Source organism: Sphingobium cupriresistens, assembly GCF_004152865.1.
Taxonomy (GTDB): Bacteria; Pseudomonadota; Alphaproteobacteria; order Sphingomonadales; family Sphingomonadaceae; genus Sphingobium; species Sphingobium cupriresistens.
In genome coordinates this window covers 1-111704 of the sequence record NZ_SEOO01000005.1, presented here as the reverse complement: position 1 = coordinate 111704, position 111704 = coordinate 1, and the positions used below count along the sequence as shown (strand labels likewise).

The window sequence follows — 111704 nt, the reverse complement described above, 5'->3', positions numbered from 1 at the left end:
GATCGCGAAGGCTCTGGCAGGGCAGAAGAAATCGACAATCCGATTGCCGATCACATGCTGACGGCGGAATTTATAGCCAAGCTGAGACCGGGACAGGTGACGCCAGAGGATCACCTCAAAGGGTGTGGCGTCATGGCGCATATGCGCTGCATTTTTCAGCAATCGCGGGTCTTGCGCCATTCCCCACCCCAACCCCTCCCCTCAAGGGGAGGGGCTATGTACGAGCATCTTAGCCCAGCTTCTCCATCACGTCGTCGGACACTTCATAATTGCCCCAGACGGTCTGGACGTCGTCGTCATCCTCCAGCGTGTCGACCAGCTTCATCAGCGTGGCCGCATTGGCCTCATCGACATCGACGGTGATCTGCGGCTTCCAGGCGAGCTTGGCGCTGTCGGCCGCGCCCAGCTTGGCTTCCAGCGCCTTGGCGACCTCGTGAAGGGCGTCCATGGCGGTCCAGATTTCATGCTCGTCCTCGTTGGACGACACATCCTCCGCGCCCGCTTCAAGCGCCGCTTCGAAAATCGCGTCGGCGTCCCCCGCGCTTGCCGGGTAGCTGATGAGGCCGACACGGTCGAAGCCATGGCTGACCGCGCCCGACGCGCCCAGATTACCGCCATTCTTGGAAAAGGCCGTGCGGACATTGGTCGCGGTGCGGTTGCGATTGTCGGTCAGCGCTTCGACGATGATGGCGATACCGGCCGGGCCATAGCCCTCGTAGCGCACTTCCTCGTAATTCTCGCCGCCCGCCGCGTTCGCCTTGTCAATGGCGCGCTGGATATTGTCCTTGGGCATCGACTGGGCCTTGGCGGCGTTGACCGCCAGGCGCAGGCGCGGGTTCATGTCCGGGTCGGGCATGCCCATCTTGGCCGCGACGGTGATTTCGCGGCTGAGCTTGGAGAACATCGACGAGCGCTTCTTGTCCTGCGCGCCCTTGCGATGCATGATGTTCTTGAATTTGGAATGGCCTGCCATGGTCCTGAATTCTTATCTGCCGGTTGACTGTGATGGGCGCCCTTACACCAGCGGCCGCCCAAAGGGCAACCGCCAGCGCATCCTTCAGTCTCTGCCGGATGGGCGAGGGATCAGTAGAGGATCGCGGTGCCCGATGCCGACACCATCAGCATCGACCCGTTGGAGCCGATGACTTCATAGTCCAGATCGACGCCGACCACGGCATTGGCGCCCAGCGTCGCCGCGCGCGTGCGCATTTCGCCCAGCGCCTGATCGCGGGCGCGTTGCAGCACATCCTCATAAGCGCCCGATCGCCCACCCACGATATCGCGGACGCTGGCGAACAGGTCGCGAAACAGGTTCGCGCCCACGATCACCTCGTCGGTGACGATGCCGAGATAGTCCTTCGCCGGCCGCCCTTCCAGACGGCTGGTGGTGCTGACGATGATCTCGGACATGGGCGCTTCTCCTTGATGATAAAAACTTATTCCATGCCCAGCGCGGACAGATAGGTCTGGAGGATCGCTTCCATCTCCTGCCGGTCATGCGGCTGCATCTTACGCAGACGGACGATCTGGCGCATGATCTTGGGATCGTAACCGGTCGCCTTGGCTTCCAGATAGACGTCCTTGATATCGTCGCCGATGCCCTTCTTTTCCTCTTCCAGGCGCTCGATGCGCTCGATCAGAAGGCGGAGTTGGTCGGCGGCGACATTGGGTTCTGTCATGGGGGAGTATCTCCGGTAGATGTGAATCGGTTGGAGGGCGTCCTAGTGATTGTCGGCGTTCTTCGCCACACTCTCTTTCATCCGCACGATCTGCTCAGGTGTCGCCTCGCCCTGATGCCGGTCCTTCCATTCCGCAAATGGCATCCCGTGAATGATCTCGCGCGCCTGATCGCGCGTCAGATCGCCGTCCGCCTCCGCGATCCAGTCGGCCAGGCAATTGCGGCAGAAGCCCGCCAGCCCCATCAGATCGATATTCTGGACGTCGGTGCGGTGCTGCAAATGCGCGACCAGGCGGCGGAAGGCGGTTGCGGCCACGGCATCTGTGACTATGGTGTCGGTCATCGGCGTGAGGAACCTTTCGCTGATCTACATCATCCTGTCGTGCAGCACGGATAACCCATAACGACGCACTGGCAAGGCCTACAAGGCCAAGCCGGGGACGATCATGACGGTCAGGAGAAACCATGACGAAGTTACCGCCCCGCTCGCGCAAGGTTCGCATCCTGGCGACCCTTGGTCCTGCGAGCGATACGTCCGAAATGATCCGGGCGCTGTTCATCGCCGGGGCTGACGCCTTCCGCATCAATATGAGCCATGGCGCGCATGAGGATCATGCCGCGCGCATCGCCATCATCCGCGCGCTGGAAAAGGAATTTCAGCGGCCAACGACGATCCTGGGCGACCTGCAGGGGCCAAAGCTGCGCGTCGGCGCCTTCGAAAAGGGGCTGGCCATATTGGAGACGGGCGCCGCCTTCACCCTCGACCGGGACGAAACGCCCGGCAATGCCCGCCGCGTCAACCTGCCCCATCCCGAAATCTACGCCGCTCTGGTGCCCGAAACCCGGCTGCTGCTGGACGATGGCAAGCTGGTGCTGCGGGTGAAGGCGATTGGGGAAGACCGGATCGACACGATCGTCGAAGTCGGCGGCGCCCTGTCCAACCGCAAGGGCGTGAACGTGCCCGACGTGGTCGTGCCGGTGCCGGCGCTGACCGACAAAGATCGGCGCGACCTGAGCTTCGCCATGAGCCAAGGCTGCGACTGGATCGCGCTCAGCTTCGTCCAGCGGCCCGAAGATCTGGCCGAAGCGCGCAAGTTGATGGGCGGCTATGGCGCGCTGATGGCGAAGATCGAGAAGCCGTCGGCCGTGCAGCGACTGGAGGAGATCATCGAACTGGCCGACGGCGTGATGGTGGCGCGCGGCGACCTGGGCGTCGAACTGCCGCCCCAGTCGGTGCCGCCGCTGCAGAAGCAGATCGTCGCCACCGCGCGGCGCATGGGGCGGCCTGTGGTGGTTGCGACCCAGATGCTCGAATCGATGATCAAGTCCCCCTCCCCCACCCGCGCCGAAGTGTCGGACGTGGCGACCGCGGTCTATGACGGGGCGGATGCGATCATGCTGTCGGCGGAGACGGCGGCGGGCGACTGGCCGGTGGAGGCGGTGACGATGATGGACAGCATCGCCCACAGCGTCGAGCGCGATCCGGGCTATTTCGGCCGGCTCCACTATACCGAGACGAAGCCCGATCCGACCACCGCCGACGCGCTGGCCGAAGCGGCGGGGAACATCGTCGCGGTCGTGGGGGCCAGCGCCATCACCTGCTTCACTTCATCGGGCAGCACTGTGCGCCGCGTGGCGCGCGAACGGCCCGATGCGCCGATCCTGGCGCTGACGCCGCGCACCGACACTGCGCGCAAGCTGGGCCTGACCTGGGGCGTCCACGCCATCCGCACCAAGGATATTGGCACGTTCGAGGAAATGATCGGCAAGGCGCGGCGCATGGCGCTGCGCCATGGCATGACCGAAAAGGGCGGCAAGATCGTGGTGCTGGCCGGCGTCCCGTTCGGCACGCCGGGATCGACCAATGTGCTCCACGTCACGGCGATTCGCGGTGACGAGTTGAAGGGCCGCGACGAGGGTTGAGCGCAGCGCGCCCCGACAACACCCTCCGTTCGCTTCGAACGAAGTCGGGAAGCGGGTAACGCTATCCCTGCGTGTCTCGACTTCGCTCGAAACGAACGGCGATGGGTAACAGGAGGCCGATTCGGGCGAATCACCCACCCCATGCCAACGCGGAAAGGCGCCCGATCATCGACCGGGCGCCTGCCACATTGCATGAAGACCCACCGCCCCGAAGGGGGGCGACAAGCGCCTGCCTATTAGCCCTGGCGGGCCTTGAAGCGGCGGTTGGTCTTGTTGATAACATAGGTGCGGCCGCGACGACGGATCACGCGGTTGTCCCGGTGGCGGCCCTTGAGCGACTTGAGCGAGTTGCGGATCTTCATGGCAGACGGCCCTTGATGAATCTGGTGTGGTCGAATTTCGAAGCGCAGCCCCTATGGGTCGGGCCGGCCAAAGTCAAGGGCGGCAGGCGCTCTTTTCCCGCTGTTCATCCCCCGTGCAGCAAGGTCGTGGCTTCACGCGTTGGAGGGGATTATGCTCTCCGCGCCGTTACTACGGCATATGCCCGTTGGAGTTTACCCATGTCGAAGCGCCTGATTCTCGCCGCTTGCCTTGCCCTGCCGCTTTCTGCCTGCGCGACCGCCGTTCCGCCGGTGGAAGTGACCCGCTTCCATGTCGACAATCCCGCCCGCGCCGGCACGATCGCGGTGGAGGAAATGCCCGGCAACCCGGACATCAGTCTGGAATTTCGCACTTATGCTGCTGCGGTATCGCAGGAATTCCAGCGTGTCGGCTTCACGCCGGCGCCGGCCGGCGGCCCAAGCGACTATGTCGCATCGGTCAGCTTCCGTCGCGCCTTCCGCCCGTCCGGCGTCGATCGCAGCAGCGACAAGCCGGTCAGCGTAGGCGTGGGCGGCGGCATCGGCAGCGGCGGCGGACGCCGCGGCGGCACCTTCGGCGGGCTTGGCCTGGGCGTCGGCATCAACCTGTCGGGCAAGCCCAAGGATATCGTGACGACCGAACTCCATGTGCAGTTGCGCCGCCGGGCCGATTCGACCGCCATCTGGGAAGGCCGCGCGTCGACGCAAGGACGGCAGGGTACGCCGGCCGCGCAGCCGGGGATCGCCGCACAGAAACTCGCCGCGGCCCTGATCGGGGGCTATCCGGGTGAATCGGGGCGCACTATAACGGTCAAATGACCATCAACATTTCCAGCGGCTTTGACAGCGGCAATATTCGCGTCCTCTCCATCACCCACACCCCGGCCGGCGTCCGCGCCGATCTGGAGATCGTGACGGATCATCAGAGCGACTTTTACCAATGGTTCCATTTCCGGCTGTCCAACGCGGCGGGCCGCGCGGTGGAAGTGCGAATCGTCAACGCGGGCGGATCGGCCTATCCCGACGGATGGGCCGGCTATAGCGCGCGAATGAGCGAAGATCGGGACAATTGGGTCCAGGCCGACACCAGCTATGCCGATGGCGTACTGACGATCCGGCTGGAGCCGGACAGCAATGCGCTATGGATCGCCTATTTCGCGCCCTATTCGATGGAGCGCCATCACGACCTGATCGCCTGGGCCGCGACCCAGCCGGGCGTCGATCATCGCGAACTGGGGCTGACCCTGGACGGCCAGCCGCTCGACATGCTGACGATCGGCGACGGGCCGAAACAGGTCTGGCTCTATGCGCGCCAACATCCCGGCGAAACGATGGCGGAGTGGTGGATGGAAGGCGCGCTGGAGCGGCTGTGCGACGAGGAGGATGCGGTCGCCCGCCTGCTGCGGCAGAAGGCGACAATCCACATCATCCCCAACATGAACCCGGACGGCAGCCGCCGCGGCCATCTGCGCACCAATGCGGTCGGCGTGAACCTCAACCGCGAATGGCATGAGCCGACGGCAGAGCGTAGCCCCGAAGTGCTGATGGCGCGCAATGCGATGGACGACACCGGCGTCGATTTCGCCATGGACGTGCATGGCGACGAAGCGATTCCCGCCGTATTCATCGCAGGATTTGAGGGTATCCCGTCGATCACCGATCGGCAGGTCGCGCTCTATCATCGCTATCGCGACACGCTGGCCACGCGCACCCCGGATTTCCAGACGCGGCTGGGCTATCCGGTGGCGGGCGCGGGCAAGGCGAACCTGTCCATGTCCACCAACCAGCTGGCCGAACGCTTCGGCGCGGTGGCGATGACGCTGGAGATGCCGTTCAAGGATAATGACGACCTGCCGGACGCCGATTTCGGCTGGTCTCCGGCGCGGTCGATCCAGCTCGCCAAGGATTGCCTGGCGGTGCTGGCGGAGATGATCGAGGATATTTGAGGATCGACATGTTCCCGCGAAAGAGGGAACATGCAACCTAACGCCAATCGAACGGCAGCGGCGCTTCGCGGAAGGCGAAGCGGTCGAGATGGTCGGCGACCACCTGCTTGAACTTCTCCACATCGGCGTCTGCGTTCGGCTCCAGCATCACCACCAGCGCCTCTGGCTGCGCCGCCATGCGGATCGGCCCCATCGGGAAGGCGATGACCCCCTGTTCGGGGCTGAAATCGGTCTCGAACTTGTGGCTCCAATGCTTGCACAGCTGCTGGAGATAGCGGCTGGCGTTCGTGGTCGGCACGTTTGCGGTCACGGTCATGTCAGAGTCTTTCGATCTTGCTCGCAGCCTCGTCGATCAACGACGCGACATCGAACATGGTCTGGTTATCGGCGCCTTCCTTTTCAAGGCGATGCTGGATGGCGATGCGCAGATTGTGCAGCGCGCGGCGCACCGGGGCGCCGTCGACCCGCTCGGCACGTTGGGCGAGCGCGGCCAGTCGGGCCAGCGCCAGGTCGAGCGCCGCCTTGCGCTCTTCGATCTGGGCCTTGCCGGCATCGGTGATGGCGAAGCGCTTGCGGCTGCCTGAGCCTGATCCCAAGAGCGGTTCCTCGACGATCAGATCCATTTCCGCCAACATAGTCAGCGTAGGATAGACGACGCCGGGGCTGGGCGCATAGGCTTCGCCCGACAGCGCCTCGATCGCGCGGATCAGTTCATAGCCATGGCGCGGCTCGTCGGCGATCAGCTTCAGCAGGATCAGGCGCAGCGTTTCATTGTCGAACAGCCGTCGGCGACCACCGCCGCCACCGCCGCGGCCGCCGCCGCGCAAACCGTCTTCGCCAAAGGGATCGCCGCCGAACGGGCCGCCCCGCCCGCCGCCACGACCAAAGCCGTCAGGTGAACCGAATCGGCCAGCGCCGGGGTAATGACCGCCATGGCGGCCGCGATGAGAGTGAGGAAAATGCATCATTGGGTCTTTCATATATGTCATGATGCATTGCGATATATCTTACAAATGTTCGCCGTCAAGAGTTACGATAGATCTTAATTGTATTTTTGTGGTCGCGGCGTTGAGACGCCCGCATGTTGGCCTAGAGCGCGGCGAAATCGATCGGTGCGTGGCGATCCAGCGTGCGGCTTTGGTCTTCCAACGGATATTTCAGACCGCTGGCGCAATTGAACAATACCACCCGCTCGTCCCGTCCGATTAGCTCCTCGTCCAGCGCCCGTTGATAGGCAGCCAGCGTCGCACCGCCCTCCGGGCAGAGCAGCAACCCGTCGTCGCGCGCCACGTCGCGCACCGCCGCCATGATCGCCGCATCGGGCACGGCCAGCGCCGCGCCGCCGCTGTCCCGCACCGCGCGCAGGATCAGGAAGTCGCCCACCGCGCGCGGCACGCGGATACCCATGGCGACGGTGTGGGCATTCTCCCAGCGCTCGGCGAACTCCACGCCCTGTTCGAACGCGCGCACCATCGGCGCGCAGCCCTCGGCCTGCACCGCGAACATCTTGGGACGTTTGGAACCGATGAAGCCGATCTTCTCCAATTCGTCGAATGCCTTCCACATCCCGATCAGGCCGGTGCCGCCGCCAGTGGGGTAGAAGATCGCGTCGGGCAGTTCCCAGTCCAACTGTTCGGCCAGTTCCAGCCCCATCGTCTTCTTGCCCTCGATCCGGTAGGGTTCCTTGAGCGTCGAGAAATCGAACCAGCCGCGCGCCTTCGCCCCCTGCCCCACGATCGCCCCGCAATCGTCGATCAGGCCGTTGACGCGATAGACGCGCGCGCCCTGCGCCGCGATCTCACGCACATTGATCTCCGGCGTGTCGTCGGGGCAAAAGATGATCGCCTCCATCCCCGCTACCGCGGCATAAGCGGCCAGCGCCGCGCCGGCATTGCCGTTGGTCGGCATCGCCACCTGGGTCACGCCCAGTTCCTTGGCCATGGACACCGCCATGACCAGGCCGCGCGCCTTGAAGGAGGCGGTGGGCAATCGCCCCTCATCCTTGGCCAGCAGATGTGCCCCGCCCAGCCGCGCCGCGGTGCGCGGCAGCGGGATCAGCGGCGTCGCATTTTCGCCCAGGCTGACGATATTGGAAGTCTGCCGCACCGGCAGCAATTCGCGCCAGCGCCACAGGTCCATCGGCCGCGCAGCAAGCGCTTCCTTGGTCAGTGTCGCCCGCACGCCGTCAAGGTCATAGCGCACCAGCAACGGCTTCCCCGCCGCCGACAACCCATGCAGTTCATCCGCCGCATAACGCTCGCCGGTCAGCGAACATTCCAAATGGGTGACGAAAGTGGGACGATCGGTGGTCAGGTTGAAGTTGTGCAACATAATAATCTCCGTTCGGGCTGAGCCTGTCGAAGCCCCGCCCTTCTCTTCAGAAAGTGGGGCCCTTCGACAGGCTCAGGGCGAACGGGATAAACAACCCGGTGTGATTATTCCGGCGTCTTCGCCACGCTGACCATGGCGGGCCGCAGCAGGCGGTCCTTTATCATATAGCCGGCCTGCATCTCGATCAGGATCGTGCCCGGCGCGGCGTCGGCCGACGGGACTTCCATCATCGCCTGATGCTTGTTGGGATCGAGCGGCTGGCCGACCGATTCGATCTTCGTGATGCCGTTGCGGCCGAACACGCTGTCCAGTTCGCGGCCGGTGGCTTCCAGGCCCACGACCAGCCCCTTGAACTTCTCATCCTCGCGCAGGTCGGCGGGAATGGCGGCCAGCGCGCGGCTCAGATTGTCGGCGACCGACAATATGTCGCGGGCGAAAGCGGTCGCCGCATAGGCGCGCGTATCGGCCAGTTCCTTTTCCAGCCGGCGGCGCACATTCTGCGTATCGGCATGGGCGTAGAGAATATCCTGCTTGGCGGTGGCCAGTTCCGCCTCCAGCGCTGCGATCTTCTCGGCGGCGGCATCGCCCGCGGGCGCGGCGTCTTCCGGCAGCGCGTCCACGACTTCGGTGTTTTCGATAGTGTCTTTTTGTTCGCTCATCTCATCAATCTCGATAGCGTCTGTGCTGTGAAGTCCACCATGGGGATCACCCGCGCATAGTTCAAGCGCGTGGGGCCGATCACGCCGACCACGCCGACGACCCGGCCGTCCGCGCCACGGTAGGGCGCGGCTATGACCGAAGAACCCGACAGGGAAAAGAGCTTGTTTTCCGACCCGATGAAGATTTTGGTCGCGCTGCCGGCCAGCGCGCTTTCCAGCAGGCGGGAAATCTCCTGCTTGCCTTCCAGCTGCTCCAGCAATTGCCGCACCCGTTCCAGGTCCGCGGCGGTGCCGTCATCGATCAGATGCGCCTGCCCGCGCACGATCAGCACCGGCCGGTCGTCGGCATCGTGCGACCAGATGGCGATGCCCCGTTCCACCAGTTCGCGCGCCGCGCCATCGAGCAAGCTGCGCTCCGTCTCCATCTCGCGGCTCAACTGGTCGCCCGCCTGACGCAACGTCATACCGGCAAAGCGCGCCGACATGAAATTCGCCGCTTCGTTCAGCATCGACGGGGTGACGCCGGGCGGCAAATCCAGCACGCGATTTTCCACCGATCCGTCCTGCCCCACCAGCACCGCCAGCGCCTGACGATCATTCAAGGGTACGAAGCCAAATTGCCGCAGCACCGGCTCGCGCCGTGGCACCATGACGATGCCGGCGCAGGCCGATAGGCCCGACAGCGCAGCCGTGGCGGCGGACAGCGCTTCCTCGATCGGGCCGCTTTCGACCAGCCCGGCCTCGATCGCGCGCCGTTCTTCCGCCGATGGCGCGGCCGCCTGCATCATCCCATCCACAAACAGGCGCAGCCCTGTCTCGGTCGGCATCCGCCCGGCCGACGTATGTGGCGCGGCGAGCAGGCCCAGTTCCTCCAGGTCCTGCATGACGTTGCGAATCGACGCCGGCGACAGGCTGAGCGATGCGATCTTGCTGATGGTGCGCGATCCGACCGGCAGGCCGGTGCCCAGATAGCTTTCCACCACCACGCGAAAGACATCGCGCGCGCGATCGTTCAATTCGGAGATGGGGGTTATCGACATGCGCCTTATCTAGGCAGGCCGGGGCGCCGGCTCAAGGCGTGACCGCCTTGGGATTGAGCATGGGCTGGACATCCAATATCTTCGGCACCGCCGCCAGCGCGACCCGCAATCGGCCGTAGCGCGCATCCATGCAACCCGACTGGAATTCCAGCCGCGTCGCGTCCTGCCCCGGCCGGGTCCATTCCACGACATAGCCGGGCATGTCGGTGGCGAACCGATCGCAATTCTGGCCATGGGCGATCTTTCGCACCGTGCCCGCCGCCGGGCGATGCGGCGCCAGCGTCGTCACGAGCCGGCGATATTGCGCCGCCGTGAGGGTAAAGCGCGTCGGACCGGGAACGGATGTGAAGCGTTCCGGCTCCAGCAGGCCCGACCCGTCCGGCGACACCTGCACCGTATAGGCCGGGCAAGCGCCAAAGCAGCGCCCGGCGGTGAAGCGGATGATGTCGCCCGGCGCCTTGGGCGGTTCCAGCCCCGGTTCGGCGGCCGTGCAACCGGCCAGCAGCAGCATGGCGGTGAGTGTCGATATGCGTTCCATGCCCCCTCCTTATCGCCTAATTGTCGCCGTGACACTGGCAAGAAGCGTCGTCGGGCGCTAAGCGGCCTGTTAAGTGCGCTTTTGGGCGCATTGGCGGCATCCGTCAGGGATGGCCGCCATCTGAACGCTTCGGAGTAGAAATTATGCGTCCTTCCGGCCGCGCGCCCGACCAGATGCGCGACATCACCATGGAGCCTGGCTTCACCATCCATGCCGAGGGAAGCTGCCTCATCAGCTTCGGCGATACTCGCGTGCTGTGCACCGCATCGGTCGAGGAGAAGGTGCCGCCTTTCCTGCGCGGCAAGGGGTCGGGCTGGGTCACGGCCGAATATGGCATGTTGCCCCGCGCCACCCATACCCGCGGCAGCCGTGAAGCGGCCAAGGGCAAGCAATCGGGCCGCACGCAGGAAATCCAGCGCCTGATCGGCCGGTCGCTGCGCACGGTCGTGGACCTCAAGAAGCTCGGCGAGCGCCAGATCGTGGTCGATTGCGACGTGATCCAGGCCGATGGCGGCACGCGCACGGCGGCCATTTCGGGCAGCTGGGTCGCGCTGCGAATCGCGGTCGACAAGCTGCTGGCGTCGGGCGCGCTAAAGGAAGACCCGATCATCCAGAAGGTCGCCGCGATCAGCTGCGGCATTTTCGAAGGCACGCCGGTGCTCGACCTCGACTATGCCGAGGACAGCAATGCCGAAACGGACGCCAACCTGATCCTGACCGGCGACGGCAAGTTCGCCGAAGTGCAGGCGACGGCCGAAGGCGCCGCCTATGACGAGGAAGAGCTGCTCCGCCTGCTCCGCCTCGCCCGCATCGGCTGCGCGAAGATTTTCGCCGCGCAGGACGTAGCGACGGGACGGTAACAACATCTGCCTCCGTTCGTTTCGAGCGAAGTCGAGTTCAGCGAAGCTAAACGCTATGGATGCGCTATCCGCTTCTCGACCAGGCTCGAAGCGAACGGAACGAATGGGAAATTTATGACCGACCAATTCGGACAGGAACAGGCGATCCGCAAGCTCGCCCCCGGCAAGCTGGTGATCGCCAGCCACAATCCTGGCAAGGTGCGCGAAATCGCAGCATTGCTTGGCCCATTCGGGATTGAACCGATTTCGGCCGCGAGCCTGGACCTGCCCGAACCGGAGGAAACGGGCACCACCTTCATCGCCAATGCGGAATTGAAGGCGATGCAGGCGGCCGACCTATCGGGCCTGCCCGCGCTGGCTGACGACAGCGGCTTGTGCGTCGAGGCGCTGGGCGGCGACCCCGGCCTCTTTTCCGCGCGCTGGGCTGGCCCGACCAAGGATTTCGACCTCGCCATGCGCAAGGTGTGGGACGGGATCGAGGCCAAGGGCCCGGACGCCGGCCATGACGCCCATTTCGTCTGCGCCCTTGCCCTCGCCTGGCCCGATGGTCATGTCGAAGCGTTCGAGGGGCGGATCGACGGCGCGCTGGTCTGGCCGCCGCGTGGCGACAAGGGCTTCGGTTATGACCCCATGTTCATGCCGCACGGTCATGACGTCAGCTTCGGCGAGATGGACCCGGACGCCAAGCACGCCATGAGCCACCGCGCCAAGGCCTTCGAAAAACTGGTGGCCGCGGTTTTCTGATCAAGAGTGGCGCCATTTCATCGCGTCGGCGCCGCCTTCAGCTTCGCCTGCCCGATATGCCAGCGCAATTGGGCAGGCGACGCGCCGTCCACATCATTGACCCGCCGCACGACATAGTCGCCGACGAAACGCTGGCGCGTGCCGTCCTGCAATTGCGAATCGACCGTCACCGGCACCGTCTGGTAGATCGATCCCGCGCCGCCATCGCCCGGCTCCAGCTGGCCGATCGTCACCCGCGTCGATCGGGTGCCAGCGAACCCCGCCTGAAACTTGTCCAGCGTCTGGTTGGGCGGGCCATTTTCGCCCCATTGCGCCCAGGCCACGCCATAGTCGCGGGCGTTGAGCGCGGAATAATAACGCTGCACGACCGCCACGGCCGCCGCCATGCTCTTGGGCGCGGGATCGCATTCCGGCATCGAGTCGCCCTGACCGTCGAACAGGGCGCAGCTGCGCGCAATCTCATCCTCGATCATGGCGCAGCTATTGGCGGCATTGCAGGGCGGGTGGGTGGCGGGCGACACGTTGCGGCAGATGGCGACTCGCTTGGCCGCCGCGGCCGACCCGATATCCGCCGCGCAGGATAGCGGCGCAGCGGGCGCCGCTGCGTCAGCCGCCGACGCCGCATCGGGAATGGGCGTCTGCGCCCCATTGTCCGGCGCAACCCTGGTCACGGCGGGGGCGGAGATAGCGGCGTTGTCGGACCCGCCCTCCGCCTTGGGCGGCGTCGGCGCGCCACACCCGGCCAGCCCGATCAGCGCACAACCCGACAGGGTCCATGACAGCAGAGCGATGCGCATCCTCTTCTCCTTTTGGCGACATGCCCTGTCCAATGCGCGCCCCCGGGAGAAATATCCATACCGCCTATGGCGCTGCGCTCGCCGCCTGGGTCTGCGCGCCCGGCGTGCCTGCCGTCGGCGGAGCGGGTTCATCGTCCGCATCCATCGGCCCGCGCCCGAACGCATTGCCGGCCGGGAAATAGCGGCACACCAGATAATCGGCATTGGTCCCTTCGCCCAGCGCGCAGCCGACCTTCCGCGTGCCGCGCCAGATCATCTGGGTATAATGGCCGACATCCTGCCAGCGCCCGGCGCTGCTGAGGTCGGGCAACTTGCCTGCAATTCGCGTGAAGCGCTTCTCTTCCAGAAACGATCCCACCATGACCTGATAATCGTAGAGACGGCGCGGCCCCATCCACAGATTTTCGCCGCTGGGGATGGCTCGGCCGGCCCGCGGCGAATGGCGGAAAACGCCGCTGCGCGCCATCTCCCCGGCGTAACGCGCCGCATCGGTCGCCAGCGCCTGGTCCCAGTCCAGCAGCGGCAGACCCAACGAGGCCCGCTCGCCATTATGCGCGTCCAGCATCGCCGCGCGCAGCAGCCTATCGCTCCGCGCGGCCTCCGCCATGCCATAATAGGCGGCTGACATCACCGCGATCGCGGCGCCCGCCTTGGGCGCGCGCCCGTCGCTATCGCTCGCCGCCTGCGCGCCGCTCGCCGTCGCCAGAAGAACCGGCAGCATCGCTGCCCATAGCGAAGGGCGCAAAAACGCTTTAGGGCTGCCCCCAGCCATGTCGTCTCATTCCCCCCAAAATCCGCCGGCCCCTGCTTGCGTGCCGGCAGACGCCCAAGCCTTATATATCCACTGGCCATTTTGCGTATCCAAATGTCCCTATTGCGATTTTAACAGTCATGTCCGCGATGGCGTGGACATCGATGCGTGGCGCGCTGCGCTTTTGGCCGACATGGCGCATGAGACGGCGCTGACCGCGGGGCGGCGGCTTTCCTCCATCTTCTTCGGCGGCGGCACGCCCTCGCTGATGCCCCCTGCTTTGGTCGAAACGCTGATCGACGCGGCGCAGGACCATTGGGGCTTCACCCCCGACATAGAAATCACGCTGGAGGCCAATCCCAATTCGGTCGAGGCGGCGCGTTTCGCCGATCTGGCCGCCGCCGGGGTCAACCGCACCTCGCTTGGCCTGCAGGCGCTCGACAATGAGGCGTTGCATTTCCTCGGCCGCGCCCATGACGTGACGGAGGGACTGGCTGCGCTCGACACCGCGCAGGCCGTGTTCGACCGGGTGAGCTTCGACATCATCTATGCCCGCCCCGGCCAGAGCGAGGCGGACTGGCAGGCCGAACTGGCCCGCGCCTTGTCCTTCGGCACTGGCCATCTCTCGCTCTATCAACTGACGATCGAACCGGGCACGCGCTTCGCCACGCTGGTCGCGCAGGGCAAGCTGACGCCCGCCGACCCGGACCATGGCGCGACCCTGTATGAACTGACGCAGGCGATGACCGGCGCGGCCGGCATCCCGGCCTATGAGATCAGCAACCACGCCCGACCGGGCCAGGAAAGCCGCCATAACCTGACCTATTGGCGCTATGGCGACTATGCCGGAATCGGGCCGGGCGCGCATGGCCGCCGCGGCGGCATGGCGACGATGCGCCACAAGAAGCCCGAAAACTGGATGGGCGCGGTCGGCCGCAACGGTCACGGCCTCCAGCGCGAAGAGCCGCTGTCGGGCGAGGACCGGGCGCGCGAGGCGCTGCTGATGGGATTGCGGCTGGGCGAAGGCGTCGATCTGGCCCGCATCGCCGCCGCGTCGGGGATCAAGCCCGACCGGCTGGTCGACGAACGAGCGATCGACCAACTCGCCGACCTCGCCCTCATCCGCCTGACCGGCAGCCGGTTGCAGGTGGCCCCGGCCGGCATGTTGCTGCTCGACGCCATCCTGCCCGAAGTGGTGGCGGTCTAGGGCCGCTCGGTAATATCAGGGCTGGTCGTTACGCAGTTCCGCGATCGACTGGTCGATTTCGCGCAGCGCCTGCGCGCGGGCATAGCCAGGCATGGACGTGTTGCGGGCGATCTGACCCCGCGCGGTGCGCAGGCCATTCAGCGCCGCAACATGGTCGGAACGCGCGGCGCGTTCGGCGCGGACTTCGGCGATGTCGGCCTGCCGCTCCGCCCGGTCCGCCTGAAGGTCGGCCGCCTGCTCGGAACGGCGGGCCGCCCGTTCGGCGCGGGCCTCGGCAATATCCGCCTGCCGCGCGGCGCGATCGGCTTGCATCCCGGCCATGTCGGCGGAGCGTTGGGCTGCCCGCTCGATCGCCGCGTTGCAGATACGCACCCGGATATGGCGACGGCCATTGGCGTCCACGCTTTCGCGGCGGGTGGTGGCGTCCCTGCCGCCATCGCAACCTTCGCGCACATCGACCACCGGCACCATCCGGGCGATGTCCGCCTTCGTCGGGATACGGTGCGTTTCGACACGACCGTCGGCATGGGTGACGGTCATCCGACCCTTTTCATTGCGCACGACGGGGGGCACCGGCGGCGCGGGCGGCACCGGGGCGATCATGTCGGCGGCGGGCACGATCGGCGCGGGCGGGGCCATGGGCGCTGGCGAGGGCCATGCATCATCGGCCGCGCTGGCCGCCGGGACGGCTGGCACAGCAGGGATCGCGGCACCTTCGGCCAGTGTCGGTACGGTCGCCGCTACGGGCTGCGACACCAGATTGGACAATTTGGCGAAGTCGGCGCCTTCCACCTTGTCAGTGATCGCCGCCATCTGCTGCGCGGCGCGGCTGCCCGATGCGGTGAGCGCCAACCCTGCGGCGGTGACAACCGCGACGGCGGCCATGCCCCAACTGATACGCTGAAGCGAAACATCATGGTTGGACAGCATTTTCAGCCTCCCTTTCAACGTCGTGATACGGGTGAGATGGCAGGCGCCTGCAAATTGCCGGCCGCCCGCCGCCTTCAAGATGGCGCGGCCATAGGCATGGGCCTGGTCGCGGCCGTAGAGCGAGAGGACGCGCGCGTCGCAGGCGGTTTCCTGATCGGCGCGATAGGCGCGATAGGCGATCCATGCGACCGGATTGCACCAATGCACCGCCAGCAGCAGCAGCGCGATCATGTTGGCGGCCAGGTCGCCGCGCTCATGATGCGCCCGTTCATGGGCGATCGCCATATCCTGTTCCTGCGCGTCATAGCGCAGCGCGAAATCGGCGGGCAGCACGATATAGGGGCGCAACACCCCGAAGGCGAGCGGCCCGGAGGCATGGGGGCTGGTGATGAGGCGGATGCGCCCCTCCTCCCCGATCGGCGTCGCGCCATCCAGCATATGGCGGCGGAACCGCGCATAGCCCACGGCCTGCACCGCCAGGAAAGCGACCAGCCCGACGAACCAGAGGCCGATGCCGATCTCCATCCAGGGGAAGGACGGCGTGGACTCGGCGACAGATGCGGCGGGCGCGACCGTCAGCAGGTCCGGCAGGCCGACCTGATCGACCGCGACATGCAACGGCGAGGGATCGACGTCGCCCGGTAGCGTCGGCAGCAACATCCGCGCCAGCGGCAGCGCCCAGAGCCAATAGGCCGCCCCCGCGCCCAGCCAGCGCGCCACCGGCCGCCGTAACAACATGACCAGCGCCATCAGCAAAGTGGTGGCGATCAGCGTTTCGGCCAGCCAGACGCTCATGATTTCAACCCCTTCAGGATGGCCTCAAGCTCGGCGATATCGTCCGCCGTCAATTGATCCTGTTGCGCCAACTGGGCGACCAGCGGCGACACCCGCCCGCCAAACAGCCGGTTCACCAGCCGCCCGGATTCGCCCGCGACATAATCGTCGCGCGCCACCATCGGGCGATAGAGAAAGCGGCGGCCATCCTGGTCGGCGGCGATGATATCCTTGGCCATCAGCCGCGACAGCAAGGTCTTGACCGTTTGCAGGCTCCAGTCGCGGTCGGCGGCGACCCGATCCGACACGTCATTGGCGGTCTGCGGCGCGGTTTCCCACAACGCCTCCATCACCACCAGTTCCGCTTCGCTGATCTTCTCAGTCACCTGGCCTCACCCGACTCGCATATTTAACAACCACAGATGTAATCGCATCGATTACGGATGTAGTCAATGGGCGTTCGCAGCGGTGGAGCGTCACACTTCGCGTTGAAAAGGCGCGATATGTCGGAAAATTTGACAAAGCGGATGAAGGCGGTCGAGGCGTTAACCTTTGGAACCCGCGCTTTCCTGCAAACGCACCATTGTGGCACAGTCATTGCGACATTGGTCGCGTTCCCACCGTTTACCTATCGGGGGATGCAGGCCGTCTCCGCCAGCATCCCCCACCCGGTGGTGCTTCTCCCTTATCCTCGACCATGGTCTCGATGTGACTGGGTGCGACCAGAATCGGACATGTCCCCCCCCCCCGCTGGCGGGAGGGAGTTAGGGGGTGGGCAGGACGTCGCAACAGCCCACCGCGCTGCGACTAACGCGCTTCGCGCGCAAGTCTCGCTGCCCCTCCCGCAAGCGGAAGGGGAATGGCGGACAGCCACTCAAAGCAACAAAAAAGGGCGGCCCGAACCCGGACCGCCCTTCGCAAACCGTCAGACCCAGCCCCGCTTAACTGGCGGCGACGCCCTGGTCGGTCATCAACTGCTGCAATTCGCCAGCCTCGTACATTTCCATCATGATGTCGCTGCCGCCGACGAATTCGCCCTTCACATAAAGCTGGGGGATGGTCGGCCAGTCGGAAAAGGCCTTGATGCCCTGCCGCACAGCCTGGTCCTGCAACACGTCGACCGTGTCATAGGCGACGCCCAGATGTTCCAGGATCGCGATGGCGCGGCTGGAAAAGCCGCATTGCGGGAAGAGCGGCGTGCCCTTCATGAACAGCACCACGTCATGGGCGCCCACAAGTTCGGCAATCCGCTGATGCACGGCGTCGGTCATGTCTAAGGTCCAGTCCTGTCTGGCGCCCCGTCCGCGGAGCGCAAATCTATCGAAGGATTAGTTGGGAACGGCGGTGGTCAGTTGCAAGGCGTGCAGCACGCCGCCCATGCGTCCGCCCAGCGCCGCATAGACGGCGCGCTGCTGCGCGACCCGGCTCATGCCGCGAAAGCTTTCCGCCACGACTTTCGCCGCATAATGATCGCCATCCCCGGCCAGGTCGGTAATCTCGACCTCAGCATCCGGAATCGCGATGCGGATCATGTCCGCAATATCGTCGGCGGCCATCGGCATGGGATCGTGGCCTTACTGGGCTTCGATGAACATGCGGCGGGCGATCACCGCCTGCTCGTCCAGCGCGGCGCGCACGCCGGCTTCATCGATGTCGATCCCGGCCGACGTCATGTCGCCCACCAGCTTGCGGATGACATCCTCGTCGCCCGCTTCCTCGAAATCGGCCTGCACGACCGCCTTGGCATAAGCGTCGGTTTCTTCCGGGGTCAGGCCCATCTTCACGGCAGCCCATTCGCCCAGCAGGCGGTTGCGGCGCGCCTGGATGCGGAACTGCAGTTCCTGATCGTTGGCGAACATATTTTCGAACGCCCGTTCGCGATCGTCGAAGGTGGTCATGCGTCAAAGCCCCGTTGAAATGCCGTCTGGTTAGGAAAGATAGGCAGAAGCGCGTCGTTACGCAACGGCCGCGGGCACGATCCAGGGGCGATCCTGCGCCTGTTTCGCCTCATAGCCGCCGATCAGATCCGACTGGTCCAGAGTCAGACCGATCTCGTCCAGCCCGCCCAACAGGCAATGTTTGCGGAAGGGATCGATTTCGAACGTGAAGCGATCCTGAAATTGCGTGGTGACGGTCTGCGATTCCAGATCGATATGGATCGGATCGGGCGTCCCGTTCACGCCTTTGGCGACGTCCATCAGCCGGTCGATGGCCGCCTGCGGCAGCACCACGGTCAAGATGCCGTTTTTGAAGGCGTTTCCAGAGAAAATGTCGGAGAAGCTGGGCGCGATCACCACCTTGATGCCGAGGTCGCCGAGCGCCCAGGCGGCATGTTCGCGGCTGGACCCGCAGCCAAAATTGTCGCCCGCGATCAGGATCGGGCTGCCGACATAGGCGGGATCGTCAAAGACGTTGCCCGGTTCCTTGCGCAGCACTTCGAACGCGCCCTTGCCAAGGCCGCTGCGCGAAATCGTCTTGAGCCAATGCGCCGGGATGACGATGTCGGTATCGACATTCTTCATCCCGAACGGATAGGCCCGGCCGTCGACGGTCGTCAGCTTGTCCATTAGTGAACCTTCTTCGCCTCGGCGGCCGGCGTGTCTTCGGCCCGGCCCAGGGTCGCGGCCATGGCGGCGCTGGCCAGTGCGCCCAGCGTCAGCAGCCAGAAAATCTTCTTCATGCGACCACACCCTCTTTGTTATTCAGCAATTCGCGCACATCGGTCAGCCGCCCGGTGATGGCCGCCGCCGCCGCCATGGCGGGCGACACCAGATGGGTGCGCGATCCCGGCCCCTGGCGGCCCATGAAATTGCGGTTGCTGGTCGAAGCGCAGCGTTCGCCCGCGGGCACCTTGTCCGGGTTCATGCCCAGGCACGCCGAACAACCCGGCTCGCGCCATTCGAAACCGGCGTCGAGGAAGACGCGGTCCAGCCCTTCTTCCTCCGCCTGGCGCTTGACCAGGCCGGAACCGGGCACGACCATGGCGTGCTTGATGCCCGCCGCGATATGGCGGCCTTTGAGCAGCGACGCCGCGGCGCGCAGATCCTCGATCCGGCTGTTGGTGCAGCTGCCGATGAAAATATGTTCGATGGCGACGTCGGCGAGTCTTTGCCCTGCCGTCAGCCCCATATAGTCGAGCGACTTCTGCGCCGCCGCCTGCTTGGACGGATCGGCGAAGCTCGACGGATCGGGCACCACGCCCGTCACGGCGACGACATCCTCCGGGCTGGTGCCCCAGGTGACGTTGGGCACGATGTCGGCGGCGTCGATCACCACGGTCTTGTCGAACACCGCGCCCTCGTCCGTATGCAGCGTGCGCCAATAGGCGACGGCCGCCTCGAAATCCGCGCCCTTGGGCGCCATCGGGCGGCCCTCGATATAGGCGAAGGTTTTCTCGTCCGGCGCGAACAGGCCCGACCGCGCGCCCGCCTCGATCGACATGTTGGCGACGGTCAGGCGACCTTCGATCGACATGTCGCGAAACACGGAACCCCGATATTCCATGACATAGCCGGTGCCGCCCGCCGTGCCGATCGTGCCGCAAATGGCCAGCGCGACATCCTTGGCGGTGACGCCGGGCGCCAGCACGCCATCGACCACGACGGCCATGGTCTTGGATTGCTTGAGCAGCAGCGTCTGGGTGGCCAGCACATGCTCGACCTCCGACGTGCCGATGCCAAAGGCCAGCGCGCCCAGCGCGCCGTGCGAGGACGTATGGCTGTCGCCGCAGACCAGCGTGGTGCCGGGCAAGGTGAAGCCCTGTTCCGGCCCGATGACGTGGACGATGCCCTGTTCCGCATCGGCGTCGCCGATCAGGCGCACGCCGAACTCCGGCGCATTGCGCTCCAGCGCGGCCAGTTGCTGGGCGCTTTCGGGATCGGCGATCGGGATGCGCTTGCCATCCGCGTCGCGGCGCGGCGTGGTGGGCAGATTATGGTCCGGCACGGCCAGCGTCAGATCGGGCCGGCGCACTTTTCGGCCGGCGAGGCGTAGCCCTTCGAACGCCTGCGGGCTCGTCACTTCATGGACGAGGTGGCGGTCGATATAGATGAGGCAGGTGCCATCGGGACGCCGTTCGACGACGTGCGCGTCCCAGATCTTTTCGTAGAGGGTGCGAGCTTTGACCATAGTCCTCACCCCCTAGACCCGTCGGGGCGATCGGGAAAGGGGGTGAGCGACCGATTTGTCCTGTTTTCGCCATCAGGCGGGCAAGAATGTTACACCGCCCGATAGTCCGCGATGATCCTGCCCGCCGCGCCCATCTCCGCCTCATGGCTGTCCTCACGCCAGCTTTCCGCCAGCGCCGCTTGCTCCCACCGGAGCATGGCGGGATGGGCCAGCATATGATCGACCCAGGCTTGTGCTTGCGGGCCGACATCCAGCCCATAGGTGCGCACGCGGAACGCCACCGGCGCATAGAAGGCATCGACTGCGGTGAAGCTGCTGCCGGCGAGGAAGGGACCACCGAACCGGTCCAACCCCTGCTCCCACAATTCCCGCAGGCGGGCGATGTCCCGGCCCAGCGCGGGCGATTGGACATGCGGCTCGACGCGCACGCCCACATTCATGGTGCAGTCGTTGCGCAAGGTCGAAAAGCCGCTGTGCATTTCCGCCGCAGCGCATTGGGCAAAAGCGCGCGCAGCCTCGTCCGCCGGCCAGACGCCAGGATGGCGGTCCGCCAGATAGAGGATGATGCCGAGCGAATCCCAGATGGTGCGCTCTTCCCCATTGGCCCTGTCGATCAGCGCCGGCACCTGTCCGGTCGGCGAGAAACTGCGGAACGCCGCATAGTTGGTGGCGGACGCGAACGGCTCGATCCGGTCTTCGAACGCGATGCCCAGCGCCGTCATCAGCACCCAGGGGCGCAGCGACCAACTGCTGTAATTACGATTGGCTGTGATGAGCGTGTAGGCCATGCGGTTCCTCCCTGTGCAAGGTGCGCGCTTTTTAGCGTATCGGGTGGCGGCGAAACAGCTGCAACGATCCGTGCAGCTTACAAGCTGGGCTTATGCAAACTCCGTGCTCCTGCCTGCGCGGGATCACATGACGTTGAACCCTAGCCAAGCCCTTCTCATCGCGGCACAAGGCCTCATCGCGGGCGGCGCCCCCTTGCCGCCCTCCCTTGATCCATGGAGCATTTTGTCGTGAACCGACGCCAATTCCTCGCCACCAGCGGCGCCACCGCCATCGCCGCCGCCACCCCCAGCGCCTTTGCGCAGGCAGGCGGAGCCGACACCCGTTTCCGCGCGATGCTGGACGATTTCTTCTACGCCCGGCTCGCCGAATCGCCCGAACAGGCGACGCGCCTCGGCCTCGACACCGGCGCGCGCGCGGCGCTGCGCGGCAAGCTGTCCGACACCAGCGCCGCCGGCGCGGCCCGCGACCTCGCCCGCACCAAGGCGCAGGCGAAGCGGCTGGCCAGCGTCGATCGCGCCAAGCTGAGCCAGGCCAGCCAGCTCGACTATGACGTCGTCGCCTATCAACTCGACCGCGCCGTTAGCGGCGAACGCTTCGGCTATGGCGAAACGGCGGGCCGCTATGCGCCCTATATCCTCAGCCAGTTGACCGGCAGCTATCGCGAAATTCCCGACTTCCTCGATTCGCAGCATCGGGTGAAGGACGCGGCCGACGCCGACGCCTATCTCGCCCGTCTGGAAGCCTTCCCCGCCGCGATGGACGGCGAACTGGCCCGGCAAAAGACGGACGCGGCCAAGGGCGTGTTCGCGCCGGACTATATCCTCGACACGACGATGAAGATGCAGGCGGCGCTGCGCGATCAGCCCGCCGCGCAGACGGTCCTCGTCGCCAGTTTCGTCAAGAAGCTCGCCGCCGCCGGCCTGCCGCCCGAACGCGCCGCCCAGGCGGAAAAGATCGTCGCCGAGAAAATCTTCCCCGCCGTCGACCGCCAGCGCGCGCTGGTGCAGCAGCTACGCGCCAAGGCCAGCCATGACGCCGGCTGCTGGCGTCTGCCCGATGGCGAGGCCTTCTACGCCGCCGCCGCTGAGGCCGCGACCACGACCAAGCTGACGGGCGATGACATTCACCAACTGGGCCTGGATCAGGTCGCGCAGATCAGCGGCCGGATCGACGCGATCCTGAAAGGCCAGGGGATGAGCCAGGGCACAGTCGGCGACCGGCTGGTCGCGCTCAACAAACGCCCCGATCAGCTCTTCCCCAACACCGATCCGGGTCGCGAGGCGCTGCTGGCGCAGCTCAACACCCAGATCAAGGCGATGCAGGCGCGGCTGGGCGAAGCCTTCAACACCGTGCCCAAGGCGCCGGTCGAGGTGCGCCGCGTGCCGGTGACGATCCAGGCGGGCGCGCCGGGCGGCTATTATCAGAACGCCTCGCTCGACGGATCGCGGCCGGCCATCTATTATATCAACCTGCGCGACACGTTCGACCGGCCCAAATTCGGGCTGGCGACGCTGACCCATCATGAAGCGGTGCCGGGCCATCATCTGCAAGTATCGGTGGCGCTGGAATCCGATGCCATTCCCATGATCCGGCGGCGCGGCGGCTATAGCGGCTATTCCGAAGGCTGGGCGCTCTATTCGGAGCAACTGGCCGACGAAATGGGCATGTATGAAGGCGATCCGCTGGGCCAGGTCGGCTATCTCCAGTCGCTCCTGTTCCGCGCCACCCGTCTGGTGGTGGACAGCGGGATGCACGCCAAGCGCTGGAGCCGGGAAAAGGCGACCGATTACCTGATCGCCACCACCGGCATCGCGCGCGGCCGCAGCCAGGGGGAGATCGACCGCTATACCGTCTGGCCGGGCCAGGCGTGCAGCTACAAGATCGGCCATACCGTGTGGACGCAGTTGCGCGACGAGGTGAAGAAGGCGCAGGGCGACAGGTTCGACCTCAAGGCCTTCCATGATGTGCTGACGCTGGGCGCGATGCCGCTCGACATCTTGAAGCAGACGGTGCGGCAGCGGATGGGGGTCGCTTAACATATACACAGGTGTTCCTGCCAAGTGGGAACACGCATTCCTTGGAAAACACAAAAAAACGACCCGGCGGTGCGCCGCCGGGTCGTCCAGTTTCTTCCATCCAAATCGCGAGGCGGTGTCGAAGCCCCCGCGCTTTGGCTTTTCTTGCGGCCGGCACGCCGCAAATTGCACTTCCTATGCTCCTCAATATCCGTTCAGGCTGAGCGAAGTCGAAGCCCTTGCCGGAGCGAAGCAAAGGCGCCTCGCTCCGCTCGGTTGAACCCTTCGACTTCGTTCAGGGCGAACGGAGTATATGATTGCTAGGCCGCAAACTGGTTCATCGTGTTGTGTGCGCCACCGGCCTTGAGCGCTGCTTCCCCAGCGAAATAATCCTTATGATCGTCGCCAATATCGCTGCCGCTCATATTTTGATGCTTCACGCAGGCGATGCCCTGGCGGATTTCCTTGCGCTGGACGCCCTCGACATAGCCGAGCATCCCGGCTTCGCCGAAATAGTCCTTGGCCAGGTTATCGGTGCTGAGCGCCGCCGTATGATAGGTCGGCAAGGTGATGAGGTGGTGGAAAATCCCCGCCCGCGCCGCCGCATCCTTCTGGAAGGTGCGGATCTTCTCGTCTGCTTCGCGGCCCAATTCCGTCGCGTCATAGTCCGCGCTCATCAGCTTCGCCCGGTCATAGGCGCTGACATCCTCGCCGGCTTCGACCCAGGCGTCATAGACCTGCTGGCGGAAGTTCAGCGTCCAATTGAAGCTGGGCGAATTGTTGTAGACCAGCTTGGCGTTGGGGATGACTTCCCGGATGCGGTCGACCATCGACGCGATCTGTTCGATATGCGGCTTTTCCGTCTCGATCCACAGCAGGTCCGCGCCGTTCTGGAGCGAGGTGATGCAATCGAGGACGCACCGATCCGCACCCGTACCTTCGCGGAACTGGAACAGGTTGCTGGGCAGGCGCTTGGGGCGCAGCAGCTTGCCGTCGCGGTTCAGGATGACGTCGCCATTCTTCGCCGTCGCCGGGTCGATCTCCTCGCAATCGAGGAAACTGTTATACTGGTCGCCAATGTCGCCTGCTTCCTTGCTGACCGCGATCTGCTTGGTCAGGCCCGCGCCCAGCGAGTCGGTGCGTGTGACGATGATGCCATCATCGACGCCCAGTTCCAGGAAGGCGTAGCGGCACGCACGGACCTTCGCGAGAAAGTCTTCATGCGGCACCGTGACCTTGCCGTCCTGATGACCGCACTGTTTTTCGTCGCTGACTTGGTTTTCGATCTGAAGCGCGCAGGCGCCCGCCTCGATCATCTTCTTGGCGAGCAGATAGGTCGCCTCGGCATTGCCGAAGCCCGCGTCGATATCCGCGATGATGGGGACGACATGGGTTTCGAAATTGTCGATGGCATGGGTCAGGCGCTGCGCCTCGACTTCGTTACCAGACTCGCGCGCCTTGTCGAGATCGCGGAACAACATGCCCAGTTCGCGGGCGTCGGCCTGCTTCAAGAAGGTGTAGAGTTCCTCGATCAGCGCGGCGACGCTGGTCTTTTCATGCATCGACTGGTCGGGCAGCGGCCCGAAATCGCTGCGCAGCGCGGCGACCATCCAGCCGGACAGATACAGATATTTCTGCTTCGTCGTGCCGAAATGCTTCTTGATCGCGATCAGCTTCTGCTGACCGATGAAGCCGTGCCAGCAGCCCAGCGACTGGGTGTAGTTGGCCGGGTCCAGATCATAGGCGGCCATGTCGCGGCGCATGATGCCAGCGGTATATTTGGCGATGTCGAGGCCGGTGTTGAAGCGGTTCTGGAGCTTCATGCGGGCGACGGATTCGGCGTTGATGCCGTCCCACGTGCCGGGGTGGCTGCCGATGAGGCTCTGCGCCTTTGCGATATTGTCCTGATAGGTCATGGGCCGTTGTCCTTGCGGTCGGTGAGCTGTTGCCCCTCGCCTACGCCCCCCTTGCGCAGCGCGGCAGTCCTCCTGAAGTTCAGTTGTCGATCTTTACAAAAATCTGCTGTAAAGTTGTAAAGCCTGCACAGGAGCATGAGTCATGGCCAAGGATCGTCCCGTCTATATGGGGCCGCGACTGCGGCGGCTGCGGCGTGAACTGGGCCTGACCCAGGCCGACATGGCCGCCGATCTCGACATTTCCGCCTCCTATGTGGCCCTACTGGAACGCAACCAGCGCCCCCTGACCGCCGACATGCTGTTGCGGCTGGCGCGCACCTACAAGCTGGACATGGCGGAGGTGGCGGGCGACGGCGGCGCGGAACAGACCGCGCGGCTCCAGGCCGTGCTCAAAGACCCGATGTTTGCGGACATCGACCTACCGCAACTGGCGACCGGGGATGTGGCGGTCAATTATCCCGGCATCACCGAAGCGCTGCTGCGCCTCTACACCAGCTATCGCGAGGAGCATCTGGCGCTGGCGGATCGGGGGGCGGACACGGAACCGCAGGAGGATGTCGCCGATCCCGTCGCCGAATCGCGCCGCTTCCTCGCCGCCCGCCGCAACAGCTTCCCCCTGTTGGACGACGCGGCGGAGAAACTGGCGACGGAGGCAGAGGCCGAAGGCGGCCTCATCGCCTGGCTCAAGGCGCGCCACAATCTCCGCGTCCGCCGCCTGCCCTCCGACGTCATGGCCGGATCGATGCGGCGGCTGGACCGGCATCGCGACGCGGTGCTGCTGGACGACACGCTCGACAGCGCGAGTTCATCCTTCCAACTTGCTCTCCAGATCGCCTATCTGGACATGCGCAAGAGCTTCGACGCGATCCTGAAGGACGGCCAGTTCGCCAGCGAAAGCGGCCGCCGCCTCGCCCGCCGTGCGCTCGCCAGCTATGGTGCCGCCGCGATCCTGATGCCCTATACCGCCTTCGCCAAGGCGGTCGAGGCGCGGCGCTACGATGTGGAGGCGCTGGCCCGTCAGTTCGGCGCCAGTTTCGAACAGACCGCCCATCGCCTGACCACATTGCAGAAACCGGGGCAGGAGCGTGTTCCTTTCTTCTTCCTGCGCGTCGATCCGGCCGGCAACGTCTCCAAGCGGCTGGACGGCGCGGGCTTTCCCTTCGCCCGCCATGGCGGCTCCTGCCCGCTCTGGTCGGTGCATCGCGTGTTCGAAACCCCGCGCGAGGTGGTGACGCAATGGCTGGAACTGCCCGACGGCCAGCGCTTCTTCTCGATCGCGCGCACGGTGACGGCGGGCGGGGGGGGCTGGGGGGCGCCACGGGTCGAACGCGCCATCGCGCTCTGCTGCGCGGCCGACCATGCCCATCGCCTGATCTATACGCAGGACGCCCCGCCGCCGGAGCCAACCCCAATCGGCGTCACCTGCCGCCTGTGCCACCGCAGCCAGTGCATGGCCCGATCCGCTCCGCCGATCGGCCGTGACATGCTGCCCGACGATTATCGCCGCACCCGCACGCCATTCGGCTTTGCGGATGGTTAGTTTTCGATCAGGTCCAGATAGGCGACGACATCATTGTCGGTGGCGAGGAACAGGCCGTCCTGCACCTCTACCGACTGCTGTTCCGCGACATGCAGCGCCTGACTCAAAGGGCCATACATGATGGTCCGGGCCGCGCCGTCATCGCCCAGATGATAGAGGCGGACGGTGGCATTGTCATAGGTGCTGCGCATCGCAGCCTTCTACACGACGCCGCGCCCAAGTCAGCGCCGATCCTTGACCTTCATGCTGGGCGCCAGCTGGTTCGCGCCGATCCGCACCGCATCGTCGGTGAAATTGGCGACGAAGGTCGAGTTGCGATCCACGCCCGGCACGAAGCCCGCCTTGTTCCCCTCGATCACCAGCCCCGCGCTGCTATGTTCGCGGCCTTCAGGGGCCACGGTGATGAAGGCGGACCAGTTATCCTTGTCCTTGCCCTGCACCATTTCATTGCCCGTGATGCTGCCGGTCGCGCCGTTGGACAGGTCGATCATATAGTTGGTCAGATGCCCGGCGCTGTCGTCGAAACTGTTGCCGCTGATGGTGACGCGGGCGGTTCGGGTTTTCAGATAATGGCCGCCATCGCCCTGATCGAACCGGCTGTTGGTGACGGTCAGGCTGGCGAGGCGGCCGATATAGATGCCGTGCGCGCAATCCAGATCGCGATCGCAGCGGCCCAGATGGCGAAAGGTCGATTTGTCGATGACCACCTGCCCGCCGTCATAGTCGCCGGTCAATATGCCCTCCTCGCTGTTGCGGAACAGGCTGTTGCTGACGTTCAGATTGCCGCTTTCCAGCCGAATGCCCGCGCCATTGCCGTCAGGCACGCGGATATTCTGGAAGATGATGCCATCGACCGTGCTGGACCGGCCGCGCAGGACGAAGGCGCCCTTGCCCTCGCACGGCACGCCATCGAATATCACGCTGCCCGGCGTCGCTGCGCGGATGGTGACGTCGCCGCCCTGCTGAACCGCGCATTGGCGATAGGCGCCGGGCGCCACCACCACGGTCCCGCGCCCGTCGCCGATCGCGCCCAGCGCGTCGCCCAGCCGCGCATAGGCGCGGCCGGTTTCCGCCACGGTGAAGGGCGCGCCGCCGCCCTGGGCAAAGGCGGTCGCGGTGATGGCTGCGGACAGCAGCAGAGTCGTGGACAGGATGCGCATGGCGACAGGCCTACAACGCCCGACCCCATGCGCCAACGCACGGATAGGGTTAACGAAAAACCGCCCCATCGCGGGACGGAAGCGGCGTCCCGCGTTAACGCCGCGTCATTCCCACTTGGCGGTCGCCTTCTGCGTCTTTTGGTTCCAGAAAATCTGGATCTTGCTGATCGTGCAGAGGTCGAAATTGGTCCAATAGGCTTCGTCGCCGTCGGTGAAGATGACCTTCAGGTCGTAATTGCAGATGGCGTTCTTGGCCTTGAAGGTGATCGGCACGGAATGCGCGTCCTCCAGCACCTCGTCCTCCATCACGTCATCGCCCCAATTTTTCGACTTGGCGGGCGAGACATAGACTTCGGCGATATCATAGCCGGTCTTGTTGAACAGCGTGAAGTCCTGGTCGCCAGCGACAGCAGGCGCGGCAAGCATCAGGGCGCAGGCGCCCAGGGCAATAGACATGATCTTCATAGGAGTCCCCCGATGTCGACCGGAAGGATCGACATCGGACGGCATAATTTATTCTAGATACGGCAACAAGCGGTTGTTTTTCGTATCTTAATCCAGATTGGGACGCAGATAGCGCTCGGCCGTTTCCAGGTCGATCCCGCGCCGCTGGGCATAATCTTCCAACTGGTCCCGACCCACGCGGGCGACGCCGAAATATTCGGCCTGGGCATGGCCGAAGTAAAAGCCGCTCACCGCCGCAGTCGGCAGCATCGCGAAACTCTCCGTCAGCGTCGCGCCGGTCGCATGATGGGCATCCAGCATGTCGAACAGGATCGGCTTCAAACTATGTTCCGGGCAGGCCGGATAGCCCGGCGCCGGGCGAATGCCGCGATATTGCTCCTTGATCAGCGCCTCGTTGGTCAGCTGCTCGCCCTCGGCATAGCCCCACAGCGCGGTGCGGACATAATGGTGCAGCCGCTCGGCGAAGGCTTCGGCGAGGCGATCGGCGAGCGCCTTCAAAAGAATGTCCGAATAGTCGTCGATCGCGTTCTTGAAGCGGGCCAGATGCGGCTCGATGCCGTGGATCGACACGGCGAACCCGCCCATCCAGTCGCCGTCAGGACTGATGAAGTCAGCGAGGCACATATTGGCCCGCCCTTCCCGCTTCTGGATCTGCTGGCGCAGCATCGGCAGGCGGACATGCTTTTCATCCTCGACATGGACGATGATGTCGTCGCCCCCCATGTCATTGGCGCGGCGGCAGGGCCACAGGCCCGCCACACCGCGCGCGGTCAGCCATTTATCCTTGACGATCTTGTCCAGCATCGCCTGCGCGTCGGCGAACAGGCTGGACGCGCTTTCGCCCACCACTTCGTCGGTCAGGATCGCGGGATAATTGCCCGCCAGTTCCCACGCGCGGAAGAAGGGCGTCCAGTCGATATAGGGGACCAGATCGGCCAGATCCCAGTTCGGGAAGCGATGCACGCCGGGCAGGCGCGGTCGCGGCGCCTTGAGGCTCTCGTCGATTTCGAATCCGTTGGCGCGGGCGTCCTCGATCGGCACCAGCGCGCTTTGCCCCTTGTTCGCGCGGGCGACGCGGACATGCTCATAATCATCCTTGGTCTTGGCGACGAAGGCGTCCTTCTGCGTTTCGGACACCAGCGCGGTCGCCACGCCCACGGCGCGGCTGGCGTCCAGCACATGGACGACCGGGCCGGCAAAGGCCGGATCGATGCGCAGCGCGGTGTGGACGCGCGATGTCGTCGCGCCGCCGATCAGCAGCGGCATCACCATGTTCGCGCGCTGCATTTCCTGCGCCACCGTCACCATCTCGTCCAGCGAGGGGGTGATGAGGCCCGACAGGCCGATCATGTCGGCGTCATGATCGTTCGCGGCCTTGAGGATGTCCTGCCACGGCACCATCACGCCCATGTCGACCACGTCGAAGCCGTTGCACTGGAGCACCACGCCGACGATATTCTTGCCGATATCATGGACGTCGCCCTTGACCGTCGCCATGATGATCTTGCCCTTGCCCTTGGCGCCCGGCTCCTTGGCGGCCTCGATAAAGGGCAGCAGATGCGCGACCGCCTTCTTCATGACGCGGGCGGATTTCACCACCTGGGGCAGGAACATCTTGCCCGCACCGAACAGGTCGCCGACCACGTTCATGCCGTCCATCAACGGCCCTTCGATCACCTCGATCGGCTTGGCGGCGACAAGGCGGGCTTCCTCCGTATCCTCGACCACATACATGTCGATGCCCTTGACCAGCGCATGTTCCAGCCGCTTAGCGACCGGCCAGCCGCGCCATTCCTGCGCCGCCTTTTCGGTCGCCGCATCCTTGCCGCGATAGCTTTCGGCCAGCGTGACCAGCCGCTCCCCCGCGTCGGGATCGCTGTTCAGCAGCACGTCCTCGCACGCCTTGCGCAGCACCGGGTCGATCGTGTCATACACATCGAGCTGGCCCGCATTGACGATCGCCATGTCGAGGCCGGCGGGAATGGCGTGGTAGAGGAACACGCTGTGCATCGCCCGACGCACCGGCTCGTTGCCACGGAAGGAGAAGGAGAAGTTGGACAGGCCGCCCGAAATATGGACATGCGGACAGCGCGCCTTGATCTCCCGGCACGCCTCGATGAAATCGACGCCGTAGTTGTTATGCTCCTCGATCCCCGTCGCCACGGCGAAAATATTGGGATCGAAGATGATGTCTTCGGGCGGAAAACCGATCGTCATCAGCAGCTTGTAGGCGCGCTCGCAAATCTCGACCTTGCGCTCTTTCGTGTCGGCCTGGCCCGTCTCGTCGAACGCCATGATGACCGCCGCCGCGCCATAGGCCATGCATTTGCGGGCATGGAACAGAAAGGCTTCCTCGCCCTCCTTCATGCTGATCGAATTGACGATCGGCTTGCCGCTGACGCATTTCAGGCCCGCCTCGATCACATCCCATTTGGAAGAGTCGATCATCACCGGCACGCGGCTGATGTCCGGTTCCGACGTCATGAGCTTGAGGAAGGTCGTCATCGCCTCGACCGCGTCGAGCAGCCCCTCGTCCATGTTGACGTCGACGATCTGCGCGCCATTCTCCACCTGCTCGCGCGCGATGTCGATCGCGGCGGCATAGTCGCCCGCCATGATCAGCTTCTTGAACTTGGCAGAGCCGGTGACGTTGGTGCGTTCGCCGATATTGACGAAGGTGGCGGTGGATTTCTGAGTCATGTTTCAAAGGGTCCGTTCGCTTCGAGCGAAGTCGAGAAGCATTCCCGCCCGTGTCTCGACTACGCTCGACACGAACGGCGGTTGGGTTCAGGCGGCGATATGCATCGGCTCCAGCCCCGCAAGCCGCGTCACGACCTCCAGTTCCGGCACCAAGCGCGGCTTGTGCCCCTCCAGCGCCTTCGCCACCGCGCCGATATGCGCGGGCGTCGTGCCACAGCAGCCACCGACCATATTGACCAGCCCCTCATCCACCCAGTCGCGGATCAGCCGCGCGGTGGTTTCGGGCAGTTCGTCATATTGCCCCAGTTCGTTGGGCAGCCCCGCATTGGGATAGGCCAGGATCAGCGTGTCGGCGTTTTTCGACAGTTCGCTGAGATAAGGCCGCAGCAGGTCCGCGCCGAACGCGCAGTTCACGCCGATGGTCAGCGGCTTCAAATGGCGCAGCGAATACCAGAAGGCGTTGATCGTGTGGCCCGACAGGTTGCGACCGGACATGTCGGTGATGGTGAAGCTGAGCATCAGCGGCACCGAACGGCCCGCCGCCTCCTCCGCCTCGCGCGCGGCCATGCCCGCTGCCTTGGCGTTCAGCGTATCGAAGCAGGTTTCGACCAGCAGGAAATCCACGCCGCCCGCGATCAGCGCATCGCACTGTTCGCGATAATCGGCCTTGAGCGTATCATAATCGACCTCGCGATAGGCCGGATCGTTCACGTCCGGCGAAATCGACAGCGTCTTGTTGGTCGGGCCGATCGAACCGCATACGAAGCGCGGCTTGCCATCGGTCGCCGTCGCCTTCTCGCACGCGCTGCGGGCCAGCTTGGCCGCCGCGATGTTGATGTCCCACACCAGATGTTCGCAGCCATAGTCGGCCATCGCGATCTTGGTCGAACTGAAGGTATTCGTCTCGATCATGTCCGCGCCGGCCGCCAGATAGGCGGCATGGATGCCCTCCACGATGTCCGGCCGGGTCAGGCACAGCAGGTCGTTATTGCCCTTCTGGTCCTTGGCCAGGTCGAGGTCGCCGCGATAATCGGCCTCGGTCAGCCCATGTTTCTGGATCGACGTGCCGTATCCGCCATCGAAAATCAGGATCTTGTCGGCAGCCAGTTGGCGCAATTTTTCTTCGGCAGTCATATGCTCCCTCTCCCCGTTCGGTTCGAGCTTGTCGAGAACCCTCGCGCGACCAGTCCTCGACAAGCTCGAACCGAACGGAGGGGGTTAATCCGTATCAGGCGTCCACCGCCGCCTTGGCCCGAAGGCCCAGCAGATGACAGATCGCAAAGCTGAGTTCCGCCCGGTTGAGCGTATAGAAATGAAAGTCGCGCACGCCGCCTGCATAGAGGCTGCGGCACAGTTCCGCTGCAATCGTTGCCGACACCAGTTGGCGCGAGGCGGGATGATCGTCCAGCCCTTCGAACAGACGCGCCATCCAGTTGGGCACCTGCGTGTTGCACATGGCGGCCATGCGCTGGGTCGCGGCGAAATTGCTGACCGGCATGATGCCCGGCACGATGTCGGCCGTGATACCGGCCGCCGCCGTCTTGTCCAGGAATCGGAAATAGGCTTCGGGCGAAAAGAAGAATTGCGTGATCGCGCGGGTCGCCCCGGCGTCCAGCTTGCGCTTGAGATTATCGAGATCGCTCTGCGCGCTCGCCGCCTCCGGGTGGACTTCGGGATAGGCCGACACCGAAATCTCGAACGAGTGCCGCTTCATCAGCCCGTCGACCAGCTCGGCCGCGCTTTTATACCCGTCCGGATGCGGCTCGAACGTCCCGCCCACCTCTGGCGGATCGCCGCGCAGCGCGACGATATGGCGCACGCCCGCGTCCCAATAGGCGTCGGCAATCTCGCCAATCTCATCCTTGCTCGCCGCGACGCAGGTCAAATGCGCCGCGGCCGCCAGCGGCGTTTCGCTGGCGATGCGGGCCACCGTATTATGCGTCCGCTCGCGCGTGGAGCCGCCCGCGCCATAGGTGACGGACACGAATTTGGGGGCCAGCGGCGCCAATGTCTCGATCGCCGACCATAGCTGCGCTTCCATCTTCTCCGTTTTGGGCGGGAAGAATTCAAAGCTGACACGGGCGTCGCCGGCCAGGTCCGCATAGAGCGGTGCCGCGGGATCATTCAGGGTCATGCGGAAATCCGTTCGTCTTGATGCCGGATGCGCGCGCTCCCGCGCCGTCCCAGCCACAGTTGCACCGTCAATTCCTGGCCGGGCAACGTCTCCACCCGCTCCAGCGCCAGGCCCGCCTGCGCGAACCAGCTTTCGATCTGCTCGTCGGAAAAGCCCAGTCGCGCATGTTGGTCGCGCAGCCGCAGCTCTTCGCGTTCATGCGCCGCGAAATCGGCGATCAATACCCGGCCGTTCGACGCCGTCACGCGCGCGGCTTCGGCGATCACCAGTTCGGGCGCCTGCGCATAATGCAGCACCTGATGCAGCACCACCGTATCGGCGCTGCCCGGCTCCAGCGGCAGGGCGGAAAAATCGCCCAGCAACAGCGCATATTTGTCGCCCGCATCCTGCGGCAGTTTGGCGCGGGCCAGCCGCAGCATGTCCGGGCTGCGATCGAGCGCGGTCACCTGCTGCGCAGCCTCGCCGAACAATGCGATCATCCGCCCGGTGCCGGTGCCGATATCGAGCAGATGACCGATCGGTTCGCGGCCCAGCAGCGCGGTCATCGCCGCCTCCACTTCGGCTTCGGCGACATGAAGCGAGCGGATCGCGTCCCATTCCTCGGCATGTTCGGCAAAATAGCTTTCGGCAGCGCGCGCGCGGTCGGCGCGCACGGCCGCCAGACGCGCCAGATCGGCCGCCTGCCACAACGCCTCGCTGTCGGACGGCTCCAATCGGTCGAACAGGGTCAGGAAAGGCGCGACCACCCGCGCCTTGCCCAGCCGCAGGAACACCCAATTGCCTTCTTTGCGGCGCTCCACCAGTCCTGCTTCCGCCAGGATGCGAACATGGCGCGACACCCGCGGTTGGCTCTGCCCCACGACCTGCGCGATCTCCCCCACCGCCAGCTCCATCGCCCGCAACAGGTGGATGATGCGCAAGCGCGTCGGGTCGCCAAGTGCCCGGAAAATATCGAGTGCCGCCTGCATATGGGTATCATATAAAGAAATCTTTATATACGTCAATGCGATCATTTGATTGGGCATTGTTCCGAGCGTTTTTCGACCGCACTGCAACAAAAGGGCGCAGGATCGACCTTTCGCCCGCATGAATGGGATTGCCTTGCTCCGCTCAAAGCATTACGAATCGGCGCGCAGGCGCAATGGGGGGTGAGCTTTTCTCCGAGAGTGGTCTGCAATTTGTTTTTCTCAGAGAGGGGTTTGTGCCCATGACCAAGTCGATTGCTCTTTCGCTCGTTCTCGCCGCTTCGCTCGGCCTGGCTGCTTGCTCAGGCGGCACCGAAAACGCCGCCAACAACGCCGCCAATTCGGCCGAGAACGCGTCGAACGCTGCCGACAACGCCATGAACGCTGCGCTGAACGCTGCCGACAACGCCGCCAACGCTGCGTCGAACGCGACCAACAACGTCGCCAACGCGATGTAATCAGGTCCCGTTCGGGTCTTGAAGTTATGAAGGGGGTCGCACCAGCAAAGGCGCGGCCCTTTTCGTTGGAGCGCCGTCTATGATCCGCATCTTCCTGTCCATGGCCGTGGCATTCGCGCTGGCGGCTTGCGATTCCGGGTCGCAGGATGGCGTCGGCGGCGTCAGCGCCGGTGAGGCCAAAGCGCTCAATGAGGCGGCCGCCCGGCTCGATGCGCGCGCCGGCGCTGCGCGGAGCGGCGACCCCGGTCTCAATCCCGCCGCCGTCGCGGCCGCACGCGCCGACCGGAACCGCGTCCCACCGCCGCCACAGCCTGCGCTCTGACACATGAAAAGGACCGCCCTTTGCAGGACGGCCCTTCCCGATTGGTCAATGCAGCGGGGGTCTTAGCAGTTTCGGTCGATCGCGCGGCCGGCCAGCGCACCCACGCCCGCGCCGATGATGGCGCCGGTGGTGCCGTCGCCGCGACGGCCATAGCGACCCGAACTCCGGCCGACTTCATTGCCCAGCAGACCGCCGGCGATCGCACCGATGATGGTGCCGCCCGTGCCATTGTCCCGGCAGCGATAGCCGCCGCGATAGCCGCGATAGCTGTTGCGATAATAGTCGCCGCGATAGCCACGATTATACCCGCGATAATAGCGATCGCCGCGGTAGCCGCGATTATATCCGCGATAATAGTCGCCGCGGTCATAACCACGCGAATAATGATCGCGCGCCATTGCCGGGGTCGCGGTCACGGCCGCAAGGGAGGCGGCGCCCATCGCCAGAGCGGCTCCCATATTCACAAGAAATTGCATCTTCATGGCGTTGCTCCTCAATTACCATCCTCTTGGGCGGTCGCATGAAAAAACACGGCATTGCCCTTCGATTGACGTCTTTATGAAGGAGTCGGGTTGAGCCGAGCCTGAATGGCGGTGACAGCCGCCGTTCAGACGGCCACGGCTCGTCACAGCCCTGCTGCGCCCTGCCCTATTATGTCCTATGGCGGACGCGATGCAGCGAATCCTGATCGTCCTTGCCCTTGCCGTCCTGCTGCTGCCGGCCCCGCATATGAGCAAGCCGGAAACGGTCGCCGCCGGGGCGCTGCTGGTGCGCGCGCGCGCGCTGCCGCTCAGCAGTATCGATCCGACTCTGGATCATGTCGGCGTGCTCGCCTATCTGGGCGGTTGGGAGTTGAAAAGCGCCAATCCCGGCTTTGGCGGCCTGTCATCGCTGCTGGTGTCGCCCGCAGGCGATCTGCTGGGCCTCAGCGATTCGGGCATATTGATGGGCTTCCACATCGGTCCGGGCGATGGCGAAGGCCATCCCTTCATCGCGCCCCTGCCCGTCCGCGCGCAGGACCGCCATCGCCCTTGGTGGGCCTGGGATTCGGAATCCATGACGCGCGACCCCGCGACCGGCCGCTATTGGGTGGGCTTCGAACTGCAACAGGCGATCTGCCGCTACGCGCCCGGCTTTGCGCGGGTGGAGGCGTGCCGGACCTGGCCCGAAATCCTAGCCTGGCCCAAGACCGGATCGATCGAATCGCTCGCCCGCCTGCCCGACGGCCGCTTCCTGGCGATCGGCGAGATGGGAATGACGCCCGACGGACGGCACGACACATTATTGTTCGCGAGCGACCCGGCGGAAAAGGACACGCCCGCCCCCATCCACATGCGCTACACCCCGCCGCGCGGCTATCGCCCGACCGACGCGGTCGCGCTGGACGACCGCCACCTGCTGGTACTCAACCGCCGCCTGACGATGGAGCAACTGTTCACCGCCACGATCGCGATCGTCGAACTACCCGAAAAGCTGGAGCCGGGCACGGACCTCAAGGCCCGCACCCTCGCCCGGCTGGCCCCGCCGCTGCTGGCCGATAATTTCGAAGGGATCGCGGTCAGCCGGGAACGCGGCCGCCCGATCATCTGGATCGTCTCCGACGACAATCACGAATTTTTCCAACGCACTTTGTTGCTGAAGTTTGAGCTGCTGAAATTTGGGCTTCCCGACGATCCGTCACGTTAGACGCGACCTGGATCAAAGCGCTCCGTGCTCCCGCGTCGGGGGGAACCCAGTCCCACCGCCAATCTGGGTTCCCGCCTGCACGGGAACACGCATCATGTAAAACACGACGCAAAAAAGCGGCCTGTCGCCAGGCCGCTCCTTATGCCGAAACGAATCGCGGGAATCAGGCTGCGACGGCAGCCTTTTTCTTGACGATGTCGCGCTTCAGGCGCCGGGCCTTGAGCGACAGCTTGTCGTCGCTGGTCTTGACCAGCCAGTTGTCCAGGCCGCCATTATGTTCGACCGAACGCAGACCATGGGTCGACACGCGCAGCTTGACGCTGGTTTCCAGGGTTTCGGAGATCAGCGACACGTTCTGCAGGTTCGGCAGGAACACGCGCTTGGTCTTGTTATTGGCGTGGGAAACATTGTGACCCACCTGGCGACCCTTGCCGGTCAGCTCGCAAATGCGCGACATAGTCAATCAACCTTTGAATTCGGGTTCGTTCGGAAAGCCGCGCCGATAAACAGATTCGCGGCCAGCGTCAACCACGAGCGCAAATTTGACCCTGCCGATCGTGGCGCTTGCGCAACCATTTCGCCCGCCCCCGCGTTCATTCCTCCAATTGGACATAGGAGGAATATATGCGTTTCATCGGCGGACTGTTGCTGATCGCGCTTATCGTGGTCGGCGTAGGGATAGCAACCGGATTCGTCGACCTTCAGAAAACCAGCGAGGGTCGCCTGCCCGAAATCGCGATCAAGGAAGGCGCGCTACCCAAATATGAAGCGAACGTCGCCAAGGTCGAAGTCGGCACCCGCAACGAAACGGTCGAAGTGCCCACCGTCGCGGTCAAAAAGCCCTGATACTTTCGCCAAGCGCCGTGATCCTGTAACGGCGGGGGTCTATGGCCCCGCCCTTCCCCCTCCCCGCGCCTATGCGCCGCGCGCTGGACCTCGCCGCCCAAGCGCAGGCGGCGGGCGAAGTGCCGATCGGCGCGGTGGTGACGAAGGATGGCGCGATCATCGGCGAGGGGCAAAATCGCAATCGTCGCGACAATGATCCCACGGCCCATGCCGAAATCGTCGCCATGCGCGCGGCGGCGACCCATCTGAACGATTTCCGCCTGACCCGCTGCGACCTGTGGGTCACGTTGGAACCCTGTCCGATGTGCGCGGGGGCCATCTCCCACGCCCGCATCGCCCGGCTCTATTACGCCGTCGGGGACCCCAAGGGCGGCGCCATCGAGCAAGGCCCGCGCCTTTTCGGCCAGCCCCAATGCCTGCACCGGCCAGACGTCTATGGCGGTCTGGCCGAGGTCGAAGCCTCAACGCTGCTGCGCGCCTTCTTCGCCGCCCGGCGCTGAACGCTTCGCATAGTCGATGCGATAGAGTTGATAAGGCAATGTCATGCCGGTCTTGAGCGCCACCGGCGCCAGCCAGCGCGGGATCGTTCCCCGCATCAGCCCGGCATAGAAGCCGCGCGGGCTGCGCGACTGGTAGATCGTGCCTTCGGGGAAATTAGGGCAGACCAGCAGATAGGTGGCATGATGCTTGGCCGCGATCGGGCGGAAGGAGTCTGCCGGCCCGTCATAGGCGTGATGGATGTCCAATATCGTCGCCCCGTTGCGATGATAAGGGCCAGCCAGCGCACTATGATGGGTGGTCGCGATCAGCCGAGGCCCCAGATCGACCATGGTGAAGATCGTCGCCGGCGGCAACTGGTTCAGCACTGCCAGCGCCGGCAAGGTGCGGCAGCGCCCGTTCGCCTTCTTGATGGCATCGGTCCGAGCAACCGCCGACGGCCGCCAGGGCTTGGGCTTCCTTCCCGTCGCCTCCTGATACAGCTTCACCACCTGCGGGTAGAGCGGATAGGCGAAGGCGATCGCCGCCAGCAACACAACGCCCGCCCCCGCCGCGATCTTCACTCGGCGCGATCCCATCACGATCATCGCGATCAGCCGGTGCGCGGCCCAGGCGGCAGGCGGGATCGCCAGCAATTGCGCCGCCGGCCCGGCGCGTAGCTGCCAAAAGAGCAGCGCAGTGGAAAACACCATCATCAGCCCGACCGTCGCCCAGGCCCAGAGCCGCTCGCCGTCGCGGCGGGCGTCCCACAGCGCCCAGACCAGCCCGATCAACCCCGCCAGCGGGAGCGCCAGCAACGGCACCACCATGCTCTGCGCCTGCGCCGTGATCGGCTTGGCCTCGCGGATGTTGGCGAGCCACAGCCGCTCCAACTCCGGCGAAATCTGATAGGGGGACAGGCATTGTGGCCAGTTCAGGTAAAAGAATAGGCCAGCCGCCCCGCCCACGACCGCGCCCGCCGCCAGCCGCGCCGCCCACCTCCGTAACGGCAGGCGCGACAGCAGCACCATGCCCGCCGATGCCGCCCCGAACACGGCGACCCAGATCGGCGACAGCGCATCGCACACTTGTCCCCGATTGGCGTAGCTGGCGAACAGCAGATAACAGAGCGACGTCGCGCCCCCCAGGCTCAGCGCATAAGGCAGCATCCGCCGCTCCGCTCCCGGCCGGAACACCCAGCGCAGCGCGATCAACCCGCCGCCCGCCGCCAGATAGACGATCATCTCCATGCCGATGGCGATCGAAAGCGCGCTGCTGACCCCCGCCATCACGCCGCCGCGCAGCCGGTTGGCGTCGATCACCCCCGCCAGCATCGTCACCGCCAGCGCCAGTTGCCAGCCATGATGGTCGATCCGCATCGGCGCATACATGCCCAGCCCCATCTGCGCGGCCAACGGCGCCAGCACCGCCAGCAGCCAGCCGTTAGGCCCCGCCAGCCGCCGCCCGATAAAACCCAGGCTCAGCATCAGAAGCAGCAGCGGCAGCAGCGGCGCGATCCCGCAGGCCAGCCGATCGGCCAGCCCCTGATCGACGAAGGCGCGAAAGAAGAGGATCAGGCCCGCGATCGGCAAGTCGACCAGCCGCGACCAGTGGATGTTCGCCCCGCCCGGCGGATCGAGCCGATATTGGCGCAGATCATACCAGCCTTGGCCCGCCAGCCAGTCCTTCACCTGCGCATAGCGGATATTGTCGTCTGTATCGCCCAGCACCAGCCAGTGGATGGCGGACCAGCGGGTCGCGACCATAGTCATCGCGATCACGATCCAGATCAGCAGGGTCAGCCATTTCCAGTGCCGCTGGGCGTAAGCGGTCAGGAACGCCGTCCAGTGAAGGGCGCGGGCGCACAGGGTGTCGCGACTATGCAAGGTCATGGCTGTGGATTAGAGGCTGCGAACCAAAGCGCAACGGGGAGCTGCATGAAAATCCTGCAACGATATTATGCGGAGCATGGCGCGCTGTTCTGGCAGATCGTCCGCTATGGCGTGACCGGCCTGTTCGTCACCGCCTGCCAGGCGGCGATCTACTGGTGCCTCGCCGCGCTGGCCGGCTTCCATCCGCAAGTCGCCAACCTGATCGGCTATGCCGCCGCGGTCGCCATCGGCTATGTCAGCCACAGCCTCTTCACCTTCCGCGGCCATGGCGGGGAAGCGAACCATGCCGCGCGCGGCGCGAAGTTCGTGGCGGTGTCGCTCATCAGCTACGCGCTGAACGCGCTTTGGGTCTATCTATGCGTCACCCATATGCACTGGCCCGAATGGTCGCCCATCCCCGCCATGGTCTTCGTCACGCCCGCCGTCATGTTCGGGTTGAACCGACAATGGGTGTTTAAGTAACACCGCCCGATATCCGCGCAGGCGGGAACCCAGTTCATACGGTAGGACTGGGTTCCCGCCTGCGCGGGAACACGGCAGCCCTAATTCAATGCACGAACCGCGCCACCACATCGCGGTACGACCGGCTGACCTTCACCTGCGCGCCGCTTTCCAGCACCAGGAAACATTCGCCATTGGTGTGCGGCTTGACCTGCCGCACCTGGGACAAATTCACGATGGTCGAACGATGGACGCGCTGGAAATTGCGCGGGTCGAGCCGCTTTTCCAGATCCTTCATCGTCTCACGCAGGATCAGGCTATTGTCGGCGGTGTAAATGCACATATAGTCGCCCGCCGCATCGATCCGCTCGATCGAATCGACATCGACGCGGAAAATCTGGCCGCGATCCTTGATGTTGATGAGCTTTTCGAAGCGGTTGGACGCAGGCGCATCGTCATCGGCGGCGAAATCGGTCATCGCCTGCGGCGCGACCTCGGCCAGCACCTCGCGCAGCTTCTCGATCTCCTGCACCTGCCGCTTTTCGTTCAGCCGCTGGCGCACCCGGTCGAGCGCATCGGCCAGGCGGCCTTCGTCCACCGGCTTCATCAGATAATCGACCGCCTGCGCCTCGAACGCGCGGATCGCATGATCGCTATAGGCGGTGCAGAAGATGACGAGCGGCGGCTCCACCTCCATCAAACCCTGGACGACGGAAAAGCCGTCAAAACCGGGCATCTGGATATCAAGGAACACAAGGTCGGGTTTATGCGTCTTGATGGCGCGGATGGCTTCGCGGCCGTTATTGCAGGTTTCGATAATGTCGACATCCTCATGCGCTTGCAGACGCAGCGCAAGCCCTTGAATGGCCAGGCTTTCGTCATCGACGAGGATTGTTCTGATGGTCATGCGGCCACTTTCGATGTTTCATCCATATTCAGCGGAATTTCGATGATGACCGAAAATCCGCCCGGCGTGGAACGCGTTTCGAAGCGCTGTCGTTCCCCGAAGGCCTGAATTAACCGGTCCCGGATGTTCGGCAGGCCAATCCCCGTCCCCTCGCTCATCGGGATGTGCGGCCTGATTCCGCTTTCGTTCAATCCCGGCCCGCTGTCCGATACGACGATCCGGACATTATCCCCGGCAGGCTGCGCGCTGACCGCGATTTCGGCGCCCTCTTCCTTGGGCGTGACCGCATATTTGATCGCATTTTCGACCAGCGGTTGCAGCAGCAGCGAAGGCAGGCGCGCCTGCGCCACCGCCGGATCGATGATGAAGGATGGGCGCAACCGCTCCTCGAACCGCATCTTCTCAATCTCCAGATAGAGTTTCAGCGTCTCGATCTCCTGCTCGATCGTCACCTGCGCCGTCGGCTCGTTGATCAGCGTGTAGCGCAGGAAGGAGGAGAGCCGCGACAGCATCGCATTCGCCCGGTCCGTCTGTTTCAGCAGCACCAGCGTCGATATGCTGTTGAGCGTATTGAACAGGAAATGCGGGTTAAGCTGATAGCGAAGCATCGCCAGTTGCGCATTGGCCGCCTGATTTTCCAGCAGCAGCAACTGGTCCGCCTGCTCCTCGACCGTCAGGTAGAAATTGATCGCATAATAAAGCGCCGACCAGGCGCCCAGCAGCGTCATCGACAGATAGAAAGCGCCCAGGAACAGTTGCAGCCCCGCCGTCTCGCTCCCCCGGTTTTGCGTCGAAAAGACCCAGGCGTCGATGAACGCGACCAGCCCTGCCGCCGCGACCACGGTGACGATCGACACGCCCCAGGTCACGATCGGCCGTTTCTTGACCAGAAACCGAAACATCACCGCGATCAGCAGCGTCACCGAATAGCCGGTGACGGTCGAAATCAGCACCGGCACCAGGCTGGAGAGCGGCTGGCCATTGGCGATGGTGGAGGAGCCGCGCAGCAGGAAAGCGCCGGCCCATCCGACCGACTGCAAATTCCAGAAGGCGCGGTTCTTGTCAGCGAAAAAGGGCTGAGGCTTGATGCGGGGCACGGTCACGGACATTGCGTGCAGGCTTAGGCGATTTGGGCCTGCGGTCAAAGCGGGTTTGAGAGCGCCCGTGTCGCTGGCGCGACTCAGGCCGCCGCGGCCGGCTCTTCGGTCATCGGCGTCACCTCGTCGGTGCACAGCCAGACCAGGTCGGACAGGTCCAGCGTGCGGCCGTCATGCGCCAATATGCCGATCGGGCGGATTGGCTGGCCATCGCGCTTGTCCGCCAGCACCTGGCACGCGGGCGTGCCGCAGCCCCATCGCTCGCCCCACTGGCGCAGCGCGATCATGGCGGGGGCCAGCCCCTGCCCTTTCTCGGTCAGCCGATATTCGACCTTTCGCCGGTCGCACTGCATCGGCTCGCGCACCAAAATCCCGTTCTCGACCAGCCGGGCGAGCCGATTGGCCAGGATGTTGCGCGCAATCCCCAGCGTCGACTGGAATTCCTCGAAATGGCGGATGCCTGACAAGGCGCCGCGCAGGATCAGGAACGACCAGCGTTCACCCATCATTTCCAGCGCGCTCGGCAGCGCGCATTGTTCCAGATCCTGGGCCAGATTATGTTTCATATGTCGCCCCGCATAGCGCAAAGCTTTCAGCGTTGCAAAATCGCCGCCTAATTCGTGCAAGATGGGATTTTTTTGTTGCACGACAAGGGTCTTCCAACACAATCGGGAAACGATGCTACGCCAATATGAACTTGTCGAACGGGTAAAGCGCTACGATCCCGATGCGGACGAAGCGATGATCAACCGCGCCTATGTCTTTTCGGTCCAGAAGCACGGCTCCCAGAAGCGCGCCAGCGGCGATCCCTATTTCAGTCACCCGATCGAGGTGGCGGGCATCCTGACCGATTTCAACCTGGACGACCAGACGATCGTCACCGCGCTGCTGCACGACACAATCGAAGATACGCTGGTCACCTATGAGGAGATCGAAAGCGCGTTCGGCAAGGATGTCGCCCGCATGGTCGATGGCGTCACCAAGCTGTCGAAGATCGAGGCCATGTCCGAAAATGAGCGGGCCGCGGAAAATCTCCGCAAATTCCTCCTCGCCATGTCGGACGATATCCGCGTGCTGCTGGTCAAGCTCGCCGACCGGCTGCACAATATGCGCACGCTGCACTTCATCAAAAATCCTGACAAGCGCCGCCGCATCGCGCGCGAGACGATGGATATCTACGCGCCCTTGGCCGAACGCATCGGCATGTACGACTTCATGCGCGAGATGCAGCTGCTCGCCTTCCGCGAGATCGAGCCGGAAGCCTATGCCAGCATCACCAGGCGGCTGGAACAGCTCAAGGAAGGCGGCCATGACAAGGTCGACCGGATCGGCGCGGAACTGCAATTGCTGCTGGCGGGCAAGGGCATGTCGGTCAGCGTGTCGGGCCGCGAAAAACACCCCTTCTCTATCTGGAAGAAGATGCAGGAACGCCATATCAGCTTCGAACAACTGACCGACGTCATGGCCTTCCGCGTCATCACCGACAGCCATGAGGCCTGCTACCACGCGCTCGGCATCATCCACCAGACCTTCAAGATGGTCCCCGGCCGCTTCAAGGATTATATCTCCACGCCCAAGCGCAACGGCTACCAGTCGCTGCACACCACCGTCATCCATCAGGACAATGCCCGGATCGAGGTGCAGATTCGCAGCCGCGACATGCATAATGACGCCGAACTGGGCCTCGCCGCGCACTGGGCCTATAAGCAGAAGGGCGACGCCACCGACCATCATGCCGCCTGGCTGCGCGATCTCGTCGAAATACTGGAACAGAGCCAGGACGCCGACGAACTGCTCGAACATACCCGCATGGCCATGTATCAGGACCGCATCTTCGCCTTCTCGCCCAAGGGGGAGCTGCACCAGATGCCCAAGGGGTCGACCCCGGTCGATTTCGCCTATGCCGTCCACACCTCGCTCGGCAACCAGACCGTCGGGGCCAAGGTCAACGGCCGCGTCGTGCCGCTGCGCACCTCCCTTGAAAATGGCGACCAGGTCGAAATCCTGAAATCCGAAGGGCAGGAGCCGCAACCGGGCTGGCTCACCTTCGCCATCACCGGCAAGGCCCGCGCCGCCATCCGCCGCTACATCCGCCAGAAGCAGCGCGGCGAGGAGATCAAGCTTGGCGAAAAACTCTATGAGGAAATCATCGGTCGCTTCTCCCCCGACCTCGCCAGGGAACTGGGCGACAAGGCGCTGACCGCTGCGCTGAAGCGGCTGAAGCTGGACGACCGGGCCTCGCTGATGGTCGCGATCGCCACGCATCGCCTGCTCGATTCCGAAGTCATGGAGGCGCTGATGCCCGGCTCCACCAGCGCGCAGGGCATGGAGGAGGCGCATCCCCGCCAGCATGAACCCGTCTCGATCCGCGGCCTGACGCCGGGCATCGCCTATCATCTGGGCGATTGCTGCCATCCCGTCCCCGGCGACCGCATCGTCGGCGTGCGCCGCACCGGCGAACCGATCGAGGTTCACACCATCGACTGCCGGTCGCTGGAGGTGGAGCAGGATGACGACTGGATCGACCTGGCCTGGGACGGCAAGTCGAAGGGCGGCACCGCCCGCCTCTCCGTCATCGTCAAGAACCAGCCCGGCGCGCTGGCCGCCGTCGCCAACCTCTTCGGCGCGACCAAGGCGAATATTTTGAACCTGCAACTGGTGAACCGCGAAGGCCCGTTCCACACCGACGTCATCGACCTGGAAGTCGCCGACGCCCAGCATCTGAACCGGATCTTGTCGGCGCTGCGCGCCATTGATGTCGTGGTGCAGGCGGATCGGGTTTAGGGGGCGACGAAAAACTTCCTTAGAAGGGTTGTCGCGCATATATACAACCCGACGGTGATTTCCGCACAATCTCTGGTTCAGAATCGGGATTTATCCTGCCATTCGTTAGGAATTTCAGGAAATCGCGTGCGCCGCTGACGGCTACATGTGATTGTCGTCATCATGTGATACCTATGGCGCTAAACAGAAGGCCGCCACCAAAGATGGCCATCAGCGCGCCTGCGACAGCATCGAGCCAGTAGGTGAGATGCCGTGCGCCATCGGACTGCGCCATGAAAGCCATGAACTGCGCGAGCAGTTGATGATAGATCAGGTCAACGGCGATAATCCCCAGCAACACCATGAGGCGTATCTCTGTGGGGACGGCTTGTCCCGCTACCGGAGCGAACAGACCGAAGAAGAATACGGCCATTTTTGGGTTCCCGATTGTCACGGCGAAGCCTTTTGAAAGAGCGTCCTTCAATCTCGCGGTGTCAATGTTCGACCGGCTATGCTGCGATGGTTCCAAGGTGTTATCTGCCGCCCTAAAATGCGATCGAAGAAGGGCTGCGCCGAGAGTAATGAGGTAAATGCCGCCACCGATCTGGATCATGGTGATAACCCAAGGAAATGCCGTCAGCAGGGCGCTTATGCCGAGTAATGCTGATACGGCATATATTGCGGCGGCGAGTGTCACGCCCAGTGCGGCACACGCACCGACCATCCTTCCGTTGGCGATAGTGGCGCGCGATACCGCAACGAAGCTTGGCCCCGGCAGAGGGACCGCGACGGCATAGATCAGAATGACGGCGAGGGCTGAAAACGTCATGGGGCTTTCCCTTTAAGGGCCGCCGCAACAGGTGACGTTCAGAGATTAAACCATTCGCCCCGGCACGGCGGCGATGGTCGCAGATAAATGACGACAAGCCGCTCCCTACAGGAAGCGGCACCAAACTGCGCTAAAGTTCGAAATTGGAAGCGTCATGGTCACAACAGATGCCATGTGAAAGGCGTCCTGCCAAGCGGCTAGGGAGTTTCGGTAGCCAGTTGCCCGACAAACAGGTGTTGTCGTCATTCGGCAACATCCAACATACACTCAATTCAGTTGCAAAGCGGCGTCGTGATCCTGTTCCGGACCGATGATCCGGTGAATGAAGATGCGGTCCGGTTCGACGGAGTAGAGGATTCCATATCCCTTGTAAGACCGGCGCCTGATTCCATGCTGTTCGTAGCGCGGGACCAGCGGGAAGGCGCGGGGCATATCACCTAGCCGCTCCCCGCCCGGCCCGTCGCCGCACCCGGACCAAGGCGCATCATCGGCGCGCCACTATGACCCGATCGTGACCCAACACACGCGCAACAGGCGCGTCATCCATACCCACCTGTGCCCCAACAGCGGCTTTCCAGTTACCCCGCCGCCTTATTTTTCCACATTTTGCGTCGCCACACCCCGACAACGGTGTGAACTTCGCCGCCAGCGCCCCGCTGTGACCCGCGGCCAACGCCCCACACCCCCGCCCCACGCCACTTTCCGCGTGACATCCCGCCCCTTTTCCCATAAAGGCGCCCGCAGCGAACCCTTCGGGGTTCACCGTCCGAGACAGTTGGTGAAGGGATCTGCCCTTCTTAATCTCCAGCCTAGACGGGGAAAAGTTCTTTGCCGAACGGGTCATGCACCCGATTCGGGTCTGCCTGTTCCTTGATGGATGCGGGCCAGTCGATCTCTCCCCTCGGACTTAGTGCCCCATGCCTTCGGCGTGGGTTTAGTCGTTCGCCCGTGCAAGCGGCGCGGACATGAAGTGGAGTAATGGCATGGATCGTAATCAGAAAGCTGAGGTCGTTTCCGCGCTCAACGCAGAGCTGGCAGAAGTTGGCGTGGTCGTCGTGACCCGCAACCTCGGCATGACCGTCGCACAATCGACTGTCCTGCGCCAGAAGATGCGCGACGCGGGCGCCACCTACAAGGTTACGAAGAACCGCCTCGCCCGTATCGCCCTTGATGGCACGGCCTATGGCCCGCTCAGCGACCTGCTGACCGGTCCCGTTGGCCTCGCCACCTCGGCCGACCCGGTCGCAGCCGCCAAGGTTGCGGTCGATTTCGCGAAGACCAACGACAAGCTTGAGATCGTTGGCGGCGCGATGGGGCAAATGCTGCTCGATGCGGAGGGCGTCAAGTCCCTGGCATCGATGCCGTCGCTGGATGAACTGCGTGCAAAGCTGGTCGGCCTTATCGTCGCTCCGGCTACCAAGCTCGCAACCGTCACCCAGGCACCGGCAGCGCAGCTGGCGCGCGTCTTCAACGCCTATGCGGAGAAGGAAGCGGCGTAAGCCGACCTTCACCCGGAACATCTTTGAACCCAATCTGACGGGGCGCTTGGCCCCAATCAAGGAACTAGAAAAATGGCAGACATCAACGCTCTGGTCGAACAGCTTTCGGCCCTCACCGTTCTCGAAGCTTCCGAGCTGTCGAAGGCTCTGGAAGAAAAGTGGGGCGTTAGCGCCGCTGCCGCCGTCGCCGTCGCTGGCCCGGCCGCTGGCGCCGCTGCTCCGGCTGCTGAAGAGCAGACCGAATTCGACGTGATCCTGACCGGCGACGGTGGCAAGAAGATCAACGTCATCAAGGAAGTCCGCGCCATCACCGGCCTGGGCCTGACCGAAGCCAAGTCGCTGGTCGAATCGGCTCCCAAGGCCGTCAAGGAAGGCGTGAACAAGGAAGAAGCCGAGAAGGTCAAGAAGCAGCTTGAAGAAGCTGGCGCGACCGTCGAGCTGAAGTAATCGAAAACGCCCCGCAGTCACAAGCTGCGGGGCGGCCGATCCGGCTCCGGCCGGACGAAAAAGGGCGACACCTTGTTATGGGTGTCGCCCTTTTTATGTGCTGGGGTTGGGGCGATGCCTCGCCGGTCAGTAATTCCATTGCACCTGGGTACGGATCAGGTCGCCTTCGGCGCGGCCGGTGCGCCGTTCGTCGGCTTCGGCGCGCTTCATCCGGGCATAAGCGACCGTGAATTCCAGCGCCTTCCACGGCTGCCATTCCAGGCCCAGTTCGAACTCGTCGGTTTCCAGGCGCGGCGCGTTGGTGCTGGCCTTCCACCCGCCGCGATAATGTTGCCAACGGCCATAGGGCATCAGCGCGCCGACCGAGTCCGTCGGCAGGCGATACATCATCTGGACATAGCCGCCGCGCAGCTTCTTCGTTTCAATGGACAGGCTGTCGCGGTCATATTCCGGTCCCTTGCCCCAATTCCATTCGGCCTGGATGCCGAAAGGCTGCGGATAGAGCATGGCGTGGAGGCCGACGCGATTATCCTCATAGGCGATCGTGCTGACCGCCCCGCTGCGCAATTCGGGCTGCACCTTGTTCAGCATCGCCGACCCGCCGATTTCGAACACCTGCCCTTCAAACGCATCGCCCAGCCCGTCCAGCGCGAACGGCCAGGTCGCAAAGGCGACCTTCATCAGCCCGCGATTCTGCTCGGTCCGGTTGGTGCCCTGCCCGTTGAACACGCCGACGCCAAAGGCGCCATAATTGCCGAACAGCTTCTGACCGTCATGCCCCAGCCGGTCCCAGATCTTCTGCACCGACGGCGGCGTATAATAGCCCACCACGCCCAGATCGCGCTCGCTGGGCACTGCGCTGTTGATCGCATCGCTGCGGTCCAGCGTCAGCCGGTTGGACGATGACTGCATATTCTCCCAGCCATAGGGCACTTTGGACTGGCCAAAGCGCAGGCGCAGGCTCTTTTCTTTGTCGAGGAACACATCGGCATAGGCGTCGCGCAACTGGGCGAAACCCTCGCGCCGCTCCGTGCCCGCCTGATTGTTGACGGCGGTCGCGAAGTCGGACTGGAGGTATAGCGAGACGCGATCGGAGACATCGCCTTGGAGCACCAGCCGCGCCCGACGGAGCGAAAAGCCGCCGCGATCCGAAATCGAACTGTCATGCACCGACCGCAGGCGCGATACGCCCGCCGCCGCCGTATCGTCACCGGACAGGAAGCCATTATAGCGCATCTGGGTATAGCCGCGCAGCGACAGCTTTTCATACCAGGCCTTGGCCTTTGGCGCGGCGGACGATGCCGGGATGGCCGGCGGCGCGATCGACGCGGCGAGCGCGACCGGCGTGGCGGACGATGCCGGCGCGGACGCCGGCGCAACAGCGACAGGTTGCGCGCTCTGGCCCGCGGCCAGCGCCGCGGTCAGCGCCTCCACCTGGGCCCTGAGCGCGTCGATCTGGCGCTGCAAATCGGCGCTGCTTTGCGCCTGCGCCGCCACCGGCATATGTATCATCAGCAGCGCCAGCGCGGTGCCGCCAGCCAGTCGCAGTCGGAGCGTCATACCTATACCTTTCCTGTTCCGCGACGCCCGTATGAAACTTTAGTTACATCTTGGCGTCTATCTCATGTCTCTTTTGTGACAGTCGCTTTTTGATCCGATCGCCGGTTGGCGGCGCGGTTTCGCCGGGCTAAGTCCCTGAACATCATGTTCGCTGTTCCGCCCTTCCCTATCGCCTGCCGCCGCGCCGCCCTGATCGCGGTGGCGGGACTGGCCCTGCTGGTGGGCGGCTGTTCCGATGAGGGCCGCGATCCTGTCGTCGTCAGCGTAATGGGCGATCGCGACGATTTTGCGAAACCGCTGGCGCACCTGCCCGATCCGGGCGCCAAGCTCATTCTGGAGGCGACGGCGCAAGGGCTGGTCGCCTTCGATGCGGGTGGCGAGATATTGCCGGCGCTGGCCCAGCGCTGGATCGTCGAGGATGGCGGTCGCAGCTATATTTTTCGCCTGCGTCGCGCATTCTGGGCCAATGGCGCGCGGGTCACCGCCCCCGACGTCGCCAGGATGCTGATGGCGCGGATCGAATCGCTGCGCCGCCTTGATCCCGACGGCCCGCTGGACGCGGTGCAGGCGGTGGTGCCGATGACCGGCGAGGTGATCGAAATTCGCCTGGCCGCGCCACGCCCCTATGTGCTGCAAATGCTGGCCCAGCCGCAAATGGCGGTGCTGTCGCGTGATGGCGGCACCGGCCCTTACCGCCGCCGAACGCAGGGCAATGCCCAGTTCCTGACGCCGATCGACCGCAACAGCGGCGACGACGTGGCGGCGGATGAGCCGGTTCCGCCCTGGCAGACGCGCGTCCTGCGCGCCGAACGGGCGGCGCTGGCGATCATCCGGTTTCGCGAAGGCGACGCCGCGCTGGTGCTGGGCGGCCGCTTCACCGATCTGCCGTTGCTGGTGCCGGCGGGGATCGACCGCGACAATGTGCGGATCGATCCTGTGCGTGGTTTGCTGGGCCTGGCCGTGACCAGCCGCGGCAAGCTGCTGGACGACGCCGCGATCCGCGCCGCCATCAACATGAGTATCGATCGCAGCCAATTGCCCGCGCTGTTCCCCCTGGGCGGCTGGGCGACCAGCGAACGCATCCTGCCCGATCCGATGGATCTGGGACGGGTGCCCAGCGATCCGGCCTGGGCGGGGCTGTCGGTGGAACAGCGCCGCGCGCAAGCAGGGGCGAGCGTCACCCGCTGGCGCGCCGACAATGGCGACCCTCCGCCGCTCCGCATCGCCCTGCCGACCGGTCCGGGCGCCACGCTGCTGTTTGGCCTGCTGCAGCGCGATCTTGCCGCCATCGGGCTGCCTGCTCGGCGCGTCGCCACCACCGCGGATGCGGACCTGCGCTTGATCGACGAAGTGGCCGCCTATGACAGCGCCCTCTGGTATCTCGGCCGCATCGGCTGCGCCCGCAAGATCCATTGCAGCGACGTGGCCGACGCCCAGCTTCAGGCCGCCAGCCTCGCCAGTTCAGCCGAGGAGCGCGCCGCCCGCTTCGCGCAAGCCGAAGCCCAGATGGTCGCGCATGACGGCTATATCCCGCTCGGCGCGCCGGTACGCTGGTCGCTGGTCGCCAAGCGGCTGACCGGATTCCAGCCCTCCGCCCGCGCGCGTCACCCATTGAACCATCTCTTCCGCACTACCAATTAGGCGTTTGACCGTGCGCGCGATGAACCCCCTGGGGGTCGGGCGCGTATGTCAATCAGGCGCCCATCCAATATCGGGCAAGGAGGCACGCAGATGGCGATTTCGCAGGACCAGTTCGACCGTATCGCGCGGGAGTTGCCGGGTTTCGGCCGCGACCCCGCCTCCATCCGCCGCCGGATCGAAGCGATGGAGGCGATGTTGGAGGGGCTGTTCGTCATTCCCGGCACCAATCGCCGCGTCGGCCTGGACAGCCTCGTCGGACTAATCCCCGTGGTCGGCGATCTCGCTACCGCCGCCATGGGCGCCTGGATCGTGTGGGAAGCCCGGAACCTGGGCATGTCGAAATGGCAGATCACCCGCATGGCCGCCAATGTCGGGGTCGATACGCTGGTGGGCGCCATTCCCTTCGCGGGCGACCTGTTCGATTTTCTCTATAAATCGAACACCAAAAATCTGCGGATCATCCGCAAGCATCTCGACCGCCACCATCCCGCGACCGTGACGATCGACGCCTGATCAACCGGCGCTGTTGCCCAGCGGCTGGACCTTAGGGTCCAAATCCAGGATCAGCCCCGGTTTGCGGGCCGGGCTGGTTCGCCGTCTGGGCGTGCTTACCGGTCGCCGGGGGTTCGCGATCACCGGCCCCGGTTCGATCCGCAGATAGCTGGTTGTGGACGCGCCGCCTTGATGGCTGGGGCAGCGGGTGAATTCCAACGCCCTGTCCATGCATAGCCAGATTTCGCTCAGCCAATTGCCACGCACCGTGGTTACGCGCAGCATGTCGGCGCGCAGCCCCTTGTTAGCGCGCGCAAAAGCCTCCGCAAACTGGCCGACGGTCAGCGTCGGTCGCCGTGCCAGCGCCGCCATATCAGGATAGCGCAGCGACTGATAGAAAGCGCGCGACAGGTTGAAATACAGCTCCGGCTTCGTCGTCATGCAGGTGCCATGCTTGGCCCATTCATGCTGGAGCAGCTGGACCGATGGCGTCGTACAGAGATTGGCGCGCAGCACCTGCCGTGGCAACAAGTCGGCCGGACGGCAATATTGCGGCCATTCCCTGCCCATTCCGTCGGGCCACAGGCCGTGCAGGGTGAAGCCGAACCGTCCGTTGCGCCCCCCGCACTGGAGTCGGCTGGCGGCTCCTCGCGCGGTCGAGCAATATTGCGGCGACCAGCTAAGCGCCAGCGTATAGCTGCCGATCGGCAGAACGCGCTTAGGTTCCTTGGCGCTGGGCGCCTCGATCTGCGGCCGGGGCAACGAGCCGGCCATGCTGCACTGGGCCGACTGCGCCAGGGCAACGCCGGGAATGGCCAAAGCGGCGATGGCGATCGCAGCCCTAAGCATAAGCGAAATCCAGTCCGATGTCCGCGGCCGGGGCCGACTGGGTCAACCGCCCGACGCTGATATAGGTGACGCCGGTCTGCGCCTTCGCGCGGATCGTCTCAAGCGTGACTCCGCCCGACGCCTCGGTCGGCACGCGCCCGGCCACCAAGGCCACCGCCCCGCGCAGCGTCGCCGCGTCCATATTGTCGAGCAGCAAATGGGTCGCGCCTGCGCTTAGCGCCGGTTCGATCTGGTCCACCCGATCGACCTCCACGATGATGCTGGCGACCCCGGCGGCCACGGCGCGGCGCACCGCTTCCTCGACCGATCCGGCGACCGCGACATGATTGTCCTTGATCATCGCCGCATCCCACAACCCCATGCGATGATTGGTCGCCCCGCCCATGCGGGTCGCATATTTCTCCAGCACGCGCAGGCCGGGGATCGTCTTGCGCGTGTCGAGCAGGGTCGCGCCGGTCCCGTCGATCGCATCGACATAGGCGCGGCTCATCGTCGCGATGCCGGTCAAATGCTGGACTGTGTTGAGCGCGGACCGCTCCGCCGTGAGCATCGCGCACGCCCGCCCGCGGATACGCATGATGTCGGTCCCGGCCGCCACCCGATCGCCATCCTGATGCAGCAGTTCGATCGCCACATCGGGGTCGAGCGCACGGAAGAAAGCGACCGCGATCGGCAGTCCCGCCAGCGTCACGTCATCGCGACTGTCCATCACCCCTTCGAACACCGCATCGGCCGGAATCACCGCCTCGCTGGTAACGTCCCGGCCATCGGGGCCAAGATCTTCGGCAAGGGTAGACGCGACGAAGGCGGCAAGGTCGAAGCCTGGGAGCGAAAAGATATCAGGATAAAAGCCGTTCATACCCGCCGTCTTTCATGGCTTCAACGAAATCGCAATAGCGCGCGTCCAACTCGTCCAGTGACGGCCCGGCCAGTTCCAGCCGTGCCTGCGCCATAAGCAGCGCCCCTTCTTCGCGCAGCCTCACGCGCCTGCCATGCAGGCGCAACGGCGATGCTGCGCCCAGCAGACAGTCCAGAAACTGCGCCGCGGCGATCGGACTGGTCGCCGCTGCCGCGCGAACGCCACCGAAGCCGCGGCGCACGAAATGATCGAAATCGTCATTCATCGGCACGACTCGATTCCAGTCATAATCGCCCTGGTCCGGTCCGCCACGCAGGTCGCGCGCGCCGATCTGCGCCGTCGCCGCGCCCAACCAGTGCAGGGCGGTAACTGCGGTGAAGGGATCGTTGATGCCCGGCGACAGCGCCCGCAGCGCGATCTCCACCAGTTCGTCGATCAGAAATTCGATATCCTGCGCGGGCGATCGCATCGCGCCCAGCGAAAAGCAGCCGCGCAGCCTGTCCCGCATCACATCGTCCACCTCGACGCCCACAACGGCCAGCAGTTCCACATCGGGATGAACGAAATCGCCAGGCCGCAGCCGCATTTCGATCCGGCATCCCGTTTCACGCGCGATCCGGTCCAACCCGGCGAAATCGACGATCTGGATATAACCCGTCCCGATTGCCGCGACTGAAGCGCCCAAAGGTGGTTGGTCGCGCTGCTCTTCGACGCAACCTTGCGGGAAGCGGTCACGTATCGCACGTAGTAGCCGCTCCCCTATCCCTTCCAGCACCGCGTTGATGCGGATGGATGCGGGCACATGATTGAGGAAATAGACCAGCACCGCGATCGAGGCCGCCATCAGCCCGGTCGCGACCATCAGGGATAATTGCGGCACGAAACCGGGATCGCCGGCCGTCTCATAGGCGTCGCGAACCACGCGCAGAACCATGACGGCATAAACGAAAGTAGCGATGAAGGTCGCCAGCGACAGCTGGTTGCCGCGATCTTCCATGAAATTGGCAAGCAGGCGCGGGCCATAGCTGCCCGACGCATAGACAACGGCGGCGATGGTGATGGAAAAGACCGTCGATGCGACGCCAATCATCGACCCCGAAATGACGTTCAGGACGTTGCGTGCGCCCTCAGGCCGCGCCTGGTCCACCCATTCATGGCTCGTCAGCCACGCGGTGGCGCCGTGGCGGTCCAACCAGACGGTCAGCATCGCCAGCACCGCCGCGGTCAAGGTGAAGAGCGCGGGGTAGAGCCAATAGCTGGCCCTCGTCCCCTGCCAGAGCGCACGTAATCGGGCGACCATCACCAATCAACTTTCAGGGCCGCGCGCCCGCATCTCTGGCGCCCACGTCTCCCTGGCCCACGGTCCCGCTCGCCATTTCCAGCATCCGGTCCAGGCTCTTCTTCGCCTGCAACCGCAGCGTTTCGTCCATTTCGATCCGCGGCTGCAAATCGCGCAGCGACAAATACAGCTTCTCCATCGTGTTGAGCGCCATATAGGGGCAGATATTGCAGTTGCAGTTGCCGTCCGCGCCGGGCGCGCCGATGAAATTCTTGTGCGGCACCGCCTTTTCCATCTGATGGATGATATGCGGTTCGGTCGCCACGATCAGCGTGTCGCCCGGCATCGTCTTGGCGAAATCCAATATGCCGCTGGTCGATCCGACATAGTCGGCATGATCGACGATATAGGGCGGACATTCGGGGTGCGCGGCGATCGGCGCGTCGGGGTGCTGAACCTTGAGTTTGAGCAGTTCGGTCTCGCTGAACGCCTCATGCACGATGCACACGCCCGGCCACAGCAGCATGTCGCGGCCCAGTTTGCGCTTGAGGTAGCCGCCCAGATGCTTGTCGGGACCGAAGATGATCTTTTGGCTCTGGGGTATCTGCGCCAATATCTTTTCCGCCGAAGAGCTAGTGACGATAATGTCGGACAGCGCCTTCACCTCGGCCGAACAATTGATGTAGCTGAGCGCGATATGATCGGGATGCGCCTCGCGAAACGCCTTGAACTGGGCGGGCGGGCAGCTGTCCTCCAATGAACAGCCCGCGTCCATGTCCGGCAGCACGACGATCTTCTGGGGCGACAGGATTTTCGCCGTCTCCGCCATGAAGCGCACGCCGCAGAAAGCGATCACGTCCGCATCCGTCTCCGCCGCCTTGCGCGACAGTTCCAGCGAATCGCCGACAAAGTCCGACAGATCCTGAATTTCGGGCGACTGGTAATAATGGCCGAGGATGACGGCGTTGCGCTCCTTGCGCAATCGGTCGATTTCGGCGCGCAGGTCAGTGCCTTGCGGGATTCCCGTGATCGCGTTCATACCCTGATACTCCTCGGTCCCATGGCTGGCCCTTTGTCCGCGCCCTAGCGCTGTGGCCGCCTGTTGGCCAGTACCTCGTTGATCGGCGTTGTGACGTCCCACTGTTCCTTGCTGCGTCTTTCCGACGGGAAAGTGACGATCACCCGCGCGTCGCCAAAGCCCATCGCAGCCAGCGGCGCGCCCATGATCTTGCCCACCGCCGCGCGCCCATATTCGCGCGCCTGCGCCATGCGTTCGGGCGAGCGCGCCGATGCCGCGGCGCGGGCCTGCGCATGGGCGGACACTTTCCGGCTGAGGGCCTCGCCCGCCGCCCGCGTCACGAACAGGCCGCTGGTCCGCACCAGCGTCCGGCGCGCCTCGTCGACATTGGGCTTGTCCGGCGTCACATCGGGCGCATTGACGATCAGCGTGCGGCTCTTCTCGTTCCACTCCAGATCGCGCGCGCTCAGTCCCGACAGATCGATGAAATAATCGACCGAATAGGGCATCTTCACCACCTGGTCGGATTTCAGCCAGCCAAAGCCCCGCACGTCCTGCGCCGTGCTCTGGACCGTGCCGTTCAGCCGCGACACGCGCAGGTCGCTGGCGCCTGCGATCTTCTCCGCGATGATCTTCGTCACCGCGGACCCGTCATCCTCGACCGCGACCACATAGTCGCGATCATAACGCTGCCACCCGACCAGCATCGCCGCGCCCACGCCCAAAATCAGCAACGCGGCAAGGACGGGACCGACATAACGCCTCAGCGCGTCTGCCATCGCCCATCCTCCAGCGGCGCGGCCAGACCGCGGCCGTCCAGGTCGATCAGATGCGCCAGCACCGATCGCCCTGCCGCGCCATAGAGGCGCGGATCGACGCCCTTGTACATTTCGGCCACCATGTCGGGGATGGCGCTGTCGCCGTTGCGCTCCAGAAAGCGCAAAATCTGCCCCTCGCGCTGCTTGCGATGGCCCATCATGCCGCGCACCAGCCGCTGCGGCGTCTCGATCGGTTCCCCATGCGCGGGATAATAGATGACATCGTCCCGCTCCAGCAGTCGCTGCATCGAGCGCATATAGGCGCTCATGTCGCCATCGGGCGGCGAGATCACACTGGTCGACCAGCCCATCACATGGTCGCCAGTAAAAAGGGCCTTCTCTTCCAGCAAGGCGAAGCAGAGGTGGTTGGACGTATGCCCCGGCGTCGCCACCGCCTCCAGCGTCCAGCCCGGCCCGCTCACCTGCTCGCCATCGACCAGTACTCGGTCAGGCCGGTAATCGGCGTCGAAGGCCGCGTCCGCCCGCGGCCCGTCATCCTCCAGCGTCAGCGGCGCACAGCCGATGACCGGCGCGCCGGTCAGGTCGCTCAGCGGCCTGGCGGCCGGGCTATGGTCGCGATGGGTATGGGTGCATAATATCGCCACCACGGAGCGTCCGGCAATGGCGGCGGTCAGCGCGGCGAGATGATCGGGGTCCGCGGGACCAGGGTCGATCACCGCGACCGCCTCGATTCCCACGACATAGGTCTGCGTGCCGGTATAGGTGAAGGGCGACGGATTGGGCGCCAGCACCCGCGCCACCAGCGGAGACAGCGGCATCAGGACGCCGGTCGGCAGGTCGGCCGGATCGAAAGGTGTTGCCATGCATCCCATGTGCCCATTTATGCGCGGATTTCAAGGGCGTCGAAAAGGCCTTGCCCGGCCCATAGATAGGAAGACGACAAATGAAAGATTGTCGCATCAACGGCTAATCGCCTAGACAAGGTGGATGCGACCTCCCGTCATAGCAATGGCAGCCATCGGCTTTATGGCGTTGGGCGGTTGCGACACCTATACTGTGCCGGTCGATGCCACCTACAAACGCCCCGCGTTCGACGGGACGTCGGTGGATTATGTCGATTATCGGCTGAACCTGACCGTTCCTGCCCGGTACGCCCCTATCATGGCACGGAATTTGGCCAGCACCACAGCAACCATCGCCGAGTGCGCGTCTGGTGTGGCATTCGCAAAGGTGCCGAATTTGACGCAAAATAGGGAGATGGGCTTCCAAAGCCAGTTTCGCCTCAAATATACCGTGCCGATGAACCATATGTGCGTGACCGTCGCAGGCGGACGCCTGTTCGAACGGTTCGAAACCTTGCCAACGCCACTTAAACCGCTGGTCCTGTTACAGTGACCAACATGACCCCCGCCCTTTCCGAACGCTGGCGCCAGCATCTCGCGCTCGACCGACGGCGCTCTGTTCACACCGTCCGCGCCTATGTCGCCACCGCCGAGCGGCTGATCGCCTTCCTCGAACAGCATCGCGGCGAAGGCGTCAGCCCCGCCACGCTCGCGCACATCGATCAGGCCGAGCTGCGCGCCTTCCTCGCCAGCCGGCGGACGGACGGCATCGGCAATCTCTCCGCCGCCCGCGAACTCTCCGCCGTGCGCGGTTTCCTCAGGTTCGTCGGCGGCGACGACGCCCGCGTGCCGCTGCTCAAGGGGCCGAGGGTCAAGCGCGGCCTCCCCCGCCCCATCTCTCCCGACGAAGCCGTCGCGCTGGCGCAGGACATCGCCGAGACGGCCCGCGAAGGCTGGATCGGCGCGCGCGACTGGGCGGTGCTGCTGCTGCTCTATGGCGCAGGCCTGCGCATCGGCGAGGCGATGGGCCTGCATGGCGACATATTGCCGCTGGGCGACACGCTGCGCGTCACCGGCAAGCGGGGCAAGACCCGCATCGTGCCCCTGCTGCCGCAGGTGCGCGCCGCGATCGACGCCTATGTCGACGCCTGCCCCTATCCGCCCGCCCGCGACCAGCCGCTGTTCCGCGGCGCGCGCGGCGGGCCGCTTTCCCCCGCGCTCATCCGCCGCGCGGTGCAGGGCGCGCGCGGGCGGCTCGGCCTGTCGGACCGCACGACGCCCCACGCGCTGCGCCACAGTTTCGCCACCCACCTGCTCGGCCGCGGCGCGGACCTGCGCTCCTTGCAGGAGCTATTGGGCCATGCCAGCCTGTCCTCGACCCAGGTCTACACCCAGGTCGATGCCGCCCACCTGCTCGACATCTATCGCAACGCCCATCCCAGGGCGTGAATCAGCCCTTGGGTCGCCAGGTCGCGAGCCGCCAGAGATAGAGGATCACCGCGCCCACCACGCAGGCGGTCGCCACCGGGCCGACATAATGGTCTATGTCCCGGAAATTCTGCCCCAGCACATAGCCGGCATAAGCCAGAATGACATTCCAGATCAGCGCCCCGCCCATCGTCCACAGCAGAAAACGGACATGCCCCATGCGGAACAGCCCAGCGGGCAGCGAGACCATGGTGCGGAAGGCGGGCATGAAGCGAAAGACGAAGACGACGATCTGGCCATATTTGCCGAATAGCCGGTCCAGCGCCTCGACATCGCGCCATTCCAGCGTCGCCCAGCGGCCGAAGCGATCGACCAAGGGTTTCAGACGCTCGAAGCCCAGCACATGGCCGACCAGATACCAGAAATAATTGCCGATCGTGGTGCCGATCGTGCCGGCCAGCAGCAGCCAGCTCATGTCCATCCGTCCCTGCCCGACGCGGATGCCACCAATCCCCATGATGAGTTCGGACGGGATCGGCGGAAAGACATTCTCCAATATCATCAGCAGGAAAATGCCCCAATAGCCGCCCGCATCGATCAGGCGCAGAACCCAGTCAGTCATGAAATATCGCTCACTTGGTTCTCAAAGGGCACGAAGATGGACTAACGCGCCACCCTCACTTCCGTTCGCCCTAGGCCTGTCGAAGGGCCTAACTTTCCTTTGGCAATGGACTTCGACGTTGCTTAGCCGGAATGGATTTGAGGAACAGCGACATATCTACGCCGCCGCCCGCGCCGCCAGCCGGGCGTCGATCGCGTCCCAGATCAGGCCGCCGGTGTCGGTCCCGTCGAACGCATCGATCGACACGATGCCCGTCGGCGAAGTCACGTTGATCTCGGTCAGCCATTCGCCCCCAATCACGTCGATCCCCACGAACAGCAGCCCGCGGGCCTTCAACTCCGGCGCCATCGCGGCGCAGATTTCGCGCTCCTTGTCGGTCAGCAGCGTCTTGGCCGCCGATCCGCCCACCGCCAGGTTCGACCGGATTTCGCCCGCGCCCGGAATACGATTGACCGCGCCCGCCACCTCGCCATCGATCAGCACGATGCGCTTGTCGCCCTGCGCGACGCCGGGGATGAAGGCCTGGACCATGAACGGCTCGACCCACGACGCCTTGAACAACTCCACCAGTGACGACAGGTTGGCCCCATTCTTGCCGACATGGAAAACCGCCACGCCGCCATTGCCGTACAGCGGCTTGACCACGATTTCGCCATGCTCCGCCAGGAAGCTCTTCACCTCGCCCAGGTCGCGGGTGATCATCGTGGGCGGCATGAAGCGCGCATAATCGAGCACGAACAGCTTTTCGGGCGCATTGCGGACGCTGGCGGGATCATTCACCACCAGCGTCTCTTCCTGCACCCGTTCCAGCAAATGGGTGGCGGTGATGTAGCTCAGGTCAAAGGGCGGGTCTTGCCGCATCCACACGACATCGACGTCGCGGCCCAGGTCCAGCACCTCTTCCGGGCCAAAGGCGAAATGGTCGCCCTCCACTTTCTGCACATTGACCGGCCGCGCCTTCGCCAGCACGCGGCCGTCGCGAAAGGTCAGGTCGGGCGCCAGATAATGATAGAGCCGGTGCCCCCGCGCCTGCGCCGCCAGCATGATGTGGAAGGTCGAATCGCCGGCGATCTTGATGTCCTCCATCGGGTCCATCTGCATGGCGACGGTCAGGGGGTTGAGTTCGGTCATGCGCGTCATTCCCTTAAACCGTTCGGTTCGAGCAGCTTCGAGCTTGTCGAGAAGCGCCCGTCGAGAACCCTTTCTCGACTGCGGTTCTCGGCTTCGCTCGAACCTCCGCTCGACACGAACGGGATTGATGGATGGGGCGGGCCTTCACCCCCCATGCCAGACATTGGCCAGATGGCGCGGCGCACGCCCCGGCGCAAGGAGGATGACGTCGATTCGCATGTCGTCCCCCGGTTTCGCCAGTTCGTGCCACAATATTTCCGCCGCCTTCGCGACCCGCGCCAGCCGCCGCTCGTCGATCGCTAGGTCCAGTTCCGCCGCGCTCGCCCGCGCTTTCACCTCGACAAAGGCCAGCATCGCCCCCCGCCGCGCGACCAGATCGACCTCGCCAGCGGGCGTACGCATCCGGCGGCCGACAATCTGCCAGCCCTTCAGCCGCAGCCACCAGGCGGCGATGCGTTCGGCCTGCCGCCCGCGCTTCTCCGCCGCCGCTCTCGTCACCCCTTCAATTCCGTCGCCCGATCATAGAGCGTCCGCCGGTCCAGCCCTAATTTCTTCGCGACCTCGCCCGCCGCCTTCGACACCGACAGCCGGGTCAGCGCCTCCCGCAACGCCGCGTCGGCGTCCTCCGTGCTGGCGGGCGGCGATTCGCCCGGCGGGCCGACGGTGACGACGATCTCGCCCTTGGGCGGCGCATCGGCATAGCGGGCGGACAGTTCGGACAGCGTACCGCAGGCGGTTTCCTCGAACGTCTTGCTGATCTCGCGACTGACCGCCGCATCGCGATTCCCCAGATGCGCCGCCATGGCCGACAGGCTTTCCGACAGGCGCGGCCCGCTTTCGTAGAAAACCAAAGTCGCGCGCAATGCCGCCACCTCGTCCAGCGTATCGCCCCGCGCCTTCGTCTTGCTCGGCAAAAATCCCATGAACAGGAAGCGATCGGTCGGCAGCCCCGACAGCGTCAGCGCTGCGATCGCCGCGCTTGGCCCCGGCAGCGTCGTGATCCTGCGCCCCGCCGCCCGCGCGTCGCGCACCAGCTTGTAGCCCGGATCGGAAATCAGCGGCGTGCCCGCATCCGACAGCAGAGCGATCGATTCGCCCGCCATCCGATCCACCAGCCGCTGGCGCACATTTTCCGCGCTATGATCGTGATAGGGCACCATCGGCCGGTCTGAACCGGCATGGCGCAACAGTCGCGCGCTCACCCGTGTATCTTCCACGGCGACCACATCGGCCAGCCGCAGGACTTCGGCCCCGCGCGGCGTAAGGTCACCAAGGTTGCCGATCGGCCCAGCCACGATATAAAGCCCAGGCTCTAGCCCAGAAGTTCGAGTTTCCATAAGGACGCCAGATGACAGAGACGGATGCCCCCCGGCAAGCAAATGTGTTCGCTGCCATGAAGCGCGGCGCGCGCTGCACCTTCATGGGGGCGGCGCTGTTCCTGGCCGCCTGTCAGTCGATCGTGCCCAAGGGGCCGGCCCCCGCGCCGCCCACCGGCCCGGTCCAGCCGACCGGCCCGGAAGTGGTGCAGGGCCTGCCGACCGACGCCATGCGCCATCGCGTCGCGCTGCTGGTGCCGATGAGCGGTCCCAATGCGGGCGTCGGCCGATCGATCGCCAACGCCACTACGCTGGCGTTGATGGATACCAAAACCGACAGGGTTCGCATCACCACCTATGACACCGCGCTTGGTGCGGCTGCGGCGGTGAACAGGGCGCTGGCCGACGGCAACCGCCTGATCCTGGGACCGTTGCTGGCGGAGGACGCCCGTGTGATCGGGCCTATCGCCGCGCGCGCCAATGTCCCGGTCATCAGCTTCTCCAACGATAACAGCGTCGCGGGCGGCGGCGTCTATATCATGGGTTACAATCCCACCCAGTCGATCGAACGGGTCGTCGGTTTCGCCCGCGAAAGAGGCCTGAGCCATTTCGGCGCGCTGATCCCGCGCGGCACCTATGGCGAACGGGCGGGCAATGCGCTGCTGCGCGCGGTCGAGCAGGCTGGCGGCACCGTCGTGTCCATGCAGACGTTCGACCGCAGCCCCGCCTCGATCACGGCAGCGGTCAAGAAATTGCAGGCGTCATCCAGCTATGATGCGCTGCTGATCGCCGACAGCGGCCGCGTCGCGCTTCAGGTCGCGCCGATCGTGCGCAAAAATGGCGGCGCGACCGCGCGCCTGCTCGGTACGGAACTGTGGAATACGGAAGGCACGCTGGCCGCCAGCCCGGTGCTGCGCGGCGCCTGGTTCGCCAGCGTTTCCGACACGCTCTACCGCCAGCTCGCGACCAAATATCGCGCCCGCTACGGCGCATCCCCCTTTCGCCTGTCCTCGCTCGGCTATGATTCGGTGCTGCTGACCGTCCGCATCGCGCAGGACTGGAAGCCCGGATTGCCCTTCCCCGCCGCGCGCCTGCGCGACGCAGGCGGTTTCTCCGGCATCGATGGCGCCTTCCGCTTCAACCGCGCCGGCGTCGCCGAACGCGCGCTGGAAGTCAGCGAAGTCGGCGCTGGCGCCGTGACCGTCGCCGATCCTGCACCAAGGGGGTTTGGGGAGTAATCCAGACCCCGTTCGCTTCGAACGGATATCTTATTCGTTAACCCGCGCCATCGGCACAATCAGCGGCACGTCCCCGTCCCGCTCGATCCGCGCCGTCACGCCATAGACCCGCGCCAGCGCACCCGCCGTCAGCACGTCCATCGGCGCGCCATCGGCCACCAGCGCCCCGCCGTCCATCAGCAGCAGCCGGTCGCAATAACGCGCCGCCATGCCGAGGTCGTGCAGCACCGTCACCACCAGCGCCCCGCCGCGCGCCTCGCCGCGCAGCAGGTCCATGACGTCGATCTGATGCCCCGGATCGAGCGCGGCCAGCGGCTCGTCCGCGATCAGCCCGTGCGCGCCCACCGCCAACGCCCGCGCCAGCAGCACCCGCGCGCGTTCGCCACCCGACAATTCGGTCGCGGTCCGACCCTTCAGATGCTGCACATCGGCCCGGACCATCGCCGCCTCGATCACCGCTTCATCATCCGCCGACATCCTGGACAATGGCCCCAAATGCGGCAATCGCCCCAGCGCCACCAGCCGCTCGACGCTGAGCGGCCAGTGCAGCGTCTGGCCCTGCGGCAGATAGGCGACGGCGCGCGCCATCGCCCGCCGGTCGAGCCGCGTCACGTTCTGTCCGTCGATCAGCACCCGCCCCGCCTGCGGCTTGACCAGCCCCAGCAGCGCGCGGATCAGCGTGGACTTGCCCGCACCATTGGGACCGATCACGCCCACCAAAGCCCCCGGCTCCAATCTCACGTCCACATCCCGCACCGCCGCGTGGCGGCCCAGCCGCACCGTCAGCCCCTGCGCCGATATCGTCACCATAGCCGCCGCTCCCGTATCAGATGCCCCAGGAAGACGGGCACGCCCAGCAGCGCGGTCACCACCCCCAGCTTCAATTCATTATTGGTCGGGATCAGCCGCACCCCGATGTCCGCCAGAGTCAGCAGCGCTGCGCCGCCCAGCATGGACGGGACCAAAACGGACGATGGCGACCGGTCGGTCAGCGGTCGGACCAGATGCGGCACGATCAGCCCGACGAACCCGATCGCCCCCGACACCGCCACCGCGCCGCCTACGCCGATCGCCACGCCCAGCATCATGCGCAACCGCGCGACCGACAGGTTGACGCCCAGCGCCTGCGCGCCATCCTCGCCCAAGGTCAGCGCATCGAGCGTCCGCCCGTCCGCGATCAGCAGCGCCGCGCCTACGACGACGCAGGGCAGCGCGATCCAGACATGGGCATAGCTGCGATTTTCCAGACTCCCCATCAGCCAGCTCATGATTTCCATTGCGGCGAAGGGATTGGGCGACAGGTTGAGCGCCAGGCTGATGCCTGCCCCCGCTAAAGTCGCCACCGCGATCCCCGCCAGGATCAGCGTCAACGGACTTTCTACCGTGCCCGACAATGCGAACAGCGTCAGTATGGCGACTAGCCCGGTCAATATGGCCAGCAGCGGCAATATCATCGGATGCAACTGCGCCAGCCCGAAATAGAGCGCGCAGACAGCCCCCAGCGCCGCCGCATTGGACGCACCCAGCACCGACGGCTCAGCCAGCGGATTACGCAGATAACCCTGCAACGCTGCCCCCGCCAGCCCCAGCATCGCGCCGACAACCAAGCCCAGCAGCATCCGCGGCAAACGCAGGTCCAGTATGATGGTGCGGGCGACCGCATCGCCGCCGCCGGTCAGCACAGCCCAGACGCGCGCTGGACTGATCGCCACCGCGCCCAGCAGCACGGAGCCGAAGGCGGTGCCGAAGACCAGCAGCAGCAAGCCGGGGATCAGCAACGGATGATGGCGGCGCGCGGTCACTTGCGCGCGCCTTGGCGGTTGGCAATGCCGCGTGTTCCTGCGAAGGCGGAATCAAGTCCCGCTATTGGATTCAACACGCTTCCATGATCCGCCCCCTGATGATCGCGGCAACCGCCCTGCTCGTGCTTGCCGGCACGTCCGCATCGGCCGCCCCGCGCCGCATCGTGTCGCTCAACGTCTGCGCCGACCAATATCTGCTGGCCCTCGCCGATCCGACCCAGATCGCCGCGCTCAGCAGCAACGCCCGCGATCCCGAACTCTCCGCAGCGGCGATCAAAGCGCGCGGTTTCCGCACGCTGCGCCGTCCCGCGGAGGAAGTGCTGGCGATCCGCCCCGACCTGATCCTGGGTTTCCCGATCGGCCCGAATGCGGTAGCGGGCGCGCCGCCGGGCCAGTGGCGCACGCTCGGCCTCGCCAGCGCCGACAGCTATGCCGCGATCCTCGACCAGATCCGCCAGGTGGCGCGCGCCATCGGGCATGTCGATCGCGGTGAAAGACTGATCGCGGCCATGAACCGCGACCTCGCCGCCCTTCCTCGCCCCAAACACAGCGGCGTCGCGGCCTATTATCAGCGGCGCGGCTATATGACCGGCACCGGCACGCTGATCGACGATCTGATGCGCCGCATGGGCCTCACCAACCTGGCGGCAAAGCTCGGCAAGCCCCCGCTGGCGCAGGTGCCGCTGGAGGAAATGGTCGCCGCGCGCCCCGAATGGCTGATCGTGGAAAGCGCCACCGACCGCGTGGTCGATCAGGGCACCGAAATGCTGCACCACCCCGCGCTCGCCGCCGTTCCGCGCATCAGCCTGCCGCAAAGCTGGACCGTGTGCGGCGGCCCCGCCTATGTGCAGGCGGCGCGCACCATCATGGCGCGACTGAACGCGCCGCGCTGAAGGGGCAGGCATCACGCCCGCCCCCTTGCCTGTCGATCAGAAGCGAACACGCACGCCGCCATAGGCAGCGCGGCCATAGGAGCCATAGCCATAGGCCGTCTGGTACGTCTCATCGAACAGATTGTCGATGCGACCATAGACTTCCAGATGCGCGCCCAGCGGCATCGAGGCCCGCACCCCGGCCAGCGCATAGCCGTCCAGCCGCCGCGTATTGGCCGCATTGTCGAAGCTGTCGCCCACCATCGTGACCGTCGCGCCGGTCGACAGGCCGAACGACCAGACATAGTCGGCCGACACGCTCACCGCATTGGCGGCGCGGCGGGCCAGGCGATTGCCATAGTTGGCCGACCCCGCCGACCGATCCCGCGCATCGACATAGCTGTAGCTGCCGGTGACGGTCAGCGCATCGACCGGCTTCAGCGCGATCGACGCTTCCACGCCCTTGGCGCGGGTGCGGTCCAGATTATTATAACCGCCAAAGGGTGGCAGCGAGGAATCATAATTGATCTGGTCGCGCGTGTCGCGGCGGAACGCCGTAACCGACAGCATCGCCCGCCCGCCATCTAGGCTCTGGTCAAACCCGATGTCGTAGCTTTTCGACCGCTCCGGCCGCAGCGCTGTATTGCCGCTATAGATGTCATATAGCTGATAGAGCGAAGGCGCCTTGAATCCTTCGCCATAGCTCAGCCGCACATTGGTCGCGCCGCCATTGGGCGAATAGTTGGCGTTGGCGCCAAAGGTCGTCGCCCCGCCGAACTGGCTATGGTCGTCATGGCGCACGCCGCCGGTGACGGCCAGGCCTGCGAAGGGCTTGACGATCGCCAGCGCATAGACGCTGTCGATATTGATCTTCGCGCTCGCCGTGTCGCCAAAGCCGAAGAAATCATAGTCGGGCCGTTCATGCTCATAGCCAAACAGCAGCTTGGCCTGCTCGACCGGCGCATAGACGCCCTCATATTCGAACCGCAGGTTGGTGCCCGAATAGCCATAGTCTGGGTCGGTGCCGCGCACGAAATAATAGTCGCGGTCGTTGCGCAGATATGTGACGGCGGCGCGATTGGTCAGCTTGCCATCCAGCAGCGCCAGGTTGAGGCCCGCATAGCCGACATATTGGTCAAGCTTGCTCACATCGCTGCTGTCGGCAGGCGCGCCGAAGAAGCTGTCATAGTCGATGTCCGCATGGATATAATAGCCACGAAGGTCCAGGCTCAGCGCCTCGGTGAAATTCAGCGTCAGCCGCGCGTTGGCCGCGATATTCTCGGTCCCGTCGCGCTCCGTGCCCCCGGCTGCCGACGAAATGCCGTCGGTACGGAAATAGGCCGCGCCGATCCCGCCCGCGGCGATGCCGCTGGTGCCCGACACGTCCGCCTTGGCGTTCAGCGTATCGCTATAGCCATAGTCCACCGATGCGTTCGCGCCAAACCCTTCAGCCGGCACGCCGGTCATCACATTGACCACGCCGCCGATCGCCTGGCTGCCATGCACTACCGAGTTGGAGCCGCGCAATATCTCGATCCGCTTGATATTGCCGGTCAGCAAAGGCCCGAAATCATAACCGTCGCCGATGCCGCTGGGATCGTTGACCTTCACCCCGTCGATCAGCACCAAAGTCTGCGTCGTTTCCGCGCCGCGCAGCGACACGCCGGTTACCCCGCCGGTCGATCCGTTGCGGTTGAAGCGCACGCCCGGCGTCGTCGCCAGCAGGTCGACCACATCGATCGCCTGGCGCGTCTTGATCGTCTCCGCGTCGATCACGGTGATCGCCTGGCCGACCTCGTCGCGCGACTGCGCGACGCCCGTGGCGGTGACGACGATCTGGTCATCCTGCGCCAGAACCGGCGTCGCTACGATCAGCGCCACCAGAGAAATACCTGTTTTCAGCATATATACCCCCCGGCGCCTGTGCGACTTGGGCTGGGGCGTCCGCAACGCGGTCAGGCAGAGGCAAGGGATGGCGCCATATCCCGTCCACAACCCGATGCGGCCCCGGCCGCATGGCGTCGCTCGACGGAAAAACCACCGTGCCCTGGCCATCCCCTGGACCAAAGCAAGAGCGACCAAGCGCCGGCAGGTCTCCTGGCTCGCGGGTCGCAGCACGAATGCATAGCCTTCCCGGACATCGGTCCAGTGGCCGGTCTTTCGACCATATGCATCGCACTATCCGCTTACAGTTGCAGGGACAGCCACGGAATTGGGCGCTCGCACGCCCGCACCGCATTCCCGATTAAGCCCCTGACGGGGCACCGGCGCGATCATCTCGCAGGGGAAGCCAAGCCGCCCCTGCGCCGCGCGCTGTAGGGGAAAGCGGATGCAATGCCAAGCCGTCGCCGGTTTAGGGCAACAGCCTGTGGCCGCGCAGCAACAGCGCATCGCCCCGCGCCAGCACGACCAGCGGCAGGCCGGCCGCCTCCGCGCGAGTCGCGGCCAATCGCGTCGGCGCGGAAATGGTGACCAGCATCGGGCACTGGCTCAGCACCGCCTTCTCCACCAGTTCATAGGAACAGCGCGACGACAGCAGCGCGAAACCGCCGTCCCAGTCCGCCCGTGCCCTGTCTCCTTGGCGCGCCATCGCCCCGATCAGCTTGTCGAACGCATTATGCCGCCCGACATCCTCCCGCACCAACAAGATCGCGCCATCCGCGCCGACCCAGGCGGCGGCATGGGCGGCCCCGGTCGCCGCGTTCAACGGCTGATGATCGCACAGCCCCCCCAATGCGCGAAAGATGGCGGCGGGGTCCGCCCGCGATACCGCCGTCACCTTGGGCAGCGGCCTTATCGCCTGCTCCAGATTTTCGATCCCGCACATGCCGCACGACGACTCCGACACACGATGCCGCACTCGCTCCAGCAAGGCCTCGGTGCGGTCCTGCGGCAATGTCGCGCGCGCCACGATCCCCTGGTCGGTACGATGCGTGTCGACATCGAACGCCGCATCGCCCGGCCCGATCAGCCGCTCGGCCAGCGCAAAGCCCAGCACCAGATCGCCAATGTCACTCGGCGTCGCCATCAGCACCGCATAGCCGATGCCGTTAAATTCGATCGCGACCGGCACTTCCTCCGCCAGCGCGCGGGCGATCTCCTGCGTCCCGCCGTCCGGGGTCAGACGATCGAATGTCAGGGGGCTGGCGGCGGCGTCTTCCATCATCAGGGCGTAGCGGTGGACGGCGCGCCGCTCAACCGGCGTCGCAATGGCCCGTCTCGTCCACCGCGTTGAATTGCGTCGCGTCGACATCAGGCGCCGCCCGACCCCGCGCCATCCGCGCGACGGCGGCCGCCACCATCGGCGAAAGCCGGTCGGGCTGGTCCTGCGCGATGGCGACGATCTGCGCCTTCATCCGCGGGTCCCAGAAACGGGTCAGATGCTCGGCCAGCGCTTCCGTCGCCTTCGCGTCTCCCATCATCGCCAGATTGCGCGCAATCTGGTGCGCCATATAGAGCAGGCGGTCCTCGGTGGACATGACATGGGTATCATCGCTCATATCCGCCTCCCTATTCGGCCGCTTCCAACGGCGCGATGCGGCGACTGTTGCGCGCCTGCCGCGCATAATCCTGCTGCCAGTCGCTCGGCCCGTTCGACGCCATCACCTGCACCGCCGTCACCTTATATTCCGGGCAGTTGGTGGCCCAATCGCTATAGTCGGTGGTGATGACGTTCGCCTGCGTCTCCGGGTGATGGAAGGTCGTATAGACCACGCCCGGCGCGACCCGCTCGGTAACAAGCGCGCGCAGCGTCGTCTCCCCAGCCCGGCTGCGCAAAGTCACCCAGTCGCCGTCCTTCAGGCCGCGATTGTCCGCATCGCTCGGATGCATCTCCAGCCGATCCTCCGGGTGCCAGGCGGTATTGGCGGTCCGCCGCGTCTGCGCCCCGACATTATAGTGGGACAATATCCGCCCCGTCGTCAGCAACAACGGGAAGCGCGGTCCGGTCTTCTCGTCGGTCGGCACATAGTCGGTGACGACAAACTTGCCCTTCCCCCGCACAAAGCCGTCTATGTGCATGGTCGGCGTCCCGTCGGGCGCTGCGTCATTGGCCGGCCATTGCAGCGATCCTTCCGCCTCCAGCCGGTCATAATGCACGCCGGCAAAGGTCGGGGTCAGTGCCGCAATCTCATCCATGATTTCGGACGGGTGGCCATAGGTCCAGCCCAAGTCCAGGGCGTTGGCCACCAACTGCACGATCTCCCAGTCGGCATAGCCATTCAGCGGGGCCATCACCTTGCGCACCCGCTGGATGCGCCGTTCCGCGTTGGTGAAGGTGCCGTCCTTCTCCAGAAATGTCGATCCGGGCAGGAAGATATGGGCGTAATTGGCGGTTTCGTTCAGGAACAGATCCTGCACCACCACGCACTCCATCGCCGCCAGCCCGGCTGCGACATGATGGGTATTGGGATCGGATTGCAGGATATCCTCGCCCTGCACGAACAGGCCCTTGAACGTCCCGTCGGTCGCGGCGTCCAGCATGTTGGGGATGCGCAATCCCGGCTCGGCGTCCAGCGCCACGCCCCATGCCCGCTCGAACATGCTGCGCGTCGCGGTGTCGGACACATGGCGATAGCCCGAAAATTCATGCGGGAAACTGCCCATGTCGCAAGCGCCCTGCACATTATTCTGCCCCCGCAGCGGGTTCACGCCCACGCCCTCGCGTCCGACATTGCCGGTCGCCATGGCCAGGTTGGCGATGGCCATGACGGTGGAGGAACCTTGCGAATGTTCGGTGACGCCCAGCCCATAATAGATCGCGCCATTACCCCCGGTGGCATAGAGCCGCGCCGCCGCACGCACCTCGTCCGCCTTCACGCCGGTCAATGGCTCGATCGCCTCTGGCGAGCGCGCTGGCTCCGACACGAACTCCGCCCAATCGGCAAATTCGTCCCAGTCGCAGCGCTCGCGAATGAACGCCTCGTCATAAAGCTTCTCGGTCACCACCACATGGGCGATCGCGGTCAGCATCGCGACATTGGTGCCGGGCCGCAGGGGCAGATGATGCTCCGCCGCAATATGGGGCGATTGCACCATATCGGTACGGCGCGGGTCGATGACGATCAGCTTCGCGCCCTGCCGCAACCGCTTCTTCATGCGGCTGGCGAACACCGGATGCCCGTCGGTCGGGTTTGCGCCGATCACCAATATGACGTCGGCCGCCATCACGCTGTCAAAATCCTGCGTCCCCGCCGATGTGCCGAACGTCTGGCTCAACCCATAGCCGGTCGGCGAATGACAAACGCGCGCGCAAGTATCGACATTATTATTGCCGAACCCCTGTCGGATCAATTTTTGAACCAAAAAGGTTTCTTCATTGGTGCAGCGGCTGGACGTGATCCCGCCGATGCTGCGCGTCCCATATTTCGCCTGAATCCGGCGAAACTCGCTCGCGGTATGGGCGATGGCCTCGTCCCACGACACTTCGCGCCAAGGCTCGCTCACCGACGCGCGGATCATCGGGTTCAATATCCGGTCCTGATGCTGCGCATAGCCCCAGGCGAAGCGGCCCTTGACGCAGCTATGACCCCGATTGGCCTTGCCATCCTTCCACGGCACCATCCGCACCAGTTCCTCGCCCCGCATTTCCGCGCGGAACGTGCAACCCACGCCGCAATAGGCGCAGGTGGTGACGACGGCGCGATCGGGCGTGCCGATCTCCACCACCGCCTTCTCGATCAGCGATGCGGTCGGACAAGCCTGCACGCACGCCCCGCAGGACACGCATTCGGACCCCAGGAAATCCTCGCCCTGCGACGCCGAAACCTTGGAGTCGAACCCCATATTCTCGATCGTCAGCGCAAACGTCCCCTGCACTTCCTCGCAGGCGCGCACGCAGCGCGAACAGACGATGCATTTGCTGGGATCGAAATCGAAATAGGGGTTCGACTGGTCCTTCGCCTGCCCCATATTGGTCGCGCCGTCATAGCCATAGCGCACGTCGCGCAGGCCCACCGCGCCCGCCTGATCCTGCAATTCGCAGTCCCCGTTCGCGCCGCAGGTCAGGCAGTCGAGCGGATGATCGGAAATATAGAGTTCCATCACCCCGCGCCGCAATTGCTTGAGGCGCTCGGTCTGCGTCCGCACCACCATGCCGTCCGCGACCGGCGTGGTGCAGGACGCCGGATAGCCGTTGCGCCCTTCCACCTCGACCAGGCAGAGGCGGCACGACCCGAAACTCTCGACGCTATCGGTCGCGCATAATTTGGGGATCGACCCGCCGGTCAGCGACGCGGCCCGCATGATGCTGGTGCCTTCGGGCAGGGTCACGCTCTGCCCGTCGATGGTCAGGGTGACGTTCTTGCCAGTGGCGATCGCCGGCGGCGTGCCATGGTCTGTTTCGCGGTTGAAGCTCATTCCGCGGCCTCCTTGATGGGCGCACTCGCACCAAAATCTTCGGGAAAATAATCGAGCGCGCTCAGCACCGGATAAGGGGTGAAGCCCCCCAGCGCACAGAGCGACCCATATTTCATCGTATCGGCCAGATCGCGCAGCAGGCTGGTCTGCGCCTCGATCGACACATCGATCCGGTTCGGTGCCCGCGAGTAAAGCGCCCTATCCAAATAGCCCTCCCCCGTTCGGGCTGAGCCTGTCGAAACCTTCCCCTTATCTTCAGGGTGAGACGTGTCCCGCGCCCCGATGATCCGGTCCATAATCTCCACGCCGCGCGTCGATCCGATCCGGCAAGGCGTGCATTTGCCACAGCTTTCCGCCGCGCAGAACTCCATCGCAAAGCGCGCCATATGCGCCATGTCCACGCTATCGTCGAACACCGTGATCCCGGCATGGCCGATCAACCCGCCCGCGGCCGCGAACGCCTCATAGTCGAACGGCAGATGGAACATGCTCGGCGGGAAATAGGCGCCCAGCGGCCCGCCCACCTGCACCGCCCGCACCGGCCGCCCGCTCGACGTGCCGCCGCCGATATCGTTCACCAATTCACCCAGCGTGATGCCGAAACCGACCTCATACAGCCCGCCATGCCGCACATTACCCGCCAGTTGCACCGGCATGGTCCCGCGCGACCGGCCGAACCCGACCGCCGCATAGGCATCCGCCCCCTGCGCCAGAATGAACGGCACCGCCGCCAGGCTCAGCACATTGTTGATGACCGTGGGCCGGCCAAACAGCCCCTGCAACGCCGGCAAAGGCGGCTTGGCCCGCACCTGCCCCCGCTTGCCCTCGATCGAATCGAGCAGCGCCGTCTCCTCGCCGCAGACATAGGCGCCCGCGCCCTCGCGCACCTCCAGCGTGAAGGGCGCGACGATGTGCGCCGACGCCGCGATCGCCGCGCGCATCGTCGCGATCGCGAACGGATATTCCGACCGGATATAGATATAGCCATGCCGCGCGCCGACCGCATGAGCGGCAATCGCCATCCCCTCGATCAGGCAGAAGGGATCGCCCTCCATCAGCATCCGGTCGGCGAAAGTGCCGCTGTCGCCCTCGTCCGCATTGCAGACGATAAACTTCTCGTCAGCAGGCGCGTCCAGCACCGTCTGCCACTTGATCCCGGTCGGGAACCCCGCACCGCCGCGCCCGCGTAGCCCCGACGCCTTGACCGTATCGACCACCTGTTGCACCGCCTGCGCCCGCGCCGTCCCCAATCCTTGCCAGCCACCATGCGCAGCATAATCCGCCAGGCTCAGCGGATCGATGACCCCGCACCGCGCGAAGGTGAATCGCCGCTGCCCGACAAAGAAAGGCAGGTCCTCCACCTTCCCCAACCGCGCCGCGTGCGCGCCGTCCAGCACCGCCGCGACATCGCCCGGTCCCACAGGACCAAAGCCGATCCGCCCCAGGTCCGTCTCCACCTCGACCAGAGGCTCGATGCTGAACAGCCCGCGCGATCCCGTTCGCACCACCTCGCACCCGGCATCACCAAAGGCCCGCGCCACATCGTCCGCGCCCAGCGCCACCGACGCCATGTCGCGGCTCACAAACACGCGCGTCATGCCGCCACCTCCAGTGCAATCCGCTCCAGCGCGGCCGCATCAATCCGCGCCACCGGCCGTCCGTCGACCAGCGCATTGGGACCGATCGCGCACAGGCCCAGGCAATAGACCGGCTCCAGCGCGACCTGCCCGTCGGCCCGCGTCGCGCCCATCGCCACGCCCAATCGCTCCGCCGCCGCCTTTTCGATCGCCGCGGCGCCCCGCGCCTGGCAACTTTCGGCTCGGCACAGCTTCACCACATGCCGCCCCGGCGCGACCCGGCGAAAATCATGGTAGAAGGTGACGACCCCATGCACATCCGCGCGGCTGAGGTTCAGCGCCTTGGCGATCGCCGGCACCCACGCATCGTCGATATGGCCGGCCTCTTCCTGCATCGCGTGCAGCAGCGGCAACAGCCGGTCGCGCGTCGCGCCATGGCGCGCGGTCCATGCGCCGATAAATTCTTCCATTTCTACCCTGCCTTCTGGCCCGAATTTTGGGTGCGATCCTGCGCCCCGGCCATCAGCGGGTCAAATCGAAGTCGTCCATCTTTGATAGAAAAATCCTATCACGCTGTTCGAAAGCCCGGCGGCAGGCGCATCTCGCGCGCGACCCCCAGCACCGCCTGCGCCAGCGGCCCCATCGGCGCACTGTCGGACACGATCACCCCGACCCGACTGCCCTCGTCCGTCTGGGGCATGGCATGGGTCCGCGCCCAGCTCAGCCCCTCCAGCAAGGTCGCATGACTGTCAGGAATGATCGAACACAGCCGCCCCTGCTGCACCAACCCCAGCAGCGCGACATAGCTATCCGCCGTCACCAGCGGCCGCAGCGCCAGCCCTCGCTCGGCCAGCCGCGCATCGAGAATCCGCCGGTTCTGCATCCCCTGATGCAGCAGGCAGAGCGGCAGCGTGGCCAGCCCAGCCCAATCGAGCGGGTCGGGCACCACCACACCACCCACCGCGCTCACCAGCATGGTCCGCTCGACATAAAGCGGCACCGACAGCGCATGGGCGGGCGGCTCGAAATCCAGATAGGTAAGGCCCGCGTCCAGCTCGAATGCGGCCAGGTCTCGCTCGATCTGCCGCGACGTCAGCGCCCGTATCGACACGTTAAGGCCGGGATGCCGCGCCTGCATCGCCGCGACCAGGCATCCGATGGCGGGCATCGCCGCCGGAATCGCGCCCAATCTGAGTTCCCCCCTCAACGGCCCGCGCGCCGTCTCCGCGGCCTGCCCCAGCGCCTCGGCCGCCGCCACCAATTGCCGCGCCCATGGCAATATCGCCTCCCCCTCCGCGGTCAGCCCGCCATATTTGCGGTCGCGCCGGATCAGCCTCTTGCCCAATTGCGTCTCCAGCGTGACAATCCCGGCGGACAAAGTGGGTTGCGACACATTGCAACGCGCGGCGGCGCGGGCGAAATGACCTTCGCGCTCCAGCGCCAGGAAATATTCGACAAGGCGGGTCTGCATATCGCCACCTTATGCCTTATAGAGCATAGCTATCAAGGGAGCGGCGATGGACGAGACAAGGATATTGGGAGCCGTGCTGGCGGGTGGACGCGCCACGCGCTTTGGCAGCGACAAGGCGCTGGCCCGCATGGCCGACGGCCGCACCCTGATCGACCATGCGGTGGCGGGCCTCGCCCCCCATGTGGCGGCGGTCGTCATCTGCGGGCGGGAAGGCGGCCTGCCCGATCGCCCCGCGTCCGACATGGGACCGCTCGGCGGATTGAACGCCGCGCTCCATCATGCGCTGGACTATGGCTTTGCGGGCGTGCTGACCACCGGCTGCGACATGCCCTTCTATCCCGCAGCCCTGCCCGCCGCCCTGATCGGCGAAAGCGCCGCCATCCTCAAAGGCCAGCAACTGCTCGGCTGGTGGCCCGCCACGCTCGCATCCGAACTGGACGCCCATCTGGCGGAGGAGAATAATCGGTCAATATATGGCTGGATCGACCGCGCAAACGCGCGCGTGGTGGAGATACCGGGCCTGGTCCTCCCCAACATCAACCGGCCGGAGGATCTGGCGGGTCTATAGCCCGTGTTCCCGCAATTTCAGACCGCCAGCGCCTCTCCCACCGCCATATCCGCAACCACCGGCGTCCCCGCCACCGCCTCGCCGATCAGCAACAAGGTCGGATCGTCATCGCTGATCGTCTGCACCAGAAACGCCAGCGCCGACAGCTTCCCCCGGATCAGCCGCTCGCTGGGCAGCGACACATTGACCGCCACCATCACCGGCGTCTCCGGGTTGCGCCCCGCCGCGATCAGCGACCGGCCAATCTCGCCCGCCGCCGCACGCCCCATATAGATGCCCAGCGTCCCGCCCGGCCGCGCCAGCGCTTCCCAGTCCAGCTTCAGCGGCTCGCCCGCCTTGAGATGCGCCGTCACCAAAGTCAGCCCCCGCGCCACGCCCCGCAAGGTCAATGACGCACTCCCGCTCGCCGCCGCCGCGCTCGCCGTGGTGATGCCGGGGCAGATATGGAAACGCACCCCCGCCGCGCCCAAATGCGCCATCTCCTCGGCCGACCGGCCGAATACCGACGGATCGCCGCCCTTCAACCGCACCACCCGCCGGCCCGCCTGCGCCGCCACCAGCAACAGGTCGTTGATGCTGCCCTGCTGCTTGCTATGCCGGCCGGACCGCTTGCCCACGCTCACCTGCTCCACGCCTTGCGGGATCAGGTCCAGGACGCCCGGCCCCACCAGCGCATCGTAAAACACGATATCGGCCGCTGCGATCAGCTTCTCCGCCTTGCGGGTCAGCAGGTCCGGGTCGCCCGGCCCCGCGCCGACCAGCCACACCTCACCGGGCGCAATCATCTCATTCGGCTGCATGAAGCGTCTCCTGACGGGTCTCTTTCAATAGATTGGCGAGCGCGGGCCGGCACGACCCGCAATTGGTGCCCGCGCCGATCGCCTTGCCGATCGCGGGCACATCGACCAGTTGCTGCTCGCGGATCGCCGCGACGATCTGGTTCAGGCCGATGTCGAAACAGACGCAAATGGTCGCGCCCTTGTCCGGCTGGCTCCCCGGCCCGCGCGCCGCCAGTACAGAAGCGCCCACGCCTTCGACCGACAATTGCCCGATCAGCCAGTCGCGCGACGGCAGCAGGCCGGTGCGGGTGATGAACAGCACGCCCGCCAGCTTGCCTTCACGGATGATGGCCACCCGCCGCGTGCCCCGCGTCTGGTCGATCGCCTCGACCCGCTCACCCTTGGGCAGGCACGCTTCCAACCGCGCGGCATCGCCATTGCCCGCTACTTCGTAGAGCGCGCCGCCCGGCACGCTGATCTTGGTGGACCAAAGGCAGGGTAGCTTCACTGGCTCCTGGCCCCGCAGGATCAGGAAGCCTTTCCATTCGGTCGCGACCCGCTCGACGCTGGCCGGCGTCGATTTGAAACCCGGCTGACCCGAATGGGGATCGACCAGCGGCCGGGGCAAAAGGCCGGTGCGCCCGCCGCTCGACACCTGGTCGGTCCAATGGATCGGCGTGAAAATCTCGCCGACCCGCTGTCCTTGGCTCAACATCACGCGAAACAGGCTGCTCCCCTGCGCCGTCTGCACCTGCGCCAGATCGCGATCGCCTATCCCCAACGCCTGTGCATCGCGCGGATGGATCTCGACCAGCGGCTCCTCGCGATGCCGCGCCAGCTTGGGCGCCAGGCCGGTGCGCGTCATCGTATGCCACTGGTCGCGATAGCGGCCGGTGTTCAGCGTCATCGGCCAGTCTTTGAGCGGCGCTTGCACCTCCATCTGCTTTGTCAGCACCAGCCGCGCCTTGCCGTCGGGGGTCGGAAAACGCCCGTCGGCAAAGGGCGTCCCGCCCCAGCGGAACGGCTCCATCGCGTCATAGGCGTCATTGCCGATCGTCGCCCACGCCCGCAGGTTCAACAGCCGTGCCCCGTCATTCTGATAGGCGGTCAACCGCGCATGTTCGCGCCAGATATCGGCGGGCCGGTCATAGGCGAAGGCATTGCGCCACCCCATGCGCCGCGCAACCTGCGTCACAATCCACCAGTCCGGCTGCGCCTCGCCCGGCAACGTCAGGAAGGGCCGCTGGCGGCTGATCGTGCGGTCACTGTTGGTGACGGTGCCGTCCTTCTCCCCCCATCCGGCGGCGGGCAGGCGGACGTCGGCATGAACGCTGGTGTCGGTATCGGCGATGATGTCCGACACCACGACGAAGGGGCATGTTTCCAGCGCCTCACGCACGCGCCCCGCATCGGGCAGCGACACGGCGGGGTTGGTCGCCATCACCCACAGCGCCTTGATCCGCCCTTCGCCGATAGCGCGGAACAGGTCCACCGCCTTCAACCCCGGCTTGGTCGCCATCGTCGGCGCGGCCCAAAAACGGCCGACGCGCGCGACATTGTCGGCCGCGAAATCCATATGCGCCGCCAATGTGGACGCCAGCCCGCCGACCTCGCGCCCACCCATGGCGTTGGGCTGGCCGGTGATGGAGAAGGGCGCTGCGCCCGGCTTGCCGATGCGGCCAGTGGCCAGATGGACGTTGATGATCGCATTGACCTGGTCGGTGCCACGGATCGACTGGTTGATGCCCTGGCTGAACAGGGTAACCGTGCGGGGCGTCGCGGCGAACAGCCGGAAAAACTGCTCCAGCAGCGCGGGCGCAATGTCGCAGGTTTTCGCCGTCGTCCACAGGTCGTGGCCGGTGCCGATATGATCCCAGAAGCCGTCGGGCGCGGTCACGCTATCGCCCAGAAACGCCGGATCGGTCATCCCCTCGGCCACGCACCAGGCGAGCAGGCCGTTCATCAGCGCGACGTCGGTGCCCGGCTTCACCGCCAGATGCAGGTCCGCGTCCTCGCAGGTTTCGGTGCGTCGCGGATCGATCACGACCAGCTTGGTGCCACGCGCCGCGCGCGCCGCCTGGATGCGCTGATACACGATCGGATGGCACCAGGCGGTGTTGGACCCGACCAGCACGATCAGATCGGCTTCGTCCAGATCGTCATAGCTGGCGGGCACGATGTCTTCGCCAAATGCCCGGTTATGCCCCGCCACCGCGCTCGACATGCAAAGGCGGCTGTTGGTGTCGATGTTGGCCGAACCGATGAAGCCTTTCATCAGCTTGTTGGCGACATAATAATCCTCGGTCAGCAATTGGCCGGAGACATAGAAGGCGACGCTGTCCGGCCCATGCCGCGCGATCGTCTCGCGAAACTTCTTCGCGACCAGGTCCAGCGCCTTGTCCCAACTCGCCCGCCTGCTGCCCACCATTGGATGCAGCAGGCGCCCGGTCAGCCCCACCGTCTCGCCCAGATGCGTGCCCTTGGAGCAGAGCCGCCCGGCATTGGCCGGATGCGCCGCATCCCCGTTGATGACGACCGATCGCGGCCCGGTCGGCATGGCCGATATGCCGCAGCCGACACCGCAATAGGCGCAGGTGGTGCGGATCGGCTCCGCCATCAGGCCGCCGCCTGCATCGCGACAGGCCGCGCGATCCATATCCGCCCGCCTTCTTCCTTGACCGCGATGGTCGGCGTGCAGCCCTCGTCCGCGCCCTGCGCCTCGCCGGTCTGGAGCGCGATATTCCAGTTATGCAGCGGGCAGGCGACGCTATGGCCATGGACGATGCCCTGGCTCAGTGGCCCCTTTTTGTGCGGACATTCATTGACCAGCGCGAACACCTGGTCGTCGCCGGTGCGAAACACCGCGATCTCCTTTTCGCCGCCGATCTGCACCGTCCGCGCGCCGCGCTGGGGAATGTCGGCCAGGGTGCCGATGTCGATCCAATCCGTCATATGATTCACTCCGCCGCGATGGAGATGGGGTCGAGATGCTGGTGCAGGTCGCTATTGGCGCCCGCGGCGCGCTGCGCCCAGGGATCATCCTGCATGAACTGCTGCGAAAACAGGAACCGCGCGCGCAGCGCCTCGCGACCGGCTTCATCCTCCACGATCCGCTGCTTGACATACTCCACGCCGACCCGCTCGATCCACGGCGCGGTCCGCTCCAGATAGCGGGCCTCTTCGCGGTAAAGCTGGGTGAAGGCGGCGCAATAATCGAGCGCCTCCTGCTCGGTCGGCACCTTGCACAGCAGGTCGGTGACGCGGACATGGATGCCGCCATTGCCGCCGACATGCAGCTCATAGCCGCTATCCACGCACACGATGCCGAAATCCTTGATCGTGGCTTCCGCGCAATTGCGGGGGCAGCCCGACACCGCGATCTTGAACTTGTGCGGCATCCACGACCCCCAGGTCATCCGCTCGGTCTTGACGCCAAGGCCGGTCGAATCCTGCGTGCCGAAACGACACCATTCGCTCCCCACGCAGGTCTTCACCGTGCGCAGCGACTTGCCATAGGCATGGCCCGACACCATCCCCGCCGCGTTCAGGTCCGCCCAGACGGCGGGCAAATCCTCCTTCTTGATCCCGAATATGTCGAGCCGCTGCCCGCCAGTGACCTTGACCATCGGCGCGTCATATTTCTCGACCACATCGGCGATCGCGCGCAATTCGCGTGGGTTGGTCAGGCCGCCCCACATGCGCGGCACGACCGAATAGGTGCCGTCCTTCTGGATATTGGCGTGCATCCGCTCATTGACGAAGCGGCTCTGCTGGTCGTCGACATAGACGCCCGGCAACGCGCAAAGCAGATAGTAATTCAGCGCCGGGCGACAGGACGAACAGCCGTCGGGCGTGGACCAATGCAGTTTCTGCATCACTTCGGGGATCGACCGCATATCCTGCGCCACGATCTCCCGCCGCACATCATCATGGCCAAAGCTGGTGCATTTGCACATCGTCTTGGGGCCGGACTGGACGTCATCGCCCAGCACCACCGCCAGCAGATTTTCGACCAAGCCGGTGCAACTGCCGCAGCTCGCCGACGCCTTGCACCCCGTCCGCACCGCGTCCAGGCTGCATGCGCCCTGTTCGATGCAGGCGACGACCTGGCCCTTGGAAACGCCGTTGCAGCCGCAAATCTCGGCATCGTCCGAGAGCGCCGCAACGGCCGACTTAGGGTCCAGCGCGCCCCCTCCCTGGGCGAAAGCCTGACCGAAGATCAGCAGGTCGCGCATCTCGGCGACATTTTCGCCGCGCTTCAGCAGGTCGAAATACCAGCCGCCATCGGCCGTATCGCCATAGAGGACCGCGCCGATGACCTTGTCATCCTTCACCACGACCCGCTTATACACCCCGCGCGATGCATCGCGCAGGACGATATCCTCGCACCCCTCGCCGCCCGAAAAATCACCGGCGGAAAAGACATCCAGCCCCGCGACCTTCAGCTTGGTCGATGTGACCGAACCCTTATAGCCTGTATGCTGGTCGGTCAGCCCGTCGGCCAGGCTGCGGCACATGTCCCACAGCGGCGCGACCAGGCCATAGACATTGCCGTCATGTTCGACGCACTCGCCAACCGCCAGCACGTCCGCATCGCTGGTGACCATATGGTCATCGACCTTGATGCCGCGATTGACCTCCAGCCCCGCTTCGCGCGCCAGCGCGGTCGCGGGACGGATGCCCACCGCCATGACGACCAGACTGGCGGGAATTTCGCGGCCATCCTTCAACCGGACGCCCTCGACCTTGTCTTCACCATAAATTTCGGCGGTATTGGCCCCGGTCAGGATGGTCTGGCCCCGCCCTTCCAGCGCGCTCTTGAGCAGCCAGCCGGCCGCTTCATCCAGCTGTCGCTCCATCAGCGTGTCCATCAGGTGGATGACCGTCACCTTCATCCCGCGCAGCGTCAGGCCATGCGCCGCCTCCAGCCCCAGCAACCCGCCGCCGATCACCACCGCGTTCCCGCCCTTCCCGGCGGCTGCGACCATGGTGTCGACGTCCTTCATGTCGCGGAAGCTGATGACGCCTGGCAGATCCTTGCCCGGCACCGGGATGATGAACGGATCGGAACCGGTCGCGATCAACAGCTTGTCATAATGCACCGTCCGGCCGCTTTGCGCGGTCACGCTCTTGGTCGCCCGGTCGATCGCCGTCACCGGATCGCCCGCGATCAGCGCGATGTCGTTATCGTCATACCAGGCGCGATCGTTGATGACGATGTCGTCGAACGTCTTCTCGCCCGCCAGCACGGGCGACAGCATGATGCGATTATAATTCACATAAGGCTCTGCGCCGAAGATGGTGACGCGATAGCGCGCGCCGTCCCGCGCCAGCAGTTCCTCGACCGCGCGGCACCCGGCCATGCCGTTGCCGACCACGACCAGATGTTCGCGCACATCGTCCATCGGCACCAGCATCTGGTCATCGCCGCCCGCCACCGGCGCCATTGCGGCCTGCGTCTCGATCTGAAATTCCATCCCCGTCGCTCCAGAAAAACAAAAAGCCGCCATCCTGACCCCCGGTAAGAACCGAAAGTCAGGATGGCGGCTTTGCCATCATATGGGCCTTGTCGATCCGTCCCTGGACCGCCGCGGCTATGTGAGAAGGACATCCTTGTCCCTTGCAGTGCAGCATATGGGGAATCGCTCGATCACTCAAGCGATTCCTCTCATGGATTTTCAATCAGATGGCCCAATCGGCCTGCAACCACAGCTTGTCGGTGTCCGTCGCCATCGCCTTCGCGTCATAATGGGCATAGCGCAGCGACAGGGCGGTCTTCTTCACCTTCGCGGATGCGATGAGGTTCCACTCATTGCCATAATGCAGGTCCAGCCGGTCGCTGTCGAACCGGTGCCATGTCGCCGCCAGCGCCACGCCCGTCATCGGCCCCACCTGTTTCCAGCCATAGCCGCCACCGACATACAGGTCGCGCACGCCATTGGCGGGCGTGACCAGGAACTTGTCGGCCCAGCCCTGGAATTTGAAATTGGTGCCCAGCGGCGTCTGGAAACTGGTCAAAGCCGCGCCGCTGCTGGCGCCCAGCACTTCATAACCAGCGTTCAGCTTCCATCCCCTGACGTCGAGCGTGGCGTCCGCCAGCCAGTAATCCGCGCTATAATTGTTGGGATTGCGATGATGGTCGGACTGGCGCGCATAACTGAACTGATAGCTCAGCTTGGCGACCTTGGAGAGCGGCCGCGATCCCGCCAGCCGCACGCCATAGGTCTGACTGGACATGCGAAACCCCTGCATCGCGGCTTCATCCTGATCCACCATATAGCCAAAGCCGGTCAGCGTGCCGACGGGCGTTACATAGGACAGGTTGGCCAGGATATTGTCCCCGCTCACCGCCTGCTGCCGCGCGCCCTTGCCCTGGAAACCCCATATCGTGCGCACGCTCCACGCATAGGCGACGTCCAGCTTCAACCCCTTGGCCGGCGCCCATTCGGCGCGCACCGCGTCGAACGTCTGCGCATTGTCGCGAAAGGCGACATTGCCCACGAACCGTTCGTCATCCAATGCGATCTTCTGTCGTCCGCCAGTCAGCGTCACCGCCTTGGTCTTGTACTGCAACTGCGCGATATAGAGCGCGATATTCTCCGGATCGGCCACGATCGGCCGGGTCGCCGCGCCATTCACCCCGTCATAATAGCGGTCGATGAGCGCCAGCGTCCCCTGCCCCACAACGCTCGCGGACAGCGCGCCGCTAGTGGCGATCAACCCGGCGCGGGCGCGCATGGTCAGGGCGTCGGCGTCTTGTGGCAGGCCATCCTGATCGACATGCTCATAGCGCAACCGCGCTTCGGCGACGGGTTTCAAACTAATCTCTTGGGCGTAAGTTGGCCCTGCGACGGCCAGCACGGCCGCCGATGCGATGATCTTTTTCATGGGAAATCGTCCCCCCTCGGACGAAGATACGGATCTAATCCCGTTCGCCCGAGCGATGTCGAAGGACTCTGCTGAGCGGAGGCGAAGCTGCTTCGCTGCGCTCAGTGAGAGACTTCGACTTCGCTCGGCCCGAACGATGTTAACTTTGGGGCGGCAGCCTTTCATCGTCGCATCGCTGGTGCGGAAAACCGGGTCCCACTTTTCCGCGCGATGCTTGACGATGGGCCGCCGCCTCTCCTACTCTTTTAGATGCGGGCGCCCGTGGTCCAGGTCGCGCGCCACTTGGCCTTGACCAGCATCAGGCCCAGCAAGGCCACCACCGCCAGCCCGGCGAAGATCAGAAAGCCCGATGCGAAGCTGCCGGTGAACTGCTTGGCGATCCCCAGCGAACTGGCGAGGTAGAAGCCGCCGATACCGCCGGCCATGCCGACCAGGCCGGTCATCACGCCGATTTCCGCCTGGAACCGCTGCGGCACTAGCTGGAAGACCGATCCGTTGCCGGTGCCCAGCGCCAGCATGGCGAGGACGAACAGGCCCAGCGCGCCAACCAATGTGGTGGCAAAGGCCACCCCGGCCAGCGCCAGCGCCGCGACGATCAACACCATGGTCAGCGTCTTCACGCCGCCGATCTTGTCGGCCAGCGCGCCGCCCATCGGCCGCACCAGCGATCCGGCGAACACGCATCCCGCGGTGCAATAGCCCGCGATGATCGGGGTCAGGCCGAACTGGTCGGTGAAGTAGATCGGCAGGCTCGCGGCCAGGCCGACGAAACCGCCGAACGTCACCGAATAAAAGCCCATCAGCCACCAGGCGTCAGCCTGCTTCAATGGCTCGAAATAGTCGACCAGCTTCTTGGCCGGGGGCGCGTTGGGCGCGTCCTTCGCCATCAGCATATAGGCCACGAACACGATCGTCAGCGGAATGCAGGCCAGGCCCAGCACCGCGTTCCAGCCGAAAATCTTGGCCAGCATCGGCGCGAACAGCGACGCCAGCACCGTGCCCGAATTGCCCATGCCAGCCAGGCCCATGGCCTTGCCCTGATGCTCCGGCGGATACCAGCGGCTCGCCAGCGGCAGCGCGATCGCGAAACTCGCGCCCGCAAAGCCCAGGATGACGCCCAGCGCCAATGTGCCGCCAAAGCTGTTCACGCCCATCATCCAGGCGGTGAACAAGCCAAGGATCACAATGATCTGGCTGATCGCGCCCGACAGTTTCGGGCCTATCCGATCGACCAGCAGGCCGTTGACCACGCGCAGCAGCGCGCCGGCCAGCGTCGGCACCGCGACCATCAGGCCCTTTTCGGCCGGGGTCAGCATCAGCGTCTTGGAAATCATGGGCGCAAGCGGCCCCAACAACACCCACACCATGAAGGCGAGGTCGAAATACAGGAATGCGGCGATCAAGGTCGGCGTGTGGCCGGCCTTCCAGAAACTTGTCGCGGGTGCGGCCGGTGCGGCCTCTCCATCACGATCCCAATAAGCGGTTGCCATGCTACGTCCCCCAATAAACGGAAATGGACACGAAAAAAGCCGCAGGCCGGACGTTACCTTGGCGGTAAATCCGGTCAGCGGCTTTGCTGCGAATATGGATGAGGATGGCGATCCCACCCTTGGGACGGCGCATCCTTGTCAGCGCACTTCGTCGTGCGACCCTTATGGTATCTCGCGATTCGCATCATGTTGCAAGGCACAAAATGGGAGGACGAACCGCCCCCCTATTGCCGTTCGCCCTGAGCCTGTGGAAGGGCCGCTCTTTCTTCTTGTCTTATAAAGAGAAAGTGCAGGATTCGACAGGCGCAGCCCGACCGGATTATTTTTTACCGGATCGATTTTGCGCGATCCGCCCGCCTCATCGCCCCGGCGCAAATCCCGCCAGATAATCCTCGATCTTCTCCGGGTCGAACACCCGCCCGTCGAAGAATCGGTCCGGCCCCAGCGTCAATTCGCCCCGGCGCGATCCCACCGCAAGCGGCAGGTCGACCGCGCCTTCCAGTTTCATGCTGGCGCCCGGCATGGCGACGTCGCTGTTGGCCAGCGCCCGGCGATAGACGTCCGGCCGGAACACCGCGCCCGCCTTGGCCGCCGCAGCGGCGTCGTGCTCGACCATGTTCCACCGCACCAGCTGCGAATAGATCCACAACGCCTGGCTGCGCCAGGGAAAGGGCGTGGCTTCCCGGCTGAACAGCATGAAGTCGGAATTGGCCACCGGCGCTTCGCCCGCCCGCGCCACCATCTGCCCGGAAAGCGCCCGCGCGATCAGGTCCGCCGGCTGATCGACATAGCGCGGCCGCGCCAGCAGTTCCGCCAACGTGGCATGATTGCCGCTATCGTCGCACCAGGCCGCCGCCCGCGCCAGTGCGCGCAGCAGCCGGTCGACGATGTCGGGATTCTCCTCCAGCCACGGCTCGCGGAAGGCCAGAACCTTCTCCACGCCGCGCCGCCAGATGCGCTCGCCCACCGCCACCGTCTCGGCCAGCCCCGCCTCCACCGCGGCGCTGCCCCAGGGTTCGCCCGCGATGAAGCCGTCAATCTCGCCCGCGCGCATCGCCTCCACCGTCAGCGACGGCGGCAGCACGCGCAACACCACATCTTTGTCGGGGTCGATCCCCGCGCTCGCCAGCCAGTAACGCAGCATCAGGCTATGGCTGGAAAAGCGATGCACGACACCGATCATCGGCTTGCGCCGCCACAGGCCGATCGCCGCGGCGAAATCATGCGCGGTGCCCAGCGGATCGGCGACCCGCCGCGCCACGTCCGGCTCCAGCGCGGCGGCGAAATCGCGGGCCATCACCAGCATATTGCCGTTGACGTTCAGCTTGTAGGGCGCGGCCAGCGCGGCGGGCTGCTGGCTCAGGCCCAGCGTCACCGCCACGGCCAGCGGCGCGAGCATCTGCGCGGCATGGACCTGGCCATAGACCAGCCGGTCGCGCAGCGTCGCCCAGCTGGTCGATCGCACCAGCTCCAGCGCGATCCCCTCTTCTTCCGCAAAGCCCTGCTCGCACGCGGCCACCAGCACGGCGGCGTCGGTCAACGGCAGAAAGGCGATTTTCAGGTCCGTCGTCATAATCCCCCTCCGCCCAACAGCTCGCTCGCGGTGATCAGCGCCTGCGCCACCTCCACGATCTTCTTGCCCTGGTTCATCGCCGCGGACCGCAACAGCGCATAGGCGTCCTGCTCGCTCAGCGATCGCTGGTTCATCAGGATCGACTTGGCCCGGTCGATGATCTTGCGTTCGGACAGCGCGGTGCGCGCCTCGTCCAGTTCGCCCTGGATCTTGGCGAAGGCGTTGAAGCGCCGCACCGCCAGTTCCAGCACCGGCTTCACCCGCTCCTTGCGTAGTCCATCCACGACATAGGCGGACACGCCCGCATCGATCGCCGCGCCGATCATCGCCTCGTCCGACTGGTCCACGAACATTGCGATCGGCCGGGCGAGCGCGCGGCTGACGGTCAGCATTTCCTCCAGCGTGTCGCGGCTGGGGCTGCCCAGGTCCATCAGCACGACATCGGGCGCCATCCGCTCCAGTCGCGCGACGAACGCGCCGCGCGGGGGGACGATATGGATATCGTCATAACCCGCCTCGCGCAGTCCCTCCTCCAGGACGGTCGCGCGCAGCCCGCTGTCATCGATGATGACGATTCGCATCTACCCTTGCCTCTTTTCGCCCCTTCACTGGCCGCGATGCTGCGCCGCGTCAATCGGGCGGCGGATCGCGCTGCGGCCATCCTGACGCTTAGTGTGCGGCGGACGTATCCACATTGCCCCGCGGCTTGGGCGCGATCCACACGATCACCGCCGCTGCGAACAGGATCATAGCCGACATGAAGAAAACATGATCGACCGCCATGACGATCGCCTCCTGCTCGACCAGGTTGGAAATGGTCTGGCGCGCCTGTTCGGGGGAAAAGCCCAGGCTGGACAGCAGGGATTGCGTCTGTTCGGGTTGCAGGACGTCGGCCATATCGTTGCGCGACACGCGCTGGCTGTCGCCCCAACTGGTCAGAACCAGCGACGTCGCGATCGCCGTCGCCATGGTGCGCACGAAATTCTGCAAACCCGCGGCGGATGCGGTTTCGCTGGGCAGCACCGAACCCAGCGTCAGCGTGGTCAGTGGAATGAAGAAAAAGGGCAGAGCGAAGCCCTGGACGAACTGCGGAATGATCATCGTGCCGAAATCGACGCCGCTGGTCCAATGGGCGCGCACCAGCGACATGATGCCGATCCAGGCGACCGCGCCCGAAATCATCAACCGCACATCGACCCGCGATATCATATATCCCGCAATCGGCGCTGTGAACAACGCCGCCATCGCCGTCATCGCGGTAACGATGCCCGCCAGGGTCGCGGTATAGCCCATCGACATCTGCAACCATTGCGGAATGACGACGATGCTCGCGAAATAGGCGCCAAAGCATAGCGCCATGGTGAACAGGCCGGAACTGAAGCCGACATGCCGGAATACCCGCAGGTCGACCACCGGATGCTCCTCGGTCAACTCCCATATGACGAAGGCGACGAAGCCGATGACCGCCAACAGCGCCAGCGCCACGATTATCGGATCGGCGAACCAGTCATGGTCGCGGCCGATGTCCAGCATGATCTGCAAACAGCCGATCCAGAACACCAGCAGGAACAGGCCCATCTTGTCGATCGGCACATTGGCCGTCTCCGTCTCCACCGGCTTCAGCAGCGCCTGCGCCGCGAAAATGCACAGCACCGCGATCGGCAGGTTGATGAAGAAGATCCAGTGCCAGCTCCAATTGTCGCTGATATAACCGCCCACGATCGGTCCCAACGCCGGTCCCATCAGCGTGGTCATCGCCCACATGCCCATCGCTCTCCCGCGCATTTCCGGTGGAAAAATGCGCATCAGCAGCGTCTGCGACATCGGCATGATCGGCCCGCCGCAAATGCCCTGTCCAATGCGGCAGGCGACCAACATGCCGAGCGTCGATGACAGGCCGCACAGGACGGAAAACAGGCCAAAGCCGATCATCGCCATGGTGAACATGCGCACCACGCCGAAACGCTGCGCCAGCCATCCGGTCAGAGGTACGCAGATCGCCTCCGCAACCGCATAGGATGTGATGATCCAGGTGCCCTGATCCGGCGAAATGCCCAGATTCCCCGCGATATGCGGCACGGAAACATTGGCGATCGTCAGGTCGAGCACGACCATCAAATTGCTCATCGCCAGCACCAGCCCGGCCAGCGTCCGGCTGCGCGGCGAGAGTCGCGAGAAGATATCGTCGTCGCTGCTCATCGCCCGGACATTCCTTTGGTGTTACTTTTCGGACAGGTCGATCTCGACATCCATGGACAGGCCCACGCGCAACGGATGCGCCGCCAGTTCCTTGGGGTCGAGCGCGATGCGCAGCGGCAGGCGCTGCACCACCTTGATCCAGTTGCCCGTCGCGTTCTGCGCCGGGATCAGCGACATGGACGCGCCCGTGCCGCCGGAAAAGCCGACGACCTTGCCATGATAGACGACGTCGCCGCCATACAGGTCCGACGTCACCCTGGCCGGCATCCCGACGGTCACGCCGCGCAGCTGCCGCTCCTTGAAATTGGCGTCGACATAGACCTGGGCGAGCGGCACGATGCTCATGATCGGGCTGCCCTGCGCCACGCGCTGTCCCACCTGCACCTGCCGCTTGGTGACGACGCCGTCGATCGGCGCGCGGATGATCGCCCGGTCCAGGTTCAGCTTCGCCGAATCCAGCTTGGCCTGCGCCGCCATCACCGCCGGGTCGGTATCGACCGTCGATCCGCGCACCAGCGCATCGTTGGCCGCCAATTGCCCGCTGGCCGCGCTGCGCGTCGCCTGTGCGGTCTGCACTCCCGCGCGGGCCAACTCCAATGCCGCGCGAGCGGCGGCATAAGCCTTGCGCGCGCTCGTCACTTCGTCACCCGACACCGCGCCATCGCTCACCAACGCCTCGCGCCGTCGCAGGTCGATCCGCGCCTTGTCGAAATCGGCCTGCGCGCTCGCCAACTGGGCGCGCGCCTGCACGATATCCGCTCCGCGCGCATCCACTTGCGCCGCCAGCGACGTGCTGGTCGCCGCGGTCTGGCGGAACCGCCGCTTGGCTTCGGCCAGGTCGGCCTCCGCCTGCGCCACCGCGATCTGCGCATCGGTCGGGTCCAGCTTCACCAATATGTCGCCGCGCTTGACCTGCTGGGTATCGCTGACCAGCACGTCGATCGCCTGCGCCGACATAAGCGGCGTCACTTGCGCCATTTCGGCGTTCACATAGGCATTGTCGGTGCTGACATGCGTGCGACCGATCAGCAGGTACCAGGCGCCCCACAACAGCCCGCCGACGATGACGACCAGGGCCAGCCGGATCAGCCAGGTCTTGCGCGCCGATTGGCGGCCTTCCTGCTGCATATCATCGCTGTCGGACGCGGAAGCTTGCGGATTGGCGTCAGCCATGGGGTTGGTCCTTGGACTGGAAGTCGCTGGCGGCGAAACCGCCGCCCAGCGCACGGATGAGGGCGATATCGGTGGAGAAGGCGCTGGCCTCCAGCCCCGCAAGGGACTGGCGCGCGCCAAGCAGCTGGTCCTCGACATTCAGCACGTCGAGATAGGTGGACAGGCCGCCTTTGTAGCGTTTCTGGGCGATGCCATAGGCGTCCTCCGACGCCGCCACCGCCGCGCGGGCGTCAACCAGCCGCTGGTCCAGCGTCTTGCGCATGGTGACGGCGTCGGCGACCTCTTGATAGGCGGCCAGCACGGTCTTGTCATAGGACGCCACCGCCTCGTCATAGGTGGCGCGCGCGCCGCGATACTGGCCCTGCAACGCCCCGCCATGAAAAATCGGCAGGCTGATCGCCGGGCCGACGGTGCCGAACAGCGATCCCTTGTCGAACAGGCTGTTGATGAACGGCTTGGGCGTGCCCGTGGCCGACGTGCCGCTGAAGACCGTATCATAGCCCAGCGATTGGACACCGATCAGGGCGCTCAGCCGCAGCGCCGGAAAGAAGTCGGCATGGGCCACCTTGATCCGCTTGGCCGCCGCTTGCGCGCGCGCCAGCGCGGCGGCGATGTCGGGACGGCGGGCGACCAGATTGGTGGTGACGTCGGCGGGCAGGCCCAGCGGCGCCAGCGCGCCGATCTTGGGCCGGCCAATCGAAAGCCCCCGGTCCGGTCCGGCGCCGATCAGCGCGGCGATCTGATGCTGGCGCAATTCGATCGCCATGGTCGCGGCGGCCAGCTGCGCGCGGGCGGACGATACGGTGGCGTCCGCCTGCCGCACGCTGCCGCGCGTTTCCAGTCCATTGTCGCGCCGGTCCGCCACCAGCTTCTGGCTCGCCATCCGAATGTCGAGCGTGCGCTGCGCGATATCCGCCTCGTCATGCAGCCGCGCCAGGTCGGCATAGGCGTCGGCGATACCCGTCGTCAGCGCCAGCCGCGCCTGCTGCGCGTCGATCCGCGCCGCGCGCGTTTCGGACGTGGCGGCCGCCAGCGCCGCCTTGTTTCGGCCCCACAGGTCGAGGTCGAAACCCATGTCCAGCGCCACGCGCCCGGTGCCCAGCCAACCTTGCGGCACGAAATTCTGGGGCAGTCCCATATTATAGCTTTGCTTGGTCGCGCCGCCGCTCGCATCCAGGTCGACCGACGGCAGCAACGCCGCGCCCGCCTGCTGCGCCATGCCCGCCGCCTTGCGGAAACGGGCGCTGGCGGCGGCGACGTCGGGCGATGCGCGCAGTCCTTCGGCGATCAGCGCGTCAAGCTGCGGATCGCCATAGGCGCTCCACCAGCCATCACCCGGCCAGGCCAAGGGCGCAGCCGCCAGACTGCGGTCCGCCGCGATGGTGGCGGGCGTGCGCAACTCAGGTTTCGCGCCCAGATCGGGGACTGCGGCGCAGGCGGCCAGCAGCAGGATGGAAGAGGCCATGCCGCCCGTTCTGGCGGCCAGGGCAATGCGACTCACGGACATATCAAACCGTACCACCTAGTATGAAAATTGCCATTGCCGCCCCTGCAAAGCCTTGTCAACCGAAATAGCGTACTCTATGGTACGATTTTATGACAGCGCCTGACACGCCCCCGATTCCCTCGCGAAGGGAGGCCCGCCGCCAGGATCGACGCGATGCGATCCTAACGGTGGCGCAGACCTATTTCCTCGAACATGGCTTCGCAGGCACCACCATGTCGGGCATTGCGGCGGAACTGGGCGGGTCGAAGGGCACTTTGTGGAGTCATTTCCCCTCGAAGGAAGCCTTGTTCGCCGCCGTGGTCGAACGCGCGGCCAAGGCCTATCAGGCCCAGTTATCGCAGATTCTGAACGTCGATGAGGCGTTGGAACTGACTTTGCAGCGCGCCTGCCGCAGCCTGATCGAAAAAGTGACCTCGCCCGACGGTAGCGCCCTGCATCGACTGATCGTCGCCCAGGGACGGCGTTTCCCGGAACTCAGCCAGATTTTCTTCGACCTTGCGCCGCAAAATACCCGCCTTTTGCTGGCCGATTTCCTGCATGGCGCGATGATGCGTGGACAGTTGCGACCGGCCGATCCGGTCGACGCCGCACGCGCGCTGCTGTCGCTATCGCTGTCCGGCTGCCACCAACAAATGCTGATCGGCCGGATCGACCGTCCCGCCCCCAATGAAATCGCCGCCGACGCGACCTTCGCCGTTGATATCTTCCTGCGCGCCTATGCGCCCTAGCCGCCCCCCCCGGCCTGATGCCATCGCATTGATCGCATATCGGCACGTTAACCATTTCTTCGGCGGCGCTTCTTATCCTTCCGTCAGGCCAGAATCGGGAAAAGTGGGACGACATGCCGATCTTCAAGCGCAACCGTATCCGCCATGGCGAACTGGAGGGCGCGCCCGAAACCGCGCGATCCCTGCGCCGCCTGCGTCTGCTGTTGGTCGATGAAAATCCCACCGCGCGCGCCGTCGTCGCCCGCCGCCTGTCGCATCTCAATTATGACGTGGCGCTGGCCGAAAACGGCTTCATCGCGCTTAATCTGCTTGTCACTCGGCCGGTCGACATCATCCTGATCGACATGGGCCTGACGATGCTGCCTGCCGTCGCCACGATGCAAAAGATACGCGCCGCCAATCTGGCCGGCAACGCCTGTTTCGTCATGATCGCCGGGCGGCTCGACAGCCAGTCCACGGTGGAGGCGCTGGCCGCCGGAGCCGACGACCATGTCGTCAAACCCTTCGATTTCGATGTGCTCGACGCCCGCCTGCGCCATCTGTGCCAGCGCGCGGAACAGGTCGGCGCGCTCACCCGCCATAATGCCGACCTCGACGCCCGCATCGCCCGCCGCGCGGTGGAACTGGGCGAAACCCGCGAAGCGCTGCGCGAAATGCAGATCGACCGCGCCCGCCTCGTCTCGTCGATCCAGGCGCTGCATGACGAGGTCGAGCGCCTCCACGCCGCTCAGGGCTGATCCATCTCCAGCCACAATGACAGGCCATCCCCAGGATCGGCCGGCGGCGCATCGGCCATGATCCGCGCCGCATCCGCCCGCGCCCGGTTCAACAGGCCCGCCGGCACCGCCGGTTGATGATAGACCCGGTCCGCTTCCCCCAACAGCCGCGCCGACCGCAATGTCAGCTCGTCGGGATCGCCCGACAGCAGCCGGATCACCTCCAGCCGCGATGGCGTTTCGGCACCCTCCGCCGCCAGCCAGCCCGGCACGCCATCGGCCGCCCCGTCGCGCAGCGGATCGATCGGCCCGCCAGGGACCAGCCCCGCATCGATCGCCCGCCGCCGCGCACCCGCGTCCGGCCAGCGCGCCCGGATCGCCGCCCGCCCAGCAAACAGCGCCGTCGCCAGGTCGCCCAGCCGCGCCGGCAGCATCGCCTCCAGCCGTTGCCGCAACGCCTTGGCCAGCCCCGCCGACGCCCCGCCCGTGCCGATCGCGATCAACACCGGATCGCGATCCACGATCGCGGGCAGGGTAAAATCGCACAAATCCGGCATGTCGGTCGCATTGACCAGCACGCCCCGCGCCCGCAGCCGCGCCACGGTCGCCCCGTCGCCATCCGCCACGATCGCGATCCGCGCCGCTACATTATCCTCGCCGACGACGATCGCGCCCGCCCGCTCCAGCAGCCGGCGCTTGGCGTCCGCCGCTTCGCCCTCGCCCGTCAGGATCACTGGCCGGCCCGTCAGCCGCAGAAAGACGGGCAGGCTCTGCATCAGTTGCCGACCCAGTTCGGGATGATATCCGCTTCGATCAGCGCCTCGATCGGCGGCCGCGCCCGCACCACCCCCCATTGGTCGCCCGACACCAGCACTTCGGGCGTCAGCGGACGGCTGTTATAGGTGCCCGCCATCGTCGCGCCATAGGCGCCCGCGGTCATGAACGCGACCAGGTCGCCCGCCTGCACCACATCCATGTCGCGATGCATGGCGAAGGTATCGCCCGTCTCGCACACCGGCCCCACCACATTGGCGGTTTCGCGCGTCCCCGCAGGCTTCACCGCGCGGATATCATGCCAGGCGTCATACAGGCTCGGCCGCATCAGGTCGTTCATCGCCGCATCGACGATCACGAACGGCGCCTGCGCGCCCTGCTTCACCCGCACCACGCGCGACAGCAACGCTCCGGCATTGCCCACGATCACCCGGCCCGGCTCGAACATCAGCCGCACCGGCCAGCCCTGCGTCACCCGGCACACCATCGCGCCATAGGCGGCGGGGCTGGGCGGCAAAGGCTGGGACGGATCATAGGGTACGCCCAGTCCCCCGCCCAGATCGGCGGTGCGAATGTCATGTCCCGCCGCCCGCAGCTTCTCGATCAGCGCGCCAACCTTGGTGAAGGCCGCCTCCAGCGGGGCCAGGTCGGTCAGTTGGCTACCGATATGCACGGCCACGCCCTGCACATCCAGGCCGGGCAGATCTAGCGCCGCCGCATAGGATTCAATCGCCCGGTCATAGGGAATACCGAACTTGTTTTCGGATTTTCCGGTCGAAATCTTGGCATGGGTGCCCGCGTCCACATCGGGATTGATGCGATAGGCTACGGCCGCGCGCGTCCCCATCGACAGCGCGACCTCCGACAGCATCTCGGCTTCCGGTTCGCTTTCCAGATTGAACTGGTAGATGCCCTTTTCCAGCGCCAGCCGCATTTCCTGCGCGGTCTTGCCCACGCCCGAAAAAACGATGCGGTCGGCCGGGATACCCGCCGCGATCGCGCGCAGCAACTCGCCGCCCGACACCACATCCGCGCCCAGGCCCAGCCTTCCCAGCGTCGCCAGCACGGCGGCATTGGGATTGGCCTTCACCGCAAAGGCGATCAGCGGGTTGTCGAGCGCGTTCAGCCCTTCGCGGAACACGCTGACATGGCGCTCCAGCGTCGCGGTGGAATAGACATAGACGGGCGTGCCGACCGCATCGGCGATCACGTCCAGCGGCACCTGCTCCACCTGCATGGCGCCGTTCACATAGTCAAAATGGTCCAACTTCGCGTCCTTAAAAGCTTATTGCGGCCGCTTTTCGGGCGGCAGGTCGAACGGATCGTCGGCCCGCTGCCGCGATTGCGTCAGCAATTCCACATTGCGCTGCGGCCGCGCCTGGATGGATGGCGTCATCAACTCCGTCGATGTCGGCGCCGTCGCCGCTCCCACCGGCACGGCGGCCACATTCTGCCCGGTGACGGGTTTCAACGGCTGCCGCCCTCCGCACCCGGCCAGCACCAGCGCGATCATGGACAGGCCAGCCAGCGTCCGTGTCTTCATCATCCCAGCACCTCTTTGGCTTCGGCGATCCGCGCCCTTACCTGCGACGGCGCGGTGCCGCCATGGCTCTGGCGGCTGGCGACCGACGCATCGACCGTCAACACCGCATAGACCCGCTCGTCGATCCGCGCATCAATGTCTTTGAGCGTCGCGATCGGCAACTGATCCATCGGCACGCCCGCGCTTTCCGCCGCCGCGACCGCGCGCCCGGTGATATGATGCGCCTCGCGGAACGGGATGCCCCCTTCACGCACCAGCCAGTCGGCCAGGTCCGTCGCGGTCGCAAAGCCGCTTTCGGCCAGCCCGCGCATCCGGTCGGTGCGGAACGTCACCGTCCCGACCATGCCGGTCATCGCCGCGATCGACAGCGCCAGCAGGTCATGCGCCTCGAACACCGGCGGCTTGTCGTCCTGCATATCCTTCGAATAGGCGAGCGGCAGCCCCTTCATCGTCACGCACAAAGCGGTCATGCATCCCATGATTCGCCCGGCATGACCGCGCACCAGTTCGGCCGCGTCGGGGTTGCGCTTCTGCGGCATGATCGAACTGCCGGTCGAATAGGCGTCGGGCAATTTCACGAAGCCGAAAGGCTGGCTTGCCCAGATGATGAACTCCTCGGCCAGCCGCGACAGGTGCAGCGACGCCTGCGTCGCCGCCATCAGATAGTCGAGCGCGAAGTCGCGGTCGGATACGCTGTCCAGGCTGTTGTCGGTCGGCTTGGCGAAACCCAGCGCCGTCGCCGTCATATGGCGATTGGTCGGGAAGCCGGTGCCCGCCAGCGCCGCCGCGCCCAGCGGACATTCGTTCAGCCGCGCGCGCGCGTCAGCGAAGCGGCTGCGGTCGCGCCGCACCATCTCATAATAGGCCATAAGATGATGCCCCAGCGTCACCGGCTGCGCCGATTGCAAATGGGTGAAGCCCGGCATCACCGCGTCGGCCTGCTCCTCCGCCCGCGCCACCAGCGCGCGCTGGAGGCCGAGCAAGCCCGCCTCGACCTCGTCGATCGCGTCGCGCACCCACAGGCGGAAATCGGTCGCCACCTGGTCGTTGCGGCTGCGCGCCGTATGCAGCCGCCCCGCGACCGGACCGATCAGGTCGGCCAGCCGCGACTCGGTGACCATATGGATGTCTTCCAGGTCCAGATTGACCGGCACGCCGTTCGCTTCATATTCGGCGGCGATGGTGTCGAGTCCCGCTGCAATCGCGTCCGCATCGGCCTGCGCAACGATGCCCTGTGTGGCGAGCATCGCGACATGCGCCTTGGACCCGGCGATATCCTGTTTCCACAATCGCTTGTCGAAGGGGATGGAGGCATTTATCTCACGCATGATCGATGCCGGGCCGGCGGCGAACCGGCCGCCCCACATGCTGTTGGAGCCTGCTTCCGTGATATCGTCATTCCGCGCGCTAATGATACTGCTCCTGCCTGCCGCTCTGGCGGCTTGCGATAGGCAATCGCCGCCGAAGGAGCAAGCCAATGCCGCCCTCCCCGGTGAGGTTCCCGCCACGTCGGGAGAGGCGACAGGCGGCGCGACGAAGAAGGAGGGCGCCTTCGACTATCGGCTCGACCGCAGCAAGGCGGGCGCCCCCGCCCCCGACTTCGCCTTCCAGAATCCGGACGGCGGCGAAAGGACGCTACAGGATTTCGCCGGCAAGCCGATCCTCGTCAATCTCTGGGCGACCTGGTGCGCGCCCTGCATCGCGGAAATGCCCACGCTCGACCGGATCGCGGCGACATACGGTCCCAAGGGCCTCGCCGTCCTCACCATCTCGCAGGACAATCAGGGACTGAAGGCGGCCAAGCCCTTTTTCGCCAAACATGACCTGCCGCATTTAAAGGGCTGGGCAGACCCGGAAAACCAGCTGGGCTTCCACTATGCCACCGGCCTGCTGCCCACCACCGTCATCTACGATCGACAGGGGAAGGAAATGGTGCGGGTGATCGGCGCGATGGACTGGGAAGGACCGGAGGCGAAGGCCCTGATCGACGCGGCCATGGCGTCCTAACCGGCTGAATGAAACCATAACGAAGCAGAATCAAAAATCCGCCATGCCAATTGATTGCAAAATGGCGTGGCGGCGATGCACAGTTGTCACTTGCCGATTCGCTGATCCCCGCAATATCCTCGATCGCTTTTGCCATGGAAACAATTGAGAAATATTACGTTTTAGTGCATTTTTTTGCACTGCAATAGAGGATTGCCACAGCCCGTCCGTCATCCCCCTTGTCATCATAATGCAAAAACAGGGGGCATGAATGACGCGACTGTCCGCGCTCAAACTTTCACTTATTCTGGCTTCGTCCTGGTCCGTCTGCGCCATCGCGCAGGACGCGCCGCAGGAACCGCAGACCGATGACGGCGCCGCCATCATCGTCACCGGCACCCGCGCCGTCGGCATGCAGGCGGCCGACAGCGCCGCGCCGGTGCAGGTTTTCAGCCAAGAGGCGCTGAGCCATGTCGGCCAGCCGAACCTCAATCAGGCGCTGACCCAGATGGTCCCGTCCTTCACCGCCCAGACGCAGGGCACCGACATGTCGAATTTTTCGCTGTCGGCTCGCCTGCGCGGCCTCAGCCCCAACCACACGCTGGTCATGGTCAATGGCAAGCGTCGCCACGGTTCGGCCATCCTTCAGGTGATCGCAGGCCCGTTCCAGGGTTCGGCCGCGCCCTCCATCGACCTCATTCCGCCCGACGCCGTGTCGCGCATCGAAGTGCTGCAGGACGGCGCGGCCGCCGTGTACGGCACGGACGCGATTGCGGGCGCCATCAACCTGATCCTGAAAGACCAGTCCGAAGGCGGCACTTTCAAGGTCACCGGCGGCCAATATTATAACAGCGAAGGCGAACTCTTCTCCGCTTCGGGCAATGTCGGCTTCAAACTGGGCGAGGACGGCTATTTCAACCTTACCGCCTTCCATCGCCGCCAAAGCTACACCTCGACCGGCACCGGTCAGGTCACCATGGCCGACATTGACGGCAATCCTTATGTCAATATGGCGGGCACCTATCCCGGACAGTTCGGGTCGACCAACAACTATTATGATCCGGCCTGGGCTGGCCTCGACCTCAACGGCATCAACGGCGGCCAGGCCAAGTCGCAGTTGAACTTGCTCTTCTACAATATGGGCTATGATTTCGGCGGGGTCGAACTCTACAGCTTCGGCGACGTGTCCCGTCGCGTTGGCTATGCCAAACAGGGCTATCGCCCACCCAACCGCATCTGCGCCAGCGCAACGGACCTGTCGACCTGCTTTGGCGACACCGGCACGTTCGGCATGGTGCCGCAGCAGAAGGTGGAACAGAAGGAATATAGTTTCACCGTTGGCGCCAAGGGCGAATTTGGCGAAGGCTGGAACTATGATCTCAGCACCACATACGGCTATGATCAGAACAAAATCTGGACGATCGAATCGGCGCATCGCGCCCTCTGGATCGAATCCTATCAATCCTCTCTGCTGCCGGGTTCGACCGTCACCCCCAACACGGTGACCGACGCCTATGACGGCGGATTCAAGCTGAGCCAGCTGACCAACACGCTCGACATCCGCAAGGAATTCGACGTCGGCATGGCCGCGCCGCTGACCCTCGCCTTTGGCGGCGAATATCGGCGCGACACCTATGAAATCGTGGCCGGCGACTTCGCCGCGACTTACAAGGAAGGCGTCCAGTCCTTCCCCGGCTACAAGGATGTCGATGCGGGCAAGCATAGCCGCAGTTCGAAGGCCGGCTATATCAATCTGATCGCCACCCCAGTCGATGGCTGGACCGTCGATCTGGCGGGCCGCTACGAAGATTATAGCGACTTTGGCGATACCAAGATCGGCAAGATCACGACGCGCTACGACTTCTCGGACGCATTCGCGATCCGCGGCACGGCCAGCACTGGCTTCCGTGCGCCCACGCTCGCCGAATCCTTCTACTCGACCGTCAATGTTGGCCCGACCAGCGCGGTTCTTCAGCTTCCGGCCGGTTCGCCCGCCGCGATGCTGCTGGGCTTCAACGCGCTCAAGCCCGAAAAATCGACCAACTTCTCGGCCGGTATCGTACTGCGGCCGATCCCTCGTCTGGCGATCACCATCGACGGCTATTATATCAAGATCAAGAACCGCATTTCGGCCACCGCGTCGCTGCCGGCCATTCAGGGCGGCCTGCCAGTGGCGGGTGCGGAAGATATATTGGCGGCGATCGCCTCGACCGGCCTTGTGCTGGATACCGGACTGCAAACGCTGGGCGTAGCCAGCTTCACCAACCTGATCGACACCGAAACCTATGGCATCGATTTCGCGGCCCGTTACCCGATCGCACTCGATTTCGGCAAGCTCGACCTGTCGCTGACCGCCAACTACAACAAGACGAAGATCACCGACAACAAGAACCCGACCTTGTTCAGCACCGTTTCGGAAAGCTATATCGAGGATGCGTCGCCTGAATATAAGGTCGTCGCTGGCGTTAACTTCTCCAGCGGTCCCTTCTCTGCCAACCTACGTCAAACCTTCTACGGCAAGACCAGCGTGCTTGTCCGCTCCGCCCTGTCGGCGGCCGCGCTCAATGGCCAGTCGCAGGAACGGGATGGCGTGGTCAAGGCGACCGGGATCACCGATCTGGAAATGGGCTATGATTTCACCGACAATGTGACCTTCTCGATCGGCGCTAACAACCTGTTCGACAAGCGACCTGAAAAGCCCAAACTGCTGACCGGCGTGACCGTACTTCCTGGCCAGTCGCCCTATGAAAATGGGACAACGACCTGGAACTCCTATTACGGCCACGGGGCCTATGGATCGGCGGGCGGCTATTATTACGCGCGCATCGAGTTCAAATTCTGATCGAAGTCACGAAGGCAAGGGCCGGTTCGCCAAGGACCGGCCCTTTTCCTTGCCATCTTCATATGGGAGATTGTCCATGACAGCGCGTTTCGCCTTCCTGCTGGCCGCCATGGCCGTACCTTCCGCTCAAGCCGCTACCGTCGAACATAAGCAGGCGCCCGGCGCCATGATCGCAAGCGCCGCGATCATCCCGCCCGGCAGCACCCTCTATTATCTCTCCGGCGCCACCGGCGCGCCGATCGATCCCAAGGACATGGAAAGCCCGGACGCCTTCGGCGATACCGAAGCGCAGACCCTGTCCATCTTCACCAGGATGAAGGCGCAGTTGGCCGACATGGGCCTCACCATGGGCGACGTCGTCAAACTCACCGTCTTTCTGGTCGGCGACCCCAGGCTGGGCGGCAAGATGGACCGCGACGGCATGACCCGCGCGTACAAGAAATTCTTCGGCACGGCCGACCAGCCGAACCTGCCGACGCGCTCCGCCTTCCAGATCGCCGGCCTCGCCCGGCCGCAACAACTGGTCGAGATCGAGGCGATCGCCGCCAAGGCGCCCTGAGCGCGTTCCAATAGGGGGATATCATGACCGACAGCACCGCGCCCAGCCGCCGCGACCTCCTGACCATGATCGGCAAGGTCGGCGGCGCCGCCGCCATGTATCAGGCGATGACCGCGCTCGGCCACGCCGCCGAAACCCAGTTCACCGGCCCACCCGTCCTGTCGGGCGCGAAGCCCGGCGCGTCGGTCGTCATCCTGGGCGCGGGGCTGGCGGGCATGGCCGCCGCCTATGAGCTGCAAAAGGCCGGATACAGCGTCAAGATACTGGAGTTTCAGGATCGCCCCGGCGGCCGTAACTATTCGCTGCGCGGCGGCGATACGTTCACCGAAAGCGACGGCACGGTGCAGAAGGTGCAGTTCGCGGCGGGCAATTACCTCAATCCCGGCCCCTGGCGCATCCCGCACCATCACAAGGCGCTGCTCCATTATTGCCGCCAGTTCGGCGTCGCGCTGGAGCCCTTCATCCAGCTCAACCACAACGGCTTCATCCATTCGACCGAAGCCTTTGGCGGCAAGCCGATGCGCTACAAGGAAGTCGCGACCGACTTCAAGGGCCACACCTCCGAACTGCTGGCCAAGGCGATCAGCGCCAAGGCGCTGGACGACAAGCTGTCCGCCGAGGATCAGGAAAAGCTGATGGAGGCGCTGCGCGGCTGGGGCGTGCTCGACAAGAATCTGGCCTATACCAGCAGCCTCAAGGTCTCCGCCCAGCGCGGCTACGCCCAGGCGCCCGGCGGCGGTCGCAACGGCGCCCCCACCCCGTCGCAGATCGCCAAGCTCCAGGACGTGCTCGACCCGCAGGTCTGGACCGCCATGTCCTTCTATTTCAGCTATGTGATGCAGACGACGATGTTCCAACCTGTCGGCGGCATGGACATGATCGGCAAGGCGTTCGCGAAGCAGATCGGCAAGATCGTCACCTACAACGCCAAGGCGGTGAAGGTCGCCCAATCCGACAAGGGCGTGACCGTCAGCTACAAGGATGTCGCCACCGGCCAGATGCACGATGTCAGCGCCGATTATTGCGTCTGCACCATCCCGCTCTCGATCATCAGCCAGGTCGACATGCAGGTGTCCCCGGCGCTCAAGGCCGCGATGAAGGCGGTGCCCTATGGCGGCCACGTCAAGATCGGCCTCGAATTCAAGCGCCGCTTCTGGGAGGAGGACGACAATATCTATGGCGGCCACAGCTTCACCGACCAGTCGATCACCCAGCTCTCCTATCCCAATGACAGGATGTTCGGGTCCGGCCCTGCCGTGCTGCTCGGCGCTTTCGCCCGCGATCTCGCAGGCTTCCAGCTCGCCGGCATGACGCCGCAGCAGCGGATCGAAACCGCGCTGAAACAGGGCGAGGTCTTCCACCCGCAATATCGCAAGGAATATATGAACGGCGTATCCGTGCCCTGGAGCCGGGTGCCGTGGATATTGGGCTGCACCTCCGCCTGGAGCGAGGACAACCGCAAGGCGCATTACAAGGCTCTCGTCACGCTCGACAATCGCGTGGTGATGGCGGGCGAACATGCCAGTTACTATGGCGGCTGGATGGAAGGCTCCATCCTGTCGGGCATGGACGCAATCGCCCAGATCCACGACCATGCGCAGGCGGCCTGAGATGCAGCGCGGACTCCTCCGTCTCGCCGCGCTGGCGGTGCTGGCCGCCGCGCCCGCGCTCGCGGACTCCCCCGGTGGCCGCCCGGTCAAGCTGGCGCTGCCCGATGGCGAGCAGGTCTATAAGCAGGTCTGCGCCGCCTGCCATCTCGACCATGCGCAGGGGTCGCCCGACGGCACCGTCCCGGCGCTGGCCCATAATGCCAAGCTGGCCTCGGCGGACTATCCGATCACCGTCGTGATGAAGGGCCAGGGCGGGATGCCCTGGTTCTCCGAAATGCTCACCCCCGGCCAGGTCGCCGCCGTGGTCGGCTATGTCCGCACCCATTTCGACAACAGCTATGCCGATCCGGTCAGCGAAGCCGATGTGAAGCGCATCGCCGCCGCCATCCGGACAAGCGAAGAATGACCGACGCCGCCCCCCTATCCCGCCGAATGCTGATGCGCGGCGCGATCGGCGCCGCTACCATCGCGGGCGCAGCCCCAGCGCTCGCCCAGCGCGGGCGCAAGGTCGACCTGCCCGACGATCCAGCCGGCATGGCTGCCAGCCTGACCGACGCTGTCTATATCAACAGCAACGAACATCCGGTCGGCCCCTGCCCCGCGGCGCTCGCCGCGCTGGCGAAGCTGCCGCCGCTGTCGGGCCGCTACGGCATGGCCTTTGCGGGCAAGCTCGAAAGCCTGTTCGCACGCCAGAACGGGCTGGCTCCAGAACAGGTTCAGGTCCACCCCGGCTCCTTCATGCCGCTGCGCTCGGTGGCGCTCAGCTATTCCAGCGCTGATCGTCCGATCGCCTATTTCGAACCGACTTTCGACCAGGGTTTTCTCGGCCTCGACAATGCCAGCATCACCCGCTCGGTCGCGGTCCCGCTGTCGGGCGATTTCGCCGCCGACCCGCGCAAGCTGCTGGCCGCTGCGCCCGACGCCGGCGTCTATTATCTCTGCAATCCCAACAACCCGACCGGCCTCACCACCACCCGCGCCGATATCGACTGGCTGCTGACCAATAAGCCCAGGGGCAGCATCCTGCTGGTGGACGAAGCCTATATTCATTTCAGCGATGCGCAAAGCTGCCTCGATCTGGTCGCGAGGCAAGCTGACCTGCTGGTGACCCGCACCTTCTCGAAAATCTACGGCCTGGCCGGCCTGCGCTGCGGCCTGATCGCCGGGCGCAAGGATCTGCTCGACGGCATGGCGCGCTACGGCACCAACATCACGCCCATGCCGGCCGTGCTGGCGGCAGAGGCCAGCCTGCTCGATCCGACCCTGCTCCCGACCCGCAAGGCGGAAAACAAGGCGGTGCGCGACGATCTGTTCGCCTGGCTCGACGCCAGGGGGCTGCGCTACCTGCCCAGCCAGGCCAGTTTCGCCATGATCCATGTCGGCCGCCCCGGCGCCGCCGTCACCGCCGCGCTGGCCCAGGCGGGCATATTCATCGGCGGCCCGCGCAAACATATGGACGACTGGATCCGCGTCTCCTTTGGCAGCCCGGCCGAAATGCAGGCGTTCAAGGCGGCCTTCCTCAAGGTCATGGCATGACGATCAGCCGCCGTCAGGCGCTGGGCGCGGCGATCGCCGTCCCACTGGCGGCGCAAGCGGCGCAGGCGGGCCGCGCCAGCAAGCCCAGCCTGCCGGACAGATCCAGCTTCGCCGCCACCCCCATCGCCTATCTCGACAGCGCCTCTACCCACCCGATCAGCCTGGGCGCGCGCGCAGCGATGGACGCCTATGTCGCCGCCCGCACGCTCGATCCCGCCGCCGCGGCGCTGAGGCCTGTGGACCGCGCCGCCACCATCGCCAAATTCGCGCGACTGGTGAACGCCGACCCGGACGAACTTTGCTGGGTCCAGTCCACCACCATGGGCGAACAGGCCGTGCTCCGCGCGCTCGGCTTCCCGCACAAGGGCGGCCGGGTCGTCACCGACACGCTGCATTTCTACGCCGGCTTCCCCATGTATCGGGAACTGGCGAAACAGGGCGTCGATGTCGCCTGGGTGCAGGCGCGCGACGGCCGCATCGCGATGGACGACATGGCCAAAGCCATCACCCCCGGCACGACGCTGGTCAGCCTCTCGCTCGTTTCCACCTATAATGGCTTCCAGCATGACCTGAAGGCCGTCTGCGACCTCGCCCATGCCGCCGGCGCGCTGGTCTATGCCGACATCATCCACGCGGCCGGCGCAGTCCCGGTCGATCTCCACGCCAGCAGCGTCGATTTCGCCGCCTGCGCCACCTATAAATGGCTGATGGGCGATTTCGGCCTCGGCTTCCTCTATGCCCGGCGGGGCGTGCTGGATGCCCTGCCGCTGGCCGATTTCGGCTATTATGGCTTCGCCGCGCCCGGCGCCCCGCCCGGCATCGGCCTGTCCCCGCCGCAAACCCATGTCTATCCAATGGACGCTCCGGGCAATGAACCCGTCAGCTACGCCATCCGTCCCGGCGCGCTCGGCCATTTCGGCACCGGCACCTATGCGCAGGCGGTGGTCGCCGCGATCGACCATGGCCTTGACCATATCGCTACCCTCACCGTCCCCGCGATCCAGGCTCATGCCCAAAGCCTGATCGCCCCGCTCCGCGACGGCCTGACCGCCAAGGGCTACCGCCTCATCACCCCGCCCGGCACGCGAACGCCGCTGCTGACCGCCCTGCTGCCCGACGCGAAAACCCGCCTCGCCGACCCACTGGCCAAGGCGCAGGTGCGTATTTCGCTGCACGACCATCATTTCCGCATCGCGCCGTCGATCTTCAACGACAGGGCGGATGTCGACCGCCTGCTTGCCGCGCTACCCCGCGCCTGACATCTTAGGGAGAGACTTATGAAGCACCTTCTCGCCACCGCCCTGCTGCTGGCCGCCGCACCCGCCTTCGCCCAACCCGCGCTGGCCCAGCCCGCCGCCGCGCCGCAAGCCCTGCCCGCCAAGCTCCCCTTTTCGCCGTCGATCCGGGTCGGCGACCTTCTCTTCATGTCCGGCCAGATCGGTCAGGCGCCCGAAGGCATGGACAAGCATAAGGAAGGCTTCGACGCCGCGGTGAAGGGGGCGATGGATTCGATCGGCAAGATATTGGCGAGCAATGGCCTGGATTTCGGCCATGTCGTCAAATGCACGGTCATGCTGGACGACATGGCCGACTGGCCGCGCTTCAACGCCGCCTATCTCCCCTATTTCGAAGGCAAACGCCTTCCCACCCGCAGCGCCTTCGGCGCCGACGGCCTGGCGCTGGGCGCGCCGCTAGAGGTGGAATGCATCGCCGCGTTCAAATCTTAAATCCCTCCCCTTCAGGGGAGGGGTTGGGGTGGGGGCTTTCGATAACACCCGACCTTGAGACAGGTGGCCTCTACCTCTCCAAGAGGTCTAGCGGGAAAAGGGTGAGACGGTCAAAGTGCCACAGCCTCCCGCACCACCAGCACCGGCACGCCATCGCGCACCGGAAAGGCCAGTCCCGCCGCGTCCGACACCAGCGCGCTGCGCGCCCCATCCCACCGCAACGGCGTCCGCGTCACCGGGCAGACCAGCTTCTCCAGCAACCAGGGATTAATCGGCGCAATTTCGCTCACAGCCCGCTCACTGCATCGTCGCCCCGCCATCGCGCTCGATCCGGCCGACGATCTGCATCAGCTGGATGATCCGCTCCGACCGTTCGGACAGCGTATCCGCCTCCAGCAATGTCTGCTTGGCCGCCGGGTCGAACGGCACGATCTGCGCGATGCCATTGACCAGCGCGGTATCGTCCAGTTGCGACACCGCGGTCCAGTCCACCACATAGCCCAGCGCATCGGCGAAGCGCCGCGATTCCTGCTCCAGCGCCGCCCGCTCCGCCATGTGCAGCACCTCATCTTCCTGCGGCGCCTGCTCGACATCGGCCTCGATCTGTCGAAATTGCGTCGGCACCTGCAATTCGCGCACCAGCCGGAACCGCGCCAGGCCGGTCAGCACGATATTGAACCGCCCATCCTCCAAAGCTTCGATCTGACTGACATGACCCAAACAGCCCATATCGAACAATGGCGGTACGGTGCCGGTTCCGCGCGGCTGTATCATGCCGATCCGCCGGTCGCGCGCCATCGCGTCATGGATCAGCGCGCGGTATCGCGGCTCGAAAATATGCAGCGGCAGGTCCATCCCCGGCAACAGCAGCGCGCCGGACAATGGAAAGATTGAGACGCGCGCCAGTGGCATGGCGGTTACGAAAACAGGATCTGGGAGAGTTTGCGCCGCTGCGCCGACACCCACGGATCTTCCAGCCCCACCGCGTCGAATATGGTCAGCAACTGCGCCCGCGCCGCGCCGTCGTTCCAGGCCCGGTCGCGCCGCACGATCTCCAGCAGCGCGTCGGCCGCACCATCGCGGTCGCCATTGGCCATCAGCCCGCCGGCCAGTTCGAACCGCGCCTCATGATCGTCGGGATCGGCCTCCACCTTCGCCTGCACGCTCGACAGGTCGGCGACCGGCTTCACGTCCCGCGCCAGCGCGATCGCCGCGCGCGCCTGATCGATCGCGACATTTCTGGCGACATCGGCCGGCAGCGCATCCAGCACCGCTTCCGCCTCGTCCAGCCGCCCCAGCGCCACCAGCGCCCGCGCCAGACCGGACGCCACCTCGACATTGTCGGGCACCATCTCGGCGATCTGGCCGAACACCGACAAAGCGCGCTCCGCATCGCCCGCCGCCAGCACCTCCTCGCCCATGGCGATCAGCGGCGCGATTTCCTGCAACTGCGCCTTCTCATCCGATTCGATCGGCAATTGCGACAGCAACTGATCGAGATATTGCTTGAGTTGCCCTTCGGTCCGCGCCTGCGTCAGGTCAGCGACCGGCTGGCCCTGGAAAACGGCATAGACGGTCGGGATCGACTGCACGCGAAACTGGCTCGCGATGAAGCCATTCTCATCGACATTGACCTTGACCAGCTTGACGCCCTTGGCCGCATAGTCGGCGCAGACCTTCTCGATCACCGGGGCCAGTTGCTTGCACGGGCCGCACCATTCGGCCCAGAAATCGACGATCACCAACTGCGTGCGCGAAGGCTCCACCACATCCTGGCGAAACGCCTCCACGGCCGCCTTGTCGGCCTCGCTCAATCCCAGGGTCGCCACGCTTCATTTCTCCTGTCCATGCGGTCATGCGCCGCCGTCATACCGCGCCTTATGTGGGGCGTCACCCCTTTGGGACAAGACGGATGCGGGAAAGGATCAGAAGGTGTAGCCCACGCCGATCGCGCCGACCCACTGGTTGCGCGACCCCACGTCCGCCACGATGGGCGAATTCGCATATTTGCCTAGCACCCGCGCATAGCCCGCAACACCGAACACGGCCCAGCCCTTGCGCAGGTCGCCCGACAACGACTTGCCGGCCGAAAGGTTGACGTTCAACCGCTTGAAGCCCGATCCGCGCCCGGCCCGGTCATAGACCGCCAGCCCGCTCGCCAGGCTCTCCTGCGGCGTGATGTCGAAATAAGTGCGGCCATATTTTTTGCCGACATAATCCGCCGACACCGACGCGCCGACAAAACTCGTCATCGACAGCGGCGTGTAATATTCGATCGTGGGCGTGATGACGGCGCCGCCATGCGCGCCCGCGACATCCTTGGTCACCGCGACCCGCGCGGCGAGATTGTCATAATCGCTGGTGATGACCCCGGTCTTGCCGATGCCGACGAAGCCGCCGACCTCCACCGCTATGTCGCGCTTGCCCAGCAACCGCACGGCGTCGTCCTTGATCCCCTTGCGGCTGGTGCGGTCCAACCGGACATTGACCACCGGGCCAAGTTCGAAGTCAAAGCCTGTGCCGGTCGGATCGGGGATAGCATCGACATAGAGCGCCGTGCCACGGGTCCAGAAAGCGAAGTCACGCACCTTGCCGCGCGCCTGCACGATCGGCATCACGCGATATTCATCGGCCCCTTCATAGCTGGGGATGACCGCCGCCCCCGCGCCGATGGTCAACATGCTGTGCTGTTCCTCCTCCTGCGCCATGGCGGGGCCGCAAAGGGGCAGGGCCGCGACGATCGTCGCGGCCAGTCGGCTGCGGAAAAAATGCATGATGGCCCTATTCGTAAAACTGCGTTTGGACCTAAGAATGTTTTGAGGGGGTTACAGGTTCCCGCCCTCTGTTTCAGAGGAAATATTTGAGCCTGATCGCCTGCTCCACCGGCGCGCCCGCGACCGGAAAACTGGCCGAACCAAAGCTCGGCGCGCCGAAACGCAGCACCGGATTGCGCGAAAAGCCCACACCCTCGCGCGGGATGCCCATGAATGTGTCCAGCTTGCCATTGCCATTTTCGTCATGGACGATGGCGATCGCATAATCGCCCGGCGCGACCGTGCCAAGCGGGATCGGCCCGCTCTTCACCGGCACCGCGAAATGCCGCTTGTCAGGGTCTTTGGCGCAATCTGGGAAATACGCGGCCGATCGGGTGACGCACACCAATATCTGCCCTCTGGTCGATCGCAGCCCCTCCAACGTCATGCTGAGCGCCTGGGGCTGCCCCGCTGCCCCTGCACCCGATCCTGCAATGGCCATGAACAATAGCGCTCCCAACCGCCTCACGCACCCACCTTCTTGAAATCGCCCAGCCCCTTATCGGTGCCGCACAGGCGGTCCCAAACGCGGAAATATAGCCCGTAATTACAATTATACTGGTCATGATGCCGCTGATGATGGGTGGCGGTTATCAACCACCCGCCCATCGGCCCGCGCACCATCCACCGGGGGAACATCTCCCATCCCATATGGTTGCTCACCCCCATGATCGTCATGATTGTCAGCACGCATCCCAGCGCGCCGACATGGATGGGAATCAGGAACACCAGAGCCGGGATCACCACCGCCCCGGTCAGCGCCTCCCAGGGATGGAAACTCATCGCCGCCCAGGCGGTCGGCGGTCGGCTGGCATGATGCACCGCATGGGCGATGCGGAATAGCTTGGGCCGGTGCATCCAGCGATGCGTCCAGTAAAACCATGTGTCGTGCGCGGCCAGATATAGCAGCACCGACAGCGGCAGCCACCACAGCGGAAAATCCCGCACGTCGCTGTAGATGCGCGTCCAGCCTCGCTCCTGCCAGCCCCAGGCCACCACGCCGGCGGGCGCGCCATAGATCAGCGCGGACGCCAGCGACCAGCCGATCTCCCGCCCCATCTGCTTTTCCAGCCCGCGATACAGCCCCGGCTGGCGAATCCGCGTCGCCAGCGCAAACCCGCCGCTCGCCAGCAGATAGCGGACGCCGACAATGACGCTCATCGCCAGGGCGGACAGAAGGATGGCTGCGACCATGGGGAGCGCTATACAGACTTCTTGATAGGTGACGAATAGGGTTGGTCGAGATTTCGTCCAGATGGAGCCGAAAAGCGTGACTTTCGAGTAGCTCGGAACGAGTCACGCGCCTCGTTCCGACGCAGCATACTTAAAGTACGTGAGCGCCGGAGCGCAGAAAAGCGCGCCTTGCAGGCCCATATGGGCGGAATATCGGCCAACCCTAAGTCCGCGGCCGCGCCTGCCGATAGCTGCCCAACTGCCGCACCCACTTGGTGTGGAACTCCAGCTCCGCCAAAGCCCGGTCCACCGCCGGATCGCCCGGCATCCCCTCGATATCGCAGAAAAACTCCGTCGCGGCGAAACTGGCTCCGCGCTGGTAGCTTTCCAGCTTGGTCATATTGACCCCGTTGGTCGCAAAGCCGCCCATCGCCTTGTAGAGTGCGGCGGGCACATTCTTCACCTCGAACAGGAATGTCGTCATCACCGGCCCGACATGGGCGACCGGCATCCTGCCCTCCTGCGCCAGCACCAGGAAGCGGGTCATATTGTCGTCGCTATCCTCGATATTCTCGGCAATCAGGCGCAGCCCATAGAGTTCCGCCGCCAGATAGGGCGCAATCGCCCCTTCGCCCGGCGTGCGCGTCTCCGCCACCAGCGCCGCCGCGCCCGCCGTATCGGCATAGGCGACCGGCTGGATACCGCGCTCGCGCAGATAATGGCGGCACTGGCCCAGCGCCTGCGGATGGCTGATCGCGCTCTTTACCGGGCTGTCGTCGGGCGCCATCAGGCAATGCCGGATACGCAGGAAATATTCGTCGACGATGCTCAGCCCCGATTCGGGCAGCAGGAAATGCATGTCCGCCACTCGCCCGTGCAGGCTGTTTTCAATCGGAATAATCGCCCGCGCCGCCAGCCCGTTCCGCACCGCGTCGATCGCATCCTCGAACGCGAAGCAGGGCAGCGGCACGCAATCGGGCGCATAGCCCAATGCGGCCAGATGCGAATTGGCGCCGGGCGCGCCCTGATAGGCGACGGCGCGCGCCGGGTCGGCGGCGGCCTTTTGCGCGAGTTGGGCGACGATCGCGCGGGCGGGGGCGGGATAATTTTCCATGACTGGCTGCGCGCTTAGGGTTTCACCTGCCCCCACGCAAGCATCGCCGCGGCGTCCGCGCACGCAAAGGGCGATTTACCGTGCCAACCCGGCTTGCATGGTGGCGTGTCCGCCATTATGGCAGCGCACAAGAGGGGGCGCGGAAGACAGCCGCCAGAACAGAAGCGCAAGGGAAATCGAGCGAAATGGGCGATCGTTTCAACACCGTGGCGGGCTGGGCTTTGTTTGCGGGGATCATCGCGCTGGGTGGCGCGATCGTCAGTTCCAAATATTTCCATGACGAACGCCCCGAAAAGATGGGCTACGCGATCGAAGGCGTCGAAGCCGAGGGCGAGGGCGGCGACACCGGCCCCGGCCTCAACACCCTGCTGGCCAGCGCGGACGTCGCGGCCGGTGAGAAGGTGTTCGCCAAATGCGCCGCCTGCCACACCGTGAACCAGGGCGGCGCCAACGGCATCGGTCCCAATCTCTACGCCACGGTCGGCGAATCGATCGGCCAGGGCAAGGGCGGCTTCGCCTTCTCCGACGCGCTCAAGAGCAAAGGCGGCGAATGGAGCTTCGACAATCTCGATCACTGGCTGAAAAGCCCGCGTGAATTCGCGCCCGGCACCAAGATGACCTTTGCAGGGCTCGGCAATCCGGCCGATCGCGCCAACCTGATCGCCTGGCTCAACACGCAGGGGTCCAACCTGCCGCTGCCCGCAGCCGACGCCGCGCCTGCCGCAGCGGAAGGCGCCAACGCCGCCGAAGCCGGCAATGCCGCCAATGCGACGGAAGCCCCCGCAGCGAACGCGGCCAACGCCAGCGAATAAGCGGCGTCACAGAGCAACGAGAAAGGGCGCGGCGCTGATTGCCGCGCCCTTTCTCGTTTGGGGCTGGTTGCGTCCGCAGCGAAGCGACCCTGCCGCATAATGTGATGGCCGATGTGCGTAGGTTGCAGACACCCCACTCCTATGCCGTCATCTCCGCGCAAGCGGGGTGGCGGAGAGGAGCGCGACTCTTCACCGACATCCCGCCTTTGCACCGTGTCAAAGGTTGGGAGACAGGCTCCCGCCTGCGCGGGAATGACAAAAAGAGTGGGTAGCAGAGTAACCGACCGGTTGAGGCCGCCTGCCTTGCTGTGATGTGAGCGCGTGTCAACGGCGGAGCAAAAGTCGGCCATTCGGCGGCGTAAAACCAGGCCATCGTGTTACATGCCGGGGGGAGTGGCGTGAGGGCGTAGCCCGAGGGCCACTCCCCCCGGCATTGGTGTAATTTTCA

Annotated in this window: 114 protein-coding genes and 1 riboswitch (1 of these 115 running past the window's edge); of the genes, 35 read left to right on the top strand and 79 right to left on the bottom strand. The window is 65.0% G+C overall.

Translation table 11 applies throughout. The features are described 5' to 3' along the window. The 5 genes from EWH12_RS04805 to EWH12_RS04785 all read right to left on the bottom strand — a co-directional run. Window positions 1-180 carry the start of an endonuclease domain-containing protein gene (locus EWH12_RS04805; RefSeq protein WP_129925886.1) on the bottom strand. The gene continues 222 nt to the left of window position 1, outside the view, so the window shows 180 of its 402 coding nt (coding positions 1-180); it begins with the start codon at window positions 178-180; its stop codon lies beyond the left edge, outside the window. A 49-nt stretch (window positions 181-229) separates the two neighbouring features. Next, window positions 230-973, bottom strand: coding sequence for a YebC/PmpR family DNA-binding transcriptional regulator (locus tag EWH12_RS04800; RefSeq protein ID WP_066604461.1), 744 nt, complete (start codon window positions 971-973; stop codon window positions 230-232). Window positions 974-1083: 110 nt separating this feature from the next. Beyond that, a complete protein-coding gene (locus EWH12_RS04795; protein WP_207212358.1) occupies window positions 1084-1410 on the bottom strand; it encodes a heavy metal-binding domain-containing protein in 327 nt (108 codons plus the stop codon). A gap of 26 nt (window positions 1411-1436) precedes the next feature. Then, window positions 1437-1679 (bottom strand): DUF2312 domain-containing protein, encoded by a 243-nt coding sequence (locus EWH12_RS04790; protein ID WP_006956223.1) that lies wholly within the window; start codon window positions 1677-1679, stop codon window positions 1437-1439. A 42-nt stretch (window positions 1680-1721) separates the two neighbouring features. Beyond that, window positions 1722-2021 (bottom strand): DUF1244 domain-containing protein, encoded by a 300-nt coding sequence (locus EWH12_RS04785; RefSeq protein ID WP_129925885.1) that lies wholly within the window; start codon window positions 2019-2021, stop codon window positions 1722-1724. Between the two features lie 122 nt (window positions 2022-2143). On the opposite strand from EWH12_RS04785, the gene pyk reads away from it, so the two are divergent. After that, window positions 2144-3601 carry a pyruvate kinase gene (gene pyk / locus EWH12_RS04780; protein WP_082679084.1) on the top strand — a complete coding sequence of 486 codons (1458 nt, stop codon included), beginning with the start codon at window positions 2144-2146 and terminating at the stop codon, window positions 3599-3601. Window positions 3602-3837: 236 nt separating this feature from the next. Here pyk and ykgO read toward each other — a convergent pair whose 3' ends face one another. Further along, complete coding sequence (gene ykgO, locus EWH12_RS04775; RefSeq protein WP_004210176.1) at window positions 3838-3963, bottom strand: type B 50S ribosomal protein L36; 126 nt, start codon at window positions 3961-3963, stop codon at window positions 3838-3840. A 198-nt stretch (window positions 3964-4161) separates the two neighbouring features. On the opposite strand from ykgO, the gene EWH12_RS04770 reads away from it, so the two are divergent. Together EWH12_RS04770 and EWH12_RS04765 are read left to right on the top strand one after the other, a co-directional pair. After that, window positions 4162-4779, top strand: coding sequence for a hypothetical protein (locus tag EWH12_RS04770; RefSeq protein ID WP_129925884.1), 618 nt, complete (start codon window positions 4162-4164; stop codon window positions 4777-4779). Beyond that, on the top strand, window positions 4776-5906 hold the full coding sequence (locus EWH12_RS04765) for a M14 family metallopeptidase (RefSeq protein ID WP_129925883.1): 1131 nt from the start codon (window positions 4776-4778) through the stop codon (window positions 5904-5906). The genes EWH12_RS04770 and EWH12_RS04765 overlap by 4 nt, the downstream gene beginning before the upstream one ends. A 37-nt stretch (window positions 5907-5943) precedes the next feature. On the opposite strand, the gene EWH12_RS04760 is transcribed toward EWH12_RS04765, so the two are convergent. The 6 genes from EWH12_RS04760 to EWH12_RS04735 all read right to left on the bottom strand — a co-directional run bounded on the left by EWH12_RS04760 (window position 5944) and on the right by EWH12_RS04735 (window position 10474). After that, complete coding sequence (locus tag EWH12_RS04760) at window positions 5944-6222, bottom strand: DUF2218 domain-containing protein (RefSeq protein WP_129925882.1); 279 nt, start codon at window positions 6220-6222, stop codon at window positions 5944-5946. A gap of 1 nt (window position 6223) precedes the next feature. After that, window positions 6224-6874 (bottom strand): PadR family transcriptional regulator, encoded by a 651-nt coding sequence (locus EWH12_RS04755; RefSeq protein ID WP_129925881.1) that lies wholly within the window; start codon window positions 6872-6874, stop codon window positions 6224-6226. Window positions 6875-6995: 121 nt separating this feature from the next. Next, the gene (locus tag EWH12_RS04750) at window positions 6996-8237 is read right to left on the bottom strand and encodes a threonine synthase (protein WP_129925880.1); all 1242 of its coding nucleotides are present in this window, start codon (window positions 8235-8237) and stop codon (window positions 6996-6998) included. Between the two features lie 104 nt (window positions 8238-8341). After that, a complete protein-coding gene (grpE, locus tag EWH12_RS04745; RefSeq protein ID WP_066604480.1) occupies window positions 8342-8896 on the bottom strand; it encodes a nucleotide exchange factor GrpE in 555 nt (184 codons plus the stop codon). Beyond that, window positions 8893-9936 (bottom strand): heat-inducible transcriptional repressor HrcA, encoded by a 1044-nt coding sequence (gene hrcA / locus EWH12_RS04740; RefSeq protein ID WP_066604482.1) that lies wholly within the window; start codon window positions 9934-9936, stop codon window positions 8893-8895. The genes grpE and hrcA overlap by 4 nt, the downstream gene beginning before the upstream one ends. 31 nt (window positions 9937-9967) lie before the next feature. Next, the gene (locus EWH12_RS04735; protein ID WP_129925879.1) at window positions 9968-10474 is read right to left on the bottom strand and encodes a DUF6438 domain-containing protein; all 507 of its coding nucleotides are present in this window, start codon (window positions 10472-10474) and stop codon (window positions 9968-9970) included. A 143-nt stretch (window positions 10475-10617) separates the two neighbouring features. Here EWH12_RS04735 and rph point away from each other — a divergent pair, with 143 nt between their 5' ends. After that, window positions 10618-11334 (top strand): ribonuclease PH, encoded by a 717-nt coding sequence (gene rph / locus EWH12_RS04730; protein ID WP_066604488.1) that lies wholly within the window; start codon window positions 10618-10620, stop codon window positions 11332-11334. 114 nt (window positions 11335-11448) lie between these two features. After that, window positions 11449-12078, top strand: coding sequence for an RdgB/HAM1 family non-canonical purine NTP pyrophosphatase (rdgB, locus tag EWH12_RS04725; protein WP_066604491.1), 630 nt, complete (start codon window positions 11449-11451; stop codon window positions 12076-12078). A gap of 17 nt (window positions 12079-12095) precedes the next feature. Here rdgB and EWH12_RS04720 read toward each other — a convergent pair whose 3' ends face one another. Continuing rightward, window positions 12096-12875 (bottom strand): hypothetical protein, encoded by a 780-nt coding sequence (locus EWH12_RS04720; RefSeq protein ID WP_129925878.1) that lies wholly within the window; start codon window positions 12873-12875, stop codon window positions 12096-12098. Between the two features lie 64 nt (window positions 12876-12939). Then, entirely contained in the window at window positions 12940-13596 is a 657-nt protein-coding gene (locus EWH12_RS04715) for a CAP domain-containing protein (RefSeq protein WP_422917715.1), read from the bottom strand. Window positions 13597-13645: 49 nt separating this feature from the next. On the opposite strand from EWH12_RS04715, the gene hemW reads away from it, so the two are divergent. Continuing rightward, entirely contained in the window at window positions 13646-14833 is a 1188-nt protein-coding gene (hemW, locus tag EWH12_RS04710) for a radical SAM family heme chaperone HemW (protein ID WP_129925876.1), read from the top strand. Window positions 14834-14848: 15 nt separating this feature from the next. Here the strand turns inward: hemW and EWH12_RS04705 are convergent, their stop codons facing one another. The 8 genes from EWH12_RS04705 to EWH12_RS04670 form a co-directional block, all read right to left on the bottom strand. Further along, a complete protein-coding gene (locus EWH12_RS04705; RefSeq protein WP_129925875.1) occupies window positions 14849-16558 on the bottom strand; it encodes a M56 family metallopeptidase in 1710 nt (569 codons plus the stop codon). Next, entirely contained in the window at window positions 16555-16923 is a 369-nt protein-coding gene (locus tag EWH12_RS04700; RefSeq protein WP_066604508.1) for a BlaI/MecI/CopY family transcriptional regulator, read from the bottom strand. The genes EWH12_RS04705 and EWH12_RS04700 overlap by 4 nt, the downstream gene beginning before the upstream one ends. A gap of 555 nt (window positions 16924-17478) precedes the next feature. Next, window positions 17479-17808 (bottom strand): Grx4 family monothiol glutaredoxin, encoded by a 330-nt coding sequence (gene grxD, locus EWH12_RS04695; protein WP_066604514.1) that lies wholly within the window; start codon window positions 17806-17808, stop codon window positions 17479-17481. Between the two features lie 57 nt (window positions 17809-17865). Beyond that, complete coding sequence (locus tag EWH12_RS04690; RefSeq protein WP_129925874.1) at window positions 17866-18099, bottom strand: BolA/IbaG family iron-sulfur metabolism protein; 234 nt, start codon at window positions 18097-18099, stop codon at window positions 17866-17868. 12 nt (window positions 18100-18111) lie between these two features. Further along, a complete protein-coding gene (locus tag EWH12_RS04685) occupies window positions 18112-18435 on the bottom strand; it encodes a DUF1476 domain-containing protein (protein ID WP_066604518.1) in 324 nt (107 codons plus the stop codon). 57 nt (window positions 18436-18492) lie between these two features. Continuing rightward, window positions 18493-19104 carry a 3-isopropylmalate dehydratase small subunit gene (leuD, locus tag EWH12_RS04680; protein WP_066604520.1) on the bottom strand — a complete coding sequence of 204 codons (612 nt, stop codon included), beginning with the start codon at window positions 19102-19104 and terminating at the stop codon, window positions 18493-18495. A gap of 109 nt (window positions 19105-19213) precedes the next feature. Further along, on the bottom strand, window positions 19214-20665 hold the full coding sequence (gene leuC, locus EWH12_RS04675; RefSeq protein WP_129925873.1) for a 3-isopropylmalate dehydratase large subunit: 1452 nt from the start codon (window positions 20663-20665) through the stop codon (window positions 19214-19216). Between the two features lie 89 nt (window positions 20666-20754). Further along, window positions 20755-21453 (bottom strand): glutathione S-transferase family protein, encoded by a 699-nt coding sequence (locus EWH12_RS04670; protein ID WP_129925872.1) that lies wholly within the window; start codon window positions 21451-21453, stop codon window positions 20755-20757. A gap of 228 nt (window positions 21454-21681) precedes the next feature. On the opposite strand from EWH12_RS04670, the gene EWH12_RS04665 reads away from it, so the two are divergent. Further along, window positions 21682-23490: a DUF885 domain-containing protein gene (locus EWH12_RS04665; protein WP_129925871.1), complete on the top strand. Its 1809-nt coding sequence runs from the start codon at window positions 21682-21684 to the stop codon at window positions 23488-23490. Between the two features lie 299 nt (window positions 23491-23789). Here EWH12_RS04665 and EWH12_RS04660 read toward each other — a convergent pair whose 3' ends face one another. Continuing rightward, entirely contained in the window at window positions 23790-25385 is a 1596-nt protein-coding gene (locus EWH12_RS04660) for an isocitrate lyase (protein ID WP_129925870.1), read from the bottom strand. 142 nt (window positions 25386-25527) lie between these two features. Between EWH12_RS04660 and EWH12_RS04655 the strand changes: the two genes are divergently transcribed. Then, on the top strand, window positions 25528-26925 hold the full coding sequence (locus EWH12_RS04655; RefSeq protein ID WP_129925869.1) for a helix-turn-helix domain-containing protein: 1398 nt from the start codon (window positions 25528-25530) through the stop codon (window positions 26923-26925). On the opposite strand, the gene EWH12_RS04650 is transcribed toward EWH12_RS04655, so the two are convergent. The 7 genes from EWH12_RS04650 to EWH12_RS04620 form a co-directional block, all read right to left on the bottom strand. Beyond that, window positions 26922-27116, bottom strand: a complete 195-nt coding sequence (locus EWH12_RS04650) for a hypothetical protein (RefSeq protein ID WP_129925868.1) — start codon at window positions 27114-27116, stop codon at window positions 26922-26924. The genes EWH12_RS04655 and EWH12_RS04650 overlap by 4 nt on opposite strands. A 30-nt stretch (window positions 27117-27146) precedes the next feature. After that, a complete protein-coding gene (locus tag EWH12_RS04645) occupies window positions 27147-28085 on the bottom strand; it encodes a right-handed parallel beta-helix repeat-containing protein (RefSeq protein ID WP_129925867.1) in 939 nt (312 codons plus the stop codon). A 105-nt stretch (window positions 28086-28190) separates the two neighbouring features. Then, a complete protein-coding gene (locus tag EWH12_RS04640) occupies window positions 28191-28541 on the bottom strand; it encodes an argininosuccinate lyase (protein ID WP_242495954.1) in 351 nt (116 codons plus the stop codon). Window positions 28542-28637: 96 nt separating this feature from the next. Further along, window positions 28638-31250, bottom strand: coding sequence for a methionine synthase (metH, locus tag EWH12_RS04635; RefSeq protein ID WP_129925866.1), 2613 nt, complete (start codon window positions 31248-31250; stop codon window positions 28638-28640). An 87-nt stretch (window positions 31251-31337) separates the two neighbouring features. After that, complete coding sequence (locus EWH12_RS04630; RefSeq protein WP_129925865.1) at window positions 31338-32384, bottom strand: homocysteine S-methyltransferase family protein; 1047 nt, start codon at window positions 32382-32384, stop codon at window positions 31338-31340. 94 nt (window positions 32385-32478) lie between these two features. Then, complete coding sequence (metF, locus tag EWH12_RS04625) at window positions 32479-33384, bottom strand: methylenetetrahydrofolate reductase (protein ID WP_066604548.1); 906 nt, start codon at window positions 33382-33384, stop codon at window positions 32479-32481. After that, window positions 33381-34352 (bottom strand): ArsR/SmtB family transcription factor, encoded by a 972-nt coding sequence (locus EWH12_RS04620; protein ID WP_129925864.1) that lies wholly within the window; start codon window positions 34350-34352, stop codon window positions 33381-33383. The genes metF and EWH12_RS04620 overlap by 4 nt, the downstream gene beginning before the upstream one ends. Window positions 34353-34591: 239 nt before the next feature. On the opposite strand from EWH12_RS04620, the gene EWH12_RS04615 reads away from it, so the two are divergent. Then, window positions 34592-34807 carry a hypothetical protein gene (locus EWH12_RS04615; RefSeq protein ID WP_037491279.1) on the top strand — a complete coding sequence of 72 codons (216 nt, stop codon included), beginning with the start codon at window positions 34592-34594 and terminating at the stop codon, window positions 34805-34807. Between the two features lie 79 nt (window positions 34808-34886). Further along, window positions 34887-35129, top strand: a complete 243-nt coding sequence (locus EWH12_RS04610; protein WP_066604551.1) for a hypothetical protein — start codon at window positions 34887-34889, stop codon at window positions 35127-35129. A 62-nt stretch (window positions 35130-35191) separates the two neighbouring features. Here the strand turns inward: EWH12_RS04610 and EWH12_RS04605 are convergent, their stop codons facing one another. Continuing rightward, the gene (locus tag EWH12_RS04605) at window positions 35192-35611 is read right to left on the bottom strand and encodes a glycine zipper 2TM domain-containing protein (RefSeq protein WP_066604552.1); all 420 of its coding nucleotides are present in this window, start codon (window positions 35609-35611) and stop codon (window positions 35192-35194) included. Window positions 35612-35801: 190 nt separating this feature from the next. On the opposite strand from EWH12_RS04605, the gene EWH12_RS04600 reads away from it, so the two are divergent. Then, complete coding sequence (locus EWH12_RS04600; RefSeq protein WP_129925863.1) at window positions 35802-36815, top strand: esterase-like activity of phytase family protein; 1014 nt, start codon at window positions 35802-35804, stop codon at window positions 36813-36815. A gap of 163 nt (window positions 36816-36978) precedes the next feature. On the opposite strand, the gene rpmB is transcribed toward EWH12_RS04600, so the two are convergent. Continuing rightward, window positions 36979-37272, bottom strand: a complete 294-nt coding sequence (rpmB, locus tag EWH12_RS04595) for a 50S ribosomal protein L28 (protein WP_066604556.1) — start codon at window positions 37270-37272, stop codon at window positions 36979-36981. 167 nt (window positions 37273-37439) lie between these two features. Here rpmB and EWH12_RS04590 point away from each other — a divergent pair, with 167 nt between their 5' ends. Then, window positions 37440-37661, top strand: coding sequence for a hypothetical protein (locus EWH12_RS04590; RefSeq protein WP_066605666.1), 222 nt, complete (start codon window positions 37440-37442; stop codon window positions 37659-37661). Window positions 37662-37702: 41 nt separating this feature from the next. Continuing rightward, window positions 37703-38161 carry a nucleoside deaminase gene (locus EWH12_RS04585; protein WP_129925862.1) on the top strand — a complete coding sequence of 153 codons (459 nt, stop codon included), beginning with the start codon at window positions 37703-37705 and terminating at the stop codon, window positions 38159-38161. Here the strand turns inward: EWH12_RS04585 and EWH12_RS04580 are convergent. Then, entirely contained in the window at window positions 38123-40030 is a 1908-nt protein-coding gene (locus EWH12_RS04580) for a hypothetical protein (RefSeq protein WP_129925861.1), read from the bottom strand. The genes EWH12_RS04585 and EWH12_RS04580 overlap by 39 nt on opposite strands. 45 nt (window positions 40031-40075) lie before the next feature. Here EWH12_RS04580 and EWH12_RS04575 point away from each other — a divergent pair, with 45 nt between their 5' ends. Next, entirely contained in the window at window positions 40076-40492 is a 417-nt protein-coding gene (locus tag EWH12_RS04575; RefSeq protein ID WP_066604566.1) for a GtrA family protein, read from the top strand. Window positions 40493-40577: 85 nt separating this feature from the next. Here EWH12_RS04575 and EWH12_RS04570 read toward each other — a convergent pair whose 3' ends face one another. The 3 genes from EWH12_RS04570 to EWH12_RS04560 all read right to left on the bottom strand — a co-directional run bounded on the left by EWH12_RS04570 (window position 40578) and on the right by EWH12_RS04560 (window position 43041). Continuing rightward, on the bottom strand, window positions 40578-41378 hold the full coding sequence (locus EWH12_RS04570; RefSeq protein ID WP_066604569.1) for a LytR/AlgR family response regulator transcription factor: 801 nt from the start codon (window positions 41376-41378) through the stop codon (window positions 40578-40580). Then, window positions 41375-42481 (bottom strand): sensor histidine kinase, encoded by a 1107-nt coding sequence (locus tag EWH12_RS04565; RefSeq protein ID WP_408021498.1) that lies wholly within the window; start codon window positions 42479-42481, stop codon window positions 41375-41377. The genes EWH12_RS04570 and EWH12_RS04565 overlap by 4 nt, the downstream gene beginning before the upstream one ends. 77 nt (window positions 42482-42558) lie before the next feature. After that, on the bottom strand, window positions 42559-43041 hold the full coding sequence (locus tag EWH12_RS04560; RefSeq protein ID WP_066605673.1) for a winged helix-turn-helix transcriptional regulator: 483 nt from the start codon (window positions 43039-43041) through the stop codon (window positions 42559-42561). Between the two features lie 112 nt (window positions 43042-43153). Here EWH12_RS04560 and EWH12_RS04555 point away from each other — a divergent pair, with 112 nt between their 5' ends. Beyond that, window positions 43154-45259 (top strand): RelA/SpoT family protein, encoded by a 2106-nt coding sequence (locus tag EWH12_RS04555; RefSeq protein WP_066604572.1) that lies wholly within the window; start codon window positions 43154-43156, stop codon window positions 45257-45259. A 160-nt stretch (window positions 45260-45419) separates the two neighbouring features. Here the strand turns inward: EWH12_RS04555 and EWH12_RS04550 are convergent, their stop codons facing one another. Beyond that, window positions 45420-46067: a LysE family transporter gene (locus EWH12_RS04550; protein ID WP_066604575.1), complete on the bottom strand. Its 648-nt coding sequence runs from the start codon at window positions 46065-46067 to the stop codon at window positions 45420-45422. A gap of 983 nt (window positions 46068-47050) precedes the next feature. Here EWH12_RS04550 and rplJ point away from each other — a divergent pair. Both rplJ and rplL read left to right on the top strand, forming a co-directional pair. After that, window positions 47051-47566 (top strand): 50S ribosomal protein L10, encoded by a 516-nt coding sequence (gene rplJ, locus EWH12_RS04545; RefSeq protein WP_066604577.1) that lies wholly within the window; start codon window positions 47051-47053, stop codon window positions 47564-47566. Between the two features lie 72 nt (window positions 47567-47638). Further along, window positions 47639-48013 carry a 50S ribosomal protein L7/L12 gene (gene rplL / locus EWH12_RS04540; RefSeq protein ID WP_066604579.1) on the top strand — a complete coding sequence of 125 codons (375 nt, stop codon included), beginning with the start codon at window positions 47639-47641 and terminating at the stop codon, window positions 48011-48013. A 126-nt stretch (window positions 48014-48139) separates the two neighbouring features. Here rplL and EWH12_RS04535 read toward each other — a convergent pair whose 3' ends face one another. Beyond that, window positions 48140-49573: a porin gene (locus EWH12_RS04535; protein ID WP_129925860.1), complete on the bottom strand. Its 1434-nt coding sequence runs from the start codon at window positions 49571-49573 to the stop codon at window positions 48140-48142. Window positions 49574-49717: 144 nt separating this feature from the next. Here EWH12_RS04535 and EWH12_RS04530 point away from each other — a divergent pair, with 144 nt between their 5' ends. Together EWH12_RS04530 and EWH12_RS04525 are read left to right on the top strand one after the other, a co-directional pair. Beyond that, on the top strand, window positions 49718-51214 hold the full coding sequence (locus EWH12_RS04530) for an ABC transporter substrate-binding protein (RefSeq protein ID WP_129925859.1): 1497 nt from the start codon (window positions 49718-49720) through the stop codon (window positions 51212-51214). Window positions 51215-51304: 90 nt separating this feature from the next. Further along, window positions 51305-51727 carry a DUF4112 domain-containing protein gene (locus EWH12_RS04525; protein WP_066604589.1) on the top strand — a complete coding sequence of 141 codons (423 nt, stop codon included), beginning with the start codon at window positions 51305-51307 and terminating at the stop codon, window positions 51725-51727. Here EWH12_RS04525 and EWH12_RS04520 read toward each other — a convergent pair whose 3' ends face one another. From EWH12_RS04520 to EWH12_RS04495, 6 genes are read right to left on the bottom strand one after another with little or no spacing between them, the layout of a single operon-like run. Next, window positions 51728-52555 (bottom strand): ribonuclease T2 family protein, encoded by an 828-nt coding sequence (locus tag EWH12_RS04520; protein ID WP_066604591.1) that lies wholly within the window; start codon window positions 52553-52555, stop codon window positions 51728-51730. Next, on the bottom strand, window positions 52548-53414 hold the full coding sequence (nadC, locus tag EWH12_RS04515) for a carboxylating nicotinate-nucleotide diphosphorylase (RefSeq protein ID WP_066604593.1): 867 nt from the start codon (window positions 53412-53414) through the stop codon (window positions 52548-52550). The genes EWH12_RS04520 and nadC overlap by 8 nt, the downstream gene beginning before the upstream one ends. Further along, the gene (locus EWH12_RS04510; protein ID WP_066604596.1) at window positions 53395-54714 is read right to left on the bottom strand and encodes a DUF2254 domain-containing protein; all 1320 of its coding nucleotides are present in this window, start codon (window positions 54712-54714) and stop codon (window positions 53395-53397) included. The genes nadC and EWH12_RS04510 overlap by 20 nt, the downstream gene beginning before the upstream one ends. 13 nt (window positions 54715-54727) lie before the next feature. Next, complete coding sequence (gene nadA / locus EWH12_RS04505; protein ID WP_129925858.1) at window positions 54728-55732, bottom strand: quinolinate synthase NadA; 1005 nt, start codon at window positions 55730-55732, stop codon at window positions 54728-54730. 44 nt (window positions 55733-55776) lie between these two features. Continuing rightward, a complete protein-coding gene (locus EWH12_RS04500; protein WP_066604601.1) occupies window positions 55777-56490 on the bottom strand; it encodes a DUF4230 domain-containing protein in 714 nt (237 codons plus the stop codon). After that, window positions 56475-57353: an MBL fold metallo-hydrolase gene (locus EWH12_RS04495; RefSeq protein WP_066605679.1), complete on the bottom strand. Its 879-nt coding sequence runs from the start codon at window positions 57351-57353 to the stop codon at window positions 56475-56477. Before EWH12_RS04495 ends, EWH12_RS04500 begins: the two co-directional genes overlap by 16 nt. 145 nt (window positions 57354-57498) lie before the next feature. Here EWH12_RS04495 and EWH12_RS04490 point away from each other — a divergent pair, with 145 nt between their 5' ends. Both EWH12_RS04490 and EWH12_RS04485 read left to right on the top strand, forming a co-directional pair. After that, window positions 57499-57885, top strand: a complete 387-nt coding sequence (locus tag EWH12_RS04490; RefSeq protein ID WP_129925857.1) for a hypothetical protein — start codon at window positions 57499-57501, stop codon at window positions 57883-57885. 5 nt (window positions 57886-57890) lie between these two features. Further along, entirely contained in the window at window positions 57891-58781 is an 891-nt protein-coding gene (locus EWH12_RS04485) for a tyrosine recombinase XerC (RefSeq protein ID WP_066605681.1), read from the top strand. Between the two features lies 1 nt (window position 58782). On the opposite strand, the gene EWH12_RS04480 is transcribed toward EWH12_RS04485, so the two are convergent. From EWH12_RS04480 to rsmI, 4 genes are all read right to left on the bottom strand, one after another. Next, complete coding sequence (locus tag EWH12_RS04480; protein WP_066604606.1) at window positions 58783-59382, bottom strand: DedA family protein; 600 nt, start codon at window positions 59380-59382, stop codon at window positions 58783-58785. A 156-nt stretch (window positions 59383-59538) separates the two neighbouring features. Continuing rightward, the gene (gene gshB / locus EWH12_RS04475) at window positions 59539-60513 is read right to left on the bottom strand and encodes a glutathione synthase (protein WP_129925856.1); all 975 of its coding nucleotides are present in this window, start codon (window positions 60511-60513) and stop codon (window positions 59539-59541) included. A 144-nt stretch (window positions 60514-60657) separates the two neighbouring features. Then, window positions 60658-61011 carry a YraN family protein gene (locus tag EWH12_RS04470; protein WP_129925855.1) on the bottom strand — a complete coding sequence of 118 codons (354 nt, stop codon included), beginning with the start codon at window positions 61009-61011 and terminating at the stop codon, window positions 60658-60660. Further along, on the bottom strand, window positions 61008-61850 hold the full coding sequence (rsmI, locus tag EWH12_RS04465) for a 16S rRNA (cytidine(1402)-2'-O)-methyltransferase (RefSeq protein ID WP_129925854.1): 843 nt from the start codon (window positions 61848-61850) through the stop codon (window positions 61008-61010). The genes EWH12_RS04470 and rsmI overlap by 4 nt, the downstream gene beginning before the upstream one ends. Window positions 61851-61861: 11 nt before the next feature. Here rsmI and EWH12_RS04460 point away from each other — a divergent pair, with 11 nt between their 5' ends. Further along, window positions 61862-63067 (top strand): penicillin-binding protein activator, encoded by a 1206-nt coding sequence (locus EWH12_RS04460; RefSeq protein ID WP_422917714.1) that lies wholly within the window; start codon window positions 61862-61864, stop codon window positions 63065-63067. 30 nt (window positions 63068-63097) lie between these two features. Here the strand turns inward: EWH12_RS04460 and EWH12_RS04455 are convergent, their stop codons facing one another. Together EWH12_RS04455 and EWH12_RS04450 are read right to left on the bottom strand one after the other, a co-directional pair. Next, entirely contained in the window at window positions 63098-63877 is a 780-nt protein-coding gene (locus tag EWH12_RS04455; RefSeq protein WP_066604618.1) for an ABC transporter ATP-binding protein, read from the bottom strand. Next, on the bottom strand, window positions 63871-64869 hold the full coding sequence (locus tag EWH12_RS04450; protein WP_129925853.1) for a FecCD family ABC transporter permease: 999 nt from the start codon (window positions 64867-64869) through the stop codon (window positions 63871-63873). The genes EWH12_RS04455 and EWH12_RS04450 overlap by 7 nt, the downstream gene beginning before the upstream one ends. An 83-nt stretch (window positions 64870-64952) precedes the next feature. Here EWH12_RS04450 and EWH12_RS04445 point away from each other — a divergent pair, with 83 nt between their 5' ends. Beyond that, window positions 64953-65762, top strand: coding sequence for an ABC transporter substrate-binding protein (locus EWH12_RS04445; RefSeq protein ID WP_066604624.1), 810 nt, complete (start codon window positions 64953-64955; stop codon window positions 65760-65762). Between the two features lie 36 nt (window positions 65763-65798). On the opposite strand, the gene EWH12_RS04440 is transcribed toward EWH12_RS04445, so the two are convergent. The 7 genes from EWH12_RS04440 to EWH12_RS04410 form a co-directional block, all read right to left on the bottom strand. Next, window positions 65799-67646, bottom strand: coding sequence for a TonB-dependent receptor plug domain-containing protein (locus tag EWH12_RS04440; protein ID WP_066604626.1), 1848 nt, complete (start codon window positions 67644-67646; stop codon window positions 65799-65801). Between the two features lie 165 nt (window positions 67647-67811). Continuing rightward, window positions 67812-68025, bottom strand: a riboswitch (cobalamin riboswitch). Between the two features lie 69 nt (window positions 68026-68094). Beyond that, window positions 68095-68907 carry a formate dehydrogenase accessory sulfurtransferase FdhD gene (fdhD, locus tag EWH12_RS04435; protein WP_066604628.1) on the bottom strand — a complete coding sequence of 271 codons (813 nt, stop codon included), beginning with the start codon at window positions 68905-68907 and terminating at the stop codon, window positions 68095-68097. Between the two features lie 28 nt (window positions 68908-68935). Beyond that, window positions 68936-69241: a formate dehydrogenase subunit delta gene (locus tag EWH12_RS04430; RefSeq protein ID WP_201785499.1), complete on the bottom strand. Its 306-nt coding sequence runs from the start codon at window positions 69239-69241 to the stop codon at window positions 68936-68938. Between the two features lie 10 nt (window positions 69242-69251). Continuing rightward, a complete protein-coding gene (gene fdhF / locus EWH12_RS04425; protein ID WP_129925852.1) occupies window positions 69252-72098 on the bottom strand; it encodes a formate dehydrogenase subunit alpha in 2847 nt (948 codons plus the stop codon). Beyond that, on the bottom strand, window positions 72095-73696 hold the full coding sequence (locus EWH12_RS04420; protein WP_129925851.1) for a formate dehydrogenase beta subunit: 1602 nt from the start codon (window positions 73694-73696) through the stop codon (window positions 72095-72097). The genes fdhF and EWH12_RS04420 overlap by 4 nt, the downstream gene beginning before the upstream one ends. Further along, window positions 73693-74145 carry an NAD(P)H-dependent oxidoreductase subunit E gene (locus EWH12_RS04415; RefSeq protein WP_129925850.1) on the bottom strand — a complete coding sequence of 151 codons (453 nt, stop codon included), beginning with the start codon at window positions 74143-74145 and terminating at the stop codon, window positions 73693-73695. The genes EWH12_RS04420 and EWH12_RS04415 overlap by 4 nt, the downstream gene beginning before the upstream one ends. Before the next feature lie 98 nt (window positions 74146-74243). Continuing rightward, window positions 74244-75146 carry a LysR family transcriptional regulator gene (locus tag EWH12_RS04410; RefSeq protein ID WP_129925849.1) on the bottom strand — a complete coding sequence of 301 codons (903 nt, stop codon included), beginning with the start codon at window positions 75144-75146 and terminating at the stop codon, window positions 74244-74246. Between the two features lie 46 nt (window positions 75147-75192). Here EWH12_RS04410 and mobA point away from each other — a divergent pair, with 46 nt between their 5' ends. After that, complete coding sequence (gene mobA / locus EWH12_RS04405) at window positions 75193-75714, top strand: molybdenum cofactor guanylyltransferase (RefSeq protein WP_066604642.1); 522 nt, start codon at window positions 75193-75195, stop codon at window positions 75712-75714. A 17-nt stretch (window positions 75715-75731) separates the two neighbouring features. Here mobA and cobA read toward each other — a convergent pair whose 3' ends face one another. The 11 genes from cobA to EWH12_RS04350 form a co-directional block, all read right to left on the bottom strand. Then, the gene (gene cobA / locus EWH12_RS04400; protein WP_129925848.1) at window positions 75732-76514 is read right to left on the bottom strand and encodes a uroporphyrinogen-III C-methyltransferase; all 783 of its coding nucleotides are present in this window, start codon (window positions 76512-76514) and stop codon (window positions 75732-75734) included. Further along, window positions 76501-79110: a nitrate reductase gene (locus EWH12_RS04395; protein ID WP_129925913.1), complete on the bottom strand. Its 2610-nt coding sequence runs from the start codon at window positions 79108-79110 to the stop codon at window positions 76501-76503. Before EWH12_RS04395 ends, cobA begins: the two co-directional genes overlap by 14 nt. Then, window positions 79110-79445, bottom strand: a complete 336-nt coding sequence (gene nirD / locus EWH12_RS04390) for a nitrite reductase small subunit NirD (RefSeq protein ID WP_066604648.1) — start codon at window positions 79443-79445, stop codon at window positions 79110-79112. Before nirD ends, EWH12_RS04395 begins: the two co-directional genes overlap by 1 nt. A gap of 5 nt (window positions 79446-79450) precedes the next feature. Then, entirely contained in the window at window positions 79451-81940 is a 2490-nt protein-coding gene (nirB, locus tag EWH12_RS04385) for a nitrite reductase large subunit NirB (protein WP_129925912.1), read from the bottom strand. A 235-nt stretch (window positions 81941-82175) separates the two neighbouring features. Beyond that, window positions 82176-83381 carry a hypothetical protein gene (locus tag EWH12_RS04380; RefSeq protein ID WP_129925847.1) on the bottom strand — a complete coding sequence of 402 codons (1206 nt, stop codon included), beginning with the start codon at window positions 83379-83381 and terminating at the stop codon, window positions 82176-82178. A 245-nt stretch (window positions 83382-83626) separates the two neighbouring features. Beyond that, complete coding sequence (locus EWH12_RS04375; RefSeq protein WP_066604652.1) at window positions 83627-84871, bottom strand: nitrate/nitrite transporter; 1245 nt, start codon at window positions 84869-84871, stop codon at window positions 83627-83629. A 358-nt stretch (window positions 84872-85229) separates the two neighbouring features. Continuing rightward, window positions 85230-86444, bottom strand: a complete 1215-nt coding sequence (locus EWH12_RS04370; protein ID WP_066604655.1) for a CmpA/NrtA family ABC transporter substrate-binding protein — start codon at window positions 86442-86444, stop codon at window positions 85230-85232. Next, entirely contained in the window at window positions 86441-87025 is a 585-nt protein-coding gene (locus EWH12_RS04365; RefSeq protein WP_066604659.1) for an ANTAR domain-containing response regulator, read from the bottom strand. The genes EWH12_RS04370 and EWH12_RS04365 overlap by 4 nt, the downstream gene beginning before the upstream one ends. A gap of 88 nt (window positions 87026-87113) precedes the next feature. Continuing rightward, entirely contained in the window at window positions 87114-88643 is a 1530-nt protein-coding gene (locus tag EWH12_RS04360) for a DHA2 family efflux MFS transporter permease subunit (protein WP_129925846.1), read from the bottom strand. Window positions 88644-88664: 21 nt separating this feature from the next. Then, a complete protein-coding gene (locus EWH12_RS04355) occupies window positions 88665-89816 on the bottom strand; it encodes an EmrA/EmrK family multidrug efflux transporter periplasmic adaptor subunit (RefSeq protein WP_129925845.1) in 1152 nt (383 codons plus the stop codon). Further along, window positions 89809-91323, bottom strand: a complete 1515-nt coding sequence (locus EWH12_RS04350; protein ID WP_066604670.1) for an efflux transporter outer membrane subunit — start codon at window positions 91321-91323, stop codon at window positions 89809-89811. Before EWH12_RS04350 ends, EWH12_RS04355 begins: the two co-directional genes overlap by 8 nt. Window positions 91324-91412: 89 nt before the next feature. On the opposite strand from EWH12_RS04350, the gene EWH12_RS04345 reads away from it, so the two are divergent. After that, window positions 91413-92051, top strand: coding sequence for a TetR/AcrR family transcriptional regulator (locus tag EWH12_RS04345; RefSeq protein WP_066604672.1), 639 nt, complete (start codon window positions 91413-91415; stop codon window positions 92049-92051). Between the two features lie 113 nt (window positions 92052-92164). Beyond that, window positions 92165-92788: a response regulator transcription factor gene (locus EWH12_RS04340; protein ID WP_066604675.1), complete on the top strand. Its 624-nt coding sequence runs from the start codon at window positions 92165-92167 to the stop codon at window positions 92786-92788. On the opposite strand, the gene EWH12_RS04335 is transcribed toward EWH12_RS04340, so the two are convergent. Genes EWH12_RS04335 through argH form a run of 4 tightly spaced genes read right to left on the bottom strand, consistent with a single transcriptional unit; the run spans window position 92779 to window position 96451 of the window. Then, window positions 92779-93543, bottom strand: a complete 765-nt coding sequence (locus tag EWH12_RS04335) for a precorrin-2 dehydrogenase/sirohydrochlorin ferrochelatase family protein (protein ID WP_129925844.1) — start codon at window positions 93541-93543, stop codon at window positions 92779-92781. The genes EWH12_RS04340 and EWH12_RS04335 overlap by 10 nt on opposite strands. Further along, a complete protein-coding gene (lysA, locus tag EWH12_RS04330) occupies window positions 93543-94808 on the bottom strand; it encodes a diaminopimelate decarboxylase (RefSeq protein ID WP_129925843.1) in 1266 nt (421 codons plus the stop codon). Before lysA ends, EWH12_RS04335 begins: the two co-directional genes overlap by 1 nt. 18 nt (window positions 94809-94826) lie before the next feature. After that, window positions 94827-95084, bottom strand: a complete 258-nt coding sequence (locus EWH12_RS04325; RefSeq protein ID WP_066604682.1) for an argininosuccinate lyase — start codon at window positions 95082-95084, stop codon at window positions 94827-94829. After that, the gene (gene argH, locus EWH12_RS04320; protein ID WP_129925842.1) at window positions 95084-96451 is read right to left on the bottom strand and encodes an argininosuccinate lyase; all 1368 of its coding nucleotides are present in this window, start codon (window positions 96449-96451) and stop codon (window positions 95084-95086) included. Before argH ends, EWH12_RS04325 begins: the two co-directional genes overlap by 1 nt. A 43-nt stretch (window positions 96452-96494) precedes the next feature. Between argH and EWH12_RS04315 the strand changes: the two genes are divergently transcribed. From EWH12_RS04315 to EWH12_RS04275, 8 genes are all read left to right on the top strand, one after another. Beyond that, a complete protein-coding gene (locus EWH12_RS04315) occupies window positions 96495-97091 on the top strand; it encodes a TlpA family protein disulfide reductase (protein WP_066604692.1) in 597 nt (198 codons plus the stop codon). Window positions 97092-97341: 250 nt separating this feature from the next. Then, window positions 97342-99912 carry a TonB-dependent receptor plug domain-containing protein gene (locus tag EWH12_RS04305; RefSeq protein WP_129925840.1) on the top strand — a complete coding sequence of 857 codons (2571 nt, stop codon included), beginning with the start codon at window positions 97342-97344 and terminating at the stop codon, window positions 99910-99912. Between the two features lie 76 nt (window positions 99913-99988). Continuing rightward, complete coding sequence (locus EWH12_RS04300) at window positions 99989-100471, top strand: RidA family protein (protein WP_129925839.1); 483 nt, start codon at window positions 99989-99991, stop codon at window positions 100469-100471. A 23-nt stretch (window positions 100472-100494) separates the two neighbouring features. Continuing rightward, window positions 100495-102081 (top strand): flavin monoamine oxidase family protein, encoded by a 1587-nt coding sequence (locus EWH12_RS04295; RefSeq protein ID WP_129925838.1) that lies wholly within the window; start codon window positions 100495-100497, stop codon window positions 102079-102081. A gap of 1 nt (window position 102082) precedes the next feature. Next, window positions 102083-102487 carry a c-type cytochrome gene (locus EWH12_RS04290; protein ID WP_129925837.1) on the top strand — a complete coding sequence of 135 codons (405 nt, stop codon included), beginning with the start codon at window positions 102083-102085 and terminating at the stop codon, window positions 102485-102487. Further along, complete coding sequence (locus EWH12_RS04285) at window positions 102484-103617, top strand: aminotransferase class I/II-fold pyridoxal phosphate-dependent enzyme (protein WP_129925836.1); 1134 nt, start codon at window positions 102484-102486, stop codon at window positions 103615-103617. The genes EWH12_RS04290 and EWH12_RS04285 overlap by 4 nt, the downstream gene beginning before the upstream one ends. Then, window positions 103614-104876 carry an aminotransferase class V-fold PLP-dependent enzyme gene (locus EWH12_RS04280; RefSeq protein ID WP_129925835.1) on the top strand — a complete coding sequence of 421 codons (1263 nt, stop codon included), beginning with the start codon at window positions 103614-103616 and terminating at the stop codon, window positions 104874-104876. Before EWH12_RS04285 ends, EWH12_RS04280 begins: the two co-directional genes overlap by 4 nt. Window positions 104877-104894: 18 nt before the next feature. Beyond that, window positions 104895-105344 (top strand): RidA family protein, encoded by a 450-nt coding sequence (locus tag EWH12_RS04275; protein WP_129925834.1) that lies wholly within the window; start codon window positions 104895-104897, stop codon window positions 105342-105344. Between the two features lie 110 nt (window positions 105345-105454). On the opposite strand, the gene EWH12_RS04270 is transcribed toward EWH12_RS04275, so the two are convergent. From EWH12_RS04270 to EWH12_RS04240, 7 genes are all read right to left on the bottom strand, one after another. After that, window positions 105455-105664: a Trm112 family protein gene (locus EWH12_RS04270; protein ID WP_129925833.1), complete on the bottom strand. Its 210-nt coding sequence runs from the start codon at window positions 105662-105664 to the stop codon at window positions 105455-105457. Further along, a complete protein-coding gene (locus EWH12_RS04265; RefSeq protein WP_066604716.1) occupies window positions 105642-106256 on the bottom strand; it encodes an LON peptidase substrate-binding domain-containing protein in 615 nt (204 codons plus the stop codon). Before EWH12_RS04265 ends, EWH12_RS04270 begins: the two co-directional genes overlap by 23 nt. A 5-nt stretch (window positions 106257-106261) precedes the next feature. Further along, window positions 106262-107173, bottom strand: a complete 912-nt coding sequence (locus tag EWH12_RS04260) for a tetratricopeptide repeat protein (RefSeq protein WP_129925832.1) — start codon at window positions 107171-107173, stop codon at window positions 106262-106264. 96 nt (window positions 107174-107269) lie between these two features. Continuing rightward, entirely contained in the window at window positions 107270-108118 is an 849-nt protein-coding gene (locus EWH12_RS04255) for a MipA/OmpV family protein (RefSeq protein WP_129925831.1), read from the bottom strand. A gap of 73 nt (window positions 108119-108191) precedes the next feature. Continuing rightward, window positions 108192-108599 (bottom strand): DUF2141 domain-containing protein, encoded by a 408-nt coding sequence (locus EWH12_RS04250; protein WP_066604726.1) that lies wholly within the window; start codon window positions 108597-108599, stop codon window positions 108192-108194. Window positions 108600-108622: 23 nt separating this feature from the next. After that, on the bottom strand, window positions 108623-109351 hold the full coding sequence (locus EWH12_RS04245) for a sterol desaturase family protein (protein WP_066604727.1): 729 nt from the start codon (window positions 109349-109351) through the stop codon (window positions 108623-108625). 202 nt (window positions 109352-109553) lie between these two features. Next, the gene (locus EWH12_RS04240; RefSeq protein WP_066604729.1) at window positions 109554-110444 is read right to left on the bottom strand and encodes a prephenate dehydratase; all 891 of its coding nucleotides are present in this window, start codon (window positions 110442-110444) and stop codon (window positions 109554-109556) included. A gap of 185 nt (window positions 110445-110629) precedes the next feature. Between EWH12_RS04240 and EWH12_RS04235 the strand changes: the two genes are divergently transcribed. Beyond that, the gene (locus EWH12_RS04235) at window positions 110630-111256 is read left to right on the top strand and encodes a c-type cytochrome (RefSeq protein WP_066604732.1); all 627 of its coding nucleotides are present in this window, start codon (window positions 110630-110632) and stop codon (window positions 111254-111256) included. Window positions 111257-111704: the final 448 nt, after the last annotated feature.

Bases quoted from the DNA above. Each gene is read 5' to 3' on its own strand.
- EWH12_RS04800 (WP_066604461.1), bottom strand. From the start codon at position 973: ATGGCAGGCCATTCCAAATTCAAGAACATCATGCATCGCAAGGGCGCG.
- EWH12_RS04795 (WP_207212358.1), bottom strand. From the start codon at position 1,410: ATGTCCGAGATCATCGTCAGCACCACCAGCCGTCTGGAAGGGCGGCCG.
- EWH12_RS04790 (WP_006956223.1), bottom strand. From the start codon at position 1,679: ATGACAGAACCCAATGTCGCCGCCGACCAACTCCGCCTTCTGATCGAG.
- EWH12_RS04785 (WP_129925885.1), bottom strand. From the start codon at position 2,021: ATGACCGACACCATAGTCACAGATGCCGTGGCCGCAACCGCCTTCCGC.
- pyk (WP_082679084.1), top strand. From the start codon at position 2,144: ATGACGAAGTTACCGCCCCGCTCGCGCAAGGTTCGCATCCTGGCGACC.
- ykgO (WP_004210176.1), bottom strand. From the start codon at position 3,963: ATGAAGATCCGCAACTCGCTCAAGTCGCTCAAGGGCCGCCACCGGGAC.
- EWH12_RS04770 (WP_129925884.1), top strand. From the start codon at position 4,162: ATGTCGAAGCGCCTGATTCTCGCCGCTTGCCTTGCCCTGCCGCTTTCT.
- EWH12_RS04765 (WP_129925883.1), top strand. From the start codon at position 4,776: ATGACCATCAACATTTCCAGCGGCTTTGACAGCGGCAATATTCGCGTC.
- EWH12_RS04760 (WP_129925882.1), bottom strand. From the start codon at position 6,222: ATGACCGTGACCGCAAACGTGCCGACCACGAACGCCAGCCGCTATCTC.
- EWH12_RS04755 (WP_129925881.1), bottom strand. From the start codon at position 6,874: ATGATGCATTTTCCTCACTCTCATCGCGGCCGCCATGGCGGTCATTAC.
- EWH12_RS04750 (WP_129925880.1), bottom strand. From the start codon at position 8,237: ATGTTGCACAACTTCAACCTGACCACCGATCGTCCCACTTTCGTCACC.
- grpE (WP_066604480.1), bottom strand. From the start codon at position 8,896: ATGAGCGAACAAAAAGACACTATCGAAAACACCGAAGTCGTGGACGCG.
- hrcA (WP_066604482.1), bottom strand. From the start codon at position 9,936: ATGTCGATAACCCCCATCTCCGAATTGAACGATCGCGCGCGCGATGTC.
- EWH12_RS04735 (WP_129925879.1), bottom strand. From the start codon at position 10,474: ATGGAACGCATATCGACACTCACCGCCATGCTGCTGCTGGCCGGTTGC.
- rph (WP_066604488.1), top strand. From the start codon at position 10,618: ATGCGTCCTTCCGGCCGCGCGCCCGACCAGATGCGCGACATCACCATG.
- rdgB (WP_066604491.1), top strand. From the start codon at position 11,449: ATGACCGACCAATTCGGACAGGAACAGGCGATCCGCAAGCTCGCCCCC.
- EWH12_RS04720 (WP_129925878.1), bottom strand. From the start codon at position 12,875: ATGCGCATCGCTCTGCTGTCATGGACCCTGTCGGGTTGTGCGCTGATC.
- EWH12_RS04715 (WP_422917715.1), bottom strand. From the start codon at position 13,596: ATGCTGCCGGTTCTTCTGGCGACGGCGAGCGGCGCGCAGGCGGCGAGC.
- hemW (WP_129925876.1), top strand. From the start codon at position 13,646: ATGTCGTCTCATTCCCCCCAAAATCCGCCGGCCCCTGCTTGCGTGCCG.
- EWH12_RS04705 (WP_129925875.1), bottom strand. From the start codon at position 16,558: ATGAGCGTCTGGCTGGCCGAAACGCTGATCGCCACCACTTTGCTGATG.
- grxD (WP_066604514.1), bottom strand. From the start codon at position 17,808: ATGACCGACGCCGTGCATCAGCGGATTGCCGAACTTGTGGGCGCCCAT.
- EWH12_RS04690 (WP_129925874.1), bottom strand. From the start codon at position 18,099: ATGCCGATGGCCGCCGACGATATTGCGGACATGATCCGCATCGCGATT.
- EWH12_RS04685 (WP_066604518.1), bottom strand. From the start codon at position 18,435: ATGACCACCTTCGACGATCGCGAACGGGCGTTCGAAAATATGTTCGCC.
- leuD (WP_066604520.1), bottom strand. From the start codon at position 19,104: ATGGACAAGCTGACGACCGTCGACGGCCGGGCCTATCCGTTCGGGATG.
- leuC (WP_129925873.1), bottom strand. From the start codon at position 20,665: ATGGTCAAAGCTCGCACCCTCTACGAAAAGATCTGGGACGCGCACGTC.
- EWH12_RS04670 (WP_129925872.1), bottom strand. From the start codon at position 21,453: ATGGCCTACACGCTCATCACAGCCAATCGTAATTACAGCAGTTGGTCG.
- EWH12_RS04660 (WP_129925870.1), bottom strand. From the start codon at position 25,385: ATGACCTATCAGGACAATATCGCAAAGGCGCAGAGCCTCATCGGCAGC.
- EWH12_RS04655 (WP_129925869.1), top strand. From the start codon at position 25,528: ATGGCCAAGGATCGTCCCGTCTATATGGGGCCGCGACTGCGGCGGCTG.
- EWH12_RS04650 (WP_129925868.1), bottom strand. From the start codon at position 27,116: ATGCGCAGCACCTATGACAATGCCACCGTCCGCCTCTATCATCTGGGC.
- EWH12_RS04645 (WP_129925867.1), bottom strand. From the start codon at position 28,085: ATGCGCATCCTGTCCACGACTCTGCTGCTGTCCGCAGCCATCACCGCG.
- EWH12_RS04640 (WP_242495954.1), bottom strand. From the start codon at position 28,541: ATGTCTATTGCCCTGGGCGCCTGCGCCCTGATGCTTGCCGCGCCTGCT.
- metH (WP_129925866.1), bottom strand. From the start codon at position 31,250: ATGACTCAGAAATCCACCGCCACCTTCGTCAATATCGGCGAACGCACC.
- EWH12_RS04630 (WP_129925865.1), bottom strand. From the start codon at position 32,384: ATGACTGCCGAAGAAAAATTGCGCCAACTGGCTGCCGACAAGATCCTG.
- metF (WP_066604548.1), bottom strand. From the start codon at position 33,384: ATGACCCTGAATGATCCCGCGGCACCGCTCTATGCGGACCTGGCCGGC.
- EWH12_RS04620 (WP_129925864.1), bottom strand. From the start codon at position 34,352: ATGCAGGCGGCACTCGATATTTTCCGGGCACTTGGCGACCCGACGCGC.
- EWH12_RS04615 (WP_037491279.1), top strand. From the start codon at position 34,592: ATGACCAAGTCGATTGCTCTTTCGCTCGTTCTCGCCGCTTCGCTCGGC.
- EWH12_RS04610 (WP_066604551.1), top strand. From the start codon at position 34,887: ATGATCCGCATCTTCCTGTCCATGGCCGTGGCATTCGCGCTGGCGGCT.
- EWH12_RS04605 (WP_066604552.1), bottom strand. From the start codon at position 35,611: ATGAAGATGCAATTTCTTGTGAATATGGGAGCCGCTCTGGCGATGGGC.
- EWH12_RS04600 (WP_129925863.1), top strand. From the start codon at position 35,802: ATGCAGCGAATCCTGATCGTCCTTGCCCTTGCCGTCCTGCTGCTGCCG.
- rpmB (WP_066604556.1), bottom strand. From the start codon at position 37,272: ATGTCGCGCATTTGCGAGCTGACCGGCAAGGGTCGCCAGGTGGGTCAC.
- EWH12_RS04590 (WP_066605666.1), top strand. From the start codon at position 37,440: ATGCGTTTCATCGGCGGACTGTTGCTGATCGCGCTTATCGTGGTCGGC.
- EWH12_RS04585 (WP_129925862.1), top strand. From the start codon at position 37,703: ATGGCCCCGCCCTTCCCCCTCCCCGCGCCTATGCGCCGCGCGCTGGAC.
- EWH12_RS04580 (WP_129925861.1), bottom strand. From the start codon at position 40,030: ATGACCTTGCATAGTCGCGACACCCTGTGCGCCCGCGCCCTTCACTGG.
- EWH12_RS04575 (WP_066604566.1), top strand. From the start codon at position 40,076: ATGAAAATCCTGCAACGATATTATGCGGAGCATGGCGCGCTGTTCTGG.
- EWH12_RS04570 (WP_066604569.1), bottom strand. From the start codon at position 41,378: ATGACCATCAGAACAATCCTCGTCGATGACGAAAGCCTGGCCATTCAA.
- EWH12_RS04560 (WP_066605673.1), bottom strand. From the start codon at position 43,041: ATGAAACATAATCTGGCCCAGGATCTGGAACAATGCGCGCTGCCGAGC.
- EWH12_RS04555 (WP_066604572.1), top strand. From the start codon at position 43,154: ATGCTACGCCAATATGAACTTGTCGAACGGGTAAAGCGCTACGATCCC.
- EWH12_RS04550 (WP_066604575.1), bottom strand. From the start codon at position 46,067: ATGACGTTTTCAGCCCTCGCCGTCATTCTGATCTATGCCGTCGCGGTC.
- rplJ (WP_066604577.1), top strand. From the start codon at position 47,051: ATGGATCGTAATCAGAAAGCTGAGGTCGTTTCCGCGCTCAACGCAGAG.
- rplL (WP_066604579.1), top strand. From the start codon at position 47,639: ATGGCAGACATCAACGCTCTGGTCGAACAGCTTTCGGCCCTCACCGTT.
- EWH12_RS04535 (WP_129925860.1), bottom strand. From the start codon at position 49,573: ATGACGCTCCGACTGCGACTGGCTGGCGGCACCGCGCTGGCGCTGCTG.
- EWH12_RS04530 (WP_129925859.1), top strand. From the start codon at position 49,718: ATGTTCGCTGTTCCGCCCTTCCCTATCGCCTGCCGCCGCGCCGCCCTG.
- EWH12_RS04525 (WP_066604589.1), top strand. From the start codon at position 51,305: ATGGCGATTTCGCAGGACCAGTTCGACCGTATCGCGCGGGAGTTGCCG.
- EWH12_RS04520 (WP_066604591.1), bottom strand. From the start codon at position 52,555: ATGCTTAGGGCTGCGATCGCCATCGCCGCTTTGGCCATTCCCGGCGTT.
- nadC (WP_066604593.1), bottom strand. From the start codon at position 53,414: ATGAACGGCTTTTATCCTGATATCTTTTCGCTCCCAGGCTTCGACCTT.
- EWH12_RS04510 (WP_066604596.1), bottom strand. From the start codon at position 54,714: ATGGTCGCCCGATTACGTGCGCTCTGGCAGGGGACGAGGGCCAGCTAT.
- nadA (WP_129925858.1), bottom strand. From the start codon at position 55,732: ATGAACGCGATCACGGGAATCCCGCAAGGCACTGACCTGCGCGCCGAA.
- EWH12_RS04500 (WP_066604601.1), bottom strand. From the start codon at position 56,490: ATGGCAGACGCGCTGAGGCGTTATGTCGGTCCCGTCCTTGCCGCGTTG.
- EWH12_RS04495 (WP_066605679.1), bottom strand. From the start codon at position 57,353: ATGGCAACACCTTTCGATCCGGCCGACCTGCCGACCGGCGTCCTGATG.
- EWH12_RS04490 (WP_129925857.1), top strand. From the start codon at position 57,499: ATGGCAGCCATCGGCTTTATGGCGTTGGGCGGTTGCGACACCTATACT.
- EWH12_RS04485 (WP_066605681.1), top strand. From the start codon at position 57,891: ATGACCCCCGCCCTTTCCGAACGCTGGCGCCAGCATCTCGCGCTCGAC.
- EWH12_RS04480 (WP_066604606.1), bottom strand. From the start codon at position 59,382: ATGACTGACTGGGTTCTGCGCCTGATCGATGCGGGCGGCTATTGGGGC.
- gshB (WP_129925856.1), bottom strand. From the start codon at position 60,513: ATGACCGAACTCAACCCCCTGACCGTCGCCATGCAGATGGACCCGATG.
- rsmI (WP_129925854.1), bottom strand. From the start codon at position 61,850: ATGGAAACTCGAACTTCTGGGCTAGAGCCTGGGCTTTATATCGTGGCT.
- EWH12_RS04460 (WP_422917714.1), top strand. From the start codon at position 61,862: ATGACAGAGACGGATGCCCCCCGGCAAGCAAATGTGTTCGCTGCCATG.
- EWH12_RS04455 (WP_066604618.1), bottom strand. From the start codon at position 63,877: ATGGTGACGATATCGGCGCAGGGGCTGACGGTGCGGCTGGGCCGCCAC.
- EWH12_RS04445 (WP_066604624.1), top strand. From the start codon at position 64,953: ATGATCCGCCCCCTGATGATCGCGGCAACCGCCCTGCTCGTGCTTGCC.
- EWH12_RS04440 (WP_066604626.1), bottom strand. From the start codon at position 67,646: ATGCTGAAAACAGGTATTTCTCTGGTGGCGCTGATCGTAGCGACGCCG.
- fdhD (WP_066604628.1), bottom strand. From the start codon at position 68,907: ATGATGGAAGACGCCGCCGCCAGCCCCCTGACATTCGATCGTCTGACC.
- EWH12_RS04430 (WP_201785499.1), bottom strand. From the start codon at position 69,241: ATGAGCGATGATACCCATGTCATGTCCACCGAGGACCGCCTGCTCTAT.
- fdhF (WP_129925852.1), bottom strand. From the start codon at position 72,098: ATGAGCTTCAACCGCGAAACAGACCATGGCACGCCGCCGGCGATCGCC.
- EWH12_RS04420 (WP_129925851.1), bottom strand. From the start codon at position 73,696: ATGACGCGCGTGTTTGTGAGCCGCGACATGGCGTCGGTGGCGCTGGGC.
- EWH12_RS04415 (WP_129925850.1), bottom strand. From the start codon at position 74,145: ATGGAAGAATTTATCGGCGCATGGACCGCGCGCCATGGCGCGACGCGC.
- EWH12_RS04410 (WP_129925849.1), bottom strand. From the start codon at position 75,146: ATGCAGACCCGCCTTGTCGAATATTTCCTGGCGCTGGAGCGCGAAGGT.
- mobA (WP_066604642.1), top strand. From the start codon at position 75,193: ATGGACGAGACAAGGATATTGGGAGCCGTGCTGGCGGGTGGACGCGCC.
- cobA (WP_129925848.1), bottom strand. From the start codon at position 76,514: ATGCAGCCGAATGAGATGATTGCGCCCGGTGAGGTGTGGCTGGTCGGC.
- EWH12_RS04395 (WP_129925913.1), bottom strand. From the start codon at position 79,110: ATGGCGGAGCCGATCCGCACCACCTGCGCCTATTGCGGTGTCGGCTGC.
- nirD (WP_066604648.1), bottom strand. From the start codon at position 79,445: ATGACGGATTGGATCGACATCGGCACCCTGGCCGACATTCCCCAGCGC.
- nirB (WP_129925912.1), bottom strand. From the start codon at position 81,940: ATGGCGCCGGTGGCGGGCGGCGATGACCAGATGCTGGTGCCGATGGAC.
- EWH12_RS04380 (WP_129925847.1), bottom strand. From the start codon at position 83,381: ATGAAAAAGATCATCGCATCGGCGGCCGTGCTGGCCGTCGCAGGGCCA.
- EWH12_RS04375 (WP_066604652.1), bottom strand. From the start codon at position 84,871: ATGGCAACCGCTTATTGGGATCGTGATGGAGAGGCCGCACCGGCCGCA.
- EWH12_RS04370 (WP_066604655.1), bottom strand. From the start codon at position 86,444: ATGACGACGGACCTGAAAATCGCCTTTCTGCCGTTGACCGACGCCGCC.
- EWH12_RS04365 (WP_066604659.1), bottom strand. From the start codon at position 87,025: ATGCGAATCGTCATCATCGATGACAGCGGGCTGCGCGCGACCGTCCTG.
- EWH12_RS04360 (WP_129925846.1), bottom strand. From the start codon at position 88,643: ATGAGCAGCGACGACGATATCTTCTCGCGACTCTCGCCGCGCAGCCGG.
- EWH12_RS04355 (WP_129925845.1), bottom strand. From the start codon at position 89,816: ATGGCTGACGCCAATCCGCAAGCTTCCGCGTCCGACAGCGATGATATG.
- EWH12_RS04350 (WP_066604670.1), bottom strand. From the start codon at position 91,323: ATGTCCGTGAGTCGCATTGCCCTGGCCGCCAGAACGGGCGGCATGGCC.
- EWH12_RS04345 (WP_066604672.1), top strand. From the start codon at position 91,413: ATGACAGCGCCTGACACGCCCCCGATTCCCTCGCGAAGGGAGGCCCGC.
- EWH12_RS04340 (WP_066604675.1), top strand. From the start codon at position 92,165: ATGCCGATCTTCAAGCGCAACCGTATCCGCCATGGCGAACTGGAGGGC.
- EWH12_RS04335 (WP_129925844.1), bottom strand. From the start codon at position 93,543: ATGCAGAGCCTGCCCGTCTTTCTGCGGCTGACGGGCCGGCCAGTGATC.
- EWH12_RS04325 (WP_066604682.1), bottom strand. From the start codon at position 95,084: ATGAAGACACGGACGCTGGCTGGCCTGTCCATGATCGCGCTGGTGCTG.
- argH (WP_129925842.1), bottom strand. From the start codon at position 96,451: ATGTGGGGCGGCCGGTTCGCCGCCGGCCCGGCATCGATCATGCGTGAG.
- EWH12_RS04315 (WP_066604692.1), top strand. From the start codon at position 96,495: ATGATACTGCTCCTGCCTGCCGCTCTGGCGGCTTGCGATAGGCAATCG.
- EWH12_RS04305 (WP_129925840.1), top strand. From the start codon at position 97,342: ATGACGCGACTGTCCGCGCTCAAACTTTCACTTATTCTGGCTTCGTCC.
- EWH12_RS04300 (WP_129925839.1), top strand. From the start codon at position 99,989: ATGACAGCGCGTTTCGCCTTCCTGCTGGCCGCCATGGCCGTACCTTCC.
- EWH12_RS04295 (WP_129925838.1), top strand. From the start codon at position 100,495: ATGACCGACAGCACCGCGCCCAGCCGCCGCGACCTCCTGACCATGATC.
- EWH12_RS04290 (WP_129925837.1), top strand. From the start codon at position 102,083: ATGCAGCGCGGACTCCTCCGTCTCGCCGCGCTGGCGGTGCTGGCCGCC.
- EWH12_RS04285 (WP_129925836.1), top strand. From the start codon at position 102,484: ATGACCGACGCCGCCCCCCTATCCCGCCGAATGCTGATGCGCGGCGCG.
- EWH12_RS04280 (WP_129925835.1), top strand. From the start codon at position 103,614: ATGACGATCAGCCGCCGTCAGGCGCTGGGCGCGGCGATCGCCGTCCCA.
- EWH12_RS04275 (WP_129925834.1), top strand. From the start codon at position 104,895: ATGAAGCACCTTCTCGCCACCGCCCTGCTGCTGGCCGCCGCACCCGCC.
- EWH12_RS04270 (WP_129925833.1), bottom strand. From the start codon at position 105,664: ATGGCGGGGCGACGATGCAGTGAGCGGGCTGTGAGCGAAATTGCGCCG.
- EWH12_RS04265 (WP_066604716.1), bottom strand. From the start codon at position 106,256: ATGCCACTGGCGCGCGTCTCAATCTTTCCATTGTCCGGCGCGCTGCTG.
- EWH12_RS04255 (WP_129925831.1), bottom strand. From the start codon at position 108,118: ATGCATTTTTTCCGCAGCCGACTGGCCGCGACGATCGTCGCGGCCCTG.
- EWH12_RS04250 (WP_066604726.1), bottom strand. From the start codon at position 108,599: ATGGCCATTGCAGGATCGGGTGCAGGGGCAGCGGGGCAGCCCCAGGCG.
- EWH12_RS04245 (WP_066604727.1), bottom strand. From the start codon at position 109,351: ATGGTCGCAGCCATCCTTCTGTCCGCCCTGGCGATGAGCGTCATTGTC.
- EWH12_RS04240 (WP_066604729.1), bottom strand. From the start codon at position 110,444: ATGGAAAATTATCCCGCCCCCGCCCGCGCGATCGTCGCCCAACTCGCG.
- EWH12_RS04235 (WP_066604732.1), top strand. From the start codon at position 110,630: ATGGGCGATCGTTTCAACACCGTGGCGGGCTGGGCTTTGTTTGCGGGG.